We start from the raw sequence: 115343 nt of genomic DNA on the forward strand, positions 1-115343 counted from the left end.
AAAATGCCTTTAGAATAAGTTGTCTCGTTAAACGCCAAGCATGGGCCAAATTCTTTTGCTAACTTGTTAGACGCTTTCAATAGGAAGTATTGAATGGCTTCAAAGGTTTTATGAGTTAGCTCGTTGGCACTGCCGTCAGAGTATTTAACGCCATTTTTCGCTAAGTAATACGCGTAGTTAATAACGCCCACACCTAAGGTACGACGTAGTTCCGTTGCACGTTGTGCTGCTGGAATCGGGTAGTTTTGGTAATCCAATAAACTGTCCAAGGCGCGAACAATCAGTTCTGCTAACTCTTCTAGTTCATCTAGGTTTTCAAGCGCGCCTAGGTTGAATGCCGATAGAGTACAAAGGGCGATTTCGCCTTCTTTGTCATCGATACTGTTCAGTGGCTTGGTTGGAAGGGCGATTTCCAAACACAAGTTACTTTGTTTCACTGGCGCAACCTTTGGATCGAATGGGCTGTGCGTATTACAGTGATCCACGTTTTGTAAATAAATACGACCCGTGCTGGCGCGCTCAGAAGCAAACAAAGTAAATAACTCCGTTGCCTTGATCGTTTGCTTACGGATAGTAGGATCTTGCTCATACAGGGTGTATAGACGATCGAATTCTTCTTGGTCGGCGAAGAAGGCATCGTATAGACCTGGAACATCTGATGGGCTAAACAACGTGATGTTGCCGCCTTTGATTAAGCGTTGATACATCAAGCGGTTAAACTGCACGCCATAATCTAGGTGACGAACGCGGTTTTCTTCTACACCACGGTTGTTTTTGAGTACCAATAGGCTTTCGACTTCAAGGTGCCAAATTGGATAGAAAACCGTCGCTGCGCCACCACGAACACCACCTTGAGAACAGCTTTTTACCGCTGTTTGGAAGTGTTTGTAAAATGGGATACATCCTGTGTGGAACGCTTCACCGCCACGAATAGGACTACCCAGAGCACGAATAGCGCCAGCATTCACGCCAATACCAGCACGTTGGCTAACGTATTTTACGATGGCACTGGACGTTGCGTTGATCGAGTCTAAAGAGTCGCCGCATTCAATCAATACACAGCTACTGAACTGACGAGTCGGTGTACGAATCCCAGACATGATAGGTGTGGGCAATGAAATTTTGAACTTAGAGACGGCATCATAAAAACGACGGATTAGGTTCAAACGCTCGTGCTTGTCATAGCCTGCGAACAAACAAGCCGCAACCAGTATGTAGATAAACTGAGGACTTTCGTAGATGGCCCCCGTGACTCGGTTTTGTACCAAGTATTTACCTTCAAGTTGTTTTACCGCGGCATATGAGAAATTCATATCACGTGAGTGATCAATGAAATCGTGCATTTGATTGAAGTCGTCTTCTGAGTAATCTTCAAGCAGATGTGAGTCGTAGCGCTTTTGTTGGACTAGGTTTTTTACATGTGCATAAAGGTGTGGCGGTTCAAAATTGCCAAAGGCTTTTTTACGCAAATGAAAAATAGCTAAACGCGCCGCGAGGTATTGGTAATCTGGTGTGTGCTCAGAAATTAAATCGGCAGCAGATTTGATTAAGGTTTCATGTATGTCCGTGGTACGAATGCCTTCAAAAAATTGGATTCGTGCCTTTAACTCCACTTGGGATACAGAGACATTTTCTAGACCTTCGGCTGCCCAGGCGATGACTTTATGGATCTTTTCTAGGTTGATGTTTTCGGTCGACCCGTTACGCTTAGTAACTGTGAGAGTGCTCATGCCTTAACTTCCCATTAGTGCATTGTAATAAAAGAGGTAAACTACTCTATATAGTGTGTGTTTTTTGTCTGACACACTATATGTAGTATTTTTGCTAATGATTTGTCACGAACAATAGTGCGCATTCAATTGAAAATCAAGGCTTGAAAAAAACTCTAAAATCAGAAACAAACAATGCCTAAGTGGTCACTTACTTTGCTTGCCAGAAGAAGCGTAAAGTTAGCAATTGGCAAGGCTATAAAATCAAATTTCATCTATTTTTTCAGGATGAAGTTGAACGGTTTGGTATGCACGAAAAGTGATCAAAAAAATTGCAAAAGCACCATTTTGAACGCTGCCACAAGACCAAATAAAATAATCTGGTGGCTGAGATAAATAGGGAGGGCGTAACGCCCCATAAAAGCGAGTACACGAGTGACGGTATGGTTGGGGGTTGGGCATTGGTGCCAGTTTAAATAACCCAATAAAGGACCAATAAAGACAACGCCAATCCATGGGAATGGAAAAACGATATCCAGCGTTCTATCGGGGAGTGGGACATAGTGCGTGATGGTAGAGAACGCATTAGGGAAATGCAGCCATGGCGTTAAGTGGTAGATCATTATGATGAGTATGCCCAGAACCGCGCAAGCAATTGGCCATTTAGCGACAGGTCTTACAAGGAGGGAGGCGACAAGAATAAAATGCAGGATACCGAAATAAATCCATTGATTTGGCATAGCTAAGTAGGTGGCCAGTGAAATGGCTCCCGCGGAAATAAGCAGCTTAATGTCGCGTTTCCAAGTGAATGGTTTGCTAGACTGATTGGATACTATGTAGGCGGACCAGCCAACCGCAGTCAGAAATAGGGTGAGGATGAGGCTGCGGAAATACACCCAAAAAGGGTCGTATATGGAAAACTCCATGAAACCAAAATTACGTAAATCCCAACAGAAGTGGAATATCATCATCAGCAAAACAGCAAAGCCACGATAAACATCTAAAAATGCGCTGCGTTTGGTTGGTTCAAAAACAGGAGAGATTTGCATTGAAGTCCAAGGTAAATAATGGGATGGAAGTTCGGCCATCATACCGATACTCATTTTCTAGCTCAAGTTTACAGCACCTATTGCCGCGACTTAAGGTGGATTTGCCGTGGGAGCGAGAGAGTCTGTTGATGTTTGGTCGTCCTATTGTAGTGCCCCGCCAGGTGGCTTTCGTTGCGGATGCTGGGGTATGTTATCGCTACTCAGGAAAGGATCATTTGGGCACAGGCTGGCCTGATTGGCTGTTGCCAGTTAAAGAAGAAGCTGAATCTTTAGCGCAGCAGCCTTTTAATGCTTTGTTATTGAATTGGTATCAAGACGGCGAAGAATACATGGGATGGCATGCCGATGATGAGAAGTCATTGGGGCCTGCGCCTGTCGTAGCCATGCTCAGTCTTGGCGCGCAACGATCTTTTCTGTTTCGTTTGAAAGCCAATCACCAGATTAAGCACAGTCTTGAGCTAGAAGATGGCAGTTGGCTGGTAATGTCTGCTTCAACACAGGTACTTTGGCAGCATTCTTTGCCTGTAAGAAAACGCATCAAAGAGGAGCGAGTGAGTTTAACCTTTCGTCTCCTGCTTTAAATGCGAGTTTTGTTAGTGACCGAAATCTATTGGATCACTATGGGGCTTTGCGGGTGATGATCCAGTTGCCGTCTTTCTGTGTGAAGCAGATGCGATCATGAAGACGACTGGGTCTGCCTTGCCAAAATTCAATAAATTTGGGTTTTAATACATATCCACCCCAGTTTTCAGGGCAGGGCACATCTTGACCGTCAAAGGCTTGTTCTTCTTGGTTAAAAGCGGCTTGCAATGCGTCGCGATTGGCAATAACAGCGCTTTGCTTCGATGTTCTGGCGGCGAGCTGGCTGCCTCGAGGACGACTGGCAAAATAGGTCTCTGAGACATGACGAGCAACTTTTTCAACATGGCCTTCTATTCGAATTTGGCGCGATAATGCCGGCCAAAAAAAAGTCATACTGGCTTTATTATTAAGGGCTAATTGTTGGCCTTTTTCGCTGTCGTAATTGGTGAAAAAAGAAAAGCCAGCGTCATTACGTTGTTTTAACAGCACCACACGGGAATGTGGCCAGCCATCACTATCAACCGTGCTTAATACCATGGCCGTTGGGTCGTCAGGGCAGGCTTCTATGGCTTTTTCGAGCCAATTATCAAACAAGCTAAGTGGATCATGTCCGGCATGCTCTTCTAGAAGGTCATCGAACTGATAGTCGCGTCGAATAGAATGAAGATCTCTGTTCATGATTAAATCCGATAAGTTGTTGTGGTCATGACTTTGGATACTTGTGTCATGATCGCCATAATAGGCTTAGGAAACTCATATCCGCCTGCAGCCAGAGCCATGGCTTTGTGCTTGGCTTCATCTGTATGCATTTGTGCTAACACCGCTTTACTCTTTTCATCTTGTACTGGCAAGGTGGCCATGTGCTTTTGAAGATGAGCGCAAACCTGATCTTCTGTTGCGGCAACAAAGCCCAAGCTCAATTTATCACTGATCAATCCCGCCCCTGCTCCAATAAAAAAGGACGCGCCATAAAATAATGGGTTGAAAAGGCTGGGCCTGCTACCAAGCTCATAAAGTCGTTGTTCACACCAGACTAGATGGTCGATCTCCTCATCTGCTGCATGCTCCATTTCTTCGCGCACAGCGGCCAACTTTGCCGTGGTGGCTTGTCCTGCATACAGAGCTTGAGCACAGACTTCTCCAGTGTGGTTAATGCGCATCAGCCCTGATGCATGTTTGCGCTCAGACTGGTCTAGTAGGCCTTCTTCGAACGACGTTGCCGGAGAAGGGCGTGATGCTCTGGCCGCATGGGGCACAAGTGTTTGTAGCGCACGGTCAAACTGTAATACGGCTTTGTCTAAAAAAGAGATCATTGTATTTCCTCCTGCTTAACCTGGAGGCCAAGTCATGGCGCGGCCACCCAGTACATGCATATGAATATGATAAACGGTTTGTCCGCCCATCTCATTGCAGTTCATCACAACGCGATAGCCTGCGTCACTGATGCCCTTTTGTTTTGCTATCTTAGCTGCCGTGATAGGTAGTTTTCCCATTACCGCAGCATCGGTGTCTGTTAGGTCATTTAGCGTGCTTATATGGCGCTTAGGAATGACTAGGAAATGCGTTGGCGCTTGGGGCATGATGTCTTCAAAGGCCAGCACATCATCGTCTTCGTATAAAACGGTCGCCGGTATCTCTCGGTTCACTATTTTGCAAAATAAACAGTCCATATCATCTCCTTTCATTAGTATTATTCAAGGTTAGTGGTATTGCTTCAAGGTGTTTTGCGCAAAGGCTTGATCCGTGACAAGGATGTATTTCTTAGCCTATCTCCCTTTTGTATCAGGCGCGATATTCTCTGTTCCAGTTGGCTCTCTAATTCTGAGCAAGCGATCAGATCATCAAATCCTAGCTTTTTGGCGTAATCTAGCGACATTTTAACATTGTTGCTGATGAGTAAGCACTGATCCTCATGGCGCATTAATGGAAGTAGCCTCTGTTGTGTGACATGGGGAATATGTCCCCCATTGTCGAAGACTAAGATAATGGACCCAGACTCTCTTTTCGCAGGCTGCTCTAAATAATCTAATAAGCCCTCTAAAGTGGTGAAGTGCTCTATTTTATTGATATGGCTTTGCAACAGTGTGAGGGCTTTTTGTAAGTCATGGTCTGTTTGGCCTAAAAGTATAATGTCAAAATGGTGTTGTTGGCTGATATCGTTGTTTGCTGGACGAAGGTGCGCACGCATAGGCAGTTGAATGTCAAGACGTCGATAGTGGTTGTTCTCAGAAATTTGTATTTCCCCCTCTATATGTTGAATAAGCAGTGTGATGTAGTGCATGCCAAGGTCAAAGCTTGCGGTGCTTGTGTGGATGCGTTTAGGCAAAGGGTGGCAGCTTAGCTCTAATAAGGTGATGCCTTCACGATTCATCTCGTGTCGGATGATATCGAGAGTAAGCACTTGGTCGGTAAAGTGTTTGAATTCCTGAGCAAGGCTTTCAATAAGGTGCTGTAGGATGGAGGCGTGCTGCAGTATTTCCACTTGGTCGGTTTTGTTACTATTGATTTCTATTAGAGCGTTGTCTTGATCCAAGCGTTGAACATTGTTGTAGGCGTTGTCTATGAGTTGATCGAGTGATATTGGATAAGATTGTTCTGGTGGTGAATTTTCTTTTATATCATTCAGCAGATCAATGCGTTCAATCAGGTTTTTTAAATTATTATTGGCGGTCAGACTGCTTGATAAAAACAGCCTTGTTTCATTTGAAGTGGCGGCTTGTTCAAGGTGTGTGAGTCCCCCGTCAATGATATTGACTTGACGGCGTAAACGACTGGATAGATCCGACAGAAGATCCGCGACTTCAGTTTGAGAGTGTTTGGTCCTGTGAGCATGTCGCTGCAACAAAGGCGTGGTTTGTGCAATGATGCCAGTGAAATGAATCATTGCTTCAATGATAATTGTGATCGTTAGTCCCCACTCAAATAGGAGTGCACTGGGTATGATGCCGTAAACGGACAAGATCCAAGCAAAGTGACCTGTAAGCAATGTTAGTCTGGCAACCAAATAATACCCAGAAATGGGGACTTTATGAATAAACGCGGCAACCGCGTGAATGGTCAGTAAAATCAGTGTGATTACCACCATTGAAGACAGTATCGTGATGTTTATTTGTTCTGGAGAAAGGGTAAAAACAACCGCGAATAGAGCATTAATTGAACCAATGATCAGTAATGCTTTGTCTATTTTAGGTAGATAGTTTTTAGTATCTATATAAAGCCGAGAAAAAAACACAATAGCGCACAGACATGACAATGCCGCTAAATTGTAGATGCGCTCTTGAATATTGATCTGATCCGGAAAAAAGGCGGATATTTGATCATGAAGTGAAAGGTGCAAGACAGCGATACCAATCAGTAAACCGCTGTAGATTAGATACATAGGGTGTGAGGTTTTGATAAAAAAGAACACATTACAAACAAAGAGAGTGATGAGTATGCCAATTAAGATGCCCGTAACGGTTAGGTTTTTTTGGGCATCTAGGCTCATTTGTGAAAGGGTTTTGAGTTCAATTTTAGCGTTAATTGGCAAATCAGAAGAAAGCTTCAAATATAAGGTGAAAACAGGCGGTGAGTTCGCTGGAATGTTGAATACATAGTGAGGCGCTTTAATTGGCCTATTGTTATAGGGGCGTGCGCCACCGAGTTCCGCTTGAACCTGATTTTCATATAAGTTAGGCAGATATATATCAAGGTATTGTAGTCTGGGGGTGTTTATTTCCAGCAAGATAGGCATGTTGCTGGTGGTCCGGATGGCAATGTCTGTGCGTATCCAAACGTTGCCTTTGACTAAGCCAAACTGCAGGTAGTTTCGATTCAGTGGGCGAAAACGTTTCGCGTATAGATCCGATGAAATAGTGTCAAATGAGAGGTTTTTATCGGTATCAATAAAATAAGTGCCACTTTTGCCAATATTGAAGACACTGTTTGAATCATCAATAATGGCGATCGTGTTTGAGCCCCACACTGTGTTGGAGATGCCGAGTAAAAATAGTAAAATCAATTGATAAAACAAAACGCTAGCCCAAACCAGTTCTATGAAGGCTATCATTATTAACTAGATAGGGGATTGAATGCTATATCCAATTTTGGTGGAACATTATGTTTGGTTTAGTCTGTTGCTGTTGGGCGTTACCTGGTTTGCCAGGCAGTCGAAGCCCGCTACACGAACCAATCTCATGTATGGCTACGGGATGATCGCGACATTGGGCTTTGTTCTGGGGTTTGATTGGGTGGCCGGTATTATATTTGGTTTGTTGGTTTTGGAGGTAGGGCGTTTGTTTAAGGCTTGGTTAGATAAAAAACAAGCGCAGCTGAAAAAATAATACTTTATTGTGCGGCAGTACTGAGCATAAAAAAGGCCTCATGCGAGGCCTTTTTACTAAGAATTAGTCTGTCTTAAGTAATAGAAAGACTACTTCTGTTCACGTGCAATGGCACGATGACCAATGTCGGTACGGAAATACACCTTATCCCAAGACAAGGTTTTAACAACCTCGTAAGCAGACGCTTGTGCTTGAGCAACTGTATCGCCAAGAGCAACGGCGCAAAGAACACGGCCGCCATTGGTAACCACTTGGCCGTCTTTTAATGTTGTGCCCGCTTGAAAGACTTTCTGACCTTCAGGAAGGACGGCGTCCAAACCCGAAATAACGTCGCCTTTAGGGTAATCGGCAGGGTAGCCGCCAGCCGCAAGCACCACACCTAAACTGGCGCGAGGATCCCAATCGGCTTCAACCGTGTCTAGCTTACCATTGACCGCAGCCAAGCACATTTGAGCCAAATCAGAGCGCAAGCGCATCATGATAGGTTGGGTTTCTGGATCACCAAAACGGCAGTTGTATTCCAATGTTTTGGGCGTGCCATCGGGCGCGATCATCACGCCAGCGTATAAGAAACCACGGTAGCGATTGCCTTCTGCGTTCATGCCTTTAACCGTTGGCATGATAACTTCGTTCATAATGCGATCATGAATTTCTGGTGTCACAACCGGAGCAGGAGAGTACGCGCCCATGCCGCCCGTGTTTGGGCCTTTGTCGCCGTTATCGCGTGCCTTGTGGTCTTGGCTTGTCGCCATCGGTAACACCGTTTCGCCATCCACCATGCAGATAAAGCTGGCTTCTTCGCCTACCAAGAATTCTTCGATCACAACACGGCTGCCCGCATCGCCAAAGGCATTGCCTTGTAGCATGTCTTCAACCGCTTCAATGGCTTCGGCTTCCGTCTGCGCCAAGATAACGCCTTTACCAGCGGCTAGACCATCGGCCTTAACCACAATCGGGGCACCGTGTTGCTTGATGTAAGCAACCGCTGGCTCGATCTCAGTGAAGTTGCCGTAAGCAGCCGTTGGAATGTTGTGGCGCGCTAAGAAATCTTTTGTGAAGGCTTTAGAGCCTTCTAGCTGTGCCGCCGCCGCTGTGGGGCCAAAGATCGCCAAGCCTTCTTTTTCAAAGGCATCTACCACACCGATGACCAAAGGCGCTTCTGGACCAACAATGGTTAGGTCGATGTTTTCTTTTTTTGCAAAAGCAACAAGATCGGCAATATCAGTGACGCCAATGTTAACGTTTTCGACTTTGTCTTCTGTTGCTGTGCCTGCGTTGCCAGGCGCAACGAAAACTTTTTCAACTTGGTTAGATTCTGCAGTCTTCCATGCTAGAGCATGTTCACGACCACCGTTACCAATAATAAGAACTTTCATTATCTAATCCTTTGTATTGCAAACCAGAGGCCGTAGCCTCCGGTGACGAACTAAGAAGCCTTGACTTCTTAGTGACGGCTTATTAATGACGGAAATGACGCATGCCTGTGAAGACCATTGCCATACCAGCTTCGTCTGCTGCCGCGATGACTTCTTCGTCACGCATAGAGCCACCTGGCTGAATAACCGCTGTAATACCGGCTTGCGCTGCTGCATCGATACCATCACGGAATGGGAAGAAGGCATCAGACGCCATGACGGAACCGGCGACTTCTAGGTTTTCATCAGCGGCTTTAATGCCCGCAATTTTAGCGCTGTAAACGCGGCTCATTTGGCCTGCGCCAACACCGATGGTTTGTTCTGCTTTGGCATAAACAATGGCGTTAGATTTAACAAATTTTGCCACTTTCCAAGCAAACAATAGATCTTTTAGCTCTTCTTCGCTAGGTTGGCGTTTAGAGACAATTTTAAGATCGTCTAACGTAATCACGCCATCGTCACGGTCCTGAACCAATAAACCACCGTTTACACGCTTGTAATCTAGCGCCGCTGGTTTGTCTTTAGACCATTGGCCACATTCAAGCAGACGAACATTTTGTTTCGCTGCAATGATGTCGGCCGCTGCTTTGCTAACGCTTGGGGCTATGATCACTTCAACGAATTGACGGTCAACAATCGCTTGTGCGGTTTTAGCGTCTAGCTCTTGGTTGAAGGCAATGATGCCACCGAATGCAGACGTTGGGTCTGTTTGGAAAGCAATATCATAAGCTTCAAATTGCGTCGCTGCGGTTGCTACGCCACACGGGTTGGCGTGTTTGACGATAACGCAAGCCGGCTTATCAAAACTTTTGACACACTCAAGAGCGGCATCAGTATCAGCGATGTTGTTGTAAGACAATGCTTTACCTTGGATTTGTTTCGCTGTGCTGATAGACGCTTCTTTCGGGTTCGCTTCAACATAAAACGCGGCTTTTTGGTGAGGGTTCTCACCGTAGCGCATTTCTTCGTGTTTGTGGAATTGTAGGTTAAATGTACGTGCAAACTCTTCGCTGCCGCCTGCCACTTTTTTACCTAGGAAGTTGGCAATGGCGCCATCGTAGTGTGATGTGTGTTCGAACGCTTTCACCGCAAGGTCGAAACGCTGTTCAAACGTCAAGCCGCCATCGGCTTTAAGAGAAGCCAAGATTGCTTCGTAGCTAGAAGGAGACACTACAATAGCGACGTCTTTATGGTTTTTTGCTGCAGAGCGAACCATAGTGGGGCCGCCAATATCGATGTTTTCAATCGCCATGGGGAGATCGCAATCAGGGCGCTCAATCGTTGCTTCGAATGGATACAGGTTCACCACCACCATATCGATTTCTTCGATGCCATGTTCTTTCATGATGGCGCCGTCGATGTCGCGACGACCAAGAATGCCACCGTGTACTTTTGGGTGCAGTGTTTTTACACGGCCATCCATCATTTCTGGGAAGCCTGTGTAATCAGATACTTCGGTTGCTTTAACGTTGCTGTCCAATAAAAGACGGTAAGTTCCACCAGTTGAAAGAATTTCAACACCTTGAGCGGTCAGTTCGCGCGCGAATTCGACAATGCCTGTTTTGTCGGAAACACTGATTAACGCTCGTTTGATTGGAGTTACGGTATTTTGATTTGCCATCATGGTTCTCGCAGTTAATTTAACACTAAAAAACAAGGGGAAGATAAGACGAAAAAAAGGGCGAATTCGCCCTTTTTTTCTTTGTGCTTATAGCATGCCGTATTGCTTTAACTTCTTGCGAAGTGTTCCTCGGTTTAACCCAAGGATGGTGGATGCTTTGGTTTGGTTATCCTTTGTGTAGCTCATGACAGACTCTAGCAAAGGCGCCTCAACCTCGGCTAAGACTAACTGGTATAAGTCTGTTATTGGCTGCCCATCAAGATGAGCGAAATAGTTTTGTAGGGCTTTTTCAACATTGTCACGTAGGGTTTGTGACTGCTCTGAAGAAGCGGCTTGAAACGTATGAGTATGAGTTTGTTCTACCACAGAATGACCTTCTATTTTTAAAGCTAACCATTTGTTAATGCACATTGACCATCATATAGAAGGGCGATCTAACTCTTCTTTTTTGATGTTCATAACATTAAGTGTAAGGTTCGTTTGCCTATTGGCAAACAAAGAACTCTTCCAATTTATCAAGCTGTTCTTGCGTATTATCAATACGATTAAACAGGCTTCGAAATTGTGTGTTATCCGCTAACGTTTGCAGGTACCAACCAACATGCTTGCGAGCAATACGCACACCCAAATAATCACCATAAAATTGATGGAGGGCGTTCACGTGGTTAATAACAAGCTGTCTCACCTCAGATAAAGAGGGAGGTGTTAACAATTCGTTTGTTTCTAAATAGTGGTTTATTTCGCGAAAAATCCACGGTCTTCCTTGGGCAGCTCGACCAATCATGATGCCATCCGCCTTGGTGTAATCTTTCACAAATTTTGCTGATTGCGCGTCTTTAATGTCCCCATTAGCAAAAATAGGGATACTCAAATGATGCTTAATCTCTGCAATCGTGTCGTATTCAGCTTGTCCTTGGAATTTGCATTCCCGCGTTCGCCCATGAATTGCTAAGGCCTGAATGCCTATGTCTTCTGCCATTTTTGCAATCGCAAGACCGTTTTTTTGATCTAGACTCCATCCCGTACGGATTTTTAGAGTGACTGGAACAGACACACTATTTACAACCGATTCCAGTATTTCACGAACAAGCGCTTCATCTTTCAGCAATGCGGAGCCAGCTGCTTTGTTGCATACTTTTTTAGCGGGACATCCCATGTTGATATCAATGATTTGTGCGCCTAGCTCAACGTTTTGTTGAGCCGCTTCAGTCATCATTTGGGGATCACCGCCAGCAATTTGAACGGATCTCGGCGAGACTTCCGCATCATGGATTAAACGATGACGGCTTTTAGTCGAGTTCCACAGGCGAACGTCAGAGGTAACCATTTCGGATACCACTAAGCCTGCACCTTGGTCATGACAAAGGCGGCGAAATGGCAAATCTGTTACACCAGCCATAGGGGCAAGAATAACCGGTTTGTCAACGCAATATGGGCCAATAGCAAATGCCATGATGTTCCTGAATACTGGATTGAATGTTAAAGATCGTCGACAGTGTCGAGCGGGCGTGAATAATACCTATGCAATCGTTGTTTTTGAAGTCTTGACAGGCTAAAAACTGACTATTTTTTGTCCTTTTTTAGCCCTTTATAGAAAAAGACGTGAAAACTAGTAGGACCGAGTGTCTGCGGGGAAGGCTTTAAGTTGGTGTGTCACCGCGCGAGCGCCTGGATCTTGTATAGGTATAACAAGATGAATGGGCGTATTGGGCGGCATATAAGTGATATCAAGAAAGTCTTTTTGCAGATAATCGGTTGGTGAAAAGAGGCGAGCGGCAACAGGCTGACCATTTAAATCAAAGAATTCTAAAGCAATTTTGGGCATTGGCTGAGAAAAATGACTGGCGTTGGTGATAATGGCGTTCACCAACAGCGTATTAGGTAAGGTTGGGTGACTTTGTATCCGCACATGCTGAATGGTGATCGTACTGACGTCTTCAAATCGTGGTAGCACGCAGCCAGAGTATGAGCAAATGGTTCGGTAAAGAGATCTAAAGTTAGAAGAGCGACTGCCTTCTTCAAAAAAATGCATCGCAACTTGCAGAGTGAGTAAGGCTATGCCGAACACGGAGGCAAAAAACCACAGCCATGGATGACCACTTTTACGGCGTGAGAGAGATTCATTTTCACCAAGTAAAGGGGCCAGACTTTGCTGGGCAGACAATTGCTCAAGAATGCTGTGTTGGTTCTTGATATCCGACGGGCGGGTTTGTTCCGCTGCACTTTGGGCAAGCGAATGGAGCGCTGCCATGTAGTCGGGTTCTTTTTGTGTAGTTGGTTGTGGCTGGTTGCTGAATGGCTTTGCAGTGGTCTGCCATGTTGCATTGGTTGTCTTGACTGCATTTAGCGCATCTGAAAGTTCATTGTTCGCCAGTGCATTCGTGTTTGGCGGTGTGCTGTTTTGTGCGTTGGTTTTGACCGCAGGTGCTGCTTTAAGAGCCGCTTCCACTTCGGCAAGCTCAACTTCCCAAGGGGCTGGTTCCTCAGATAGAGTGGCCGTCATTGAACGTTTGGCGTTCAGTGTCTCTCTTGGGAGATCGGGTTGTTTATCCGCTGCTCTATTTGGGATGGTGCTTTCATTTTGACGAGTGTCTAGGAATGTCTGGGTGTCTTTTTCATCAAAAGGCGTGAGGTCTTTGTCATTAAATAGCGTATCTAGCCAATCAGGATTGACTATTTCTTCTGTTGGCGGCAGTCGTTTTTCTATTGATGCGTTTATAGTGCTGGTTTGTGCAAGCGGGAGAGTGGGTTTTACGGGAGATGTGGCTGCCTTGTCTGATGGTGTTGAAGGCTCGGCTTTTGTTTTGTCGTTGATGCTGTCGCTGGCATTAAAGATGTGAAAACATTGACCACATCTTACTTTGCCCTTGGCCATGCTTAATACGTCATCGCTTACTCGAAATGCGGTTGAACATTTTGGGCAACGGGTTATTAGGCTATTGGCCATGGGGTGCTATCTTCCTGTTTAAATCTTGATTGGGTTAATGGGTTATTAAGCGTGTTTAGTGCCAACGATACGAACCCATTCTTCTTTTTCTGTAATGGAATCGATGGTGAACCATTCTTGATAGGCTTCTATCACTTCCTGTGCTTGGTTAGCCAGTATTCCAGAAAGGGCGAGTTGACCTTGTGTTTTAACTAACGCAGAAATAGTCGGTGCTAGGTTTGCTAATGGGCCTGCAAGGATGTTCGCTACGACAATATCGGCTTGTAAGTCTGATTCGTAAGGCGGAAGCTTTACTTCTAGACGGCTTGGGTCAATGTGATTGCGTTCTGCATTGGCCTCGGTTGCTTGCACGGCTTGTGGGTCGATATCAATGCCCACCATATTGTTAGCACCAAGTAATAAGCCTGCGATGCCAAGAATGCCTGAGCCGCAGCCGTAATCTATGATGGTCTTGCCTTGGCAATCAATGCTGTCTAACCATTGTAAGCACAATGCGGTAGTGGGATGCGTGCCTGTGCCAAATGCTAAGCCGGGATCAAGCATCAAGGTAACCGCGTTCGGGTCGGGGACTTGGCGCCAGCTTGGGCATACCCAAAGACGCTCGCCAAACTGAATAGGATGATAGTTATCCATCCATTCTCTTTCCCAGTCTTTGTCTTCCAGTATTTCAATTTTCATATCGATATCTGTTTCGCCTAGAGACACGGCTTTGTGTTCGACAACAGGGCGAATGTGTTCAACATCGGCATCCGCCTCGAACAATCCGGTGATTTTGGTGTGCTTCCATAGCGGCGTGGTGTTGAGGTCTGGCTCATATACCGGATCGTCATGGACATCTTCAAAAGTGACAACCAAGGCGCCGCACTCAAGAAGGGTATCTTCAAAAGCTGGGACATGATCGGGCGTGGTGTGAATACGTATTTGAAGCCAAGGCATAAAGTGGAGTCCAACAATAAAACAAACAGGAATAGAATAGCGAAGCTTGAAGCGAGAGGCGAGAGGAAAATGATTGCCCCTAGTGATTTATCTTATCACTAGGGGCAAAACTCCAGTCCTTATAGACCGAGTTTTTTCTCCAAATAATGGATGTTAACGCCACCAGCAATGAAATTTGCATCATTTACTAGGTCTTTTTGTAGCTCTATATTGGTTTTGATACCATCGATGAAGGTTTCATCTAGAGCGCCAGAAAGGCGTTTTAGTGCAGCCGTCCGGTCAGGCGCATGACAAATGATTTTAGCGATCATTGAGTCATACGTAGGTGGTACTGTGTAGCCGCTGTACAAATGCGAGTCAACACGAACACCCATACCGCCTGGTGCATGGAAATATTCCACTTTACCTGGGCATGGCATGAAGGTTCTTGCGTCTTCTGCGTTGATACGAGATTCAACCGCATGGCCATTGAGTTTGATGTCTTCTTGTTTCAGAGACAAAGGCAAACCACTTGCGATACGAAGTTGTTCCTTTACAATGTCTACGCCCGTCACCATTTCGGTAACCGGATGTTCTACCTGAACACGTGTGTTCATTTCGATGAAGTAGAAATTGCCATCTTCGTAAAGGAACTCAAACGTACCCGCGCCGCGGTAGTTGATCTTGATACAAGCATCAACACAGGCTTTTAAACACGCTTGACGAGATTCCTCGTTCAACATTGGTGCTGGTGCTTCTTCCAATACTTTTTGGTGACGACGTTGCAAAGAGCAGTCACGATCGTATAGGTGGATCGCGTTGCCTTGGCCGTCAGCCAAGACTTGAACTTCAACGTGACGAGGGTTCTGTAGGAATTTCTCCATATAAACCGTGCTATCACCAAAATAAGAGCCTGCTTCAGATTGAGTAATACTGATGGATTTTAGTAGGCTGCCTTCGTTGTGAACAACGCGCATACCACGACCACCACCACCAGCTGCGGCTTTAACAATCACAGGGAAGCCGATTTCTCTTGCAACACGCAAACATTCATCTGGATCAGAAGGCACAGGGCCGTTTGAGCCAGGAACGGTAGGCACGCCTGCTTCTTTCATGGCTCTGATAGCAGACACTTTATCACCCATTAGGCGAATAGTTTCTGCTTTTGGACCGATAAAAATGAATCCTGAATTTTCAACTTGTTCTGCAAAGTCTGCGTTTTCCGCAAGGAAACCATAGCCTGGGTGAATGGCAGAGGTATCTGTTAATTCTGCCGCACTGATAATCGCAGGGATATTCAAATAACTTTGAGACGATGGATTGGGTCCTATGCAGATAGACTCATCTGCAAGGCGCACATGTAACAAGTCGCGGTCAATTTTTGAGTGGACCGCAACGGTTTTGATACCGAGTTCTTTGCACGCGCGTAAAATGCGCAGTGCGATTTCGCCTCGGTTAGCAATCAATACCTTATCGAGCATGATGAAACCTTTGCGTTGGATTAAATAATAGTAATAAGAGGCTGGTCAAACTCAACTGGCTCACCATCTTCTACAAGAATGGCGCCAATCGTACCAGATTTATCGGCTTCGATTTGGTTCATCATTTTCATGGCTTCAACGATACAGATAGTGTCGCCAGCATTCACTTTTTGGCCTACTTCGATGAAAGGCTTAGCACCTGGTGCAGAAGATTTGTAGTAAGTACCAACCATTGGAGAATTCACTGTGTGACCAGTAATAGCCGCTGGAGCTTCAGGCGCTGCACTAGGAGCAGCAACAGGGGCAGCAGGCGCTGCCATCATTGGAGCATGCATCATAGGTGCTTGAACTGGCGCACCACCACGACTAATACGAACCGCTTCTTCGCCTTCTTTAATCTCAATCTCGTAGACGTTAGATTCTTCTAAAAGCTCGATTAGTTTTTTGATTTTACGAATGTCCATGGTTACTCTCTTCTGTCTGTATGGATGATATCAGCGATACGTAAGTCACTGACTATTAGAGGTTTTATACAGGATCACTAACGGTTAAGACATGGCTTAAATACACTTGAAAGACGAATTCATACTGCTATAAATGCGGCTTCTACGTCTATTTTTGCTTTCATCCAGCTGTGTTAGTGGCCTAGTTCAAAATTCTCTATGTATAAATTTCTGTGTACAGTTTGCTGTGATCTGCAAATCGCGCTTTTATGAAAAACAAGAATTGTAAAAGCATGTAACTGGAAATTATCGATAAAAAGCAGGATATTGTCCAGTTATGCGGCAAAAAAACCTAAAAATGTTTGCCTTGGTTGTTTTGTGATCTCTAGTAAACTTCCTCATTTTTCCATCTAAATCACGGCAAGGTGATGGCTTCCAATCTGTTTATGAGGGTGGATTTTGTTGGTTCACCCATCAAGGTTAGCGCTTTACGTTCGTTACCTTCTTGGTCTAAAAATACCAATGATGGAGGACCAAACAAATGGAAATGCTGCATCAATGCTTGATTTTGTGCCGAATTTTTCGTGACATCGACTCTAATTAATTGCACCTTTTTGATCAGCGGTAAGACATCAGGAGCCACAAACATCTCTTCTAGTACCCGACAGCTGACACACCAATCCGCATAGAGATCCAGCACAATCGGCCGAGTGTCCTGATTGGCAATGATGTTATTAAGTTCGTCTAAATTGGTAATGGTGGCATCAAAAACAACCTGTTCTTTTGGTGTTATTGAGGATGATGATATATTTTTCAAGGGCGATAAGGGGGTGCTGTTGCCCGTGGTGGCGCCGATAAACTGAAGGCTGCCTACAATGAAGAACAATAGTGCAAAAAACCAACGAACAGGATGAGAGTGGGCTTGTTGCGTTCGATGCACAAAATAGCTGCTTATTGCTATCGCGAGTGCGCCCCAAAGATACAAATGGCTGTTTAACGGTATCCAGCGAGTGAGTAGCCAGATGGCCATGGCAAGTAGCCCAAACCCCATTAGTACTTTTATGTCCTGCAACCATTCACCGCTTTTGGGCAGTATTTTAGGGCCAAATGCGCCGACTAGCAGTAAAGGAACCCCCATTCCAAGCGCCATCACAAAGAGTACCATCGCCCCATACCAAGCATTGCCTTGGCTGCTTATAAACAGCAAAGCACCAGCGAGTGGCGCCGATACGCAAGGAGAGACAATAAGAGTGGACAGCACGCCAGCGACAAAAACACTTAAGCTTGATCGCCACGCAGAGTTAGAGACAGAGTTCGACATTTGCAAACGTTGTTGCCAAGCACTGGGTAGCCTTAGCTCGTACACGCCAAACATAGCGAGAGCAAGTAGCACAAATAACAAGGCACTGATCATTAATAGCACGGGGTTTTGCAGTTGAGCTTGTACATTCAGTCGAGTACCAAAAATACCCACTAATCCACCTATCATGGCGTACGTTAGCGCCATGGCAAAAACATAAACCGCGCTATAATAAAAACCACCTAGCTTTGAATGGCGAGATCCGATCACAATGGCGCTAACGATAGGGATCATCGGTAGGACACAGGGAGTGAAAGAAAGCAGCAACCCTAAACCAAACATTACGGCCAATGTGGTCCATAAGGTGTTGGTGCTGATCAATTGGCTTACCGTTTGTGCTTCTGAAAGCTGGAGAGGTTTATCTTGTGCGGCAGAGGCATCGTTACCTCGTGGAAGATTTTGTGTATTATTTTTTGTGATTTCAGTCGACAGGGCAGGTACGGTAAACTGAATGGGCATGGCTTGAGGGGCGTAACATAATCCCTTATCAGCACAGCCTTGATACGTTAATATAGCGTTAATTTCTGTGCCTGGTGTCAGCGTAATGTCGTAGTAAATCGGCAAGCTTAATTGATCTCGATAGACGATTACGTCACCATAATAAGGGTCTTGTTGAGATTCACCAGTTGGGAAAGGCGAAAAGTGTAATTTATGAGCTTGTTCACCAGACAAGTTGAACTGTTCTTGGTATAAGTAGTAGCCATCTTGAATCTGCCATGTTGCCGTGAGTTTGCCATCTTTAGGGGTGGAAATGGATAATTGAAAGGCTTGATCCACTGGTAAGAACTCTGGTGCTGAAAGACTTGACGTCGGGCCGAAAGTGAACGCTTGGCAAAGGCTGTGAAATAGCAATAAGAACAGTAGAGCGAGTGGGCGCATAAATATCTTCAATCAAGTTAGGCGAGTTGTGTAAATCCATATTTCATCACGCTGAGTATAAGGTGTAGACTACCAACCCATCTTTAAGTTGCCAATCGCAAGGGGATAAATTGAGTAAAAACCTAGTTTCTTTTCTAATTGCTGTAGTATTCTTGACAGGTTGTCAGGGAAACGTAAAGCCGACACAGAAAAGTCAGCCCGTACCAAAAATACAATCACAGCAAGCAGCACCAAAACAGGTGTCTGCAAGCAAGCCAGCAGCGTCAGCGGCTGTACTAACTCAGCAAGCGAAAAAAGTGGTAAAAACACCAACAGCTTTTGAGCGTATTACATTGAACTTGATTGCCATGGGTGAAGAGGCTCTTGCCGAAGAGCGCCTTTTGACCCCAGTGGATGATAATGCCAATTTATATTTTCAGGCCGCATTAGGTCGAGATCCTGGCAACTTTAGAGCCAGTCAAGGTATAAGCGCCATTGTTGATATTTATACCCAATGGGCGTGGAAAGCGGCACAGAGTAAAGACTATGCAAAATCTGCACAGTATTTAGAATATGCACGTTCTGTTAATCCAGAAGATCCGTCTATTACGGAAATGTCTTCTCGCATAAAAAGTCAGCGTGGAAATACCAATAGAAATTCGAACACGCAGAGCGTTAAGAAGGCACTAAAAGAAGGGCAGTACTTATTGCCTAGTAATCTTTTCAGCCTAAGTGAAAAAGAAATACTTGCCAATATTCAGCCTATTATAGATAACGTGGCGAAGACACAGCAGTCAATTAATATTTATTGGCCCAATGACAAAGAAGCACGTTTGCTTTATCAGATCATTAATAGTCGTGTTACAGAGTTTCGTGTTCGTGCGATGACGTATAATCGTGCTGATAACATGGTGGAATTACAACAAGATTAAGGTAGGTCGATGATGTCACGGTTCAAGGGCAAAATGCAGAGTTTAAAACCAAACATTAATATGTCCGGTATGGGCAAAGTCGTTTTTTTTGCTGTACTGATAATGGCGGTATTACTGAGCTTTTTAGGTATGTACTGGAGCCGTGAGCCAGATCAATTTGACGTTGTGGCCGTCGCAAAAGAAAAAGCAGCAGAGCGCGGTTATTTAAATAACAGCAAAAAACTCGCTGTTGGTTACACTACAGCCAGTACTTTGCATTCTATTGTCGATACTTTATTGGAAAAACCGGGTGGCTTTATATCCAATGATATTACGCCGCCGGGTGTGTTCATGGATAACATGCCCGCGTGGGAATTTGGCGTGTTGGTCCAGTCGCGTGATCTAGCCAGAGCATTTCGTAAAGAATTTAGCCGTTCGCAATCTCAGTCCACAGAGGATGTGAACTTGAAAATAGCCGAGCCGCAATTCAATTTTGATAATAAAAGTTGGGCATTGCCATCCAGTGAAAGTGAATATCGTCGTGGCAATAAAGAGTTAATGGAATACCTTGATCGCTTGTCGAGCGAGTCTAATAATAAAGCTCAGTTTTATGCCCGTGCTGATAATCTTGCTGATTGGTTATCGGATGTTAGTACTCGGTTAGGTAGCCTTTCTCAGCGATTATCGGCCAGTGTTATTGACGACAAGCCACAATTGGAGTCGGATGAAAACACGCGTTATGTCAGAACTCCTTGGTCTAAAGTCGATGACGTGTTCTACGAAGCGCGAGGTACAAGCTGGGCTTTGATTCACATGTTACGTGCGGTAGAAGTGGATTTTGTTTTTACCTTGCAAGATAAAAATGCCTTGGTTAGCTTGCGTCAAATTATCCGTGAACTAGAAGCAACACAAGCCAGCATTTGGTCGCCGTTTATCTTAAATGGCAGTGGTTTTGGTGTCTTGGCAAATCACTCTTTAGTCATGGCTTCTTACATCGCTCGTGCTAACACCGCGGTCATTGATTTACGTCGTTTGCTCCAACAGGGGTAATCACACCGTATGCCATTTACTGTAAGTCAGGGAATTCGTCGCGCCATACTGGACGATGCCCCTGCTATTTTAAGCATATTCCAACAGTGCGATCTTTTTGATAGCTCTGGTCATCGTCAATTGAACATCGGCCTATTAGATGTTATCGATTGGTTGGAAAGTGCGACGGATAAACATCCCATGTTCGTATTAGAAGAGCAGGGTGACGTAATAGCGTGGTGCTCAATTGAGCCCTTCTACGGACTGCCAGCTTTCGACTCTGCTAGCGAAATCAGCTTGTATGTATTGCCAACACAGCACCGAAAGGGCCTTGGTACTGCGCTATTTCATTATCTAGAAAAAGAACGTCATCACATTGGTTTTACCCACCTTATCGCCTACATATATGCAAGTAACCTAGAAAGCCAAGGCTTCTTTAAACGCCAAGGATTTGAGCAATGGGGGCTACTGCCCAACATTGCCCAGAATGAACAGATCAAAGAAGACGTGTTTATTGTTGGAAGAGAGTTTTAGTTCTTCAGGTATATTTGTTTCCTTTCAAGGGCTTTGTTTTCCTAACCTTTATTCCGCTCTGCTGAGCTGTCTATTGGATGAGATAACGAGTCGAACGGACTTCTTCGTAGCTAATCGTGTAAAGCCAAACCGTAGGGCATCATGAGCGCAGCGACTCTCTAATTAAAAAAATGCCGTTGGAAGCGAAGCTTTCACATGTAGGTCGTCCTTCAGGGCGACAAAAAACTAAACGTGCACGCGCACTATTAATTGTTGAATTAAGTTTAATGACTGAGCTAAGCCGCTTTGCGGATCGACAGAGAGGAGTAAGTAAGGTCATAAGGCCTGAGCGAATCGCTTGCCTCGCGGGTCAAATCGCGCTACAAAGAGCAAATAAAGAACCAACATAACAGTGCTCAAAGACCATCAGAAGCAGCATAGTCTAAACAGGCTTTGGTATTTAACGAGTTATATAACAGGGAAGTCCTACCATGAAAAAAGCAAATCCCCTATATAGACCGCAGCCGTTCAACAGTGGGTTATAGCCGCAACTACGCTGCTGTATAATTCTTAATTGTTAAGCGAGGAGAATTATGAATATGGAGCAAAGACCACCAATACCTCCTGAAATAAAAAGAGAAGTTCGAAAGCGTTGCGGCTTTGGCTGTGTAATATGTGGAATGCCGTTATACGAATATGAGCATATGTTCGAGTGGGCCGAGGTTAAGAGGCATGTTGCTAGTGAAATTACGCTACTATGCAGGCAGCATCATGGAGAGAAAACCAATGGGTTGTTGCCAAAAGAAAATGTAATTGAGGCAAATAACACTCCGTTTAATTTAAAGACTGGAGTGTCAAAAAGTCACTTATTGCATTACTCAGGCAAAAACGTCCAGCTTGCTCTGGCAAATAGTATTTTTCAGTTTAAAGACCTCCCTGAAAACGCTTTCTTTGCTCCATTAGTTGTAGATGGTTTGGCTGTTGTTGGTTTTCGCGTAGAAGATGGTAAGTTACTACTACAATTCATAGCATTTAATGAATTTAATGTTCCTGTGTTGGAAATTGTAGATAATGAGTTGATATATAGAACAGAGCAATGGGATATAGAGTGGGTAGGTCAAAAACTGACAGTTCGAGAAGGTCACGGAAAAATTTTACTTCAATTAGTTTTTGAGCCCCCACATACAATCCGTATAGCGAAAGGCCGAATACTTTTCAATGGGATAGAGTTGCTTATTGGTGCAGATTATCTCTTTTGTTCAAATAATTCAGGTTTCTTTAGCGGCATTTCGACGACTAATTGCTCTGTAGGCTTAGCAATAGGCGATCCCGTTCCTAATGTGGGAGCAGGAATGGTTTTTTCTGGGATTTCTAGGTATGGGTTTGATAGAAAAGCCGCGCGGAAATTTCTTAGAAAGTGCCAGAATGAGGCACGTTTAACAAGGCCATGGATAATGGATATTAGGGGTAGATGAAAAATAGTATTTTTTATCTACCCCTAAAACCAAACCGTAGGGCATCATAAGCGCAGCGACTCTCTAATTAAAAAAATGCCGTTTGAAGCGAAGTTTTCAAATGTAGGTCGTCCTTTAGGGTGACAAAAAATAGATGTTTTTTTACTAGTAAGAAGTAAGAAGTAAGAAAGTCTTTTAGTGTCAATGGATCAGAGTATTGGCAGATAAAATAACGCGCTGTAGATAAATGAAATAACCCGCACGATCAGATTTTCAATTTAACCAGCCTGTGGGAAAGGTTAAAAAGTGCCATTGAATGAGTTTTTATAGGGATTTATATGGAAATTAAAAACAGTGTAGATGCGCATGCGTACTATTAAAATGTTAAGGAGTCGTCCCTGAAAATCTATCAACCTATTGAATCTAATGCGTTTTTATAAGATAGTTAATACCTAAATCTTACGATAAATACGCCTTTAGACCTAAAAAGTTGCAGAATGGGTGAGTTTTATGAAGCCTCGTCAGACAAAGATCGTCCCGCAAAAGGATTTATTCCAACCTCAGCTCGTAGACATCATTAACCCCAATCATCCTTTAGTTCGACTGGCTAAGATCATTGATTGGAATTTGTTGGATAACGAATTGGGGGTGCACTTTGCGACGGTTGGCGCAGCGGCTCTGCCGACTCGTCTTATGGCTGGATTGCTGTATTTGCAACACTTGCATAATTTGTCTGATGAGATGGTGCTGGAGCAATGGCTTGAATCGCCTTATTACCAATATTTTTGCGGCGAAACCTTTTTCCAACACGCCTTCCCGTGCCATCCAACCAGTCTTGTTAAATGGCGAAAACGGTTAGGAGAAGAAGGCTGCGAATGGCTGCTTACCCAGACGATACAAGCAGGACTGAAACTAAAAGTCATCAAACCAGCGAGCCTAAAACGAGTCGTGGTAGACACCACGGTACAAGAAAAAAAACATCACCTTCCCAACGGATGCCAAGCTCTACAACAAGGCTCGACAGCAGCTTATTAAGGTCGCTAAAGAACAAAACATCACGTTAAGACAAACCTATGACAAAGCCTGTCATGAGTTAATGCCTAAAATTGGACGTTATGGTCACGCCAAACAATACAAACGGATGAAAAAAGCGATTAAGCAAGTCAAAGGCTTTTTAGGGCGAGTATTGCGTGACATAGATCGGCAAGTAAAACGACAAGGATTAACGCTCACCCAAAAACAGGAAGAGACACTCAACTAAGCTTATCAATTACTAAAACAAACTTGCCAGAGCAAACATAAGCTGTACAGCCTACATGAACCCAATGTGGACTGCATCTCCAAAGGCAAAGCGCATAAACGCTACGAATTTGGTGTGAAAGCCAGTATCGCCGTGACCGCAAAAGAATCCTTTATCGTGGGAGCAAGAAGCTATCCTGGTAATCCGTATGATGGACATACGTTGAAAGATCAACTCCAACAAGTAGAAACCTTGACAGGAAAAAAACCGGAAACCTGTTTTGTTGACCGAGGGTATAAAGGATCGGGCGTGGAAGACATTAAAGTCTTGGTTGCTGGTCAAAAACGCGGTGTACCCAAGAAAGAAAAAAAACTGGATGGGAAGACGAAACAGTGTAGAACCCATCATAGAAATAAGCAGGCCACCCACCTTTTAAAGCCAGTCATAATAAGGCTAGGCAGCGCTCCATTTTTCGTTGTGCTTTGAGCTATCCATTGAATAAAGAGAAGTAAGCTTTGTGTATTATCCGACCTTATAAAGACTCTGACGCCAGTGTGTTGTGGGCTATTTATTTTCACGCAGTTCGTTATATTAACATCCGAGATTATTCTCAAGCTCAGGTAGAAGCATGGGCGCCACAATCATTTGATGTTGCTGTCTGGCGTCAGAGATGTTAGAAATATCGCCGTTTGTGGCTGAAATAGATGATCAGATAGTAGGTTACGCTGATTTGCAGTCAAACGGTTTGATTGATCATTTCTTTTGCCATCATCAGTACCAAGGCCGAGGCATAGGGCGAGCTTTGATGGCGCATATTTTTGCTGTAGGGCGTTCACAAGGGATAAAGCGTTATTATTCTCATGTCAGTATCACGGCGCGTCCTTTTTTCGAACATTTTGGTTTTAAGGTGGTGAAGACGCAGCAGGTTGATGTTCGAGGTCAGACATTAACTAATTTTGTCATGGAAAAAATAGAAAACACAGATGAATAGATAGCGCTCTTTTTTGGTTTAACAGAGTGCTTATTGCTCATAAACTTGATAGGGAAAATGCATGAAAACAGGTTTGGTGATCTATACGTCATCGATAGAAAAATTGGCAACATTTTATGCTCATGTTTTTGACATGCAGATGATCGAAAGTGACGGTTCCTATGCTCTATTGGTCGGTGGTGATTTTGAGTTGGTGTTGCTTGAAACAGAAGTGTCTAAAAAGGGGTTGAGCGCGTTTGAAGCGCGAGAGAACACCGCACTAAAGCCAACGTTCTTTGTTAACACGCCACTTGAATTCATTGAAGAAAAGATCAAAGCAAAAGGTGGCGTTGTATTCTCACCTAAAAATTGGACGTTTGGCGGTCGACAGGTCTGCGATGCGCACGATTGTGAGGGGAATATTTTCCAGCTGAGAATTGGGAATGATGGTTAACAATCCCCAAACAAACGATTTTTGGGGCTTAGGGGCAGATGAAAAATAGTGTTTTTTATCTGACTCTAGATTCTTCAAGAATAAAACCATCCTCCGCCTTCTTCTCGGAAGACAAAAGGGGAAGGGACTTAGTGATTAGCAGACGTTACCTTCGATATTCGACCTTTATAGAAAATGAAAGCTTCGCTTTCATCGGCATTTTTTTTGATTAGAAAGTCGCTGCGCTCATGATGCCCTACGTCCTTTGTTTTCCATCACTGCAATCCCGAAGAAGTCAGTTCGACGCGACGAAGTTGCGCGACTTTATGGAGTTTCAGAGTCATTAACGGAAGGACTCTCTCGAACAATAAGCTCAATCTATGCCTTTCGAAATAATTCGTGTTGTTAAATATGAACTTAACCAAAGTAAATGAGACGTTTGGGCGATAGCCCGATAAAGAGACCTTTTGGTTACTTTTATGGATCTGGATAAAAGTTACCCGCTCAGCAGAGCGGAATAAAGGTCGTGCATGCAAAGCGTTTGAATGTAATCTAAATTCCGCGTCGGGCTGAAGCCGCGACCTACCTTAGAACATGAAAGCTTCGCTTTCAGCGGCATTTTTTTTGATTAGATAGTCGCTGCGCTCATGATGCCCTACGTCCTTTGTTTTCCATCACTGCAATCCCGAAGAAGTCAGTTCGACGCGACGAAGTTGCGCGACTTTATGGCGTTTCAGGGTCAGTTAAAAATATCCTTCCTACCAACATCAAAAACAATCTATGCCTTACGATATAAGTCGTCTTGTTAAGCGTTAAGTTAGCCAACGCGAAAGAGACATTTGGGCTGAAAGTCCGACAAAAGATTTTTTGCTTTCCTATTAAATGAAAGCGTTGCATCGATTGGCAAAAGTTACACGCCCAGCTTTTTTTCCTGAATTAAAGAGCGGAAAAAAGCTTAGGAATACAAAGCGTTTGAACGGAGCCAAATATCCCTTTGGCTCCAAATCGAATTGTAATTAAACCCAACTACATTGGCTCAAACACTGAGCCTAAGCTTGGAACAAACAATTTATTGTACATGCGGCTGGCGTAGTCGTCGGTCATGGAGGCCATGTAGTCACAGATGATACGCAGTCCGTTTTCTCCACGTTCTTGGCTTTTTTGCCATTCTTTGGCGATTTCTCTGGGCAGCAAGCGGGCTGGGTCGGCGGAGTAGGCTTCGAACATTTCTAATAGCATTTGCTGGCCTTTGTAGACGAGCATTTGCACTTCTGGGCGCTGGATGATGTGTTGCATTTCAAATTGTTTCAACAAGTTTAAGGCTTGGCGCTGACCTTCTGGCAAACCCACTTGAAAGCGTAACAAGGGGTGTTCGAACGCTGTTTTTTCGACCACTTGGCAAGAGGTGATGAACCAGCTGACCAGGCTGCCGATGGCTTCTTTACGAAGATGGCTTTGGCGGCTGAACAGTTGGGTGCGAATGTCATTTAGGTGCTCGGCCAAAAACGGAGACGCCAAGGCGGCCAGTTTGGGTTCTAGGTGTTCTAGCCACATGTCTTTGGTGACCATGCCGAGGACGATGGCGTCTTCTAGGTCGTGTACACCGTAAGCGATGTCGTCAGCGAGGTCCATGATACTGGTATCGAAGCTGGCGTGTTTTGCTTTGGCGTGATTGTCATTATCGGTCTGGTGGACTTCTTGTAATAAGGTTTTGTCGGCTTGGCTAAAAGGTTCAATAATCCAATCAAGTAGGTCTTGTTCTTCTTGGTAGACGCACTTTGGTGGTGCCCAATTAGACGCTTTGAATTGGCGGAAGTTAGCCGGTTTTTCTGGGTATTTGCCAACCACGCTGGCGTGCAGAACGGGATATTTTAAAATACCCAATAAAGTACGACGTGTGACGTCCATGCCGTAGGTGGGCGAGTAGGAACCACGTTTACCGAGGATTCTCAGTGACTGGGCGTTACCTTCAAAACCGCCATAGGCTTGCATCATGTAATTGAGCGCGACTTCGCCGCCATGGCCAAAGGGTGGGTGGCCGATGTCATGACTTAGGCAAACGGTTTCTATCAAGGCATCGTCGGCCAACCAAGGCTGAAAAGCCGCTTCCGAAGGGGAGCTGTGTTTGAGTTGATGCACAATGCCGTTGCCTATTTGGGCCACTTCTAAGGAATGGGTTAAGCGTGTTCGGCTGTAGTCGTTTTGTCGAATGGCGAGAATTTGTGTTTTGGATTGTAAGCGACGAAACGCTGCGCTGTGGATGATTCGTGCTCGGTCCCGTTGGTAAGGAGTACGGTAATCGTTATCGCGTGATTCTTGATGACCAGATTGTCTTTCGTGCCAGGGTAACATCTCGTCTCGTGCATTTGTCATGTTGTTAATCCATAGGGCTAATAATTCTCAGTCTTTCACGAAAACACGATATAGGTCAATGTTCATAAGATTGGCATTGGGCATAATGGGATTAACTATAAGGAATCTTTATGCTTAATACACAACATCTCATTACATTTAAGGCGTTGGTTGATACTGGCAGTTTTACCAAGACGGCTAAGCTGTTGGGTTTAACTCAGCCTGCGGTGAGCCAACATATTCAAAAATTAGAGCGAGAAATGGGCGAGGCTTTGTTGATTCGACATGGTCGGACAACCAATATGACGCCTGCAGGGGAAGTATTGTTGCAACACATATACGATTTGGAGGCTTGCTATGCCAATTTTATGGCATCGTGGAAAAGTCATCTTGATAGTCAGTTAGAAGACGTCGTCACTGCAACAAAAAGTGCCTGATCGTCACAGGCACTTTGAATCCAAAATGGCGCTTATTGCTGGGCTGTCGGTATCAGATTGCCAATGTGTAAGCCACATTCTTTGTGTTCTGATTCTTCCCACCACCAGCGACCTTCACGTTCGTGTTGATTCGGTAAAATAGGACGAGTACAAGGCTCGCAACCTATGCTGGTAAACCCTTTCACATGCAATTCGTTGTAAGGCACATCAAACATTTTGATGTAGTTCCACACGTCTTCAGAAGACCAGTTTGCCAATGGATTGAATTTAAACAGGTCTTTTTCGTCCGTACTGAATGCGCTGTCTTTTTCAGCAAAGGCGAGAACGTTGCGTGTGCCAGGACTTTGGTCTTTGCGTTGTCCGGTGATCCATGCATCCAGTGTGGCCAGTTTACGTTTGAGAGGTTGAACTTTGCGAATACCACAACATTCTTTGTGACCATCATCAAAAAAGCTAAATAGGCCTTTTTCGCGGGTGAAGGTTTCTAGGGCTTCACGGTCTGGAGACAGAATGTCTATGTTGATCTTGTAGTGTTTACGGACTTGTTCGATAAAGCGATACGTCTCTGCATGTAGACGACCCGTGTCCAGAGAAAACACGTGAATGTCTTTTTTGGCTTTGACGGCCATGTCGATGAGTACGACGTCTTCTGCGCCACTAAAAGAGATGGCAATGTTGTCAAATGCTTTCATCGCGTTGTGAATGATTTTTTGTGCTTCGTCTTCTTTGTTATTGGCAATGAAAGACGTTAAATCAAATGCTGACATAGGGAGATTTACCATGTTCTAAGTTACGATGGTTGTACCATAACAATTTGCAGCGTCGAAAGAAAAGACGAAAGAACACTAACCTTATAATACGAAAGAAAGCGTTTCATAAAGGCACGAAAACGCTTAACGAATGTGCCTTGCTAATGTTTGATAAAGTCCATACAAGATTCCCGCCGTTACGCCCCAAATACGAATGTCTTCGTAGTCAATTTCGAAATAACCACGAGAAATGGTATCGAGCGCTTTCTTTTTAAAACGGTAGTTTTGTGGGGTTAATAGGTAGCGTAATGGTACCCAATGTACGGACTTTACTTCTTCTTCACAGAGACTGAGCTCGCTCCGGCGCGTCATTTCAGCCACGATAGGTTTGATGCAATATCCTGAGATGGTGCAGTATTCCCCCAGCTCTCCTAATAGGTCGAAGCAATCGGGTGAAAGCCCAACTTCTTCTAGTGTCTCGCGCAGTGCTGTGTATTGGATGCTGGCGTCATTTGGATCATGCTTGCCTCCCGGAAACGCAATTTGGCCCGGATGGTTACGCATGTGAAGTGCGCGTTGCGTTAATAGTACGTACAACTCACCATTTTCTGGTTCTTTCCAAATAGGAATCAGCACGGCAGCTGAACGGTATTTTAAATCATAACCACTGGGGAACATTTCTTCATCTGGGTTATGGATTTGTTGTGCATACGGTTCGTTGTCTAATGCTGCGCGAATATCATCCAAGTTCAGGTCAATGGGAGGAGCACTCAAAAACTGCTCTATGTCAGACATGATACGGCCTATTTCAAAAAGTCTTGTTCTAGAGTATGGGTTAATTTGCCCACTTTGGTAAAGGTTTCTTGGTATTCTTGTTGGCATTTTGAGTCGGCAACCAAACCACCGCCTGCCCAGCAATGAAGATTGCCATGGTCTGCGACCAGTGTACGAATCGTGATGCTCGAATCCATTTGACCGTTTGCGCTGAAGTAAACAATGGCGCCGCAGTAGGCTGAACGTACATGAGGCTCTAGTTCATCAATAATTTCCATGGAGCGAATTTTGGGGGCGCCAGTGATGGAGCCACCGGGGAAGCTTTGATGGAACACTCGAATCGCTTGGTCCGCTTGGTCAATTCTCCCTTCTACAGTAGACACCAGGTGATGGACGTTGGCATAACTTTCTAAGGCAAACAGCTTAGGCACCTTGATGCTACCGGTTAAGCAGGTACGCCCTAAGTCGTTGCGCAGCAAATCGACTATCATCAGGTTTTCAGCCCGATCTTTTTCGGACGTTTGTAACCAGTCAGCATTGGCTTTGTCTTCTTCCGCTGTGGCGCCACGGGCCACGGTACCTTTGATGGGTTTGGATTCTACTCGACCTTGGTCACACAAGAGGAATCGTTCAGGCGAGTGGCTTAAAATACTTTGCGTAGCAGAAAGCTCCATATAAGCCGAAAACGGTGTCGGGCATGCTTCTCTTAGTCTGTGATACGCCGTAAAGGTGTCGCCTTGATAGCGGGTTGAAAAGCGCTGTGCTAGGTTGACTTGATAACAATCCCCAGACTGAATGTAGTCTTGGACTTTGCAAAACTTTTGCGCGTATTCCGCCTCCGTCATGTTCGATGAAAAAGGGGCTTCCAAACGAAAGGGTCTTGCTTCGTTTAAGTCGTGTTTTACCAATACGTCATCACAAGCACTGGTGAAGCGATTGATCAAATCAGCAACCTCTTCCGAAGGACACCAAGGCGAGGTGATCAAGTGCGTGGTTTTTTTCTTATGGCAGGTAATGACCGCCCAGCTGTAAAGACCAACACTCAAGGTGTCTAATTGCACATCATGTTCTACGGTATCCGGTAGTTGCTCGACAAAATGGCCGCTTTCATACCCGTAATAACCTAATAAACCACCAACGAATGGCAAATCCTTTGGGGCGGACTTAGCCCAAGCTTCTTGGCAAATTAGACTCATTAATTCATTCATTAGCGCCATTGGATTATGGGTTGCGCTAAGTGAGTAAAAAGGTTTGGTGTACCAACTAATGGGTTGTCCATTCGCGACAGGGTGAATTCGAGCCAGTGGGTTGGCAACCAAAATGTCAAAGTTAGTGTCTGGAAAATGTTGGTGATTACTGTCGAGTAACGCAGGATAGGGTAAGTCTCGTACAGCAGAAAAGAAAGACAGTAATGACGCCTGATAAGGGAGATTTACTTTTTTGATTTCTGACATTTATTTTAATACCTAGTAATATTAAGTCTGCGCTTACCAATCCTGTTTATACCCAAAATATAAACGAGACGTGGTTTGGTTGCTTTCACAACGAGCAAACATTGTATGCTTTTAATAAGGGTCCTCACAGGTTAATTACAAGTGTCTGACATTTTTTTTCTTTCTTTGCCCAATGCGCGTATTGCGTATCGTCTTTACGAGAATTCGCAGTCTGAGAGCGAGCGTGTTTGTTTGCTTTTACATGGTGCTGGGGTGGCCGGTAGCATTACTTATTCACCTATGTTGCCGTATTTTACGCAATGGCGTTGGATGCTGGTGCCTGACCTAAAAGGCATGGGGGACTCTTTTCATCATCATGGTGAAGAGGGGGCGGTGTCGATAGGTGAGTTAACCGATGAGGTGGAAGCGCTATTGTCCCATGTGGAATGGGAGGATTTTGATGTGGTGGCGTATTCCCTTGGTGGCTTGGTGGCGCTAAACCTGAATTATCAGCGCAGCTTGCAAGGCAAAAAGAAAATGAAAATGGCTCTGCTAGAGCCTGCCTCTTTGGATCGTGAAGACTTAGCAACCTTGATGGAAGTGCGTCAAAAGTATCGTCATGCCTCGAAACTGATTCGTGACACGGGAGATGTAGAGCTTGGTGTAGCGAGTTTTATGGATGGGGTCTCGCCGAATCGACGCAAACATCCTGTCGCGGAAGCCACCACGCAATCTCGTCTTGCTCATCGACCCTTTGGTTTTGCTTATGCGCTGGATGCGGTGACAGATCATGTGGCATTAATGGCAAAGGAGCCATCTTTGCGTCAGGCGATGGTCGATGCCTCAGAGCATGTGTTTTTGTTTTCAGGTGAATTAAGTCATGAGGCTCTGCGTCAGCATTATGATTTATTAAGTGAGCGCAACTTAGCGTGGCAACACAAGGTCCTTAGTGCTTGTGATCACTCTTTGCCATTTCAAAAACCAAGACAAATTGCAAATCATATTAACAAATGGTTCAAGACAGTTTAGTCTTAGAATTATTCGAATATAAAAATGCACTAGACAGGATGTCTAGCGACTGACCAAACAAAACAAGGAGGTTTTCCATGCATCATCAACGTGGCTTTTCGTTACTAGAATTGCTATGTGTTCTCGCCATACTCAGTATTTTAGCCCATGCAGGCGCGGCGCAGTTTCTTAGCGTTAGCCAAAAGACCCGAGACAAAAATACTCTCAAAAGTGAAATGAAGCGCCTAGCGCAGGCGCTGACGCAAGCACGTCAACTGGCGGTGATAAGCGGACAAAGCAGTTATCTATGTGGTGGTGTCGATTGCGATGGGCATTGGTCTGACGGTTTTAAGCTTTATCAAATGGCATCCACAAACGGCGCTGAAAAAATCTATCGGCAAATCCTTTTTGATCACGCCTTGGCGGTTTCTTGGCATGGTTTTCCCATTAAAAAACAACAGATCGAATTTCAATCCAACGGCTTATCAAGTTATCAAAATGGGACGTTTGAGTTTTGCTTGGGGGCATGGCAGGCGGATGTGGTATTGAACCAAAGTGGACGTTTTTATTTAACCGACCCCCAACGTCTGAATAGTGAGTTGTGCGGATGAAGAAACAGACTGTTTACCGTCCATTAGCTGCGCCACGGCAACGGGGTTGGATTATGTTAGAGGTCATGTTGTGTCTGAGTTTGTTCGCGGTAGTATTAAATGTATTACAGCGTCAGAGTGAGACACAGTGGCACTTATTTCAGCAAACCGAAGAACACCGTAAACAATCCGATTACGAGCAGAAACACGCCGCGATGATACAGTTAGTGGGTTCTGTGGCGTGGTTGAATCATCAGCAAGAAACCACAAAGCAAGGGTATCCCGATTGCCAAAAATGCACGGGAGATCAATTAGCGCAATGGTTTCATAGCTCCCAGACGGATACGTTAGATCGACACTCAAGCTTGTCGTCTGAGGAGGGAGAAAGTGAGTAAACGGCATAACTTACATGGCAGCCTTATCATTGAACTGTTAGTCGTCTGTAGTTTAGTGGCTCTCTTATTGCCTTTTTTAGTCGTTGCTTTGCTTCGCATGCAAGAACGTCATTTATTGATAAAAACGTATCAAGATCAGCAAGTGATCAAGGCCGCAATTGATGCGCATTTCCAGGCCCAATGGTCACGTTTAAGACCCGCCAGCTGTCTGATAGATGAATCCTTGTTTTTAATCATTGAATCGGGCATGTCGCCACCCCTTCGTTTAGCAACCCGGACGATTGATAAAGAATCCGATTGGTTAAGAGCGGTAGATTATGGATTGTGCCGCGGTACAGTAAGGGTGAATGGCAATCCTTTAGACACCTCTTTGTCCTGCCATTGGAAAGCGGGGGATAGTGTGCGATTTTCCTCTTGTGAGTCTTACTTCCCCGGCCAAATATTAAGTGTTTCGGCACAACATAGCCGAATTGAGCTGATCGGCGGTGAGCTTGTGGAAGACGCGATTGGGCAATCTGGGATCATAGAAAGCCAAGATGAGTTCTACTGGTATATTTCTGAAGGTAAGGGCGGGCAAAATGCTTTTTGGCGGACACCGAGAGAAAGTGGAAATTCACTAGAGTTATGGAGTGGGATTGAGCGTTTGTCTGTGTTTCCGTTATTAGATGACAACCTGGATGGAAGGGTCGACGCTTTAGATGCTGGCTATGGGCAATTTTCTCTTGCTAAGGTCCGTGGCCTATGGGTGGAGTATCAATATCGACTTCATGATTGCAAGTCTGAGCGGGATACACAATTGGCACAAGATTATCGCTCTATGCGCGGAGAAACGTGGCGTTATTTCTCGCCTTGTCAGGGGGTTGGCAATCAAATCATTGTATTAAAGGGACTTTAGCCGATATGACGAATATTTATCTTAGCGGCCAACGAGGTTGGGTGTCCTTGCCGATTATTGCTTTGTTACTAGCATTGTCGACGTTATCTGCGCATTACCAACAAGGATTACAGGCAGGCTTTAAATGGCGTAGTCAGCTGAATGATGTGACAGAAGAGCAAAAAATATGGACGGATTTTTATCAAGCTTGGGTGGTATCTGCCCATTTTTCCGCCGCGCAAGCGAGCACATGTATCGGCTTTTGTGCTTTACACGAGTCGAGGTTAGAGTCTATTTGGCAAACCCGTAATCAACAACTGTATTATCGCTGGGAACGCTACACCTCTGCTCCCGACGAAATGGACAATACCCAAAGATCCTATCGACTGTGCGCCACACAAAACCAGCAACAATACCGTTGCTGGTGGTGGCACGAACATCGCTTGCTTGCCAGCGGTTGGGTCAGTGCTTCTGATTGAAGATTTTTAAATGCTCGGCACTGCAAAATGCACGCGCTTCTTGGTCATGAATCGCATGGGAGCGCGGCGTGAACGTTTTGCATTCTGCACACCTAACCATGCTTTCTTGTGCCTCATCTTTTTTGCTAGACGCCTTTTTTTTCACTTCCTCGGGTGACTGACTGCGCTTAAAAGCGACAAACTGGCGGTACAACCACCAACCAATAAAGAAAATAGCAACAAAAACGATCAAACGTACGATCATATACTTTACCTAGCTTGGGTAATTCCAGACAATAACGGGCATATTCTAACAGAGTTCACGAGATAGCAACTGTATGACATTACGAATTGCAATGGCCCAGCTGGATATGCTGGTCGGCGACATTACAAAAAACACCCAATCCGTTATCGATGCGGCGTGTAAAGCCCGTGATGAAGAGCACGCGGATGTCGTGGTTTTTCCAGAATTAACCTTAACTGGCTATCCACCAGAAGACTTATTATTGCGTCCAAGTTTGGATCAGCGTATCGAATCGGCCTTGGCGACATTATTGGCCGAGATCCGCGATATTTATGTCGTTGTTGGTTATCCTCGCCGTATTGATGGCGAACTGTTTAATTGCGCGGGTGTGATTTACCAAGGTGATTTGCTGGTGGAATACGCCAAACAAAAGTTGCCTAATTTTTTGGTGTTCGATGACAAACGCTATTTCAGTGAAGGCCGCGAAGCGGGCCTTGTTGATATAAAAGGCGTTAAAGTAGGTTTAAGTATCTGCGAAGATATTTGGCATCCTGAGCCTATTGCGCAAGCCAAAGCGGCTGGCGCAGAATTGATTCTGAACCTAAACGCCTCGCCCTATCACATTGAGAAAATGGGCGAGCGAGAAGCACTGCTTCATCAGCGTGCGACCGAAGTCACTTTGCCGATTGTCTATGTCAATTACATGGGCGCGCAGGACGAATTGGTTTATGAAGGTGGTTCTTTTGTGGTCAACGCCAAAGGCGAGAAGATCATGCAAGCGCCTTGGTTTGAAGCCGGTCTTTACAGCATCGATATGATTGTTGATGAAAGCCAATCTAATAAAGTTGAGCCAGTTGCTGGTGTTATTGCTCCAGCCTTGGGAGTGGAAGCCAGCGTGTATCAAGCCATGGTGCTTGGCTTACGCGACTACATCACCAAAAATCGTTTTAAAGGCATTGTATTGGGGTTGAGTGGTGGTATTGACTCCGCCTTGTCTCTCGCCGTAGCCGTAGATGCTATCGGTGCCGAGCGTGTTCAAGCGGTGATGATGCCTTATACGTATACTTCGTCTATCAGTTTGCACGATGCCGAAGAGGAGGCCAACTTGCTGGGCGTGAAATACAGCGTGTTGCCAATTGAAACCATGGTATCCGCTTTTACTGAAGTGCTTGCGCCAGAGTTCGAAGGCTACGGTAAAGACACCACGGAAGAAAACTTACAAGCGCGCACCCGTGGCGTGACCTTAATGGCGATTTCCAACAAGAAAGGCTACATGGTCCTAACCACAGGCAACAAGAGCGAAATGGCTGTTGGTTATGCCACACTCTACGGCGACATGGTCGGCGGTTACTCCGTCCTAAAAGACGTCTTCAAAACTTTAGTCTTTAAGCTTTGCCGCTACCGCAATACCTTGGGCTACGTCATCCCGGAGCGTGTGATTACACGTCCACCTTCGGCTGAACTGGCACCCGATCAAAAAGACGAAGACTCTTTGCCAAGCTACGACATCCTCGATGAAATCTTACGCATGTACATCGAAGAAGATCAAAGCGCCGAAGCCATTCTCGCGACCCAGAAATTTGACCGAGAAACCGTGTATCGCGTGCTTCGCCTTGTCGACGTCAACGAATACAAACGTCGACAATCCCCAACCGGCGTTCGCATTACCGCCCGTGGGTTTGGACGAGATCGTCGTTACCCGATAACCAATGGCTGGCACATCGGCGAGTAGCGCTTTTAAAAAAGCGTTCAAAACGTGTTTTGCGCCTTCCCTTTGAAGAAATGGAAGGCGTTTTTCTTTGGGTTCCATTCAAAGGCCTTGTATTCCCGACCTTTATTCCGCCCTGAAACGCCATAGGGTCGCGCAACTTCGTCGAAAGAACGTAGGTCAGATGAGACGAGGCACGAGGCGTGATCTGACGCTGAAAGCGAAGCTTTCATTGTGTGGTAGGCCGCGGTTTTAGCCCGGCGCGGTTTCTAATTAAGCCACCCACCTTTGCAAGCCAGTCAAATCAAGGGGTTGAGTTTTGACTTGCGGTTTCGGTTTTTAATTTAGCCACCCACCTTTGCAAGCCAGTCAAATCAAGGGGTTGAGTTTTGACTTGCTGAATCATAAGTATACTGTATATAATCACAGTATATTTTCTCAGGAAGAGGAGGCCGTTGTGCCGCAGCCAAGAAGTCAGCAAATCAGTATCAGTGATACGCCTTACTACCATTGTGTTTCTCGTTGTGTGCGACGGGCTTTTTTGTGTGGTGAGGATCCGGTTTCAGGGGACAGTTTCGAGCACCGTCGTGGCTGGGTTGAAAACAGGTTGCTGTTTTTAGCTGGTCTCTTTTCTATCGACATTTGCGCTTATGCTGTGATGAGCAATCACCTTCATGTGGTGCTGCATGTCAACGTTGAAAAAGCGGCGAAATGGTCGACACTAGAGGTGTTACAGCGTTGGCATAAGCTTCATAAAGGCACTGTATTTACGCAACAATACGTAAAAGGTGAGGTGTTGCCTGAGTTTGCGTTAAGCCTAGTCGAGGCTTCAGCAGAGACATTTCGCAATCGGCTGATGGACATCAGTTGGTTTATGAAAGAGCTTAATGAGCCAATTGCACGGCAAGCTAACGCCGAAGACAACTGTACGGGAAGATTCTGGGAGGGCCGTTTTAAATCTCAAGCGTTACTGGATGAAGCGGCATTGATTGCCTGTATGGCTTACGTGGACCTCAACCCAATACGAGCCAAAGTAAACGATACACCAGAAGAGGCCGACTTCACCAGTCTTAAAAAACGTGTGGACTCAGCTAAGATGCAAAGGCAGCCAAAGCGATTGTTACCTTTTATTGGTAATCCGAGAGAAAACATGCCTAATGGCTTGCCATTTTTCTTATGTGATTACCTAGAATTGGTCGATACGACGGGACGCATCATTCGAGATGATAAACGAGGTGTAATAGATGGGTCATTACTGCCCATTCTTCAACGGCTCAATATATCATCAGAGAATTGGCTTAGTATTACGACACAGTTTGGTGAAAAAACAGGTCATGTCGTCGGTAAGGAACATTCAATCGCCTATTATTGTGAAGCGCATCAGCGACAGCGTAAACCCCGAGGCAGCACTAAGCTTCTTGCTTAAATAAAATCTTAAACTACCAACTATATACTAGGGTTGTTTTCTAAACAGCCTAGTCTTGCCTTGTCTGAAATCCTATTAAATGTACTTTTTCTAGGCTTGAAGATTGTCATCCCACGTTTCGCTTATTTATATCGTCAATTGTCGCTATTTTACCTGTGTGTTCTAGTAGTAATCTTTGATTTTTAGAGTGTGTGTCTTAGTTAATAGTTAAAGTGTGTGTCCTAGTTAATGCAGTGTGTTCTGGTAGTAATCTTTTATTATTAGAGTGTGTGTCCTAGTTAATTAGTTAAAGTGTGTGTCCTAGTTAATACTGCTTTCAGCGTCAGATTACGCCTCGTTCCTTGTCTTATCAGATCTACGGTCTTTGGTTCCTAAAAGGGTATGGGGCTGAATGTAATAACCCGTTAATACCTTTTCGCTTTCTCTAGCTGTTACAACATAGGACGTTTTAACCAAAACAGGAGAAGGTGTCATGTCGAATAAAAAAATCTTAATGATCACGGGTGATTTCACGGAAGACTACGAAACTATGGTGCCGTTTCAGGCGTTGATGAGTGTTGGTCATACGGTGCATGCGGTTTGCCCAGATAAGAAGTCTGGTGATACGGTGGCGACGGCGATTCATGATTTTGAAGGTGATCAAACCTATACGGAGAAGCCGGGGCATCGTTTTGCGTTGAATGCGACGTTTGCGGATATTAAGGTGGAAGATTACGATGCTTTGGTGATTCCCGGTGGTCGTGCGCCTGAGTATCTGCGTTTGAATAAAATGGTGATTACGATGGTGAAGCATTTTTTTGATACGAATAAGCCAGTAGCGGCGGTTTGTCATGGTGCGCAGTTGCTTGCGGCAGCAGGTGTGTTGGAAGGTAGAAAATGTTCTGCGTATCCAGCGTGCCAGCCTGAAGTAGAGCTTGCTAAGGGGGAGTTTATGGATATCCCCGTTGATCAGGCGGTGACTGATGGCAATTTGGTCACAGCACCAGCGTGGCCAGCGCATCCAGCTTGGCTTGCTCAGTTTTATGTGTTGTTAGAAAACTAAATCGAATGCACAGAGTGAATTCGGGCGAGTATGGTAAGTGTAAAAGTACCAACTCACCCGACTATTTTTCCGTATCTTGGGCTAGACTGTTTGCGTTGAGCCATTTCATTCCAATAATAAAAATACGTTATTCAGTAGGGAAAATACAATGTGTAAGCTCTTTGTGAATTCAGATCCTAGCCTATGGCAAAATGTCACTCGTTCTTTACGTATTGATGGCATGGTCACCAGTATTCGATTAGAAAGTTTCTTTTGGTTTACGCTGGAAGAGATCGCTCAGCGCGACAAGTTGTCTTTGTCGCAGATGATTGCCAAGCTCAATCATGAAGCTCTAGACGCTGGTCACGATTTGGATAATTTTACGTCTTTTTTGCGAGTTTGTGCCATGCGTTATCTGCATTTGCAAACCATTGGTATGCTGCCGCACTCACATGACGTGAGTTTGGTGTCTCTTAATACGGATCGTATTCTCGAACAGGAGAAATGCTATCTAGAGATGCATCAGTGACTCTTTATCAGTAACTATTTATTGGTCGCTATTTTTGCCCAAACATTTTCAGCAGAGTCCCGTCTTTTAATACGTATTGATGGAACAGGGCGGCTGCGGCGTGCAGCAGGACCAATGTCATCATGATGTTCATCGCTATTTCATGGACATCACCCATAAAGTGAATACCTAAATACCACGAGATGGCGCCAAATACAGGTACTAAAAACATCAGTAAATACAGGCATTCATGGACGATACGAGACACACGATCGAATAAGTTCGTTGAGGCTGTTTTGGTTTTTTTAGACATGAAGCGGACGATAATGCGGATGACGACCAGAGCGATAATAGCCAGACCAACATATGCATGCAGCGATGACACTAGGTTATAGCCTGCGTTGTTGTCGTCTAGGTGTTGACGAAAAGCGCGTCCCATTCCATCACTGACGAAATAATTGAAAATAATCAACGCTGCAATAACCCAGTGCAATAGAATTTGGGCGGTATTATAGGATCGCTTTGTTGTGTGCATTGATGACTCTCCATGGTGATGTTGTCTGATGTATGGAGTGTAGGCAGGCAAGATTAAGGCTTTCTTAACTCTTATCGGGATTGAGATAAAATTCTAGGTTTTCTGACTCTCCTGCCTAAAATGCTTACGACGTTTCCTATATAATGATCGCTATATCCTTGTTGACGATTCATTTTTTAGGCTCTTTCTCTGCAAGAAAAGCTTCTTATTAGGTAAAACGGCACTTTATGTTTAACGCTTCTTCTACTCGTTTAAATAAATACATCAGCGAAAGCGGTATCTGCTCTCGAAGAGACGCTGACCGCTTTATTGAGCAAGGTAATGTGTTCATCAATGGCAAGCGTGCCTCAGTGGGTGATCAAGTGGTGGCCGGTGACACGGTGCGGGTAAATGGGCAGATTATTGAACCCCAGGACGCCGATGACTTTGTTTTTATTGTGTTAAATAAGCCTGTGGGGATTGTGAGTACCACGGAAAGTTCGGAGAAAAATAACATTGTTGATTTTGTTAGTCATGGGGTGCGTATTTTCCCGATTGGTCGCTTGGATAAAGATTCCCAAGGTTTGATTTTTTTGACCAATAATGGCGATCTGGTTAATAAGGTATTGCGAGCGGGTAATAATCACGAGAAAGAATATTTGGTCACGGTTAACAAGCCCATTACCGATGATTTCATTGCCGGTTTGGCGGGCGGTGTGCCGATTTTGGGTACCATGACGAAGAAATGTCCAGTGACGAAAGTCGCACCAAATGTATTTAATATTACGTTAGTGCAAGGTTTGAATCGACAAATTCGCCGTATGTGTGAGCACTTTGGCTACGAGGTGATGAAGCTAGAACGTACGCGGATTATGAATGTGAGTCTGAAGGGGATTCCTGTTGGAGAATGGCGAGATCTTACGCAAAAAGAGTTATCTATGCTGCTTAAATCAGTAGAAGATTCTTCTTCGGAAGCCAATGCGCCTGCAAAAAAATCCCGTAATGCACCGCGTAAAAATGCTCGCCCTAATACACTATCTAAGCCTACGACTGCTACAAAAGGGAACACCAAATACCCTAAGGATGATTCTAGAAAGCCTGCGGGTTCTAAAGGCAAAGATAGACGACCTTTTGGTGATGGTAAGAAGCCAGCAGGTAATGGAGCGGGAAGTGGTAAACGACCGACAGGCAAACCGAACGGATCACCAAAAAACAATGGCAAGCCAGCTGCAAATGGTAAGCGTCCGCCAGCGGGTAGAGGATCGCAGAAGTCTTCGCGTCCATAGTGATTGATTTTTATTGCCGCTGTAGTTCTAATAAAAAAGCCCTAATTAAATTAGGGCTTAGATGACTCGAATTCAACGCAACCATAACAAGATGGTGGCTGGCTGGAGGTATTAATTACCTAAAACGTTGGTTGGAGATTTTTTCGTTGCCTTCGCTGCTTTCTTTTCTTTTGGTGTTAAAAGTGGTTTCTTTTTGGTCTCTTTTTTACTGTCTTGACTTTTACTCATGATATCCACCATTAGCCATTACATATAACCTTAGTCGATTGGCATCAACTGAAGGGCTGTTGCTACAAACCGTGTAAAAAAAATTGTCATGTAGCAGGTTCAGTATGTGCTTATTACTGAACAAGTAAAGGGGGAGTATTCGTTTAGAGCAAAAATATTTATTGGTAACCATGGCACAGTTTTGTCTATGCTAATTTTTTGTTTATTGCGTTATGCGTTATGCAGTCCTTATGGCGTGCCTGACAGGGAAGGTTCAACAATGCCTCATTAAGTCAGTTAATTTTGATACCATTAAGCATATTTAACCTTGTCCATGAGTAAGTTCCTAGGGCGTTTATTCTAGTGATATGCTTTAATTAGCTGTTTTTGTACGTTGTCTTATTTTTATCTGGTAAAACCTATGCATCCCATTGCGTTGAGTGTTTCATTGCTAATTTGCAGTAATATTTTTATGACGTTTGCTTGGTACGCTCACTTAAAAGAGCTGAACAATAAACCTTGGATTATTGCCGCTTTGATAAGCTGGGGTATTGCTCTGTTTGAGTATCTGTTGCAAGTGCCTGCCAATCGTATTGGTTACACGGCACTGAATGTTGGGCAGTTAAAAATCATGCAGGAGGTAATCACTCTGATGGTGTTTGTACCGTTTTCTGTTTATTACCTAAAAGAGCCATTAAAGCTTGATTACTTATGGGCTGGTTTGTGTTTAGTCGGTGCAGTGTATTTTGCCTTTCGTAGTAAGTTTAGTGTCTAACGATTTGGTTTAGTTGACGGTTATTTATTGTTAATGCTTTGTGTTGTCTATTCATGGCGATGTGGTTTGATCTAGAGTGATACGAAGCTGACCAACAATAATGGAGATGTGTTGGTGCGTTTCGCATCTCGCTAAAGGCTGAATCGAAGGGGGGGAAGGTAACCTTTTTAACGTAAATTGTGGATGAGTTGCTCTGTGGTGAATATCTTTGATAGCTTGATTATCGTTGGTGTTCTCGTGTTAGATACTTCTTTAGAGTTGTTTGCTGGAGTGTTTTATTGCGTCGCGATGTTGAGATGAGTCATTTTGCCTTTTATGAAAATGTGACGGCTTGTGAAGAATGTGATTTTATCAATCCAATCCCACCTTTAAAGAGCGGTGAACGTTTTCGATGTCAACATTGTGGTCATGTGCTGATTAGTGTCCATAGACAGGTTGCTGCAAGGATTATGGCGGCTGGTCTGTCATCGTTACTCATGTTGGCTCTGGCAATGAGCTTCCCTTTTCTTGGTTTTTCCACGAATGGTATTGAGCGTACTGTGACCTTGTTTCATACCTTGAGTGTATTACTTAGCCAAGGTCATTTGGTGTTAGGGTCTATTATTAGCCTTGCTTTGTTTGTGTTTCCATTGGTGTATCTCTTCTCTATTTTATTTCTGGTTTGGTCTTTTCAGCATAAGCCTATATTGAATTTTGCTCAGCGTTACTGTGTTCGTTGGGTGGTGGTGATTCAGCCTTGGTTAATGGTGGATGTGTTTTTAGTCGGTATTTTGGTCGCGTTAGTGAAGATGAACAGCCTAGCGGATATTTCATTTGAACTGTCTTTTTGGGCGTTTTGTGGTTATGTCATCTTGTTGCTGAAAACAGAGAGTTTGGTCGATAAACGATGGCTATGGAATAAAGTCGCTGGAAAAGCCGATGATCAGTCTGTTGTCACAGGAACCGCGAAGGAGCAGGGGGTGATAGGGTGTCATTTCTGTGGTGCGACTTTAGCGGCACACAAACGCCACTGTAATCGTTGTGGTCATTCTGTTTACAGCCGTCGCCCAAAGAGCTTAAGTTCAACGGCTGCTTTGCTGGTGGCGTCTCTTCTGATTTATATCCCTGCGAATGTCTTTCCTATCATGGAAACCACTTTTTTAGGCAATACAGAACCATCCACTATCATGGGTGGGGTGTTGTTGCTTTGGTCCTTAGGTTCTTATCCTGTTGCCCTGATTATTCTGCTGGCAAGTGTGGTGATTCCGCTTGCGAAAGTGTTGTCGCTGAGCTGGCTTTGCTGGCAGTGTCATTTTCCGAGCAAGCGATTAACGGAACAAAAAATCAAGCTGTACCGTATTACGGAGTTTGTAGGGCGTTGGTCAATGATTGATGTGTTTGTGGTGGCTATTTTGACCAGTATGGTACAAATGGGCAATTTTATGTCGATTTTACCGGGGACTGCGGTGTTGTCATTTACCGCTATGGTTGTTTTGACCATGTTGGCAGCGATGACGTTTGATCCACGGTTATTATGGGATAAAGACGAGGCACGCACTGTGTCTGTTTCTGAGAGGAGAGAAGAGTGAGCAGGCCCATTAAACAGATCGAGAATATGCGACAAGTTCGGTTTAATTCTATTTGGTTGGTGCCTTTGATCGCGCTTTTGGTGGCGGCTTGGATGCTTTATCAAAATTGGTCGACTCAAGGCCCTGTTATTACGCTCATTGCTTCAAATGCAGAAGGTTTGGAGATGGGCAAAACGAGACTGAAATCCCGTAACGTGGACGTTGGAAGGGTGATTGATATTCGTCTTAGTGAGGATTATGAAAGTGCGGTCATTAAAGTGCGCATGAATCATGGTACCGAGCAAATGCTGCGTGATGATGCGAAGTTCTGGGTCGTGAAACCTCGTATTGGTAAAGAAGGCGTGAGCGGGCTGGGCACCTTACTATCGGGCGCCTATATCGATATGACTCCCGGAGTAAAGGGAAAGCAGCAAACGGACTTTACCATATTGAACCAACCTCCACTGTCTACGGAGAACGAGGGCGTTCGGCTTATGTTGTCGAGTACGGAAGGCTCTAAGTTGGATGTGGGGGCCTTGGTGCATTTTCGCGGCTATGAAGTGGGTTACGTCGAGAAAGTAGGTTTTGATTCCGATAAAGGCGCCATCACTTATCGCATTGTGATTCGCTCGCCTTATGATGCGTTGATAAACAGTGACGTGCAATTTTGGATGACACCAGGTCTGTCATTGAAGAGTTCGGCCAGCGGTTTTGAGGTGCGTCTAGATTCACTAGAAACCTTTTTGGCGGGCGGCATTTCATTTGGTTTGCCTGTAGGGCGCCCACCTGGAGCCCCAGTTTCAGATATGGCGCAATTTCGGTTATTTTCCAGCAAAGAGAGCGCGAATAACAATGTTTATGATGAGTTTATCAACTACGTCTTTTTGTTTGATAGTAATGTGAGCGGTTTAGTGCCAGGTGCTGCGGTAGAGTTTCGAGGTGTGCGAATTGGGACCGTGTTGGATGTGCCTTTTAATGGCATCTCAATGGATGCGTTGACCTCTCTGGATACTCCTCTGATTCCTGTTAGGGCTCGTATTGAGCCTCAGCGTTTAAATGCAGCTAGCACTTCGGGGGCGATGTCTTTACAAAAATGGAATGAACTTATTGAAGAGCGTATTAATAAAGGTCTACGGGCATCGCTAAAAATTGGCAACTATTTGAACGCGGCAAAAGTCATTAACATTGATTTTGTTGATAATCCGTCTCCGATAGTATGGAAAGAGTTTGAGGGGTATCAGATTTTTCCTACGGCACCAGATGCTTTTGCGAATATAGAAAACAAGGTCGTGACGATTTTGGATAATTTGTCGCAAGTGCCTTTAGATAGTACCTTTAAGCAGCTTGGTCAAACCATGCAAGAAGCGAATGAAACATTACGTGAATTGCAAGCGCTGAGTAAAAGTGTCAAACAGTTGCTCGATAAATCAGAAACACAGCAGTTACCAGCAGACTTGGTTGCCACTATTAATGAGTTAAACTTGACCTTACAGAGTTATCAGGCGAATGGTCAGATTGGCCGACCATTAAAAGAAAATATGGAGTCGCTAGGACGTGCATTAAATGAGTTGCAGCCTTTGCTTCGTCAAGTGCGAGAAAATCCGAATACGTTGATTTTTGATAGTAAGCCTCGTGTAGATGTTCAACCAAAAGCGGCGAAATAGTGTAGGGATAGAAGACATATGAGAATGGTTAAGCGTGTTTTGTTGTTGGTGGTCCTAAGTGGGATGTTGGCCGCCTGTGCCACACCGACAGTCCCCAGCAATGAATATTTGTTAATGGATAACGGACGGCAAAAAGGACAGATTCACCCGACAAAAGAGAGTGCAGTAAGGCTGATGCCTATTGTGGTTGCTCATTATCTAGCTGGAAATGAGATTGTCTTGGTTACCGAGAGTGGAGAGGTCTATCGTTCGCAGAATAACTTGTGGGCGGAGTCTTTATCGAGTCAATTAACCCGTTTGACTCAACAGCGCTTTGAGAAGGTGTTGCCTAATATTACATGGTTTGGTGGTCAACGTTTGCCCGCGAGTGCGACAGCGTTATTAAATATTGAAGTGGATAATTTTTACGCAGATTTAAATGGCATTATCCATATATCAGGGCGCTGGCAGGTTATTTCAGCCTCAGGTGAGCTGTCGGCTTCGAACACTTTTAATGTTAAGACGGAACTGCAGTCAGATGGCTATGGCAGTATGGTACAAGCACTTTCGAGAAGCTGGTTTGACCAAGTACTTAACCCAATGGTGCTAGAGGTTGCTCAAGTCTTGCAGGAATAATCATCCTCAAAAGATGACGTGAAAAACGTCATCTTTTGAGTCAGTCAATTTACTCTGTTGCGCAATAGGCCGAAATAGCGGCAATGTGTTCTGGTCCAATTCCGCAGCATCCGCCGATCAAGGTGGCACCGTCTTTTTGCCATTGTTTTACCCAAGTGAGATACGCAGGCGGTGTTAAATCCGCGCGGAGTTCGTCTAGACCGTCATTGGCCGTGGCGTTTTTGGGTTGGGGTGGGAACGCATTAGCATAAGCGCCGATTTGTATAGACGATGCATTCAAAGAGGCTAACGTTTTTTGCGTGACTTGAATGGCTTCGCCAATGATTTCGGGCTGGCTGCAATTAAACAAAATAGCACTCACACCGATGGCCTGCATCGCTTTCACCGCTTCAACGACGGCTTCACCGGAGCGCAATAAAGGCTCTGTAGTCGGCTCTGAATCTTCAAGTGTAAAAGATACCCAGAACGGTTTTTTATCAACATCGATTTTATCCACGAGCGCTTTTACACGCGTCACTTCATCGATCAAACTTTGTGTTTCAGATAGCCAAAGATCCACGTAAGGGTTTAGGGATTCGATTAATGGAACAGCAAGTTCTTCAACACGGTCGGCTTGATAAAGATCAGCACGATAGGAACCAAACAAAGGGGCAAGTGAGCCTGCCACTTTGGTATCTGTGCCACTTTCATCGGCTGCTTCACGGGCGACCTTTCCAGACAAGATAGCGAGCTCTTTGCCGCGTTCCTTGAAGACTTTTTCACCGATGTGAAAGGGAACAAGCGCATAGCTGTTTGTCGTAATAACGCGTGAGCCACTATTAATATAAGACTGATGTACTGCTTTCACTATGCTTGGCGCTTCCATCATAGCCAAAGCCGACCATTCTGGCTGTTTAAAAGGTGCACCACGGCGCTCAAGTTCTCGGCCCATGCCGCCATCAAGAATGGTGAATGAAGTCATAACAATCCTATCCTATTTTAGAGTGTGGCGTGATTTTAGACGGATTTTTTAAGTATTCAATGACAAATTGAGTTACAGACGACAATTGAAATATTATTAGCAAGTTGCCATTACTTATTGTTAATAAGAAAGGCTTTCATATGTTTGATTACGTCCATAGGGCGCGTCATATGCAGACAATGTCCTTTCGCTTCTATGATTTGCAGTTCGGCATTTTGTAAGTGGTTGTGTGTGTATTCTCCGACATTAATGGCAACCAAAGAGTCTTCTGAGCTTTGTAAGATGAGACAAGGGTGTTTGATTTCGGGCAATAAAGAGCGATAGTCGGAAAAAAAAGTGGCTTGCGCAAAAGGTTTAGAATAGGTGACATCGGTCGAGCAAAAACTGTTGAGTAATTCGTGGACCAATACATCTTTTTCATCTTTACTTGGCCCGATAGGGGATAAGTCAGTGCCCATTAATACGGGAGCTAAATAGTTGCCCCAGCCAATGTAATCCTTATCCATCAATTGCATGAGCTGCTCTAAGTCTTGTTTATCGAAACCACCTTGATATTCTGTTCCAATGTTTAAAAAACAAGGGGAAGGACAAACAGCGATAAGGTGTGAGAAAAGCTCCGGGCGTTGTTTCGCCGCAATCCAACCTATAGTGCTGCTAACCGAATGACCAACAAAGATGATGTTCTTAAGATTCAGGGTGTCACAAATCTCAATGATGTCGAGGGCGTAACCTTCTAAATGCGCATAGCGATCTTGTTGGTAAGCTGAAAAGTCCGAATTACCACTACCAACGTAATCAAATAAAACGATTTGATATGTTTCTTCTAAATAGGGAAGCATGAAGCGCCACAAATTTTGATTGCAACCGAAACCGTGCGCCAGCATCATGGTTTGTTTTCCTATACCAGATATTTTGACATTATTACGTTGCATTATGTAGCTTGATTTAGGTGACATTAAGGGTTTTTTCCTAGTTGGATGGCTATTGAAATACGTACGCCAAAGTAGATTTCAACTATTGCTATAACATCATTTTATATTAGTTTGTTAAGGTTTTTTATGATCTAGAGCAAGGTTTACAGAAACAGAGCCAACAAAAAGGCCAGCACTGGGCTGGCCTTATGACGGTTACCCTGTGGGCATCACGTTATTTTGTTTTTTCTTTCGCAGCTAGGATACTTTTCTGAATCAAAGGCGAAATGGTCAGTCCTTGTACTATGATGGAGAATATCACCACAACATAGGTAATGATGACCATGATATCGTGCAAATCCATACCTTCAATAACCATTTTATTGGTTGGTATAGCCGCAGCCATCGCAAGCGCTAAACCGCCTCGTAGACCACCCCAGGTCAAAATCTTCACGGAGTGTTTGTCATACTCACGGTAGCGTTTGAAAATGAGGTAAGGGCTGCCAACACTAATAAAACGAGCAAGAAGAACGACTGGCACCATAACCAAGCCTAAACCGATAATTTCCCATGTGAGCGGCATAGTCACGATCAGCATACCTATGATTAGGAAAAGTAGAGCATTTAAAAAGCTGTCGGTTGCATGCCAAAAGTCTTTCACATAACGCGTACCATCTGGTCCGCTTCGTTTTGATGCTTTTGCACGAGTGATGTTGCCAAGAAGAATACCGCTGGTCACCATGGCAAGTGCGCCGGATATTTCCCAAATATTCGCCAACGCAAAGCCTGCAGAGGGAATCGTGAGTGTGACCAATAGACGGGTATTAATGTCTTTGCAATTGATAATCACAAAGTGACCCACCAAGGCGATGACGAGACCAAACACAATGCCACCTATGGCGTCGACCAAAAAGAGCTCAGCGACTTCTTGGAAATTGGCTTCTGTGCCGTAAAAAGCAACGGCAAAGATGGTGGTAAAAATGACCAAGCCGACACCGTCATTAAACAATGATTCACCTTCCACTTGAATTGAGATGCCTTGTGGTGCGCTCATTTGCTTGATAATCGCTAACACAGCAATCGGGTCAGTAGGGCTAATCAAAGCGCCAAACAGTAAGCAGTAGATGAGTGGTACTGGGAAGCTAAGTAAAGCAAACACGTAATAGCTTAGATAACCGACAATGAAAGTGGACGCTAAAGTGGAAAACAACACTAAGATAGTGATTTCCCAGCGTTGTCTTTTTAGAGCGGCAAGATCGATTTCCAAGGCCCCTGCAAATAATAAAAAGCCTAACATGCCTTTTAGTAGTAGCTGATTAAAGTCTATGTCAGAAACCACTTGAGTGATGAACACAGCGGTTTCATCACCGAGCATTTTGACCGCAAGAATCAGCAGCAAAGAGATAACAACGGAGCCTGTGGTAATGGCGATTGTTGTTTGCATTTTGAGTATATATTGGTTGGTAAAAGCGATGAAAACCGCTAGTGCCGAGAGGAAGCAGATGAGATACCAAGCGTTCATTCGAGAACCTTAACATTATCAATAGGATTGAAAACCATAAAAGGGCGCACGGGGGATGCTGGGGCAGTATGTTATCCCTAGAATTTGTCTCTGTCACTGCTTCACTGTATAAAAACTAGCCCTCAATAGAGCGTTTTTTTATAAAAAAAGAAATTTTATTTCAAAAAGTAACTTTCAACTCCATTTTAGGTTTTTTTATGTAGGAAAATTACCACATAAAACCCTTTGCTTTGTGCGTTTTTTGAATGTGTTGAGCGAAAAAATTATGCCGTTTTTTGGGTGACTTTCTTATATTCTGTTTATATGGAAAACAATAAAGTAGTAAAACAATAATTATTAACACTATAAGGAAGTCAACCATGCATTCGTTTTTGTACAAACCTAGCTTACTGGCGATCGCTCTCGGTGGTCTTACTGTCTATAGCGGTCTTACGAACGCGGCGACTGTCGTTCACACCTCATCGCTGAGTGAAGCTAAGCCCTCTCTTCTGTCGACCCGTTGTGAAGGGCTTTCTTCGCTTTTGGTCGCAAGCGACACAGTGATAGATTCGATTGAAACTGTGTTGAAAGGTACGTTGAAACAGGGCGACAACGATATAGAAGAGCATTGTTTGGTGAAAGGTAAAATGCATGAACGAGTCGGTGAAGTCGATGGCAAGCCCTATGCTATTGGTTTTGAATTACGTTTACCTAAAGCGTGGAATGGGCGGTTTTTATACCAAGCAAACGGTGGTTTAGATGGCGCGGTTAGAACGGCGGATGGCGCCTTGGGAGGGGGGCCATTAACGGGGGCCTTATTGCAGGGTTTTGCGGTGATTAGTTCCGATGCGGGCCATGATAAACCATTACCAACGTTTGCGTATGATCCACAAGCACGGCTCGATTATGGTTATCAGGCCGTGGCGAAGTTAACGCCGATGGCCAAAACAGTCATTAACCAAGTGTATGGCAAAGGGCCAGATCGCAGTTATTTTGCGGGTTGTTCTAATGGTGGTCGACACGCCATGATCGCAGCAACGCGATATGCTGATGAATATGATGGCATTTTAGTCGGTGCACCAGGTTATCGCTTACCACTTGCGGCGGTAGCTAGTATTGCGGGGGCGCATGTCTATGCTTCGATCCCACATACCAATAAAGTGGATTTGCAAACCGCTTTTACACTGACAGAACGCACCACTGTTTCAAACGCTATTTTGGCTAAATGCGATGCGCTTGATGGTATTAAAGATGACATGATCCAAGACTTTAAAGCGTGTCAAACGGCGTTTAGTATTCAAACCGACGTGGCCACTTGCCAAGGTGAACGCGACGGTATGTGTCTCACACAGCCTCAGAAAGACGCAGTTGATCGTATTTTTAACGGTGTGACGACGAGTGATGGAAAACGTATTTATTCTCCTTTCCCCTATGACGCTGGTATCAATAACAGTGACCAAATGGTGTGGGAATATTCGTCACCCATTGAGCGAGACTCAGGGGCGGTGGCAATGATTTTTAATACGCCGCCAGTTGAATTAAAAGACTACAGTATTCGCCATTTCAATGGCGCAGATTTTGTTTGGAATGCCAATATTGACGACTTAGTAGCAAAAGTGGATAGCACAACCGCGGTTTATAAAGAATCTGCGATGTCTTTTATGACACCACCCGTACCTGAAGATATGTCTGCGTTGCGAAACAAGGGCGGCAAAATCATGGTGTATCATGGTGTGTCAGATGCCATTTTTTCTGTTCAAGATACAGAGGCTTGGTATCAGGCCTTAAACGCTGAAAATAACGGACATGCTGGCGATTTCGCTCAATTCTATCCTGTACCTGGTATGGGCCATTGTCGCGGCGGACAGTCGACAGACCAGTTCGATATGTTGACGCCCTTAGTTGCATGGGTGGAAAGGGGAGAGAAACCACAGCAGGTTATTGCTACAGCGCGAGGCGAAGGCAATCCGGGTGGTGTAAACGAAGAGTTACCCGTTTCATGGAGTGCAACGCGAACGCGTCCATTGTGTCCTTATCCTAGTGTTGCCACTTATGATGGCAAAGGGAATATTGAAAGTGCCAACAGTTTTGTGTGTGCGATACCTAATCGATAGCAAGATTGTTGCCTGTTGCCTACAAATAAGAGGGGAATGACGTTCCCCTCTTATTGCTTATTGCTCGTGACTTACTGGTTTTTTTCATAAACTTCGTTGGACTTCGCAACATCAAGAAACATTGTATTTGTGACCCTATCTCTAGTAATAGTCATATCCCTTATTTTTTCAAAGTTTGTAAATTCTTTTCAACACAGGGTATTTTGTCCCTTTTAGGTGGTAATTTACTTACAAAACCTAACCAATTGGTTTGTTGTTGATGAAGCAGAGGCCGAAGGAGAGTATAATCCGCGGCATTTACACTATACGAGATCTTTGTACGACTGCCGCACTCGTCAATACTTTGTGAAAAACAAACTCGAAATGCTCATTTATACCTCATGAGTATGGCTTTTGCGTCCTGCGACGCCATATCACTCACATCCATGTAAGTGTCCGCTTTCTCGTTTATTTTTGCCTCGTATTGCCTCTCCTCGTGACATCGTGAAAAGGTCTCAATATGACATTTAGTGACATCTTTTAGGAGTATATTTATGGCAACACCTTCCCAGCATGATTTGCGTAATGATTTTCGAGCATTATTAGCAAGCGGCAAGTGCTATTACACCGCTTCTACATTTGATCCTATGTCGGCTCGTATTGCTGCAGATCTTGGCTTTGAAGTAGGGATTTTAGGTGGCTCTGTTGCATCTTTACAAGTTTTGGCGGCTCCTGATTTTGCATTGATTACGCTGAGTGAGTTTACGGAACAAGCGACTCGAATTGGGCGCGTTGCGCGTTTGCCAATCATTGCGGACGCGGATCATGGCTATGGTAATGCGCTTAACGTGATGCGTACTATTGTAGAACTTGAGCGTGCTGGTGTGGCAGCATTGACCATAGAAGACACTTTGCTGCCAGCAAAATACGGTCATAAGTCGACAGACTTGATCCCAGTAGAAGAAGCGGTTGGTAAATTAAAAGCTGCTCTAGAAGCGCGTATTGATCCGATTATGAGTATCATTGCGCGTACGAATGCCGGTCAGTTGACGACGGAAGAAACCATTGCACGCGTCAAAGCGTATCAGGCCGTTGGGGTTGATGGTATCTGTATGGTGGGCATCCGTGATTTCGCTCATCTGGAAGAGATCAGCCAACATATTTCTATTCCAATTATGCTGGTGGCTTACGACAACCCAGAATTACGTGATCGTGAGCGTCTTGCCGCGAACGGTGTTTGTATCGTAGTAAACGGCCATGCGGCGTATTTTGCGGCGATCAAAGCGACCTACGATTGCTTACGCGAACAGCGCGGTATTGCTGAGGGGACCTTGAATGCTTCTGAGCTTTCCACGCGTTATTCTACACTAGAAGAAAACCGTGTTTGGGCGAATAAGTATATGGATGTTCAAGAGTAATTCCCTCTATTGTCGATAGTTAAAACAAAAAAGCCAACGTCATGTTGGCTTTTTTGTGGTACTTAAACCGACAACTATCAGCCAAGTTGTGCCAGCTGCTCATAAGTATTGCGCAGCCAGACTTTCATGCGTTGACGTTCGGCGATGTTCATGATGCTTTTATCGTTTGCTACTGCCCAAAAACTGCTGTTATTGAAATCAATTTTTTGTGTTAGCTTGCTTTGCAGTTTGGGTAATTCGATGATCAAGGCGTCACGACTCACGGCTTTCTTATACGTCTCTGATTTTTGGAAGCGAGAAAAGTCACTGCCACGTCCGAGATTTTGTACAACAACAAAGTCCACAGAAGGTTGCGTGTAGCGATCAAGTAAATCGTCTAACAATGTGACGGAGTCCGCTCCATCGTCCATCACATGCCATAGGCAGACCTGATATCCCATTTCGTCTAGTAACCCAAATACATCGGTTTCTTCAATCCACTTTCCTAATGGCTGTGCCGCTTGAGCGGCTAGGTCAATAATCAAATCACGGTCAGGGTATTCTTCTATAGCGGCTAACATGCCGTCCAAACTGTCTTCTTCGCCAATTAAAATAGGGGAGGCGAATTCAGTGTAAAAACGTGAAAAAGTACCGTGAGAGGCGTCGCAGTCAAATCCTAAAAAAGGCTGATCGTTATCGATATAATATTGTGCCAATACGCGTGCGGTCATGGATTTGCCTACACCGCCTTTTTCACCACCAACAAAATGTACCTTACCCATCTAGATTTCCTCATCAAAGCTTAACATAACCATGTTTAAAAAAAGGTTCGAGTAACCCGTAGACACTGTATCAATATTTATTCAAAAAGCATGATGCTTTCATGACAAAGTAACAGAAAAAAGAATAAACACGGTAGCAGTATGGAGAATTTAAGTGCTTTTCTAGGTACGTAAACAAATAGATGCTAGTCTAAAAGACTATGCTATACACAATATAAGGATGACTTTATGGAAATTTTAGCTTTTTTGTTGATTGGTGCATTAGCTGGCTGGTTGGCTGGTCAGTTTGTGAAAGGAGCGGGTTTCGGCTTGGTCGGTAATATTGTTATTGGTGTTGTCGGGTCTTTTGTTGGTGGCTTTACGTTTCAGCTTTTAGGTTTGTATTCTGGTAGTTTTTTAGGGTCGCTTGTCACCGCAACCGTGGGAGCCATTATTCTGCTGTATGTGGTTCGCTTGGCGAAGTCTTAACGTCAAGGAGATAATAAAACAGCCCAACTTTTTTGGGGGGCTGTTTATTGATTTCATATTCCGTCGTGAGTTGTTAAATCAGTTCTAACTCTTCCATGATACGACGAATTGTCGCTTTTGTGCTGTCTTGCAAAGGAACCATGGGCAAGCGGCACTCTTCTGTACACAGACCTAACAACGACATGGCGTATTTTGGGCCTGTGGGATTGGGTTCGATGAAGAGGGCGGTGTGCAACGCAAATAGCTTGTCTTGCAAGTGGGCGGCTTCTGCATATTTTCCTTCTCGACACAGGCGTTGTAATTCCACGATTTGTTTGGGAGCAACGTTTGATGTCACTGAAATACAACCATTGCCGCCGCCAACGTTATAAGCCACTGTGGTAATGTCGTCACCGCTTAAGAAATTAAAAGGTTTGTTGATTAGGGCGCGTTCACGAATAGGTCGTGTTAAATCACCGGTTGCATCTTTAACGCCAATGATTCTTGGCAATTCAGCAAGGCGAGCCATAGTCGCCACTTCCAAGCCGACGACGGAGCGTGGTGGAATATTATAGAGAATGATCGGAAGTTTGCTGTTGTCGTGTACGTGTTTGAAGTGTTCATATAAGCCAGCTTGATTTGGGCGATTGTAATAGCCCGCAACGTGAAGTGTTGCATCTGCCCCAGCTTGATAAGCAAACTCAGAGTAGTTAACGGCTTCGACAGGGTTGTTTGAACCTGCCCCTGCAAGAACGGGCACGGCTTTATTGGTTTCTTGTACCGTAATTTCAATAACACGCTTGTGTTCGTGCTCGCTTAATGTGGGCGATTCCCCCGTGGTACCAACAGGCACGAGACCATTGATACCTTGGTCAATTTGCCAGCGTACGATATTACGCAAGGCATCTTCGTCTAATTGACCGTTACGAAAAGGAGTGACTAATGCTGTGATTGCACCGTAAAACATACTGTTGCCTCATTTAGGCCGGTGTGCATTCTGCTGAAAAGATAGGTAAACCGTCAGCGAGAATGCTGCCGGGGAGTTGTTTGAATCTTATTTCCACACGTCAGCGCCGCAAAGCTTCTTCGCCTTACGTTTATCGCCGTTATGTTTGTTTAAGATATTGTTATACATAAATTAATTTGAATTCTTAAAATCGAGTGTTTTTCTATGCTCACCTTTTTTTCGCGAAAGGTCAATACATGGCCTGCTTTTTATTGCATGGTATTTCTGCATTATCTAGTGTCTTTTTCGCAATAAAAAACGCTCGCTTACTGTTTACCCAATAGCAGGGTAGTAGTCAAACAGTCAGTGAGCGTTTTTATCGTCAGTAGAAGGCGTTATTTTTTAAAGATAAAGTCTTCTGTTTCCAGCAATTTATGGGTCCAAAGTTCATAGGCTTTGTGGTTCAAATGCAATTTGTCGCCTTCAAAAAGGTTTTCCTTTATGTCTCCTTTTCTGTCTAACAGCGTAGAAAATAAGTCCAAATATTGCGTATTAGGACGAGTTTTAGCCAATCTAACTAATTGCTGATTGGCTATTTCTATGGTTTTGCGCATTTTCAAGCGAACCGGGCTGCATTTTATACTAATCAGTGTGACGGGAATGCCAGGTAAATGACGATCTATTTTTTGTAACAGCTCGATATAAAGATCCACCACTTTATTGCTGTCGCAATGGTTGCCAATATCATTATCGCCCGCATAAATCACCATAGAACGAGGTTTATGAGGCAAAATGATGCGTTCAAAATAGTACACGCAGGCTTCTAGAGTCGCCCCTCCAAAGCCAAGGTTTATACCATCCTTGTCGCGGAAGTGATGGGCAAAATCGTGCCATAAACGCATGGTTGATGAGCCATAAAACGCCACGGGTTGCTCTTTGTATTTCTGATAAGCTAGGTGAAACTCTAGTTCACGAACATCGGATTCGAACTCAATATCAATTTGGTTTAAGCTCATTACGTTAGAACGATAGCCATTTTTACCGCTGAATATAGGGTATTGGCGTATCTCCCTTGATAGTTCAACCGCCTCCTCGACGTAGCCTTTGTATTCTTCTTGATAGGCCATAAGGAATTGATTTAAAGCGGCTTTATCTTTGTAGTCGACTCGGCTAGACAATTTAAACGCGGGTTTGATAATGACGGTATATAGGTTGTGATCCGCCCGTTTATCAAAGTTCGCAACCACGATAGGAACAATCCAAGGCTCGTCAGAGCCCATTGAGCCGGCGAGCTCAAAAGCATGAGGCAAAAAGGCACCAGGTGATTGGTGTGTACCAAAACTTTGACCTTCCGGTGATATCATCAGCGGAAAATTGTGCTGTAAGGTATGCTGAGATTGTTTAATGAATTCATCGTATTCTGGCGTGTCTTTAGTGAGATTGTCCCAGCTGTTGATGAAAATATTGCCAAATCGACCGTAAAAATCATCACGCCAAAATTCACTTTCTTTGCTTCGACGCACGACTCGTTGTCCAGAAATACCGTATTCTTTGTCTATGATCATAGCGCTGATAAATTGCGCGTCCATAGAAAAACGGAAGCCATTTGGTAGGCGGTTGGTCGGGGAGCCAAGTAGGTGGTTATAAATAAATAAAGATCCCGCTTTTTTCGGTAAGTTTTCTAGTCCTTTGATCACATAGGGAACTTGCTGAAATGCTTGCTTAAACAGCTCTGTTCCTAAACGTCTCGCATCTAGGGCCGGTGTGTCTTTAGGTAAGTTGTTGATGGTGTCATAGACATTTTGCAGGTGGCGATAAAAAGCGTTTTCACGCTGTAAGTCTTTCAAAATATCCAAGCACATACCAGAGATAGTACGTTCCAGTACACAGCCAAAATGTAGGCATTTGTAGAGGACGCCAAAGGCTTCATCTGTGGTAATAGCGCTTTTTAATAGTTCACTAACTTTATATAAAGGTGAGCTAACGGGTAATAATGCGGCATTTTGTTCGATGACATTGCTGACGGCGAGCACTTCGTCATTGGCTATTTGAGAAAGATACCGCATGCGGGCAGCGAGCAGGTGGGCGCCGACCAACCAAATGAGTCGATAGAGATATTTCACTGAAAATTTAGGGCTATCTTGAAATATGTCTAACAAATCCTCTCGTTTAATGCGCAAGATGCTGCTGTCTCGTGAGGAGATAATCGACGTGCGGTTTTTCATATTGCCATTTTGAGTAGCCCAGGCTAACACAGTACCCGCACGTGCGATTGTGCGCGTTGTTATTATATCCCCAGACTCCGTCTGATAGCTGATAACCACCTTGCCTTTAATAAGCAGATACAAGCCATCAGCAAGCTGATCTTGCTGGCTGATGATGTCCCCTTGATGAGCTAATAAGATGGAAGATTTTTTCGCCAACGCATGTATTTCTGCTTGGGTAAATGTTTCGCAGAATGGTGCGTAATTGAGCAAGCTGATGGCATCTTTGAGAGCATGTGTTTGTGTTTCTGAATCAACCAGTGGGCGCGTTTCTTCAAATGCCAAAGACTCGTTAGAGAAAAAAGGGCGCGTTTGGTTTTGAATGTCAGCGAGAACAGGTAGAGATTCTTGATACACAAATTGCAGAAATGTGTTCGCAAAGGTCAAATTGTTGTCGAGAATTTTTTGTAGTTCAATAATAGGCCAAAAGAGTAAAGTGGAGGATTTGGTCGCAGTGAATGTCGTGGCATAGCGCGATGGGTGTCGGAATGCAGACCAACCTATTGGAGAAAGCGGATTGTGTATTAGGCCCACATTGTAAGACTTTCCTGTGTCTTGTAGTGGAACAGAGATAGCCACTTCACCTTCAATAAGAAAATAGAGATGCTGACCAATTTCAAATTGCTTGGCAAGAATCTCACCAGCTTTGAGCGTTTTAATGCTCGCCATATTGGTCATTGCCGTTGCTAATTCTGCGTCAACGTTTGCCATAAAGGGGAAAGCGTGTACTTGTTTTGTTACGTCCATCTTTAGTACCTCAAATCTGTATTGCCCTAGCTAGGACGTTTGATCGTGACTGTCTCACCTAGGAGGGCATAATCATGGCCACCTAGTCGTGAAAGGGGGTTAAGCTTTTTGTTATCGATGACAAAGTGATTGTCTTTTTGCATCATTAGATCGTCATCAAGATATAGGGCCATAATTTCCAAATAAATCGCACTGAATGATGAATGTCCTAATGTATGCAGGTCGAATAGTTTGCAATGAAATGCCACTTTTGCCTGTGCGATACGAGGCAAGGTGTCGGTAAAATCGGTCAGAGACAAGCCTGTCCTGGGTAACTCTGACTCACCGTAAGATAATGTTGCCGCACTCTCGTTAACGGCGTTCATGACATCCCCACTTGGAATATGCAAAACACATTCCTTTTCTCGCTGTAGGTTGTATTTTGTGTCCTTGCTTATTTCAGCGGTCTTGTTACCAATAGACACCATGAGAAGGGCTGGATCAGAAGAAACCGGAGCAAAGTAAGAAAATGGAGCAAGATTAAAACTGTCGTTTTCATTCTTTGTCATGATCCACGCAATGGGGCGTGGTGTAATAGTTTGAGTGATCAGGTGATAGCGCTGACTGCCGCTGAGTTGATCAAACTGGAAACGCATAAACTTCCCCATGGTTATGAAACATTCCTTGTTAAATTACTACAAATTGCATTCCATTGTGAATCTTTGAATGGAAACTTATGAAATTTATTGTAACAACGAGAATATCAATACGTACGAAGAGATGAGCCAGTTCAATAGGAAGTGAAGGCTCATCCTTGTTGGCAGTGTCTTGTATGTACCTTTAATAGGCTTCAATGATGCTATTAAAGGCAATCACCACACGATCTTTATCACCAAAATAGGGTAATGCAGAATGTTTTAGGTATGAGGGAAAGATAATGACTTGACCTTCTGTTGGCGTAAAGTCCCAAACACCGTGACCACCAAGGTAAGCCGTGCCTGGGTCGGCGTAGTGTTCGGCATTCACTCTTGGATCATAAAAGCGATTTAGGCCACCGTTGCCTTCGATGTGAGCGTCACCTGGCTCTAAATAGTAGATGCCGCACCAAGAACAATTTGGGTGAGAGTGTGCGTCATGGTAGCCGCCTTTTTGCGTTACATGGTACCAAGACTCGATAATATGCGCGTCGGCTTCCATGTCTTCGGGCCAAAAGGCGTGGTTGACGGAAGCGGCAATTTCTAGAATCAATTCTTCTAAAGTGCGTTTAGCTTCCATCACATTGGCGTCAGCCAAGTCTAAAAAATCCAAGGTACTTTCGTGTAAGGCATATTTAGCTTTTGGGGCGATGTTACTTTCAATGGCGGTGGTTTGAGTCGCCTTTTGTTGATAAACCGCAGCAAGTAACGCTTCTTTTAGAAAGTCATGGTCTGGCATTTGTGTGACAAAGAGCGGTGTGCTCCAGACGGTGAGTTCTTCGATGATTGATGCATTCGTCATATATATTTTCCCTACAAAAGGAGCAGAATAAGATCGGGGTTAAGCAGGAATGTCCAGTTCTGTTATCGTTGGCTTATAGCCACAAAACATCATGACGAGATTGCGAAATCCCGTTTCGCTGTCTGGGCCATCCAATCCTTTGATGCTTTTATCTAACAATGCTAAATAGTTTTGCATGTAAGGCAGGGTGACTTTGTTGTGTCGTGACATGGCGCTTTCATAGAAAGGGACTCGCTTGTCCCAAATCTTTTCTGTTTGGCAAGCCTGTCTAAAGCTAGAAGACTGCATGGCTTGCAGTAGATTTGCCAGTGTTTGAATTTCTCGATTGAATAACCAAAGAATGATACTGGCTTCCACACCTTCGCCAATGAGCTGGTTTAGACAATGCATTGCGCTTTTGGTGTTTCCCATTAGCAGTCGGTCGCTAAGATCATAAATGGAATAACGGCTGCTGTCCGCAACAGATTCGACCACTTTTTCCGCATCAATTTTGGTGCCTCGCCCATACAATAGTGCGAGCTTTTCTAATTCTTGAGACAAAGCAAGTAGATTGCCTTCGCCGCGTTCGCAGACAATGCTCGCAGCGTCACGGGTGAGTGATAAATCAAGATTTTGTGCCCTTTGTTGTACCCATGCCGGTAAACGGTTTGCGTCTATTGGCCAGACCTGAACAAATACACCTTGCGATTCGAGTTGCGTGAACCACTTGGCTTTTTGCGTTCGCGCGTCGATTTTAGGTAACGTCAGCAGAATCACGTTGTCTTCGCTAAGCGATTGACTTAATTGAGTCAGTGCTTTGGTGTGTTTTTCCCCCATCTTGTCTATTTGAATATCAAACATGCGACGGGAAGAGAACAGCGATAAGCTTTGATTTTCATTTATGACATCTTGCCAATCAAACTGTGCGTCAGCAACAAAACGCAGGCGTTCATCAATGCTATGAGTTTGAGCGGCTTTGCGAATGTGATCGGCCGCTTCTTGGCATAGCAACACCTCGTCACCAGAAATAATATAAATGGGGACGAGGTTTTTTTTGAGCTGCTGTTCTAGTTGCTCAGGTTTAATTTTCATTGTACTGGCCTAACCACAATACGACTAAAATGGCGCATAATTTAGGTCGTAAATGAGCTGTCGAGCAAGGTCTTCACTCATACTTTCTTCCTGAGCTAGGTTATAGGATATTTTAGCACTTTCATCCGCATTCTGATTAGTGAGCGTTCTTGATGTGGAAATAGTGCGCGGACCGTAAACCGCTTTGCCATCCGCTTGGCGAATAAAATAAGAACTGCTTAAACGGCGCTGAATTTGTGAGATGTCATTGTTTCCGTCTCTAGCAAGCTCGGTATCAGCTGTTGTAATAGGGGTGATTTTGAGGTTGAGAACGTTCCCCTTGGCCTCGCTTTTTTCGACAATAACAATTCCTGCTTTGTTAAAGGCAATGCGCAGGGATCTTTCAAAACTGTCAGATCCACTTTCAGAGGTGAGCGTTAGTACTTTAAGTTTGGCTGGTACACTTGCGTTGCCTCGAAGGTGAAAGCCGCAAGCGACAAGACTCATGGTTAGCAAGGCAAATAGAAATAAGCGAGTGGTTTGTGTGAAGGAGACTGTCATATTCTTAATCCCTGTAATCGAGTGAAAGAATAAGGGATGGCTAGGCCATCCCTTATTGTGCTTGGATTAGTTGGCAACAATATTGACCAAGCGACCTGGAACGACAATGACTTTACGTACTGTTTTGCCTTCAAGATATTTGACAACGCTTGGGTGAGCAAGCGCTTCTGCTTCAATCGTTTTGCTGTCAGCGTTGGCAGATACGGTGAGTTCAGCACGTTTTTTCCCCAGTACTTGTACGACAATAGTCAACTCATCTTTTATCAAGGCGTCTTCGTCTAGGGTTGGCCATGGTGTATTTACGATATTGTCATCATGACCTAATTCACTCCATAACTGATGGGCAATGTGAGGCACGATTGGAGACAACAACAAGGTCGCTGCTTCTAACGCTTCTTGTTGTACAGCAAGACCCAGTTCAGACGCGTCTTCGAATTTACTGATGTCGTTACAAAGCTCCATAACAGCGGCAATGGCGGTATTGAAGGTCTGGCGACGTTCGATATCGTCAGTGACTTTCTGAATGGTTTCATGGGCTTTACGGCGTAACGCTTTTTGTGCGCCATTGAGTGCAGCAATGTCCAGAGAACCCACTTTGCCGGCATTGGTGTGGCGGTAACACAATGCCCACAAACGGCGTAGGAAGCGTGATGCACCATCTACTCCGGCATCATTCCACTCAAGAGACTGCTCTGGTGGCGCACTGAACATCATAAACAGGCGAACCGTATCAGCGCCGTATTTCTCAATCATTTCTTGAGGATCGACCGTGTTGCCTTTAGATTTAGACATCTTGGTGCCATCTTTATTCACCATGCCTTGCGTCAGTAGGCGTTTGAACGGCTCGTCAGAATTCACAAGGCCCGCGTCACGAAGCAACTTATGGAAGAAGCGTGAGTACAGCAGGTGAAGAATGGCGTGCTCAACACCACCCACGTATTGGTCAACAGGAAGCCAGTAGTTTGCTTCTTCGGTTAACATGGCATCCGTAGAATCTGGGCAGCAGTAACGGGCAAAGTACCAAGACGACTCCATGAAAGTATCGAAGGTATCGGTTTCGCGTTCTGCTTCTTCGCCATTAAACATAACAGATGAGAAACTAGGGTTGTTTTTGATCGGTGAATTCACACCGTCCATGACCACATCCGTTGGAAGTACGACAGGCAGTTGGTCTTTTGGCACAGGCACAACCGAACCGTCTTTTAGGTTAATAGTAGGGATAGGTGTCCCCCAGTAACGCTGACGGCTAACACCCCAATCGCGAAGACGGTAGTTTACTTTCACTTCACCTAAATGGCGTTCTGTCATCCAAGCAGCAATCGCATCAAAAGCTTCTTTGAAACCTAAGCCATCGAATTCACCAGAGTTACACAGAATGCCTTTCTCAGTGAAAGCGGCTTTTTCTAGGTCAACGATTTCATCGTTAGCAGGCTGAACGACCTGTTTGATGGCTAAGTTGTATTTTTTCGCGAATTCAAAGTCGCGTTGATCGTGAGCAGGTACCGACATAACGGCACCGGAACCGTAATCCATCAATACGAAGTTGGCGGCATAAACAGGAACCGCTTCGCCAGTGATGGGGTGGATTGCTTTGAAGCCAGTATCCATGCCTTTTTTCTCAACGGTTGCCATGTCGGCTTCCGTGGTGGACATTTTTTTACTGTCTTCAATAAAAGTCGCAAGGCTTGCGTTGTTTTGTGCCGCTTCTAATGACAGTGGGTGCTGTGTTGCTACTGCCACATAAGTTACGCCCATGATGGTGTCTGGGCGAGTCGTGTATACGGACAAACGCTCCTCTTTGCCTTCTACCGCAAAGCTAAATTCTAAGCCTTCAGAGCGACCAATCCAGTTACGCTGCATGGCTTTTACTTTTTCTGGCCAGCCATCTAGAGTATCAAGGTCGGTTAATAATTCCTCTGCGTAAGCGGTAATACGGATAAACCATTGAGAGATTTCTTTCTTTTCTACGGCTGTACCACAGCGCCAGCAGCAGCCTTCTTCTACCTGTTCATTTGCTAAGACCGTTTGGTCTTCTGGACACCAGTTTACCGCTGCGGTTTTTTTGTAGGCTAACCCTTTTTCAATCAACTGAGTGAAGAACCATTGTTCCCACTTGTAATATTCTGGTGTGCAAGTAGCGATCTCGCGGTCCCAGTCATAACCAAAACCAAGTTCTTTCAGTTGGCCTTTCATGTAGGCAATGTTTTCGGTTGTCCATTTTGCTGGTGCGGTTTTGTGCTTGATGGCCGCGTTTTCAGCAGGAAGTCCGAAAGCGTCCCAACCCATTGGTTGCAGTACGTTTTTGCCTTGCATACGTTGGTAGCGGGAAATCACATCGCCGATGGTGTAGTTACGTACGTGACCCATGTGCAGACGGCCACTTGGGTAAGGGAACATAGAAAGGCAGTAGAACTTCTCTTTGTTGGAGTCCGCGACAGCTTTGAAGACTTTGTTTTTGTCCCAAAAAGATTGAGCAGCTTGTTCGATTTGCTGCGGATTATATTGCTCTTGCATAATGTATTCTTATCCCGTGATCGACGTAAGGTTGGTAGACCTGTATTCTCTTTATTGTAAAGAGGGGTGTTATTATAGCGACATAGCACAAGATACCAGTGCTTTGACTAACAGAGTCTGAAAATATCCGCTATTTTATAGAGATGACGCTCTAATTAGAAGCTGCATAGAGAGGGAGTTATGAAATCTATGAAAAAAGATCCATCAAAAAGTGAAACCGATTCTAATTTGGTTGAAGAAGCACGCAAAACTTTGCTTGGAGCAAAAGATTGGTTTTTAGAAGACGTTGCGCTGATGAAAGCCTATTGGCATGACAAAATGGGCTATACCGAAGCTTGGATAGAGGCAAATTGGCATTATGTGCTTGATGAAGGGCATGAGCTGGTCGAAGAGTTAGATGAAAAAGAAGATGCTGCTTTGTTATGGTTAATCAACCACGCTAACAACAATCCTGTACCACTGGAAGAATGTCATGTTGTTGGTGCTATGGTTGATCCGGGTACTTATCACTGTATGTCTTGTGGGCACGATAATCTCATCGAAACTAAGCAGGCTTTGCCGCCCTGTGAAATTTGTCATTATGGTTTGATGTCGACCCATGATGATCAGACTAATAAAACTGAGTAATTCATTGTTCCCACGTGGTAATGCATACCATGAACCTTGGTATTCAGGTCTTAAAATAAAAAATACTTGCGCCTGTTTCGCAAGCTCAACGCGTCAGCGTGAATCAAATACCAAGGTTCATTTCTTTATTGGTTATCTGTTTTTGCGGTTTAGAATTAAGCCGTTTAAATAGGTAAATACCACGCAAATTCCCAGCAGTAACAGTGTTGGCCAGTAGCCCCATTGCACATAAGGCGTATTGCCCGTAAACGCTTTGGCTTCTGCGGTTAATGTAGTTCTTTCAAATTGTGGTGCTTGAGCCACCACTTCGCCTTTCTCGTTAATAAAAGCGGTTACACCCGTGTTCGTCGCGCGGATAACATAACGACCCGCTTCTTTTGCTCTAAATTGTGCAATCTGCAAATGCTGCCAAGGGCCAAAAGAGGTACCAAACCAACCATCGTTACTAATGGTAATTAAGAAATCACTGTCTCTTACCATGCGTCTTACTTGTTCCGCGTAAACAATTTCATAACAAATAAAGGGGGCGACTCCCCATTCGCCAACTTGCAGTACAGGCTGGTTTTCATCACCTGACTTAAAGCTCGACATGGGCATGCCGAAGACATCGAGGATCGGACCTATGTATTCTGCAAAGGGGATATATTCGCCGAAGGGGACCAGTCTGCGTTTGTAATACAGGCCAAAGCCATTGCCGGTTGCCCATATGGCATTATAGTAGTTCTGTTTATCAGCACTGACGTCTGGAATGCCAGTGATGAGTGTGGTGTTCGTGTTTTCCAGTTCTTTGCTGAAGGAAGCAAAGTAGGGTTTTATTTGAGGGTAGGTGTAGGTAATGGCTGTTTCAGGCCAGACGACCAGCTCGCTATCCAAATGCTCAATGGTGGCTTGCTGATAATAGGCAAGAGATTGTCCAGCCGATTGTGCTAACCATTTTTCATCTTGTTTTACATTGCCCTGTACCAGCGTGGTTTTGAGTGTGCCGGTTTGTTGCACCCATGAAATAGGCGCATAGTGTAAAAAAGCCGCTCCGCCCCAGACGATAATCACGACCAGAATCAGGCTAAGTTGATTGTTTTGTCTCATTAATAAACTGGCAATAACGCTGGCGGTGAGTACCACACAAGCACTCGTTAGCCAGATGCCACCAATGGGCAAAAGCTCAAACAGCCAAGTGTTTTCTATTGCGTAGCCTGGTAATAACCAAGGGAAGCCGGTAAAAAGCGAGCTTCTCGCCATCTCACCCAAAAGCAGTCCAAGGGTAATCCACAGGCTGCTTGGTATTTGCGAAAAGCGCCGACTCAATCGCCAAGATGCCCAAGCGGAAAAGGCCCAGAAAGCCACTAATATTGAGATGAAAGCAAACGTAATAAGCCCTGCGATAAGGCTGCCAACCTGACCATACTCGGCGATACTAACGTAGACCCAAGAGACGCCTGCACCAAAGAAGCCTAATCCGACAGCGCTGCCTCGCCAGAAAGCGGCTTTTGACGTGGTACTGGTTAACATCAGAAGGCTGAAGACGATTAAGCTGATGAAATAGCCAGGCCAAAAATGAAATGGCGCAAAACTGGTGACACCTAGTGCACCAGCAATGATGGCAATGACGCCAACAATAATGGGAGGAAGCTGAGACAATTTTGCGCTAAAACGAGGCTCCCACCCCGTTTTGATATTGGTAAAGTCGGGGTGAGGCATGGTCATATCAATCTGATAGGTTGGTGTTTAAAGTGGGTTTGGTTACTTGAATGGTCTTGATGCGACGGCCATCTGATTTAACCACGCGAAAATGAAAGTCATTAAATAACAATTCTTCATCACGTAGCGGAACGTGACCAAATTGTTGCACCAATATGCCGCCAATGGTGTCGAATTCTTCTTCATTCAGTTCGACTTTGAAAAACTCATTAAAGTCTTCAACAGGGTACAATGCCGGTACCAGATACACGCCTGGTTCAGCGGTGACTTGTATACCTTCGTCATCGAGCTTGTCGGTTTCATCTTCAATTTCGCCAACGATTTGTTCAAGCACGTCTTCTATGGTGACTAGGCCAGAAACGCTGCCGTATTCGTCTAGTACCAATGCCATGTGATAGCGCTTGGTGCGGAAATCATTGAGCAGAACGTTTAGGCGTTTGCTTTCTGGAATAAAGTTCGCTGGGCGAAGACGCGCCAAAATGTCTTCTATAGTGACGACGCCATCTTTGAATAATAAAGGCAATAAGTCTTTGGCCAGTAAGACGCCGAGAATTTCATCCGAGTCCTCACCAACGACAGGGAATCTTGAATGTGAGGATTCTATAATTTTACGGATAGACGTTTTAGGGTCATCTTCGGACTTGATAACCACCATTTGCGAAGGCGGAATCATAATGTCACGCGCTTGCACTTCCGACACCTCTAGCGCACCTTCAACAATAGTGAAGGCATCGCGATCAATAATGTCGGATTTTACAGCGGCTTCTAGAAGTTTAACGATATCGCCACGACTACGCGGTTCATCATTAAATGCTTGGGTTAAGCGTTCAAACCAAGATTTTTGTTGATCGTTGGATAAGCTCGATCGGTCATCACTCATTAGGGTATTAGCTCACTCTTTAATCAAATAAGGGTCGGAAATCGATAAGGAAGCCAGTAGCTTTGTTTCTATCGATTCCATTTCATCTGCTTCATCGTCATTTATATGATCATAGCCGCGTAAATGCAAGATCCCATGAATGGTCATATGTGCCCAATGATGCAGTAATTCTTTATTTTGTTCTTCTGCCTCTTTTGCCACAATTTGCGCGCAGATCACTAAATCGCCTAATAATGGCAATTCAAGCCCTGGTGGCGCTTCGAATGGAAAGGACAATACATTGGTTGGTTTGTCCTTGCCACGATACTCGTGATTCAGTGCGTGACTTTCTTCTTCGTCAACGATACGAATAGTCACTTCAAATTCTTCATCTGAGTCGGGTAGGGCTTTTTCAACCCACAACCTAAAATCCGCCTCGCTGGGTAAGTGGGCGGTGTCTTCTGTGGCAATTTGCAGGTCAAGTTCTAAATACGCCATTATTTGCTACCTGCAGACTGTTCTGCTTGTGCGGTTAAACGAGCTTCAGAGCGGGCTTTTTTTTCCGCTTCGACTTCTACATCAAATTTGTCATAGGCTTCGACAATACGCTGAACCAGCGGGTGACGAACCACGTCAGATGAGCTAAATAAAGTCATACTGATGCCACTCACGTCTTTTAAAACGTGCATAGCTTGCGCTAATCCAGATGTGGTGCCGCGAGGCAAATCGACCTGTGTCGTGTCGCCAGTAATAACGGCCGTTGAGCCAAAGCCAATCCGCGTCAAAAACATTTTCATCTGCTCGCGTGTGGTGTTTTGGCTTTCATCCAGAATGATGAAGGCATTGTTTAAGGTACGGCCACGCATAAAGGCAAGCGGAGCAATTTCTATGACGTTTTTTTCGATCAGTTTATCAACCAGCTCAAAGCCAAGCATTTCGTACAAAGCATCATAAAGCGGGCGTAGGTAGGGGTCGATTTTCTGTGATAAATCACCCGGTAAAAAGCCCAGTTTTTCGCCAGCTTCTACCGCAGGGCGAACGAGCATGATGCGTTCAACTCGATCCGCTTCTAATGCTTCAACGGCACAAGCAACGGCGAGATAGGTTTTACCCGTACCAGCAGGGCCGATGCCGAAATTGATATCGTGTTTACGGATTTGTTTGACGTAACCTTGCTGATTTTTACCCTTGGGCTTGATAAAAGCCTTGCGAGTTTTAATCACCAGCTGATCTGTATTCTCTCTTTTGCTATTAGTGAGTGACTCAATCGCCGACTCTTGCAGATAGAGGTGAATGGTTTCAGGCGTGATGTCATTACTCGCTAACGCTTCCCTGTAAAGGTTCTGAAGCAGCGTTTTAGTAGCCGCCACATGATCAGAATTGTCACCGGTAATGTCAAAGAGTTCGGCGCGATATTTAATAGTCACATCCAGTCTTTTTTCGATTAACTTGATGTTCTCGTCGAGTTGTCCACATAGCCCAACCAAAGCGTTGGCTTCGGCTGGGGCTAAACGGATTTGCTGAGTTGTCTGTGTGGTTTCCAAGAGTTACCTTTGTTATTGAAGTACGCTTTTATTGTAGTACAAAATCGGAGTCGAGTTCGGAGCTGACCAACTCACCTAATAGGGAGTTAGGGTAGGCATCCGTGATGACGACATCAGCGAATTTACCAATCAGTTGTGGATCGAACGCACGGAAATTAACAATCCGATTGTTTTCTGTTCGACCTTGAAGTTGTCCAGGATCACGAGGTGAATAGCCGCTGATCAAAATGCGTTGTATCTCACCAACCATGGACAAACTAATGTCATAAGCCTGTTGACTAATGCGACGCTGTAAAATCGATAAGCGCTCTTTTTTCACGTCTTCCGGCGTGTCATCTTCTAGATTCGACGCAGGCGTACCAGGGCGTTGACTGTAAACAAAACTGAACGAGTGATCAAAACCGATCTCTTGAATTAAATTCATCGTATCGACAAAGTCTTCATCCGTTTCACCAGGAAAGCCAATAATAAAGTCAGAGGACAAACTAATACCGGGTCGAGCTTCTTTTATGCGCTTAATCTTGTCAATGTAATATTGACGGTCATGGCCACGTTTCATTGCACTCAGTATGTTGTCGGCGCCACTTTGCACTGGTAGGTGTAAGTGGCTCACTAGTTTCCGTTCGTTACGGAAAGCTTCAATTAAGCTATCACTAAACTCCACTGGATGAGACGTTGTGAAGCGGATGCGTTCGATGCCATCAATTTGTGCTACGGCATGAATGATGTCGGCAAGATCGGCTTCGTCCCCTTCGGCAGTATCTCCTCGATAGGCGTTAACGTTTTGCCCAAGTAAATGGATCTCACGTACGCCTTGTTCAGCAAGCTGCATTACTTCTTTCAATATGCTATCGAAAGGACGACTGACTTCTTCTCCGCGAGTGTAAGGTACCACACAGAAAGTGCAGTATTTACTACAGCCTTCCATAATGGAAACAAACGCTTCTGCGCCATCAACACGAGGCGCGGGTAAGTGGTCAAACTTTTCGATTTCAGGGAAGGTAACATCCGTGATTGGGATGTGTTTTCCTGCCGCATTGACCATCTCAGGTAATTTATGCAGCGTCTGAGGGCCAAAAATCATATCGACATGTTTGGCACGTTTTCGAATCGCATCGCCTTCTTGGCTTGCGACACAACCACCAACACCGATGACAAGATTTGGGTTCTTTTGCTTGAGCTTTTTCCAACGTCCTAACTGGTGATAAACCTTGTCTTGGGCTTTTTCACGAATAGAACAGGTGTTAAGCAGCAAAACGTCTGCTTCTTCTGCATTGTCTGTGAGTTCCATATCATGGCTTTCGCCAAGTAAATCTGCCATACGAGAAGAATCGTATTCGTTCATTTGACAGCCATGAGTTTGGATAAAGAGTTTTTTTGCCATGTAACGTATTAACCTAAAATGTGTTCGTCTAATCGACTTTGGCTCTATTATATTGGGCTTTGCTCTCGAATCACAGGGGTGTTCTCAATTCCCTGTCATTTTAAGTGAAAAGTAACCCGAAATAGCCACATCTTTTTCCTACTGGAGCTTTTGCTCAAGACCCGTCACAATAGTTCCATAATTTTAAATTTAGTAAGGATGTGTTTTGAACGTATTGTCTCGTTTTTTCCTTTCGTCTTTGCTCCTGAGTGGTGTTGTACAGGCAAAGGATACGGCACCCGATGCAGACAACGCCCCTAATTTTGTCTTTGGCTTGGGGTATGGACTTTTGAATCAAAAATCATTATTGAATATTGATTTTAAAGTGAATATTCCTATTAGTGAGCATTTTTCCACGCAAGTGCTATTGAACAGTAATTACTTAATTACAGGATCGTCGCAGGACAGTTTTGCCCAGTCTGAGCTTTCCTCTAACTGGTTCTTGCATAATGAGTACGGCCGCCTGGGCTTGGGAATTGGTGTTAGCGAGCTTGAGCCCATGGACGATGAGTTAGAGGGGCAGCGTGATGTTATTGGACAATTTATTGGAGAAGCGTTTATGGGCGCATTCTCTTTGACGACGAATTACATATCAACAGACACAACACTGAGTAATATCACCAGTTCTCGGATGGGGTTGAGCTACTATATTAACGAGGATCTACGAACGTCTTTATATCGAGAAAAATACAATGTGGATGAAATTGGTTGGCGTTTTGAAACCCATTTTCAGCCTAAGAAATATCATCAAATGGTCAGCGTAGGTGTCATAGCAAGAACAGGGCAAGACTTCGATTATTTAGGTATGGTGGTGCAGTATTATTTCGATCATGCGGCCTCTTTGAAACAACGTGAGCGGGAGTTTCACTAAGGCGGATTCTATTTATTGAGTTTGATCGACACTCCAGATAGTCCATTTAGGTAGCAAAATCTCAGTTGTTGCTTTGAACGGGGTAAGGATCTTAATGGTAACGCGACGATTTTTTTGCCTGCCCTCTAGTGTGTTGTTTGAGGCGATAGGATACACCTCTCCGTGGCCTAGGGTCTTTAGTCTTTCTTTTGAGATGGCATACTCAGTATGGAGAATGTCAGCCACTTTATTGGCTCGTACGGTTGATAATAGGGCGTTTTTGCCCTGATTTCCCATGTTGTCTGTATGCCCTTCGATAAGTGCTAGAGTGTCAGGATTGTCTCGCAGTTGTTCTCCTAAGTCCTTTAGCAATGAGCGATATTCTTTGGCTATGTTGACATGATTCACTCTAAAAAGAATGGTCGCTTCCAAATTCTTGCTTGGCAAAGGTTTGACAATTTCACCGCTGACTCGACGATTAAGTAATCGATCAGAGTCTGTGTCATTGGAGACAATGGGACGGTTTGGACCGTAGCCAAAGGTTCTAATACGCTCGGGTGAAATATCGAAAACGGAGATTAAGGTATTGGCAATCGCGTGGGCGCGTTTTTGAGAGAGGAGAATGTTGAATCGTTCCGTGCCAATGTTGTCCGTATGGCCTTCTAATAGCACCAGGGTTTCTGGGTTGTCTTGTAAGAGTGAAGCAAGACTATGAAGTGATGAGTGAAATTCGTCTTTAAACTGATAGCGACCTATTTCAAATTGAGCGGCAAAGTTAAAGCGAACAAACTCCAGTTCAGTCAAGGGACAGCCATCGTTATTAACATCTGTCCCTTGTGGCGTATTTGGGCATAAATCTCTAGCCTCAATAACACCATCTTTGTCTGAGTCTCTTAATGACTCAATCACGGTTTGAGGCAATATCTGCCCAGTCACCAGACTACTGCCTAAGGCAAAAAAAATAAGAGTGGTTTGCGCAATGGTTGAGGTCATTCTTATTGTGCTTGCTGCATCATGTATATTTCTTCCCATCATACATTAGAGGGCGGCTTATTGTTGCTAGTAAGTTGCTAACTGGCCGCCAATGAGAGTTTATTTTTTTAACAGGGTGACGATGTATTCCCATTCGCTTTCTGTGATTGGCATGACGGAAAGTCGGCTACCTTTCTTGGTTAATAACATATCGGCTAAGGCAGGACTTTGCTTTAATTCTGCTAATGTTAAAATAGTTGGCCATTTTTCAACAAACTCCACATCCACCATAAACCATCTTGGATTTGTTTCTGTGGACTTGCTGTCAAAGTAAGCACTGTTTGGATTCCAACTAGAATGATCTGGATAGGCCTCCTTGCAAATTTTGGCAATCCCAGCGATTCCCGGAGGGGAGCAGCTTGAGTGGTAAAAAAACACCAGATCGCCTTTCTTCATATCCTTCATGAAGTTTCGAGCTTGATAATTTCTAACACCATCCCAAGGAGATGTTTTTAAACGTTTTAGATCGTCGATTGAAAACGTATCAGGTTCTGATTTCATTAACCAGTAATTTGGCATGGTGACCTCAACAGTGCCATGGAAAATACTACACAAAGAAACACTCTATGTGTTCATGCTTACAATAAATCTATCTACAATGAGTAGAGTCATATCTGAGACTACCGAATGACGTAACAGGCCTCAATATTTTTTTAGGCTATATCGTTCCTTGTAATGGAAGAAAAGAATGAGCCACTTTGCTTGTAAAGCGTTTTCAGCGTTAGAGAAAGAGCTCAAGGATGATTTATTAGAGTGCTATGTAGAGGCACAGCAAGAAATTGAAGAAACCATCAACAGTATTGAAGGGGATGGCTTTTCATTTGATAAATTAGATAAGCTCTTTCGTTCGTTACACAGCATGAAGGGTAACTGTTCGGTATGTTTTCTTGACCCTTTAGTTGGGGTACTCCATAAACTAGAAGAAATCGTCGACGGTATGCGCGGTGGGTACATTCAATATCACCCCTATTTGGGGGAATTGATTATTGTCGTTATTGAAAAAGTGTACGATTTATTGCAACAGATTTATCGTTCTCATGTGGCAGAGAGCGCTTTGCGCGACGAATTGCAGCTTGGTTTAGACAATATTTACGCTGAAGAAGATGACAGCAAACGACCAGAAATGGCGGCGGCATTACTGAATAAGAGTCATCAAATAGTCGAAGCCGCGAAAGAAGAGCCAGTCGTGGCGACGTCGGTGATAGTGAAAGTTGACTTCACAGAAGAACAAAAACATGACATAGAGCTCTTTATTGGATTTAGTCAAAAACTTAACCGTTTGTTGGGGTATTCTTCTGAGCGTAGTGAACGTATTTTGAAGCTTTGCCAGTTAATTAATGTCGAATGTAAAAAGCCCGTCGATCGTGCACAACTGAGTGCGGCCGCTTATATGCATAACATGGGTATGGCGGTTATTCTAAACTGCAAGGACGACGAGGAAGCAAGACGTCAAGCAGAGCATAATCATCCCATGGTGGGCGCTAAGCTATTGGCCAAACATCAAGGATGGGAGGAGGCGGTTAACATGGTAAAAACCCACAAAGAGCGTTTTGATGGTACGGGATTTCCTGAAGGCTTGGTTGGTTCATTGATCCCGCAAGGGGCTTTTATTTTGTCCATGGCGGTGATGTTTATTGACGCTGTTTGGGGGAAATCGGGCAGCGAATACAATAAAAGCGCTATGCGTGCTGTGCAGATGGTGAATTTTGAAAGTGGTAAAGGTTTTCCGCCACATCTTGTTGAGTCTTTTAATAGTGCGATTCGTAAAGTGCTTGTTGCCAAGAGCAAATAGTAAAAGGAAGTAGCCTAATATTAGCGACCCTTGCTAGCATAGAGACCTTTCCAGAATGTTAAGTTGTTTGTTTTATGAAGGCCGCTTTGTTACCGCTTGTTTTCCATCCCCATTACAGCATTCCTTTTCCAGCAGGGCATCGTTTCCCAATGGCAAAGTTTGGCTTGCTTGCAGAGATGTTGAGAGCGCAGGGGATTTTAACGGACAGAAACGAGCATACGCCCGCACCCTTGTCCCTTAACGTGCTTATGGCGGCCCATGACAAAGAATACGTACAGCGCTTTATTCGTGGGGAGCTGAGCAAGCAAGAAGAAAAAGAAATCGGTTTACCTTGGTCTGAATGGCTGGTTGAACGAACATTGCGCGCTGTCTCTGGCACCATACTCACCAGCGAACTCGCATTCCAACATGGCTTAGCTTGTCACCTTGCAGGTGGCACGCACCATGCCCATCCTTCTCATGGTTCGGGATTTTGCATCTTTAATGATTTGGCTGTCGCAGCGCTCGCGATGATAGCATCGGGTCGAGCCAAGAAAATTCTTATCTTAGACTGCGACGTACACCAAGGCGACGGCACCATTGCTTTCTTCAAAGACAGATCTGACATTGTGCCCGTCTCGTGGCATTGCGAAGAAAACTACCCGCCAATCAAACAAACCGACGGCATTAATATTGCCATCCCCAAGGGCGCCAACGACGAGGAATACTTATCCATTCTGAAAAGCACCTTGCCTGCGATATTGGCGGAACATCAGCCTGACTTTGTCTTCTACGACGCGGGCGTCGATGTCCATCAAGACGACCGACTCGGCTACGTTAATCTCACTGATCAAGGTATTTTAGAGCGAGATAAATACGTCATCGAAACCTGTGTCGGTCTCAAACTCCCCACTGCTTGTGTCATTGGTGGCGGTTACGACAGACAGGAAGAGAGAGTCGCATGGCGACATAGTTTGCTGCACCAAGCCGCGAATCAGGTCTGGCAGGAATATTTTTGATAGGTTTATGTCTCCTCCCGCTTTTTCTCAAGGACATGAGGTGCGCAAATTGGCTCGCCAGCGTTATTGAAAAAGGCAGAAGGTTTGCTGAAACCTTTTAATTTCCATGCAAGGATTTTTGTCACCATTCGAAAGTTAATGTTGATAGGGGATGCTTTGAGATCCTCGGGAATGGACGATTTAGCAAACTGACTAAAAACATACCCTCTGCTTTTTCCCAAATCCACATCTTGTGTTTGTGAGTTGTCCATAAAGCTATGAATTACCCCAATAAATGGCCCACCGGCGCCAAAAGTATTGCCAATCGGTGTATTGCAACAACTTGCATACCAGCGATGCAAACCTTTAGCACTAAGCCTTAGGCAAGCAATCTGCGACTTTCCTTCCGTGATCGTAAGAGACGACATAGGGGTTTGAAAAATATTTGTTCCACCGTACTGATCTAAAACACTCTCACCTTGTCCTAAATAATGAGCAAATGCTTGGCAGTCATGGCAACAACAAATAATCCGAGTGCCAATCCTTGAACTGACGGAAGAGATCTTTCCTCTAACCGTTCCACACGCGCACTTTAAATTTACGTCAGACATGGAGCAAAGCCTCCTTACTATGAAAAAGCATCGTTCAGAGTGTAGCAGTGTTTTTGGATGTTAAAAGGGGGGGGCAGACTTCTTTAATTAGGTTTGAGCCCTTTAGCCTAACTAGACTAATTTTTGGGTAGTTTTGCATAGCAATGCTGTGCGATATGATCTGTATATTAATGCACAGCAAGGAAGTGCGAATGTCATTAGAGTTTAAACACCTACCTTGATCCACACAAATATTGAGGTACCAACAAATGCGTAAAACAAAACGCCGACCAGTTAGCGTTGGTGAAATGCTTAAAATTGAGTTTCTAGAACCGATGAACATTACCTCCAAAGCGTTGGCAGATGCCACGGGCGTGCATCGTAATACCGTCAGCAGCCTTATTAACGGTGGTGTGTTAACCGCACCAATCGCAATAAAACTGGCAGCCGTCTTTGGCAATACACCTGAATTTTAGTTAAACATACAGCACGCCGTCGATCTTTGGGATACATAAAGCCGCTACCAAGAAGAGGCGAAACGGGTAAAGCTTTTGGTGGTGGGTAAGAAAGAAGGATTGCATGCATAACAAGTTATACATGTATCCCTTATATCTAGTTTTTTAGCCCTTGATATGAAAAGTATGATTCGTTAATCCAGAAGGCCAGTCTAACGACTCAGTCTTCGTTTGTTTGCTGCCAACCGCTTTGATAACGGCTATATTAATAGGCTTACCTTCTCTACTTATCCTGCTGTTCAGTCAGAGTGATGGTTTTTTGATACATGCCCATAATGGCTGCTTCCAGTAAAGTAGGGTGTGGCAATATCAAACTGCTTGATAGACTTGAACCTAGATCAGTACAGTGATTGTTGTTGGGTGGGAATGTAACGCTTGCGTGAGTGATAAAGCCAATTCCTTGATTTTACTGGGTTATAGAGATGGGTGGCTTGTTAAGTGTGATGACTTGCTGACGTAAAGGTGTCATAACTAATCCTCCATTGTTGAGTGGAAGATTAAGTGTGGTTCTAAATGAGGGAATTGGGGAAACTGAGAAAAGACCCGCGAAGCGGCTTAGTTCAACGCCTTTGTAACCGGACCGAATTGCGGAGCGGTTTTTTGTGTTAAAGTTGAGCGAAACGAAGCACACAAAAAGCGCGGAGCTTTGGGTGTCGGTGTGCAGAGCTTTGTTAGCTTTTTATGTAGATTAGAATATCTTTATTCACGCTTTTCGTGCCTGTGCAGTGGCCTTACTTCTCTTCTCAATGGTCTCTCTCCAAGTATCTAATTCCGTGATGTCAGCAAGTAGTTCGTCGGGATCTGGAACAGCAATACCTCCTTGGAGGGCTTTATCATGTGCGTAATTAGAACACTTGGTCATGCCTGCATATACTCGTGTGTAATCTCCATCTTCCACAACAACACCTACTAATCTCTGAGTCTCAATACCTTTTCGGAAACGCAGGATCACCTCGCGTAAAAGAACCTCTTCGACCGCTCTCTCCCACGCCATACGGAGCCTAAAATAAGCATCGACTGTTTGTCTTTGATGTTCTTGCTCTTCTCCATCCCTGTGCAGTTTAGCGATAGTTTGATGCTGGGCTCTCAAGGCCTTAATCCTCTTACCAGTGCTTTTTCCCTCGAAAGGTAGCTCTGGATCTGCAACTCCGAAACCTTCGGCACGTCGTGTCAGACTCTGCGTAATAATGGGTACAGCCGCTAGTTTAGCTTCCTCCGCAAGTAGGCAAAGAAAATAGATATCATGTGTAAATACAATTACTTGACGTTGAGAAGCTTCGCTAGCTAATCGCTTTGCTACCCGTTCACGGCGGCGATGATCCAGAGAGGACACTGGATCATCAAATACGATGCCGCCTTTTCCACCACTCAACCCGACCTCGGCGAGAAAAGAACCAATTGCGATTGCCCGCTGCTCACCTTCACTAAGAACTTCAGCGGGATTTCGGCTTTGTGGCAACTCGAGTTTCAGCTTATGTAGCGCCTTACCCCTGTCCGAGCGGCTTTTCAGAGAAACATGGAGCGAGCCCACTCCTAACAATTTGAATTCACGATTAAGCGACTCAGCTAGTTCTTGTGAAACGACCTTTTCAGCAAGCTCTGAAGCCTTTCGAGAAATGGCAGTAGTGTTTACTGCCGACAGGCACTGTTTCAGTTTTGCCTGATGTTTAAGTTGGTCAATGGCCAAAAGTACTGCATCTTTGACTTGGTTTAGGCGCGCTCGCGCATCATATTCATCAAACTGCTTTTGAACTGAGGCGCGCGCCTTTTCGTCGGATGCTTTTTCAAGAGTTTCGGCTTCAGCATTCAGTCTTTTAGCAAGAACTTCAAACCGCGGAGCAGGATTAGCGAAAGTTTGATTAGCGCCTTCCCATTCGTGAGAAATAACTGCCGCCTTAATAAATTCTTGGCGAGCCATCAATGATTGCTGAAAGGTTCTTAGATCACTCGCCAAATGTGGGTCAAGGCCCTCAATCTCACTGTAGGTCACATCGTCGATATTTAAATTCAAATTGCATTCTACGAATGGCTTATACTCGGCGTATAAAGCAAGCCTTCGCTGCTGGGAAGTTTTCTCAGCATCCTCTTGAATAAAGGCCTCGAATCGTTGTAAACGGGAAGCTCCTTCCGCTAGAGGTTGTTGGCAAAGCGGGCAAGATGCGTCCACTCCCAAATCAGGAAAATTCTTATCAGGATGGGACTCTAAAACGAACTTTCGAGCCGCATCGAATAGCTCTCGCCAAGCTTCTCCTCCGGTTCCAGGTAGCAAACTTTCACCTTCCTCGAACTTCTTTGCCGCGAGTGCAGCTGCAGATTGCGCAGTGCGATAGCTATCCGCTAGTCTTCGAAATTTAGTTACTACTGCTTGATCAACTAACGCGCTCTTTTTGTTTGCGTTGTTTACGATGCTCGATACTCTTCGAGCTTGCAAACGAAGTTGAGCCGCCTTTTCTTTTGGATTGTTTTCTTTCAGGCTTTTATCCAAATCCGCATGCAGGGCTAATTCTTCCTGTGACAGTGCAGCCAATGCATTAACTTGATCAGGCGTCGTTCTAGCCGAAAGTCCTGAAATCAGTCTGCCAACTGCGGTTTCACCGTGCAGAGGTATGAAGGCGGAAAGGTTCGGATCTGACTGGGCAGATTCAGTATCAATCTTTGATTTTAATTGCTTGCAGAGCTTAGCGAGCCCTTCGAACACATCTAGCCCATAGGGAACGTAAGAAAAATCATCTTCTCTATCTAAATATGCACGCGCACAGCGCGAGTCGAAGACAGAGAACGACGATAATACCTCCGGAGCAGCCTGCCCGTCGATCCATCGAAGCTCTTGCGGTTTGCCATCAATGTTAATCTCAAAAACAGCTTCAGCTTTCCCAGATTTTTCTTTAGGAAGGGCGGCATTCGGGTAAATAGTTTCAATCTGATCGCGTGCACGACATGCACGCTTGAACACACGAGAGTAACCTGATTTTCCAGAACCATTGTCACCATAGATTACCGTCAATCCTGTTGAACCAAACGGCAGATGCTGGTTTTCGGCAATAGCGTTTACAAATCGCATATTTTTAATGGCAAGAAGTTCAACGTGTGTTGATGGCTTTACATGGGCTGGGATTTGATCAGCTACAAGTCGTTTGGGTTTACGATTCTTAAAGTCTGGAATGCCATGTGCAAGTTTAAGTAGAGAATATAGGTCTTCTTGATCTTCGACCGTTAAAGTTTGCTTAGCAAGTAATCGAGCAACCGCGTCGCTTTGCCAATCAGGAAGGCTCTGCGACCAATTCAGAATTTCTTGTAGCAGCGACATAGAAATTTCCTTATTTAAACTATTCGTGTACGACTTCGGAAGCTAACGCTTTGCACAGCGGCGCGAGGTACGAGCGTCCAGCGCCGTAGGCGCGAACTGATGCAACTTGTTAGGTTCATTTGTTCCCATGTTAATCCCAGCAATTGCAATCTGCCCCGCACCCTCCAGGCATATAACAAGCAAAATCAACAGGAGGCGAGCTTAAATCATTTGCTTGGTACGGATTACGGGGCGCTCCAGACAGCAATTGCTTGTTCTCCCATGAATATATGACACCAATATCCCTGTCGGAACAGTGGTAGCTGTACATTTCCCAGCTATATTTTTCATAAAGAAAGTCATGCACCAACTCCCTCATTGCCAAAGGATTAACGTAAAACCACTCCGAAAGCCTGCCGGAGGTTCTATGACGTATTCGCTCGTAGTACTGACACAGCAAAGCAATAACGCCACTCTCAATTTCACTAACCTTTAAAGGAGCCACTCCTTCTTTAATCTTGAAGGCGCAAAGCAAGGCATAAAAAGGATTTTGGCTTCCACTTGCTCGTGTGCCTAGCTGCCCTGTTGTTAGTCCAATTTTAGCCATGTTGTCATAGCGGGTATCAAGGCCGACATATATCCATCCATTAATGGAATTCTCTTGCCGCAACCTTTCCCACTCACATGATGCCTCTTTATAGTCATCATAGTCGTCAAAATTGAAGTCGTCCTCCCAGTTTCTATTCATGACTTTGAACCTTCCGAGAGCCTAATATTTTAATAGTGCGCATGCTCGTTTAGACAATTTCAAAACTGTCCAAAAAACCTTATAAACAATTGAATAATAAAAGTTTTATAAAACTATTCACAAAAGTAAAAACTGGAAAAACGAGCATGCGCGTTATTCCCATTATTCACAGCGCGTTATTTCTGCTCTGTGAATCCTTATTCATTGATATTAGAGAACTTTCTTTCTCCCTGCTAGTACAAAATGCGCACAACTGTTTTATTTAAAATGGCTAAACGCGCAAAATAGGGATCATTATAAAAATAAACTGTATATACAGTCATAATCAGCTGATTGTCGTCCTAAAGGTGCGACATGTGAAAGCTTCGCTTTCATCGTCAGATTACGCCTCGTTCCTCGTCTCATCAGACCTACGGTCTTTGGTTCACTATGCAGTCAGTTCGACGCGACGAGAATTTTATCAGGACACACATGTTAAAAACCTTGTAAATACTGACTTTCTAAAGTGCGTGTCTTATGAACGGTTCTGTGCGGAGCCGCATGCAGGGTGTTGTGGGGGCTGGAGGTTAGAGACCTCCGGCTACCCGATTAGGTGATTTATTCACTGTAGATTATATTACCATCTAAATCATAAACCTCTTCATATTGGAGGAGGCTTGATACAAATTCATTAAAAGTATTTGCTACCACGAGGCTATTACCATCATCAGTCTCTGTGACAATAACTTTGGGATCAGTTAGGGAATCGCTGTAGTCTAGAGCTAACCAAGTATGGCCATTACCTTCAAGCGGCACATATGTTTTTGGAAGCCCCCATTCCCTACCAGAACTCATAGAGCTAAATATGGAATTCTCGGCATTCGGATCAAGATTTGAAAAAGTACCAATTTCATAGAACCCTTCACCAAAATAATATTGCAAGGTTTCGTTATCACAAGGCGGTAACTTAACTACTTTAGTTTCTTCCGACTTAGATAAATTTACATATTCTTTAGGTAGCAAAAAACCGTACTTTTCTGCGAAGTAACTAAGAGCTTCTTCGGCTGAATAAACACGATAGTTTTCAACCCGACGAACATTTCCGCATTCAGGGCAAACAAAATAAGCCGTTCCATCAACAATATCTGGATTAGAAAGTTCTTTTCGACAACATCTCATGCTCTGATGCCTTCTTGTCACCTAACATTTTAATAGTGCGCATGCGTATCTACACTGTTTTTAATTTCCATTTAAACCCCTATAAAAAACTGATTCAATGGCACGTTTTAATCTTTCCCACAGGCTGGTTAGTTGGAAATCCGAGCTTGCTGCGGGTTACGTCTTTTATCCACAGCGGGTTATTTCCGCTGATGATAATCTTATTCTTTGATACTAAAAGACTTTCTGATTCTCTACCAGTGCAAACGGGCTAAATTATGATTATTATTTACACAAACCAAGCGAAAAATTGGTAACCGTAAAAATAGACTGTATATCTGTCTAGTTTCTTATTAGCTATTCACAAGGCACAGCGACGTGTTGATGGATTCTGCGGATTATGAAAGCTTCGCTTTCAGCGGCGGATTGCGGTCGTACCTCCCTTATCACGCCCTACGAGTAGCTACGATGACGTCAGTTCGACGCGACGAAGTTGCGCGACTTTATGGCGTTTCAGAGTCATTCCAAAATATCCTTTCGCACATCAACAAAACCAATCTATGCTTCTCATCTGGTCTACGGTATTGGATTTAACCATTGGTAAGTCTATGTTCAATGCTTTTGGGATTCTGACGATTATCTAATACGGCTAAAATCAAGACTTGATCGTCTATAACTTGGTAGTAGATTGAAAAAGGAAAGCTGCGGGCAAGAACTCGGAATCTGCCATTAATGTTAGGATGAATACCTGCGAAAAATCGCAACCGTTCAATATCTAACATCAAACTGTCAACACAATATTGACCAAGTGCCGCATTTATTTTTGCATAGAATTGCTTCGCATTGAGCAAATCTTTTTCGGCCGATGGCGTAAAGAAAATGTTAAATATCACGATTTAAGTCTTTCTCGTACCTCTTCAAAACTGCGCCATTTTTCAGTTTCATTAAGCTCATGCTTGCGCGTTTCTAATTCTTGCAGGTGCCATTTGGGTGAGTCAAATTCAGCTTGGTTCTGAGCCAATGCACTCATTACGGCTTCCATTAATTCAATTTGACCATCGAATGGCAGTTCTGCAATTTTTTTCGTGTCAATCAACATACCAAGCTCCTTTGTTCGGTTTCTTGAAAATAAGTATACCTATATTAACAAAATAATCATTTCCTCTTTTTCACTCGCTTCTTTCAGCTAAAAGCCATTGAGAGGAAATAAAAACACTTGAAGACCCAAAGAGCACCCCATCCTCCGCCTTCCCCTTGGAAAAGACAAAAGGGGAAGGGACTTGGTGATTAGTAGACGTTACCTTCTGTGCTTGTCCCTCAACATTATCGGCCTCTATGAAGAAGTCAGTTCGACGCGACGAAGTTGCGCGACTTTATGGCGTTTCAGGGTCAGTTAAAAATAGGCTTTCTAAAAGCATCAAAAACAATCTATGCCTTACTGCCCTAGAGCGTCGGTAAAGCTATTCTTCGATGACAAAAATCAGGCATTAAAGATCTTAAAGAGACCTTTTGGTTACTTTTGCGGATCTGGGCAAAAGTTACCCGCTCAGCAGAGCGGAAAAAAGCTCCTTGCTCAAAGCATTTGAATGGAATGTGAATTCCGTGTCGGGCTAAAGCTGAGACCTACCGAGCTTGATTCCCGCTTTCGCGGGAAGGGCGTTGCTTGGATTATAGCGGGGGGGATCTAGAAAGGACAGGCCGCGACAAACGCCACCCAGGCGTTTGTAAACGGGTGCCTAAATTCCAGCCGGTAGGCGTGGAGTAGCAGGCGAGGATCGCGCTGATATTCTGGGTCGTAGAATTCATCGCCAATTATCGAGTGTCCTAGGCTTTGCATGTGGACACGCAGTTGGTGAGAACGGCCAGTAAAGGGCACGAGTCGAACACGGGTGGTGTTGTTTTCGTAGGCCATTTTTTCCCAGTAGGTGACGGAATCTTTGCTCCACTCGTCGGTGCAGATGATTTGTCTGGGTCGGTTGGGCCAGTCGCAGCGCAGTGGTTTTCGCACTTCGCCTTTTTCACCCAAAAGATGACCGCGCAGTAGGGCGCGGTATTCTTTTTGGACTTCTCGTTCACGAAAATGCGCGTACATGCGTTTTTGACATTCGTGGGTTTTCGCCACGAGGATTAAGCCTGAAGTGGCTTCGTCCAAGCGGTGAATCGCAAAGGCTTCGCCAAATAAGCATTCTGCTCGATGCAAGATAGAATCGAGCTTATCTGCGCCTCGACCGGGCACAGATAAGCAGTTAGCAGGTTTGTTTATCACAGCAAACCATTCATCTTCGTACAATATCTCTAAGCGAGATAGCTCTAAACTCGGCACAACATCCTGCACAGGGTGTTATTCCGGCTTAGTGGTTAAGATGATACGAATCGCATCCAAGCGGATTTGGTGCTCGTCGATGCGCGTCAAACCTTCTTGCATGTTGATTTCAAGCCGTTCGATATCTTCATCGCGAATGGTGTCGTTGAAGGCTTTTAATTCCACTAACCGTTCGATTTCATTTTGGCAACGATGTTGGTAAGACGTTTTCGCGGCCTGAACGATAGGGCGTGCTTGATCTTGGGCTTTCAGTTGGTGAGCTTGCAGCACTTCGATCAAGGTTTTGCGCAAGGCGGCTACCCATTGTTCCGCGACGCGGTTTGGCACGCCTTTGAGTTTTTCCGCCCATTTGTCAGCGGTAAATTGCTGGTGGAGGAATTTGCCATTGGAGTCAGACAGTTGCCACATGGGAGTCATTGGCAGGGATTGCGCCAATTTCAAACGTGGGTGGGCCGTCGCTTCGATGACGAACATACTTTCTACCAAGACGGTGCCTTCTGGTAATGCTGCGATAGGCAGAATAGCAGAGGTAAGTTTGCCAGAGTCAAAGCCTTGCACTTCGTCCATGAGCATGGTGATTAACGGGTGTTCCCAAGTGGCGAACGCCACGTCTTCACGTTGGCTGGCTTGACGGCGATCGAGCATAAGCATTTTGCCTTCTTCTTCGATGCCAGGAAGTGCTTCGAGCATCATGTCGGTAGAAGGGCGGATGAACCAAGCTGCGCGTTCTGGATCGTCGTTGATGCAGTCTGCGTAAATATTAAAGGCGTGAGTCACTTGCTCGATGTAGTGATGTAAGCCTTTTGTGGCTTGGTGGTTAATTTGATCGATTAACGCACGAGCTTGTTCTGGTCGGCACGAGCTCATTTCTAGTAAACGATTACGACCTTCTTCCATTTGTTTTAGCAGTGCTTCGTGGTAAACACGGGCTTCACTTAGCAAATCCGCATCGTCATCTTGGCCGTGCAAATAGGCGTGTAGGCTGTCACCAAAGGCTTCTTCGACCTTGTCGCCAGAGCCGGTGGTACGGCAAAATGCGTTTAACGCATGGTGATACCAGTTGAACAAGCGTTCTTGTACACTTTGTTTGATGTACGGTACGTGAATTTGCACGTCATTTAATTGCCCGAGACGATCAAGACGGCCAATACGCTGTTCAAGTAAATCTGGGTGTTCTGGCAGATCGTACATGACGATGTGATGGCTGAACTGGAAGTTACGGCCTTCACTACCGATTTCAGAACACACTAAAATTTGTGCGCCGTCTTCGTCGGCGAAATAAGCCGCAGCACGGTCACGGTGAATCAGTGGCATTTGCTCGTGGAAATCGGCACTTTGGAAGCCGGCAAAAGTCAGTTGGTCGTTTAGCCATTGTGCCATGTCGGCAGTATGACAAATCACTAGTACTTTGTCGGCTTGGCATTCGAGGAACTCTTTTAACCATACCCAGCGTGGATCTTTTTCCCATAAACCATCAGCGACTTCGGTTTCTGGTTGCACATGACGATTAGCCGATTCGAAGTGTTCGTTATTGTCCAATGGGTAAGAATGCAGATAACGATCCGGAAAGCCACCCACAGCTGCGCGTGTGTTACGGAACATTTCACGACCTGTGCCATGGCGGTCAATTAACCAGCTAATGGCTTCTTTTGCTGCCTGTGTTTGCTCAGTCCCTGTTTTGGTAGTGAGTGTTTGGAACCATTCTTTGGCGTTCACTTCTTTTAAGTAAGGGCCGAAGGCATTGTTCCAATCAAGCGCTTCTGGTGAGCTGTTTTCTTGGCTAAATGGTAGTAATGCTTCGGCCAATTCTGCCGCTTGTTTGAATGCTTGTTGCTGGGCTTGGTAGTGGTCGAAATCATGGTAATGATCCGCATCCAATAGCTGCAGGCGAGAGAAGTGTTCGCGCTCGCCCGTTTGTTCCGGCGTTGCACTGAGCAATAAGATCGATTCTGTTTTGGCGGCCAAACGTGCCACGACTTGGTAGCCAATGCTGGGTGTTTCTGGATGCCAGGCAAGGTGGTGGGCTTCGTCGACAATGACCATATCCCATTCCGCATCCAACATGTGTTGAGTGGCTTTTGGGTGTTGGCTCGCCCAATCGATTGGTGAGATCACAAACGGTTGTTGTTCAAACGGGTTGTCGTCGCCTTCCATGAAGTCTTCGTACACGGATTCGTTGATCAGTGAGAATGGCTGGTGGAAGCGACGCAGCATTTCAACCAACCACTGATGTTGCAGGTTGGTTGGTGTCAGAATAAGTACGCGTTTGCACAGGCCATTTAGTAAGCGTTGATGCAAGATTAAGCCGGCTTCTAGGGTTTTACCCATACCCACTTCATCACATAAAAGGGCGCGCGCTTTCGGACGGTTGGCGATGTCATGCGCCAGATAAATCTGGTGTGGCAGAAGTTCGGCTTTTAAGCCCATCAAACCGCGTACTGGTGATGCGGCATTGGCTGCTTGGTGTTCGAGGGTATGACGACGCAAGTCAAACCACATACGGCGAGCGGGCGACAATGCCAATAATGAATCGAGCTCGTTTTTGTCGTTGCGTGGAAATTGAATAACCGATTCTTCTAACCAATCGTCGTCTTCGCTGATGCGGTATTCGATCAGGTCGTTAATTTCTTCTACTTCCAAAACGGTGAAGGTTTCATCTTGGAAGTGCAGTTGATCGCCGACGGTTAAGGTGCGTCGAACAAGACTGGTCTGGTCATTTGAGTATTGACGATCCGCTTCCGCATCTGGGAAGTGCAAGGTAAAAGACTTATTTTGTGTGTCTACTATCATGCCTACGCCGAGATCAGGCTCGTTGCGGCTACTCCATCTTTGTCCAGTTTGGTACATAGTTATGCGTTGTCCGGTTCAATTAAAGTTAAACTGCCTTGGCATAAATCAGTCAATGTGACTTTATGCTCAGGCCAAGTACGTTCGATGACAGCAAGGTCAATCACAATGCTGTCACTGTAGGTTTTGTTGGTTATTTCTATATCGCTGTGTTCTAGCCAATATTCAACCTTGCCTAATAAAGGGTAGGCGATTTTTAGCTGAACGGGGCAGCGTGGGTACACATTTTCATATTTGGTCTGCGAAAGTGCTTCTTGTACCGCTTGGCTATAGGCTCTGACCAAGCCGCCAGCCCCCAGTTTTACGCCACCAAAAAAGCGTGTTACGACCACGGTGGTTTCGCCAAAGTTCGAATGCTGTAACACATTTAACATGGGTTTCCCTGCGGTACCTTTTGGCTCGCCGTCGTCGCTTTGATCCCATAAATGGGCATTATGCGGCATGCCGGCAATAAACGCCCAACAGTGATGATTCGCATCAGGGTAACGCTGGCGTGTCTCTTCGATAAAAGCCTTGGCCGCATCACGGCCGTTGGTACGGCAAACGGTCGTAATAAACTGACTGTTTTTTATTTCTAGATCAAAGCGTTGCGTGTGTGTTGGGCTTAGGTAGTAATCCATGTAAACTTATCGAAACCTTAGCATGACCGCTGCGCGCGCCAATACAGTGTTAAAAATAGACTCGTTTTGTTTTTGTTCGCGACGTCATGTAAAGACCTCACTTTGTTTAAAACAGTTAAATAGCGAGTTTTAATTTATATGACAGATTGGCTTTCGCAATCAGTTTGGGTGTTATCGGGCTTTTGTATCGGCGCGATTCTTCTCTCTGGTATTGCTGGCGCTATTGTACAGGCTATGCGCCGTCAGTGGCAGCACACACAAGAAAAAATGCAGCAACAAAATGAGGAATTACAGCGTCTTTTGCAGCAATCGAAAGATCAGATTCATTATTTGGAAAAAGAGTCCCTGACTTTAGAGCAACAATTTGCGGCAGCACAAAGTGTTTGGCAAGAAAAGGAAGCTTTTTATCGGGAGCAAAAAAAGCAAAACGCCACTGAGTTTAAGCAAATAGCTCACGAGATTATGAGTCAGCAAGGTCAACAATTGGCCAAAGAAAACGAGCGTCAGTTGGGTTCGTTATTGACGCCGCTTGGTTCGCAAATTCAAAAGTTTCAAGAAAGTGTCGAGAAGAGTTATCAAGAAGAAGCTCGTGAGCGTTTTTCTTTGGTAAAAGAAATCAAAGGTTTGCAGCTACTGAATCAGAAAATCAGCGACGATGCGGTGAGTCTGACCCATGCTTTAAAGGGGCAAAATAAACTGCAGGGCGGTTGGGGTGAAGTGATTCTGGAGCGAATATTAGAACGCTCAGGACTAGAAAAGGGCCGTGAATATGAGACGCAAGCCTCTTATCAAACCGCAGAAGGTCGACGCTTGCAGCCAGATGTAGTGATCCATTTGCCTGAAGGTAAACAAATCATTGTCGATTCCAAAATGGTGCTGATCAGCTATTTGGCCTACATGGAAGCAGAAACTGATGAAGATAGAAATCGTGCGCTGAAACAGCATCTAGACGCTGTACGTCGTCATATGAAGGAATTGAGTGCCAAGTCTTATCACGATTTACCGGGTGTCACTTCGCTGGATTTTGTGTTGTTGTTTATCCCCATTGAAGCCGCTTTTGGTTTGGCACTTCAGGCTGACAATGGTTTGTTTAGCGAGGCGTTTGAGCACAATATTATTATCGTTGGGCCGTCTAATTTATTGGCGACCCTGCGCACCATTCAGAATATCTGGCGCAATGAAAAGCAAAGTCAAAATGCCATTGAAATTGCCCGTCAGGCTGGCGCTATGTACGACAAGTTTTCGAGCTTTGTTCAGGATATGGACGACATTGGCAGTAAATTAGACGCGGTGAGTCGAACGCACGATGCGGCCTTGAAAAAGCTCACGGCAGGACGTGGAAACTTGGTAGCAAGAGCGGAAAAACTCAAATTGATGGGCGCGAAGACCAGTAAGGCGTTGCCAGTGGAGTATCTCAATGACGATACTCTCACTGACGAGTCTAGTGATTAGTTGAAACTAAAGTGTTTAATGCCTGATTAGGTCGGTATGACCGTAATCAGGCCTACAAAAGTCTTAGCTTATTAGTGATCTCTTATTATTCTGGGAAAATCCAAAGCACAGTGGCCTTATTTATGTAGTTGGTGGTTTGCAGTTCCTGAAGAATTCTAGTGGTCAGTTTTTGCAAGTCAGTGCCTTCTGGAATCTTGGCTGAATTGGCGATGATTTCCAAATCAAGGCGATTGTCTAGGTAGTGCAGTCGAGTGTTGGGGATATCCACATAGGTCGTGTGTTGACGTAGTAAAAAGCCCAAGTCTGCCAGTATTTGATGGCGCGCAGGCAGTTTCAAATGCGGCGGTTTGCCGGATTCATGGAGGAAGCTTTCCGTTTGAATTTTGTCATCTGTATCGATATGCACCATCACGTCTTGCACTTGCGAATGGGCTTTCTTGATAGTGTAGGCGACTAAATCACCAAGGTAGTGCCCTTCGCTGACGCTGGCATGGCTTGGTACGTGGATGTGCATGTCTAGGTAAATTTTGCCTGCCATGGATCTTGCCCTGACATCATGAGGCGCCATGACATGTTTGAGGCTGTTAGCGGTTTCTTTGATTTGTGCAATGAGCTTTGGATCGGGTGCCGTGTCTACCAGTTCCGCCAAGTTTTCCCACACCATGCTGATGGCCATTTTACCAATCAGAAGGGCAACCACAATAGACGCCACCATATCTGCCCAGCCATAACCAAAGTAAACACCGATCAAGCCTATTAACACAGCTACTGAAGAAAGCGCATCACTACGGCTGTGCCACGCATTGGCAACCAACATTTTGCTGCCAATTTCATCGCCGGCTTTTTTTGTGTAATGGAAAATCGCTTCTTTAATGACAATGGTTGCAATCAATGCCGCGAGGCCATACCAAGTAAATTGTGCTTGTGATGCGGGTGCAGTAACCGACTCATAAGCAATACCGAGTGCGACAATGATAAGCACCATGCCAAGAAATACTGTGGTCAACGTTTCAAAGCGCAGGTGGCCATAAGGGTGATTTTCATCTGGCCCTTGACGGGAATTAGCCGAAGCAAAGTAGACGAAGACATCAGTGACCAAATCGGATAAAGAGTGGATACCATCCGCGATTAGGGCCTGTGATTGAGAAAAATACCCCGCCACAATCTTTGCCAGACCAAGTAGGGCATCCCATACTGCGCCGACAAGGGTGACTCTTATTGCGATGTCTTGTTCTTGCTTCTGTTTTGTCATTAGGCTTTTTTAACCTGTAGTGAATGTTTAAGGACGCAAATTAGTTAACACAATAGAGCTTACTTAATTTTGCTTAAATTTTTATTAAGCGCAGGAGAATTTAAGCCACACTAAATGGAAAGTGTATAGGTTTTTTTGTGCAATATTGCTTTACTAATAAGATGAATTAATGTCTGTTTAAATTGGTGCATTTTGAGGCTTTATGGCAAGAGCGCCTTGTTGTCTAGCTTACCCGATGTTCTCCCCAACCTTATCCACGATATCTGTGGAAAAGGTTGGGGAGCTAAGAAAAGACGGGGTTTAATTGATTTCAAACCACAAGCAGTAAGAGCCGAAAAATTCTCTCATAGTCAATGACATTAGAGAGAAATTGGCATCCATGTCAGATAATCCGCCACCTTGTGAATCATTAAAGGCGGCTTCTTTTAAGGCGTCGTCAAATTTAATTTTGCGTAATGTTAGATCATCGTGCAGAACGAAGCTTAATTTGTCTGTCCAGCGAAGACCAAGGTTTTTGACCGCCATGCCTTGTTGTAAGTGACGTGTCACGTCTTCAGATAACGGCTCGAGGGATTTAAAGCGGATCGTCGCTTTGTCTTCGGATGAATCTTGGATTTCACACTCGTCACCCGTTTCTAGGCTGGCTGGAACTTCATTTTTGACTAACCAATCTGTCATCAATGAAGAAGGCGAAACTTGCGCCTGCAAAGGTGTCATGGGGAAGCTGCCAAGCGTAGTTTGTAAATGTTTAAAGAGCAGCTCTGTCATGCTGGCATTGGTGCTGTTGAGAACCAAAATTTTAGCTTGTAGATCAATGTATGCCCAAATATCGGTACGTTTCGAAAAGGCTTTTGGACGCAGGGTAAAAACCAACTCATCTTTCATATCGGATTTTTCTTTACGACCCACTTTACGACCTTCGATCAATTCGATTTCGGCAACCTTGGCTTCCAGTTCTTCTCGCACCACAGCAGAAGGCAAGACTTTTTCTTCTTTGCCTGCACGGAACAATAAGCAGCGGTCGCTGGCTAGACTCCATTGTTCGCTGTTGCGGATAAGCGGCAGCCAGCCGAAAGAAAACTCTTCCTGAGAGCCGCATTCTTTTAATGGAAACTCAGGAATTTTATTGATCAATTCATTCGTATCTAGTGATTCGGTGTCTTTTAATTGGAAAATCTGGGCATTTTTGAACCACATAATTAGTCTCTCACGGCTTCTTTAAAGTGTTTTCGGCAAACGGACAAGTAGCGGTCGTTGCCGCCGATTTCTACTTGTGCGCCTTCTTTAACTGGGATTCCTTGTGCATTGAGTCGAATGACCATGGTGGCTTTACTGCCACAATGACACACGGTTTTTAATTCAATCAGTTTGTCTGACCAAGCGAGTAATGCCTTACTGCCATCAAATAGTTCGCCTTGGAAATCGGTTCGAATACCAAACGCAAGAACAGGAATGTGTAGTTGATCGACGATTTCAGAAAGGTCGTAAACCTGTTCTTTGGTTAAAAACTGTGCTTCATCGATTAGTATGCAGCTCAATGCCTTATTTTGATGTTCCTCTTTGACTAATGCGATGAGGTTGGTGTGGTTATCAAATAAGCTGGCGTTTGCTGAGATGCCAATGCGGGAAGCGATTTGCCCTGTTTCAAACCGGTCGTCTATTGATGCTGTAAGGAGTAAAACTCGCATGCCTCGCTCGCGATAATTATGAGCGGATTGCAATAGAACGGTGGATTTTCCTGCGTTCATCGCCGAGTAGTAGAAGTACAGTTTAGCCATATCAGGTCTGTTTATTTGTTCACTGGTGAATTTGGCCAATTAGTATAGCAAATCACTATTGTGAATGAGAGATCTTTGTAAGAAGAGTGCCGTTGTCTTATTTTGCGTTTGTCGGAGTGTCTATTGCTTTGGTGGCTTTTTTAGAGGGCCTTATGGTTTTTGACTTGGCGAGGCTTTTGGTTATTTGTAAGGTTAGCCATTCTGCGCGCTTGATGCCATTCAGTTCACATAACTCATCTAATTTATCAATTATGTCTTGTTCTACAATAAGCTCTAAACGTTTTAAGCCTTGAGCTTTTTCTTTTTCTCGCTGGGCACGCTTGTTCAGTTTTAGCTGATCTTTTCTGGTAAGCGGCTGCGTGCGAGGACGGCCAGGGGATTTGCCGAATAGATCAATTGTATTCCGATCGGATGACGCTTTTGCCATGATGCATGTAATTCGTATTAATGTGGAAGGGGGATTTTATATAAAAAAAGCCAACAACAAAACGCGATTTGCGCATTTTGTTGTTGGCTTAGTGACTTACTTTTGCGCGGTTTGTTTATCGGCCTGCTGTTGTGCGACTTGATTGGTAGCAATGAAGTCCAACAGTATTTCAGAAGCCTCTTTTGCATAGGTGTCTTCTTCGATTGGTACTATGTCTTCAACCGATGTTAGCCGTTCTAAGCCAAGGGCTTTGCGACGCGTATTTTCTCTCTCTAGCTCTCTTTTTTTGCCTTCTTCTCGTTGCTGTATTCGAGTGCTTTCCTGTAATGATACGGTCTTATAGCTTTCTGCCAGTGATTTAAATTCACTGATTTGATCGTTTATTGCCACAAAGTTAGGATCTTTGGCCATTCTGGCTTCATGACGCGGTTCTAAAATCGGCAAGTAAGCTGGTATGTTCCAATACACAGGATAACGAGTCTCATGGATTTTGTCCCAAGGTAACGGATTATCGAGAGCACTTTCGCCTATGGTTTCTTTATCGATTAAAGAAGGGAAGGCAATATCTGGCATCACCCCTTTATGTTGAGTGCTTTCGCCAGACACGCGATAAAACTTCGCTTGGGTGATTTTAAGCTGTCCTTTGTCTAACTCTTGTAATACCTGCACGGTGCCTTTACCAAACGTTTGGTCGCCAAGAATCAGCGCGCGCCCGTAGTCTTGCAGTGCGCCGGCCACGATTTCAGAGGCAGAGGCACTCATGCGGTTAACCAAAACCGCCATAGGGCCACTGTAAGCGATGGCGGTATCGGTATCGCCTAAAGGGGTAACGCGTCCACTTTGATCACGTATTTGTACCGTCGGGCCGGAGGGAATAAATAGCCCCGTTAAGGCATTAGCTTCTTGTAAAGAACCGCCTCCGTTGTTTCTTAGGTCGAGAATCAGGGCAGAAATACCTTCTTCGCGTAATTCATCAATTAACTGTTTGGTGTCTCTGGTTGAGCTTTTATAGTTTTTGTCGCCCGCTTGGATGGCGGCAAAGTCGGAATAAAAAGTGGGCAATGTAATAACGCCAACTTTGTATTTTTCACCATCACGCTCAATTTCAACCACTTCTTTTTTAGCCGATTGGTCTTCGAGTTTTACTTTTTTGCGAACAATGCTGATGCGTTTGCTGGTTTGAGTGTCGCCTTTACTTGGGGTAACTTCCAATATCACGGTGGTGTCTCTTTCACCACGAATCATATCGACGACGTCGTCGAGACGCATTCCCACGACATCAATCATGGGTTTGCCTTCTTGTCCTACGGCAATGATACGGTCATTAGGAGCTAGGTCGCTTTGTGTCGCGGCTGGGCCACCAGGTACAAGGCGAACGACTTTGGTGTAGTCATCGTCCATTTGCAGAACCGCACCAATTCCTTCTAGAGACAAACTCATACTGATGTTAAAGGTTTCTGAGGCGCGTGGGGCAAAGTAGTTGCTATGAGGATCAAGCGCTGCCGTGATCGAGTTGGCAAAAATTTGGAACACGTCGGTGGCATTGGTTTGGTCTACTTGCTTGAGCTGGTTTTTATAGCGACGCTCAATGGTCGAAATGATCTTTTCTTCACTTTCGCCATTTAGTTTTAATGTTAATGCACGGTTTTTAAGGCGTTTACGCCAGTAATCATCTAACTCGGCTTGAGTAGTTGCCCATTTTTGCGCGTCTGGGTCGACGTTGAGTGTTTCATCGACGTCATAATCAAAGCTTTTTACCATATCGGGCAAATGCTTTTGGATATGGTCGAGTCTGGTTTCCAAGCGTTTTAAATAGAGGTTATAAATTGTGAAGGCAACTTGTGTATTACCATTTCTGAGTGCATCGTCAAAGCTACCGCGGTATTGTGATAATTCGTCGATGTCACTTTGTAAAAAGAAGCTTTTGCTCGGATCTAGAGCGTCAATATAGTAGTCAAACGCTTTGGCCGAAATGGCATCGTCAATGTGAGGTCTGTTATAATGTATGCCCTCTATCATCTCAACGAGCTCTTTGGAGACTTTGTCGTATTCATGAGGAGGTTGTAGCTCCTGATAAGCCGACGCCGATGTTGAGGTAAAGGTGTAGCCAATTAGAAGGCAAAGCAAAAGGCGTTTATAGTTCATCCGGTATGGGCTCTCTCTGTCTGTTTTATACGTCACTGGTAAAATCATATTAGACACTGGGCTGTAAGGCTAGCTTAAGTGTTAAAAAGTCACTTTTTTAAAGCAATTGTGCTTATAGGACATTATGGAATTTTCACATTTTAATGATGCTTTACTGTCATTTCTTCGTTCATCTCCCACTCCTTTTCATGCAACAGATAGTATGCGTAATGCCTTGCTTAAAGAAGGCTTTGTTGAGTTGTTGGAAGAGAATAATTGGGTCATCGAAGAGGGTGGGCGATACTTTGTAACACGCAATGAATCTTCTTTGATTGCTTTTACAACGCCGCAGCTTAGTTTTAGTCAAAGTGGCTGGCGAATGATTGGGGCCCATACCGATAGCCCATGCTTAAAATTAAAACCCAATGCGCAGGTGGACCGTTTTGGTTACCATCAGTTGGGTGTTGAGGTGTATGGCGGCGTCTTGCTTCATACATGGTTGGATCGAGATTTGTCTATCGCCGGTCGTGTTACCTTAAAAACGCAGTCTGGTGACATTGTGAGTCGTCTGGTGGACTTCAAAGACCCTATTGCGGTGGTTCCGAACTTGGCTATTCATTTGAATCGTCAGGCAAATGAAGGTTTTTCTGTTAATCCTCAAGAAGAGATCTTGCCGATTTTATGTGGCGCTGAAAACGATTTTGATTTGCATGCGTTATTAACCTCTCAGCTTCAAAAGCAATATGCTGATTTGGATATTGAGATGATTTTGGATTTCGAGTTGAGCCTATACGATACTCAGCCAGCGGCTTTGGTGGGACTGCACAAAGAGTATATTTGCTCGGCCAGATTGGACAATTTGTTGAGTTGTTATGTTGGCTTGCAAGCGTTACTGAGTTCTGATTTGCAGCGTCCAAGTTTGCTGATTTGTACGGATCATGAAGAAATTGGGAGTTTATCGGCGTGTGGGGCAAATGGCCCGTTCTTAGACGATGTTTTACGTCGTTTAACACCTAATCCAGAGCTGTATGTGCAAGCCATTCAGCGCTCCATGCTGGTGTCTGCCGATAATGCCCATGGCTTACATCCTAACTATGCTCATAAGCACGATAAAAATCATGCACCAGCGATTAATAAAGGGGCCGTGATTAAAGTCAATGCCAATCAGCGTTACGCGACCAACAGCGAAACCGCCAGTATCTATCGTGATATTGCAGCGGAAGAAAACTATCAAGTGCAGTGTTTTGTAGTGCGTAGTGATATGGCGTGCGGCAGTACTATTGGGCCAATTACCTCTGGTGAGATTGGCGTGCCAACGATTGATATTGGTTTACCGACGTTTGGTATGCACTCTATTCGTGAACTGGCCGGTAGTCGTGATGCTTACGGCTTGTATAAGGTATTGACCCGTTTTACTCAGCGAGAGAAGTTAATGACGCGTTAATTGGCATGGATCGGTCAATAAAAAAGCCGCCAGTCATTTGATTGGCGGCTTTTTCTTTTTCTATGAACGTAGTATTAGTTTTTTGCGATTAACCACTTGTCTAACTCTTTGATCTTATCTTCGGTTAGATCCCCTGTCGCTTCCAACAAACTGAGTTTTTTCACGACAAAGTTATAGCGATATTGCTCGTAAGTATTTTGAGCATCGAACAGGTTTGATTGTGCGTCAAGCAATTCAACAAGGTTGCGTGTGCCAACATCATAGCCTGCTGTAGTCGCTTCAAGTGCACTGGCACGTGAGCGAATTAACTGTTGTTGCGCTTCGATTTGAGCGACAGCAGTTTGCAGGTCAAGATAAAGGCTACGAATATTCAGTTCAATGCTTTGTAATGAACTTGCTCTTTGCTCTGTGGCAGATTCTGCTTCGGCGACTGCTTGTCTAACAGAAGCATTAATAGCGCCACCGCTGTAAAGAGGAATGCTAACGCCTAGTCCAATCGAAGAGGTGTTGGTAACGCCATCCTGATTTTGGTTTGCTGGGCTAGTGTCGCTATCTTTACGTGATAATTCCCCTGTGATCTTTACTGTTGGCGTGCGACCATTGGCTTTTTGAATGTTGATGTTGTTTTCAGCACTGGCAACAGAGAGGTTCAAAATGCGCAGCTCTTTGTTGTCACGGTGGGCTTTTGCGATCAAAGAATCCACTGTCATAGCCGGGTCAAGACGAATAGGGTAATCTTTTGCCAGTTGAGGAATGCTTTGTATTTCTCGCCCAGTTCTTTGATAAAGTGCTTTTTGTGCATAAGATACATCAGAGCGAGCGCTTAGTTCTGTTACACGGACAGAGTCGTATTCCGCTTGAGCGTCTTGTAGGTCAGTAATGGATGCTAGACCCACTTCATATTGCTTTTTAGCTCGATCAAGTTGGCTTGCAGTACTTTTTACTAAAGCCTCGGTGGTTTGCAATGTAGATTGTGCAATCAATAGATTGAAATATTCAGTCAAGGTAGTTAATGCAAGGTCTTCTTCTGTATTGTCAAAGCTAATACCGGCGCTTTCATAGCTGAGCTCTACCGCATCTACCGCATAATTAAGCGCAGGAGAATAAATGGGATAATCTAATGAAATCGCCAAAGAATTCGAGTTGTTGTCGCTATTGCCTGTATCCGCATCGGTATTTGTGTAGCCTAAGTTTCCACTGAAACTGATATTGGGATAAAGATTACCCTTGGTGACGGTGACACCTTCATTTTCAGCTCGATAAGTAGCGGCCGCCGCTCTTAAGCCTGGATCGTGTTGTTTAGCAAGCTTGTATACTTCGTAAATGCTTTCTGCGTGGGCAGTCGTACTACTTAGGACGGCTGCAGCGATAAGTGATGATATAATATGCTTTTTCATAGATCTCTGTGGGCTCGTAGTATGAAATATAGTTATAATACTACCTCAAGTTTTTCACTTGTGGCAGTGCTATTCTCGCTATATCTATTATGACTATTGACCATATCATAACGAAATATTTTAAATAGGCCTTTAATGTGGAAAATTAATGCAAGAGCCGAACGTTTTCGACTCAATGCAGAGGTTTTGTCCCAACTAATTTTTTAACTCAATTGTGTATGTGATGGTTTTTTTCGAATGGGCTTTGATTTTACCGTCTAGAGTTAGGCTATTGGCCGAGAGTTTTTTGGCCTCATTGCCTTTCAATGTGTCGATGATACCGTTGGTATTTTGTTCTATTGAATAATCTTGATCTTGGTTCGAGAGGTTTTCAATAGTGGCCTGCCAAGTTTGTGTGGCAGGTAATTTTTGAGAGGAGGCGTTAACTAAGGTTAGTGAGCCTGTTATATCTTGGCTTTTGTTTGCGACAACATTCGTTGGATAACCCGCGCGTACGGTCTTTAAGAAGACAGTATTGCTTGGGATCAGCAAATTACCTCGTTTTTGGAAGGTTCTGTATTCTCCTGGTAATCCATCTTTTTGGAAAGTGAAGCGGATGTTGTTGTAAAAACTCAGCTCCATTTTTCCTGAGCTGTTTTCATGGGTGTACAGTTGAGCGGTATGAGTTTGTTTTTCTACCTTGCTCGCACTACTTGGTAAAGGAATTAGGACATTAGAATAGGGTGCCATCTTAAGATCCTTGTTGCCAAGTGGGTAGCTGATTTCGTTATCCTGATAGTCTATTGACTGTTGGTCAGCACTCATGGCTAGGCTACTTCGCTCTGCTTTAAACAGTCTAGTGGGTGAGTTGCTAGCATAGTGGAGCAGACTATTCTGTATGGTAACGGCGGTGTTAGAGCGGTTGTGTAAGAGGGCTTGCTGAGAGACGCTGACGTTGTCGCCTTCAAAAATGAGACTGAGTTGCGGTGTCCAGGACAGTTGATTGGTCTGGTAGCTCACCATTAAATCTGTCTTTGGCGTGGTCGCAGTGCCCATTTTTTCTAACGGAATGAGATAAAAATCGTCTAATGGCAGGGTGGTTGGTCGCTCATCGATCGAGACTAAAAACGTGCGGTTATCTTGCTCAATACTTGTCAGTGTCCCCGTATAATTTAAGTCTCTTTGCTTGTGTTCCACTCTCACTTTTTGGCCAATTTGATCGAACCATTGAGAGTCAAGGTTGTTTTGTAAGTGAGTAATGGGAGAGAAGCTTTCTTGTAACGGGAGTAATGTGCCTAGGTTTGGCTGAAAGCTTAGCTGTGCGCTGTTTTGTACGACCTGACTGTTGTTCAGGCCGATAACGGCATTAACGGGTGAGGCAAACGCTATAGGTGCGACTGTGCCTAAGAGAATACCAAAGCAGAAATAAGTTGAATTTTTCATAATAGCGTCCTTCTTGCTTGTTTGTTTATACAATACTATGTTCGCTGAAACCTTGTACTGTAAAGCAGTATAAAAGTCTCTAGTGGTCGTGATGAGTCTTGCTACATGATATCCTAACTAGACAATTTAACAGCAATGCAATGTAGTAAAAATAAGGGCTTAGAGTGGAGAAAAAATTACTCATAATTGACGGTTTGAATTTAATTCGACGGCTTTATGCGGCCTTAGAGTCCGAACAAGACTCAGCACGAAGGGTCGAGCGTACTCAAAGCATTGCGGTTGAAGCGTTGGCGAAATTAACCAATCAGTTCTCTCCCTCCTATGCTGTGGTTGTGTTTGATTCAAATGGCAAAACGTGGCGTCACCAAGTGTACCCCGAATACAAATTGGGTCGTGTTCCTATGGATGATAATCTATTGGAGTCTTTGCCTGACTTTGCTCGTGTCTTTCGCTTTAACCACTTACCCTGTCTGAGAATGAATGGCTGGGAGGCGGATGATTTAATTGCCACATTGGCTGCTAAGGCTGCGAGCAATAATGTGAAGTCGTTCATTGTGTCAACCGATAAAGGGTTTACTCAATTGTTGGGCGACGAACGCATTCTGCAGTACGATTATTTTGCTAAGTTAGGTTATGACAAAATTTGGGTACCAGGAAAATATGGTGTTGAGCCTCATCAATTAGTGGATTACTGGGCGTTGGTCGGCGATACCACAAATCGCATTCCCGGCGTTAAAGGAATCGGACCTAAAACGGCATTAACCATTATCAATGCTTTCCCGACAATAGAAGAAATTTACGCCAATGTATCGTCATTTTCAGAGCGTATTCAATCTTTGCTAGCGGGTGGTTACGAGCAATGTCTGCAATCTCGCTCTCTGGTTGCTTTAAAAACCGATGTGGATATTGGGGTGCGCCTTTCACAACTCCGATATAACCCACGTAAAGTTGAGTGAATATCAAACATCTAAACACAAAAGTTGACTTGAGCCTCTTACCCATGAGTGGCGAGAGGCTTATAATAACGGCATTTCAGGCAACGGATAAATGAGAGTTTTATGTCAGAGGTAAGAACACGTATTGCGCCATCACCAACGGGTGACCCACATGTTGGGACCGCTTATATTGCACTGTTTAATATGGCCTTTGCCCGTAAAATGGGCGGTAAGTTTATTTTACGTATTGAAGATACGGACCAGACGCGTAGTACACCAGAATCTGAAAAAATGATTTTGGATGCGTTGCGTTGGTTGGGTCTTGATTGGGCAGAAGGGCCAGATGTCGGTGGACCATATGGTCCTTACCGTCAGAGTGAGCGTGGCCATATTTACGGTCAGTATGCTCAAGAATTGATTGATAAAGGGCATGCCTTTTATGCATTTGAAACAACAGAAGAATTGGATCAAATGCGCATTGAGCAAAAAGAGCAAGGCTTGCCGCAAAAATACGACGGTCGTGCTTTGGCACTAACGCCTGAAGAAGTGCAAGCAAAACTAGATGCGGGTGTGCCTTATGTGATTCGCATGAAAGTACCTGAAGAGGGGACTTGTGTTGTACAAGATATGCTTCGCGGCGAAATCGAAATTGATTGGGCGCAAGTGGATATGCAGGTGCTACTAAAAGCGGATGGTATGCCGACTTACCATTTGGCTAACGTGGTAGATGATCACCTGATGAAAATCACCCATGTTATTCGTGGCGAAGAATGGATTAACTCGGCACCTAAGCATATTTTGTTGTACCAATACTTTGGTTGGGACATGCCAACGTTATGTCATATGCCTTTGTTGCGTAATCCAGATAAATCCAAGTTATCAAAACGTAAAAACCCAACCAGTATCTTATATTATCAGCGCATGGGATACATGGCGGAAGCGGTGATCAATTATCTTGGTCGTATGGGCTGGTCCATGCCTGACGAGCGTGAAAAGTTCACATTAGATGAAATGGTTGAGCATTTTGATATTCAACGTGTTTCTTTGGGCGGTCCCGTTTTTGATGTTGAAAAACTGAGCTGGTTAAATGGTATGTGGATTCGTGAAAACTTAACCCCAGAAAGTTTTGCACAGAAATACGTTGAATGGGCACTTAATCCTCAATACTTGATGAAGATTTTACCTTTGGTAATACCGCGCGTTGAAACGTTTTCTGATGTAGCGGATGTGGCTGGCTTTTTCTTAAAAGGCTTGTTGCCCATTACTAAAGAAAACTTTGCCTCCATCAAGATGGAGGAAGAGACGCTTCGTAAGGCTATGCAATTTGCTTTATGGCGTTTGGAAGCATTGAGCAAATGGGAAAAAGACGACATATTTAATGAGATGAAAACTTTAGCGCAAGCGATGGAGATTAAGCCGAAAGACTTCTTTGCTCCGTTGTTTGTGGCGATTTCTGGTACCACAGCGTCGGTATCTGTGTTTGATTCGATGGCGATTCTAGGGTCGGATATTTCTCGAGCTCGTATGCGTACCGCGGTAAATGTATTAGGCGGGCCTTCTAAAAAAGAAGCTAAGCGTTGGGAAAAAGAATTCGCTGATCTATAAAAGATCAGCGTTTCTGCGCTAAGCGTTCATAATTAAGCAAACGCTTAACAAAAAAACCGGCTCTATGAGCCGGTTTTTTTATAAGTTGCTTTTGCTTATTAAATTAGCGAGTGGTAAACACGCTGGTTTTCTTATCTAAACTGCTTACTTGGTTGTGAATATCACGGGTATTGCCTTCAATGCTAATGATATAGCTATTGTCTCGTTGGAGTTGTTGGGCAATTTTGTCCATTTCTTCGCTCATGTGAACAGCTGTCTTGGCCACTTCTTGAATGGAGCGCGCCATATCAATGGAAGACGCTGAGCTTGTCTGAGCATTTCGCTCAATTTCGCGGATAGCCAATTCGGCTTTTTCACTAAACTCTTCAATTGAATGCAAGCTTTCTTGACCACTGTGCATGGTTTCAATAGCCGTTTGTGTTGACGATTGAATCGTGCTGACGATATCTGTTATTTTCGCTGTCGCATCAACGGTTTTTTCTGCAAGAGAGCGTACTTCATCTGCGACTACAGAGAAGCCACGACCAGCTTCACCTGCTCGTGCTGCTTCAATCGCTGCGTTCAGTGCAAGAAGGTTAGTTTGGTTTGCTAAGTCGTTGATCATTCCTATTACATTATCAATGTCTTTTGACAATTGACCAAGTTCGTTTAATTGCTCACTGGTTTTATTGACCACATTGATCGTACTAGAGAGGTTGGATAGTGCCCCTTTAATGGTTTCAGCGCCTACTTTTGCCGATTCGTAAGTGTTCTGTGATTGGCTGCTTAGGTCTTCTGTGGTGCTAGAAATACTTGAAATTGTGGTGGAAATTTCTTCTGTTGCAGCCGCGAGTGAGTTGGTTTGTTCACTGACGGAGCGGTTGCTTTGTGCGATGTTGCTAACAGAGATGTTTAGCTCTGAAACCATGTTATTTACGCCCTGGGTTGTGCTGACCACCTCGCCAATAACAGAGCCAAGCCCATTGGTCATTTCGTTTACTGAGCTACACAGCGAATCGAATTCATCATTACGCTTATTGTTTACATGTAAGCGAGCGGTTAAATCACCACTTTTCACTTTACCAAGGTCTTTAATGATCTGGTTAAGTGTTTTGTTAACACTGCTGCCTATGCCCATCATCATAAGTGCAGCAATAATAGCCACCACAATACTCACAATAATTAAACTAATGCTGGCTTGTTGAGAGCTGGCAGAGGCTTGTTGGCGGGCTTCTATTACCGCATTTTGCATGTAATCTACAGCGGCTAAGCGAGCCTGGCTAAAGTTCTCTTTGCTTGCGATAAACTGTGATTGTAAGTTTCTAAGCTGCTGGTTTTCTTTATCGAAGTTTTCGACAGCGGAGAAGTACTGATTAATGACCTCACCAAAGCGCTCTTCTAAACCAAAATTGGTAACGCGCTTATAGAATTTGTCGTAGCGATCCATAAAGGCCGCTTTGTTATCAGGAACGGGTTCAAAAATAAAATTCTTTTCTGCTTCTCGTACAGGCAGAAACTCTTGCTTTACTAGACTAAGAAAAGAGATCTCTTCGGTGACTTTTTCGCCTAACTGAGAAATTTCACCTTTTAGGCCTGAAGAACCGTTAAAACCCACTTTTTGTCTTTGATTAACGAGCAGCTTTAACGCGGCATTGTAGTTGGTTAAAGACTCTGTGATATTGCTTAAATTCTTTTGCGCTTCAGGGTCTTCTTTCAGAAGCTCTGTGTCTTCACTGAGAGTCGCCATGAAGTTTTCATTGTTGGTGTTAAGCTGCTCAAGAAAGGCGGCATAGGTACTGTTATCAATACCTGATAAAGACTCATATTCATCCATTAAGGTAATGATAAGAGAGGATAGGTCTTTGTCTACTTTTGTGAGGCGCTCAAATTTTGCAGAAGAGGTTTCTTGGACATTCAATCCTTGTAAAGCAACAGCAGTTACAACAACGAATCCAAGAATAGCTGCGATGAGCAAAGAGAGTAACTTGGTACGAAAACTAAGATTTGCCAACATATTATATCCTGCATTTTTTTATTATAAATTGAACCGATAGGCATTCGGTCACGAATCAGTAAGCATTTATTTTTTTATGACCTAGCCTAACTAAAGCGTTACAAATATTTACGTAAGCATTCTATTTCTACTATGGTCTTATTTGCAATTAAATGACACAAAAATATGGCACTTATCTATATCATTGCAGCGAATTGATAGATCTGCAAGTTAGGCTTTGTTAAGAAAGGTATTATTGGACTGTTTTTACTTCGCTTGGTCTGTTTTTTCTAAAAATCATGAGGGCTGAGCCAAATGTCTAGCTGTTGATTTCCAAGGTAGGTCACCTTCCCTTGGTAACGTGCTATGCCACTGGAGCTGAATTCAAATTTGTAGCTCCTTCTTATTTTAATTTGACCTTGAGACCATATGGGTCGCCATTCCGCTCCGGCTACACTGTCGTCGAGCAATTGCAAGTTTAACGATTCACAGTGTTTTTTTGCGCTAATCAATGCTTGTTCTCGAATGGACGTATTACGCCACCATGAGTAAACGCCGGCGGCAAGCATAAGGATAATAACAATATCAGAAAGTTGTAGGTTCATAGGTGCCAATGCTAAATCAATCAAAGTGATAGCATCATAACGAATTGTGGTTAAGAAAAGAAATACGTGGCTACCTCCAAGCAGGAGAGAAAGGAGAGGTAGCCACGTTCTTCACGCAATATTGAGCAAGTCCCATAATTATCGCATTGAAAATAAGTTAAATTTGGGCATTCGGGGCAGCGAATGTGTGGGAACCAAATTTGAGTCGTTTACTTAAGTCCAATGGCCAGTCAGGTGATAATTTATGCGGCTTCTACTGCTCTTTCTGCGTAAAGTTGAATAACCCACTGTTCAATACGTTGATCAGTAAGTTCAAACTGTTGATCTTCATCGATTGCTAGCCCGATGAAATGTTCTTTGTTATGAACACAAGCTCTGGAAGCCTCAAATTCATAGCCTTCTGTTGACCACTGACCAATAAAGGTTGCGCCTGTTGGCAGTAGTTTTTCGTATAACCATCCCATGGCGTCGACAAAATAGTCGCCGTAACCAAACTGATCACCTAATCCATACAAGGCAATAACAGTATCCTCTAACGTCAAATTGGCTAGGTCGTCTCCAATATCTTCCCAATCGGACTGAATGCCACCGAAGTCCCAAGTCGGTATGCCCAGAATAAGCATAGAATATTGTTCAAGTTGGCCCAGCTCTATGTCTTTAATGTTAAATAAATCAACTTGTTCGCCAAGCTCTTCCCATTGTTTGGCTATTTTATGGCCAACTTCTTCGGTGTTATTTGTGTCTGTGCCGTAAATAAGGGCTATGGATGAATTCGCCATGGTTTTCCTATTACTAATGGATTTGTCCGTATTGGTGACTACTGACACCAAAGTGTTGTATGAATGCCGCTTCAAATTGGTCTTCGGAAAAACCGCTTTGCGCAACAATAGAGGGTTTTGCCGCAGGGTCTTGCCTGAGTTTAGCGGCAGCCGATTTAATACGACTGCGAGTGCAATAGCTCTCAATAGATTGTCCAACAATGAGATTGAAACCAATGGCCAAGGCTTCTATGTTGAGTCCAACTTGTTGGGCTAGATGTTGAATATTCAGTGCGTCGTGTTGCGGCGTTTCTATGAGATTTTGCGCATGAAACAGTTTTCTCTGGCAGTCTTCACATTGCGATAGATGACTGAGTATTTGTAATTGTTCAATGAGCGTGAATATGAGTGAATATAGATGCCCTGCAAGACTTATTGAATGCCCCTTATGAGCGAGGATAGGCTCAAGAGCATTCAGTGTTTTTTCGGTCACGGGTAGCTGAATGACGGCATTGTCGTTACCAAGTTTGTCTCGCATGGTCACAAAATGCTGAATGATTTGATCTTCTGTTTCACCCAAGATTGCCGCCAAATGTGCAGGACTGATACGGGCTTGTAAAAGGCTGTATTGTTCGTCCTTCGCGACAAAAAAATGACCGCTAATATTTTTCGGCTGGTAAGCAATTTGCACAGAGTGTATGTCTTGTGCCGATTTGATTGGCCCGTTTCCTAAAAAAGAAAAATACAAACCTGATGGTGCTTCTTCCTGTATGGATAGATCCGTATTGCTACTTAAATGTTGGTTTAACCAGTACAGGTTTGGGAGAAGGGCAAGCAGTTGCTTATGACCGGATAGCCATGGTGCGACTGCCTCTTTGATTCTTCCGGTATTGTCATACACATCGCGCATGCTTATTTGCATCGTATGTCGCCTCTAATCTGATAATGGTTATCATTAAAGAGTTTTTTGCCATTCAATGCAAGTGATTCTCATTAAATATTTTATATGAGAATCACTTTTTTGATATTTTTCTCTGATGCCTTGTGGTGAGAAGGTGTTAATTCAGTGCGGAGACAGTAAAGATTAGTCTAAATAGTCTGCTCGGTTAAGGCCGTACTTCTGCATTTTTTGGTTTAAAGTACGGCGCGGCAGTTGAAGTTGTTCTAAGACTAACTGAATATTGCCTTTTTGCTGTCGTATGCTTGCTTCAATTAGGCTGCGTTCGAATTCTTGAACTTTTACACTAAGTGGCAGCGGGGTGATGGTGTCGATGTCGTCTTGTGCTTGATAGCCTGCTAATATTTTTGCCACGCTGGTATTCGGTTCTAGTGCATAACGCAGTGCGACGTTTCTTAATTCGCGTACATTGCCAGGCCAACCATAAAGGGTAAGTGTCTCGTGGTCTATTGGGCTGAGTTGCTTAAAGTCTTTGCCGCGCTCTTTGACCGCTATACGGCAAAAATGCTCGAATAGTAGTGGAATATCCGATCCTCGGTGGCGTAAATCGGGCAAATGTATTTGTGAGACGTTTAAGCGAAAAAATAAGTCTTGTCGAAAATCCGCCAAAGTTTGTAAGTCGTTTTTAGCGGCTGCAACGACACGCAAATCAATGTGAATGGTGTTATTGCTGCCAATTCGCTCTAATTGGTTTTCTTGTAGAACACGCAATAATTTTATTTGCATGGCGAGTGGCATGCTTTCTATTTCATCCAGAAATAAGGTGCCACCACTGGCGTGCTCAAGTTTGCCGATACGTTGTTTGTTGGCGCTGGTAAATGCGCCTGCTTCATGGCCGAACAGTTCACTTTCAAATAAATCCGCCGGAATGGCTGCGCAGTTGATGGCGACAAAGGGATGGCTGCTTCTTGGGCTGCAATCATGCAGCGCTTTTGCCACCAACTCTTTGCCACAGCCTGTTTTACCATACACGATCACATGGGTGTCCATACTGGCAAAGGTTCGAATTTGCTGTCTGACCCGAATGATCTGTTCATTTTGTCCGATGATGGTTTCCTCTAGGCCGTGTAAATCCCCTAGATACTGAGATTGATTGGCACGTTGGCGTTGAACTTTTCTGAGCTGAATGGCTTTTTCGACGGTTTTGAGTAGTCGATTGGGGTCAAACGGTTTTTCGAGGAAGTCAAAAGCCCCATCACGCAGAGCATTAACGGCAGTGTCTACATCGCCATGGCCTGTTATCAGGATAAACGGGATCTCTGGCTCTTTTGTCAGACAGTCCGCCATGAGTGTTAAGCCATCAATAGGTGCCATGCGAATGTCACTGACAATGATGCAGGGTAAGCCGATACTGAATGTGTTAATGAGCTCCTGAGCGTGGTGAAATTCTTTTACGACATAATCGGATAAGCGCAGCCATTGTGCGGTGGTTGAGCGAACGATGTCGTCATCGTCAAGTAACCAGATTTCAACCTGTTGGTCAGTATTACGGTTTTCCATATTAGGCCTTTAACAGTGTTAAGTGGAAGACCAGCTGCGAGTCTCCGTTATAGTTCGCGGTTAGTGTCCCGTTCATATCTTTTGCTAAATTTGCGCTGATAGCAAGCCCAAGCCCCAAGCCTTTGCCAATAGGTTTAGTGGTGAAAAAAGGCTCAAAAATATGAGTCAATTTGCTTTTTTCGATGCCTGGTCCATTGTCTTGATAGCAAATGGTTATTGTGTCGTGTTGCGCCTGAATAGCGATGCGAATTTTAGGAAGGATTTTATGCTCAGTGCAGGCTTGTACTGAGTTGCTAATCAGGTTTGAAAAGATTCTTTCGAGCCGAGTGGGTTCGGCCATCACTTTGTCCATATCACTGAGTGTTATTTGCTACTCTATGTCTTGTGCATCTTCGCCAAGGCTCTCTATTGCCTTATGTACAGAATGCTTGATGGATGTTGACGTCAGTTGTTCTGGTCTGCGGTAGGCCAGCACTTTTAATTCACTGGTAAGCTTTTGCATTCTGACTACCAAGGATTCTAAGTCAATGAGTGTTTTTAGCGCTTGCTCCGCATCTTGGCGTTTTAATAAAAGCTCGGCGGTGTAAGCCAATGTCCTGATTCCGGTGAGAGGCTGATTGAGTTCATGGGCAATGGCCGTTGACATCTGTCCGATGGCGGCCAGCTTTTCGGTTCTTAACAGTTCTTTTTGCGCGACCTCTAGGGCTTGGGTTCTTTCCAATACTCGTTCTTCTAAGCGAGTATTCGCTTCTAATAAATTCAGCTCTGCTTTTTTACGCTTGCTGATGTCGAGTAGCGTGACGAGATAGCCTTGTGAACCGCTCCACTTTAAAGAGGAGACCGATAGCAGGGCAGGGAAAACTTGACCATTGTCTTTTTGTAAGACGACTTCTTGTTCAAGTAAATTGCGTGTTTGAGCATTGTCTAGTGTCTGCATTTGTAACGATTTTATAAAAGACAAAGCGGTTTGGTTTTCTGGACAGTCAGGCAAAAATTCATAGAGATAATGCGTATTGAGTTGTGCTCTTTGGCCGAAATAGCGTATTCCCATTGGATTAACAAAGGAAATTTCACCGTATTTCGTCAGTTGCAGCAATCCTACATGCGTGTTTTCAATGAGCACACGCTGTTGCTGGGCACTGTTCGCTATCAGTATTTCGTTTTCTCGTTTCGAGGCAATTTTTAAGGCTCGTTCACGACGGTAGAGCCAGAAGAGAAACAGTAAGGCAAATATCCCCAAGCTGATAAAGGCAATATTTTGTGCTTTTTTTTGAATGCCTTTCAAATTAGACAGATAGTGAATTTGCCATTTAAGGTCGTCTAGAGTGACATTTTGTAACAGGTAGTTTTCGTCTTTTAGGTGATAAATTTTAGAACGAGTATTGTTGAGAAATTCAATGTCTGTGTGGTTGTCTAACCAGTTGCTGACTAACAGGCCGTTTAATTTACTGGCTAAAAACAGCAGGCTGTTTTGGTCTGTCATCACCACAAGATCCTCTAAAAGATTCCAGCGTTCTATTAAGTTGCTGACATTAATTCGAACGGCGACAGCCCCCGCCAATCCTGCTGAAGTATATACAGGTGCCAGTACAAGGTGGGCTGATTTGGACTGCACAGGATTGTAGCCAGAGATCAGCATGTATTCACCTTGTTGTTCTTTTAGTACATTGCTTAGATTTTGTTTGCTGAAATAGTCGTCTAACTCAAAGTTGGGAGATTGTTCACTTGAAACAAGCAGGTCGCCTTGAGCCGAGAGAATAAACCAATCTTGGGTCTTAGATACGTGGGTCAAATCTTCCAGTTGACGCTGCAATAGCTGCGTTAGCTTGTTGTCGTCTGGATTGTTCATAAAGTTCAGCAGGGTAGGGTTGTCTGCTAATGCGTAAGGCAGTATATGATAATTTTTTAATTCATTGCGCAGTTCAATAACATAACTGAGCAGTTGATCTTGTCCCTCCGAGTGTTTGTCGATAATCAGTGCTTGATAAGCAATGCTGTTAACAGCAAAAAATAAAGCCGTCAGTATGGTGCAGCCAGTTGATAGGAAAAATAGACGATGTTTACGGAATTGTGAAATCAAAAAAATCTCGCAGGCTTTTATTATCGTTGTTGTTTTTCACATAATAATAGTAAAGCCATGGCTTTGTAACGCACTTAGTCAATCAGATGAGATTAAAGGTACGTAATAAAGTCACCCCGATGCTGGTGGTTAGCAAGGATGCGATGGTGGTAATAACAATGATGTTTGCAGCCAGTACTGAGTTCCCCTTCATTGCGCGAACCATGATGTAACTGGCAGACGCCGTCGGGGCGGATGACATTAAAAAAAGTACGCCAAGTTCCACGCCTCGATAACCGAGCAAATAGCCGCCAAGTGTTAGCGCAAAAGGGATAAAGATAAGCTTACCAACGGAAGCAACAATGGCTCCTAGCATACCATTTTTTAAGGAACTGAAGCTCAAAGAAGCGCCCGCGCAAAGTAGTGCTAATGGTAGCGTCATTTGTGCGAAATAATCCCCTGCTTTATATAGTGTAGACGGCAGAGAAAGGCCGGTGAAAGAGGTAATAAAAGCCGCTGAAATGGCAATGATGAGCGGGTTTTTGGCGATTCCCTTTAAAATGCTAATTAGGTTGGCATTGGCGCCCAAAGCGCGACTTAAGCCAATCACGGACAAAATATTAAACAGTATGGTGACACCGCCTAGATAGACAGATGCGACAGCAAAAACGTCATTACCATAAGCGTTTACGCAATACGCTAAACCGATGATGCCCATGTTAGAGCGAAAAGCACCTTGTACTAAAACAGCACGTTCGGCTTTGTTTGAAAACCAGATAGGCAGTAGGAGCTCGAGTGCAATATAGGTGACGGTAACCGCAATCATCGCGTAGAGCACTAAAGAAAAATCGGTGTTACGGGTTAAATCTGTCTTCGATATGCTAATAAAAAGCAGTGCAGGAAGGGTGACGTTGAACACCAGCTTAGAGGCAATATCAATGAAATTATCATTAATAATTCTTACTCGGTAAAGGACGACCCCTAATGCCAATATTAAGAATATTGGCATAGTAATGGAGAAGGAAAATACCAGTACGTCTAAAAAGTTGTTCAACGCCATTCCTTACGAAAAAATATTAATCGTTGTTTTCGAAGCGGTAGCCTGCGCCGTAAACAGAGTGAATAACATTTAATTCAGGTGCCACGGCAGAGATTTTTTTACGCAGTTTTTTGATATGGCTATCAATAGTGCGGTCGCTGACGACACGACTGTCGGCATAAATACTCTTCATTATCAGATCTCGACCAAATACACGGCCAGGTTCTTTGATCAGTAGCTGAAGTAGCTGGAATTCAACGGTCGTTAAGTCGATCAAATCACCTTTGTAGGTTGCGCGTAGACGATCAACGTCTAGATCAAAGCCATCTGTTCTGGGTGATTCAGCTTGATCCAATTCAACGCGACGCAAGTTGGCTTTGACACGCGCTACGATTTCACGTGGGCTGAAAGGTTTGCATACATAGTCGTCGGCGCCCATTTCTAAGCCAATTAAACGATCGATTTCTTCCGCTTTTGCGGTCACCATAATGATAGGAACACCGCTAAATTGACGAACTTGTTTGCATATTTCTACGCCGTCCAAGCCAGGAAGCATCAAATCCAACAAAATAATATCAACTTGGTTGTTTTTGATGTAATTAACGGCGATGTCTCCACGATCAAGATGATGGTGCTCGTAACCCGCTTGATCTAAATAGGCTGCCATTAATTCCGCTAGTTTTGGTTCATCTTCAATAATCAGTACTTTGCTCATAATCTTATTCGTTCCTATTCATTTTAAGGGACTAGTTTAAAGGGAATTCTATTCTTATTCCTAAGCCACCGTCTGGGGAGTGATAAGCACTGATCGTACCCTGATGCCCATCGACAATATTAGAGCAAATAGCAAGGCCCAAACCTCTGCCTCCTGTTGCTCTGTTTCTGGAGTTTTCGACACGGAAAAACTGTTCAAAAATCTTGTCTTTATCATTATCATCAACGCCTGGAGCGGTATCTTCAAAAAGGATAATGGCTTTTTTATTCTTTTTGGATAGCTTAATAGTAAGCTTCCCTGGTGCGTTGGTGTATTTTAATGAGTTATTCATCAAATTCGCAAAAAGCTGATGCAATCGGTCCGAATCACCATTCATAACAATAGGGCTTTTTTGCGAATATTCAAACGCTAATTCTAAACCTGCCTCATTAAAGGGTAACGTCATAGATTGAACGGTTTGTTCAATAATCTCATTTAACGACGTGTCTTCCATTTGGTAACTTAAATTCCCCATATCATGCATGGATAACTGGTTTAAGTCATCAATTAGGCGCGCGATGTGAAGTGTTTCTTGTTGCAATGAAGCAAGACTTTCCGGTGTGACTTTTATAATGCCATCCTGCATCGCTTCTATTTCACCACGAAGAATCGCCACTGGGGTTCTTAGTTCGTGGGCCGTATCAGCTACCCAGCGCTTACGGGCTTCGCGGGTATGCTCAAGAGTGCAAGCCAAGTTATTAAAGTCACAACTTAGCTTTGCCAGCTCATCAGAGCCTTTTACCGCAATTCGCGTTTCAAATTTTCCTGCGGCCAATTTTTTTGTCGCTTGTTGCATAGACGTAATAGGACGACTTAACCATTGCGCCAAAGGCCAAGTAAGTAGGGCCGCAATAGCGAGCATAAACGCAGAGATCAGTAAAAATGCTTCACCTTGTTGACGCACGAATCGTAGTGTTTGATCTTGTACAAGCTCTCTAATAGAGCGTAGTCCAACATAGCCCACTATTTTTTTATTTACTTTTACGGCATGCGTTTCAGCATCGGTGAAACGCACCTTGCCAATGATAGGCTTTTGTTGGCTATCATAGAGCAGGAAACGCTGACGATAGTATTGTGATGGATAAATCAAATCCAAATTCGGTGTGCTAGGTGGTGGTATAAGATCGCGTAAATTGTCCAGCTTGGCTTGATGCCATTCGCTTTCCATGCGGCTTTCTTGAACCAGAAAATACCAATCATCGTAATAGATGTATAGGTTGGCCGTTCTGTTGGCCATTTGTTCTAAAAAGTCACGGTCGCGTTCTGTTGCATAGGATACAAATCCTCTGTCAAAGCTCCATTGAAAGACTTGCCACATGGAAACAATAAGCAAAATATTACTCAAAACAAATACAGCGAATAGTTTATGACGAATCTTTAACCCTTTGGTAATGGTCATGGCTGGGGCTGAAATCCTATTGTGTCCTGTTGAGGTGTCGCAGACAGGGAATGAAAAAAATCGATAAACAATTGCTCACCCAAAGTAGATTTGTGAGCAATTCTACTCGTCTGTTTACTATACAGTTTTTGAATGAAAGCTGGCTACTTGCTTGGAGTGTAAATAATGAGGATTTCCAATCAAGCGCTTCCTTTAGTATTATGCGTCAATTTTGTATTTTTAGGTCTATTTATGGCTGTTTTTACCGTGTTCAAAGGGTCGGTTTCGTTTGCGTTGATTGTTTTAAACACTCTGGTTTGTTTTGTGCCAGTTATGTTTCTGGCCCTGCTGAAATGTGTTTTGCCATTGGCATCCGCACGCGCGTTGTTAAATAGGGTGTTGGATAACATTGCCACGTTCTGGATAGGGGTAAATAATATTAACCAGCGTTACCTTGGTCGTTCGGTTATTGATGTGTCTGGGGTCAATGAGTTTGTGTTGAATGATTGGTATATGGTAACGGCGAATCACCAATCTTGGGTGGACATTCTTGTTTTACAGCGCCTTTTTAATCGTCGTATTCCTTTTCTTAAGTTTTTTTTGAAGCGTGAACTGATTTGGGTACCTTTTATTGGCTTAGCCTGGTGGGCATTAGAATTTCCGTTTATGAAGCGCTACCATCCTGAATTGCTAAAAAAGCGGCCTGACTTGAAAGGGAAAGACATTGAAGTAACAAAAAAAGCGTGTCAAAAATTCCAACATTTTCCGGTATCAATCATGAATTTTTTAGAAGGGACACGCATAACGGCTGATAAGCACAGTCAGCAATCCAATCAGTATAAACATCTTCTTATGCCCAAGGCGGGAGGTTTGTCCTTTGCCTTAAACGCTATGGATGGAAAACTGCATAAGTTGATTGATGTGACCATTGTTTATCCCAATGGCATTCCGAGCTTTTTTGATTACCTTTGTGGCAAGGTGTCCTTAATAAGGGTACACGTCAGAATTATGCCGATTGAGAGTGCTTTGCTGGGTGATTATCAAAATGATGCAGAATATCGGTCATATTTTCAGCAGTGGGTTAATGATCTTTGGCAGCAAAAAGATCAACAGTTTGAGCGTCTAATGCAAGATGAAGCGAAAGCTCCTAAGTAATAAATAACATATTTTTCTTCTGTATCCTTCAATCAACTGAGAATTGTATCTTTTCTATTTTATTGAAATGTCTGACCCTGTTTCTTACTCTTAATTTATCGAGGCGTTTGATATGGACATTTCTCATTTATTGACTCCACACTCACGAAACATGGAGGCTTCTTTGGTCCGTGAGTTGCTGCATTATAGTCAACAGCCAGACGTTCTATCTTTGGCTGGTGGTTTGCCAGATGAAAGCTTGATGCCAGCTTATCCAGAATTGAAGCCACTAACCGACAGTCGACAATATGGACCGAGCGAAGGCGAAAAAGACCTGCGCGAATGTATTGTGTCGATTGTGGCGGATCGAGGCATTGAGACATTTACTGATAATGTGTTGGTAACCAACGGTTCGCAGCAAGGTTTGGATATTGTTAGTCGTTTAATTTTAGATGACAGTTCGACCATTTTAACCGAGCAGCCAACATATCTTGCTGCTTGTCAGGTATTTAAATTGCAGGGAGCAAAGGTTCAAGATGTCTTGTCGGATGCAGAAGGTATGTCTGTTTCAGCTTTGCGCGATGCAATTGAAAAATATCGTCCGAAAGCAGTTTATTTGATTCCTAATTTTCAGAATCCAGCAGGGCATTGTTATAGTTTGCTGCGTCGACGCGAGATAGCTGCTTTGCTTGACGAGCAAAATATATTGCTTATTGAAGATGATCCGTATCGTGACCTTTGTTATGACAGTGTCGACCTTACGCCTATTTCAACTTTGATAAAACAAGCGCCTTGGTTGTACATGGGAAGTTTTTCTAAGGTTTTGTGGCCGGGGTTGCGAACTGGCTATATTGTTTCCTGCGACGCATTTTCTCCGTACTTGGTGAAAGTAAAGCAAGCGGTGGATCTTCATACCAACCGTCTTGCTCAGAACATGATTACCCATTTTTTCAAGTCTGGACAGTATCCAGATCATGTTACTAAGCTCCAAAAAGCTTATAAGGAAAAACGTGATGTGATGGCTGACGCATTGAATGTAGAGCTTGGAGATCTCATTGAGTTTTCGCTTCCCGCTGGTGGTATGTTCTTTTGGGTGAAACTACCCGAAGGTGTTTCATCGCAATTAGTACTAACTGAAGCATTAAAGGATAAGGTGTTGGTGCTTCCTGGAACGCCATTTTTCCCCTGTGAGAGTTCACTTGAAGATGCGTTTCTAAGATTGAGTTTTGCACGTGTTTCACCAACTCAGATCCTTAAAGCGATTAAGGTGCTCGCAAAAGTTATTCGACAGCTAGCCTAGTTATTGGACACTTGAGTACTGTGGGCTGTATGTCAATATCGATTCAGTTTTTTGCTTTGGTGCAATTTTGTGAGGGCTGGGCTGGCTTTTTATTGTATTTATGCTTGGCTAGCAGTTCCTTCTTTTTGGGCGACACGTTAGAATCTTACTTTTAAGACTTTATAAAATAGGAATATGTAATGGGCAGAGCCTTTCAAAACCGCAAAGAGTCCATGGCAAAAACGTCTGACCAAAAAGCCAAGGTTTACAGTAAGTACGGCCGTGAGATTTATGTATGTGCAAAATCCGGTGGTATTGATCCTAATGGTAATTTGGCGTTGCGTTCACTGATCGACCGTGCGAAAAAAGATCAGGTGCCAACTCACGTTATCGACAAAGCGATTGATAAGGCGAAAGGTGGTGGTGGCGAAGATTTCGACACGGCTCGCTATGAAGGTTTTGGTCCTGGTAATACTATGGTTATCGTGGATTGCTTGTCTGATAACCCAAACCGTACTTTTGGTGACGTGCGCACGTGCTTTAACAAAGTGAAGTGCAAAATTGGCAGCCAAGGCAGTGTGAGTCATATGTTTGACCATAGCGCCATTTTTGTTTTTGCGGGTAAAGATGAAGAGGCTGTTTTAGAAGCCTTAATGTTAGCTGATGTGGATGTGACGGACATTGAGCTAGAAGACGGCAAAGTGACAGTTTTTGCCCCTCATACTGATTACAGTAAAGCAAAAACGGCGTTGACCGATGCGTTTGGCGATATCGAATTTGAGGTCGATGAAATTCAGTTCGTCGCGCAAAATACAACAGAAATTCAAGGTGAAGAAGTTGAGCAGTTTGATCGCTTCTTGGATCTTTTGAACGACTTGGACGATGTTCAGCGCGTTTATCATAACGCTGAATATTAGCATCAAAGGCCTTGGTGAAGTTTCTCCAAGGCCTTTTATCTTTTTGTATGTTGGTAAAAAATGACCAAGCCTAAGCCTCAGCTTAAATCCCCTTGTGTGAATGTGTGTCTTTTGAATGATGAAGATGTCTGTGTTGGTTGTTATCGAACCGGCAAGGAAATCAGTCAATGGGGAAGCCTGAATAAAGCCTCCCAGCAGGCGGTGATGAAAAAAGTGCGCGAGCGGGAAGCTAAGAGTCATTTTGTCTCTGATTAGCGCCTTTCGGAATTAGCCTTCTTATTTTTCATTTTTGTTTTTGAGTTCTATCCATTGCGACATATATTGTGTGCTTTTAAGGCTATGGTGTCGCAGCATTAATCCCAAGAAGTGTTTCTTTCTCAAGCTTTCCTTTAGCTGAAATTGCAGTTTCAATCGATTGATTAATGTCGGTTCCCATTCTTCTGCTTGATAGCGAGCTTGTAGGATTCTATTGCCATTTTGTTGCATCAGTAGCCAGCTTTCTTTGTCTTGATAGAGTGAGACGGCGGCATCGACAAAGGTCTCCATGTCATCGGTGATGACACCATTCCAAGGCAATCCCCCGTGCATCGACTCGGCGCCAATCGTTGTGGTAATGCTTGGTGTGCCCATTTGCATGGCTTCGACTAATTTCCCCTTAATCCCAGCGCCAAAACGTAATGGGGCTAAGCAAAGTTTGGCTTGTTTCATGACGGTCTGAGCATCTTCGGCCCAACCTTTTACTAAAAAACCTTCTTTTGTGTTGTGTAACTGCGTGGCTTTGGGCGGAGGGTAAGCGCCG

The 115343-nt window shown here is 44.2% G+C and carries 105 protein-coding genes and 1 pseudogene (2 of these 106 cut by a window edge); 40 read left to right on the top strand and 66 right to left on the bottom strand.

The window, feature by feature from the left end; all coding sequences use genetic code 11:
• Together nrdA and DK187_RS06405 are read right to left on the bottom strand one after the other, a co-directional pair.
• Positions 1–1730, bottom strand: partial view of a class 1a ribonucleoside-diphosphate reductase subunit alpha gene (gene nrdA / locus DK187_RS06400; RefSeq protein WP_111606514.1) — the 5' portion only. The gene continues 535 nt to the left of window position 1, outside the view; the window shows 1730 of its 2265 coding nt (coding positions 1–1730); it begins with the start codon at positions 1728–1730; its stop codon lies off the left edge, out of view.
• A gap of 302 nt (positions 1731–2032) precedes the next feature.
• Complete coding sequence (locus DK187_RS06405; RefSeq protein ID WP_223232335.1) at positions 2033–2812, bottom strand: heparan-alpha-glucosaminide N-acetyltransferase; 780 nt, start codon at positions 2810–2812, stop codon at positions 2033–2035.
• Here DK187_RS06405 and DK187_RS06410 point away from each other — a divergent pair.
• Positions 2782–3339 carry an alpha-ketoglutarate-dependent dioxygenase AlkB family protein gene (locus DK187_RS06410; RefSeq protein ID WP_111606516.1) on the top strand — a complete coding sequence of 186 codons (558 nt, stop codon included), beginning with the start codon at positions 2782–2784 and terminating at the stop codon, positions 3337–3339. The genes DK187_RS06405 and DK187_RS06410 overlap by 31 nt on opposite strands.
• Positions 3340–3376: 37 nt before the next feature.
• Here the strand turns inward: DK187_RS06410 and pdxH are convergent, their stop codons facing one another.
• From pdxH to DK187_RS06430, 4 genes are read right to left on the bottom strand one after another with little or no spacing between them, the layout of a single operon-like run.
• The gene (gene pdxH, locus DK187_RS06415; RefSeq protein WP_111606517.1) at positions 3377–4018 is read right to left on the bottom strand and encodes a pyridoxamine 5'-phosphate oxidase; all 642 of its coding nucleotides are present in this window, start codon (positions 4016–4018) and stop codon (positions 3377–3379) included.
• 2 nt (positions 4019–4020) lie between these two features.
• Entirely contained in the window at positions 4021–4653 is a 633-nt protein-coding gene (gene coq7 / locus DK187_RS06420) for a 2-polyprenyl-3-methyl-6-methoxy-1,4-benzoquinone monooxygenase (protein WP_111606518.1), read from the bottom strand.
• Positions 4654–4668: 15 nt separating this feature from the next.
• Positions 4669–5010 carry a histidine triad nucleotide-binding protein gene (locus DK187_RS06425; RefSeq protein ID WP_111606519.1) on the bottom strand — a complete coding sequence of 114 codons (342 nt, stop codon included), beginning with the start codon at positions 5008–5010 and terminating at the stop codon, positions 4669–4671.
• Positions 5011–5054: 44 nt separating this feature from the next.
• Complete coding sequence (locus DK187_RS06430; RefSeq protein WP_111606648.1) at positions 5055–7352, bottom strand: 7TMR-DISM family protein; 2298 nt, start codon at positions 7350–7352, stop codon at positions 5055–5057.
• Positions 7353–7410: 58 nt separating this feature from the next.
• Between DK187_RS06430 and DK187_RS06435 the strand changes: the two genes are divergently transcribed.
• Entirely contained in the window at positions 7411–7662 is a 252-nt protein-coding gene (locus tag DK187_RS06435; protein WP_111606520.1) for a hypothetical protein, read from the top strand.
• A gap of 89 nt (positions 7663–7751) precedes the next feature.
• On the opposite strand, the gene purD is transcribed toward DK187_RS06435, so the two are convergent.
• The 9 genes from purD to dsbD form a co-directional block, all read right to left on the bottom strand.
• Positions 7752–9038, bottom strand: coding sequence for a phosphoribosylamine--glycine ligase (gene purD / locus DK187_RS06440; protein ID WP_111606521.1), 1287 nt, complete (start codon positions 9036–9038; stop codon positions 7752–7754).
• A gap of 82 nt (positions 9039–9120) precedes the next feature.
• Positions 9121–10698, bottom strand: coding sequence for a bifunctional phosphoribosylaminoimidazolecarboxamide formyltransferase/IMP cyclohydrolase (gene purH, locus DK187_RS06445; protein WP_111606522.1), 1578 nt, complete (start codon positions 10696–10698; stop codon positions 9121–9123).
• 87 nt (positions 10699–10785) lie between these two features.
• Positions 10786–11064, bottom strand: a complete 279-nt coding sequence (gene fis / locus DK187_RS06450) for a DNA-binding transcriptional regulator Fis (protein WP_012070668.1) — start codon at positions 11062–11064, stop codon at positions 10786–10788.
• A gap of 118 nt (positions 11065–11182) precedes the next feature.
• Positions 11183–12151, bottom strand: coding sequence for a tRNA dihydrouridine synthase DusB (gene dusB, locus DK187_RS06455; RefSeq protein ID WP_111606523.1), 969 nt, complete (start codon positions 12149–12151; stop codon positions 11183–11185).
• Between the two features lie 156 nt (positions 12152–12307).
• A complete protein-coding gene (locus DK187_RS06460; protein ID WP_111606524.1) occupies positions 12308–13645 on the bottom strand; it encodes a DUF3426 domain-containing protein in 1338 nt (445 codons plus the stop codon).
• 45 nt (positions 13646–13690) lie between these two features.
• Entirely contained in the window at positions 13691–14581 is an 891-nt protein-coding gene (gene prmA, locus DK187_RS06465) for a 50S ribosomal protein L11 methyltransferase (protein ID WP_111606525.1), read from the bottom strand.
• A gap of 119 nt (positions 14582–14700) precedes the next feature.
• Positions 14701–16041, bottom strand: coding sequence for an acetyl-CoA carboxylase biotin carboxylase subunit (gene accC / locus DK187_RS06470; RefSeq protein ID WP_111606526.1), 1341 nt, complete (start codon positions 16039–16041; stop codon positions 14701–14703).
• A gap of 20 nt (positions 16042–16061) precedes the next feature.
• Positions 16062–16505, bottom strand: a complete 444-nt coding sequence (gene accB, locus DK187_RS06475) for an acetyl-CoA carboxylase biotin carboxyl carrier protein (RefSeq protein ID WP_111606527.1) — start codon at positions 16503–16505, stop codon at positions 16062–16064.
• Positions 16506–16899: 394 nt separating this feature from the next.
• Positions 16900–18723 carry a protein-disulfide reductase DsbD gene (dsbD, locus tag DK187_RS06480; protein ID WP_111606528.1) on the bottom strand — a complete coding sequence of 608 codons (1824 nt, stop codon included), beginning with the start codon at positions 18721–18723 and terminating at the stop codon, positions 16900–16902.
• 110 nt (positions 18724–18833) lie between these two features.
• On the opposite strand from dsbD, the gene DK187_RS06485 reads away from it, so the two are divergent.
• The 7 genes and pseudogenes from DK187_RS06485 (at position 18834) to DK187_RS06515 (ending at position 25273) form a co-directional block, all read left to right on the top strand.
• Complete coding sequence (locus DK187_RS06485) at positions 18834–19634, top strand: hypothetical protein (RefSeq protein ID WP_111606529.1); 801 nt, start codon at positions 18834–18836, stop codon at positions 19632–19634.
• Positions 19635–19646: 12 nt separating this feature from the next.
• Positions 19647–20663, top strand: a complete 1017-nt coding sequence (locus tag DK187_RS06490; RefSeq protein WP_111606649.1) for a DUF2333 family protein — start codon at positions 19647–19649, stop codon at positions 20661–20663.
• Between the two features lie 9 nt (positions 20664–20672).
• Positions 20673–21176 carry a GNAT family N-acetyltransferase gene (locus DK187_RS06495; protein ID WP_111606530.1) on the top strand — a complete coding sequence of 168 codons (504 nt, stop codon included), beginning with the start codon at positions 20673–20675 and terminating at the stop codon, positions 21174–21176.
• Between the two features lie 572 nt (positions 21177–21748).
• On the top strand, positions 21749–22630 hold the full coding sequence (locus tag DK187_RS06500) for a cell division protein (RefSeq protein WP_111606531.1): 882 nt from the start codon (positions 21749–21751) through the stop codon (positions 22628–22630).
• A 489-nt stretch (positions 22631–23119) separates the two neighbouring features.
• Positions 23120–24258: pseudogene (locus tag DK187_RS06505) on the top strand (IS5 family transposase); the annotation flags it as partial.
• Between the two features lie 261 nt (positions 24259–24519).
• On the top strand, positions 24520–24840 hold the full coding sequence (locus tag DK187_RS06510; RefSeq protein WP_223232337.1) for a GNAT family N-acetyltransferase: 321 nt from the start codon (positions 24520–24522) through the stop codon (positions 24838–24840).
• Between the two features lie 61 nt (positions 24841–24901).
• A complete protein-coding gene (locus DK187_RS06515) occupies positions 24902–25273 on the top strand; it encodes a VOC family protein (RefSeq protein ID WP_111606532.1) in 372 nt (123 codons plus the stop codon).
• 1005 nt (positions 25274–26278) lie between these two features.
• Here DK187_RS06515 and DK187_RS06520 read toward each other — a convergent pair.
• Entirely contained in the window at positions 26279–27625 is a 1347-nt protein-coding gene (locus tag DK187_RS06520) for an anti-phage deoxyguanosine triphosphatase (RefSeq protein WP_111606533.1), read from the bottom strand.
• 110 nt (positions 27626–27735) lie between these two features.
• Between DK187_RS06520 and DK187_RS06525 the strand changes: the two genes are divergently transcribed.
• The gene (locus DK187_RS06525; protein WP_111606534.1) at positions 27736–28041 is read left to right on the top strand and encodes a LysR family transcriptional regulator; all 306 of its coding nucleotides are present in this window, start codon (positions 27736–27738) and stop codon (positions 28039–28041) included.
• A gap of 32 nt (positions 28042–28073) precedes the next feature.
• Here DK187_RS06525 and DK187_RS06530 read toward each other — a convergent pair whose 3' ends face one another.
• The 3 genes from DK187_RS06530 to pabB all read right to left on the bottom strand — a co-directional run bounded on the left by DK187_RS06530 (position 28074) and on the right by pabB (position 31018).
• Positions 28074–28808, bottom strand: coding sequence for a phosphoadenylyl-sulfate reductase (locus DK187_RS06530; protein WP_111606535.1), 735 nt, complete (start codon positions 28806–28808; stop codon positions 28074–28076).
• A 126-nt stretch (positions 28809–28934) separates the two neighbouring features.
• Positions 28935–29585, bottom strand: coding sequence for an NUDIX hydrolase (locus DK187_RS06535; protein ID WP_111606536.1), 651 nt, complete (start codon positions 29583–29585; stop codon positions 28935–28937).
• Between the two features lie 8 nt (positions 29586–29593).
• A complete protein-coding gene (gene pabB, locus DK187_RS06540) occupies positions 29594–31018 on the bottom strand; it encodes an aminodeoxychorismate synthase component I (protein WP_111606537.1) in 1425 nt (474 codons plus the stop codon).
• A 141-nt stretch (positions 31019–31159) separates the two neighbouring features.
• On the opposite strand from pabB, the gene DK187_RS06545 reads away from it, so the two are divergent.
• The 5 genes from DK187_RS06545 (at position 31160) to DK187_RS06565 (ending at position 34343) form a co-directional block, all read left to right on the top strand.
• Entirely contained in the window at positions 31160–32026 is an 867-nt protein-coding gene (locus tag DK187_RS06545; protein WP_111606538.1) for an alpha/beta fold hydrolase, read from the top strand.
• A 77-nt stretch (positions 32027–32103) separates the two neighbouring features.
• Positions 32104–32616 carry a GspH/FimT family pseudopilin gene (locus DK187_RS06550; RefSeq protein ID WP_111606539.1) on the top strand — a complete coding sequence of 171 codons (513 nt, stop codon included), beginning with the start codon at positions 32104–32106 and terminating at the stop codon, positions 32614–32616.
• Positions 32613–32990 carry a hypothetical protein gene (locus DK187_RS06555; RefSeq protein ID WP_111606540.1) on the top strand — a complete coding sequence of 126 codons (378 nt, stop codon included), beginning with the start codon at positions 32613–32615 and terminating at the stop codon, positions 32988–32990. The genes DK187_RS06550 and DK187_RS06555 overlap by 4 nt, the downstream gene beginning before the upstream one ends.
• Complete coding sequence (locus tag DK187_RS06560; RefSeq protein ID WP_111606541.1) at positions 32983–33885, top strand: type II secretion system protein; 903 nt, start codon at positions 32983–32985, stop codon at positions 33883–33885. Before DK187_RS06555 ends, DK187_RS06560 begins: the two co-directional genes overlap by 8 nt.
• Before the next feature lie 5 nt (positions 33886–33890).
• Entirely contained in the window at positions 33891–34343 is a 453-nt protein-coding gene (locus tag DK187_RS06565; RefSeq protein WP_111606542.1) for a hypothetical protein, read from the top strand.
• Here the strand turns inward: DK187_RS06565 and DK187_RS06570 are convergent.
• Entirely contained in the window at positions 34327–34587 is a 261-nt protein-coding gene (locus DK187_RS06570) for a PP0621 family protein (protein ID WP_111606543.1), read from the bottom strand. The genes DK187_RS06565 and DK187_RS06570 overlap by 17 nt on opposite strands.
• Before the next feature lie 73 nt (positions 34588–34660).
• Here DK187_RS06570 and DK187_RS06575 point away from each other — a divergent pair, with 73 nt between their 5' ends.
• The 4 genes from DK187_RS06575 (at position 34661) to DK187_RS06590 (ending at position 39250) form a co-directional block, all read left to right on the top strand.
• Positions 34661–36298, top strand: coding sequence for an NAD+ synthase (locus tag DK187_RS06575; protein WP_111606544.1), 1638 nt, complete (start codon positions 34661–34663; stop codon positions 36296–36298).
• Between the two features lie 433 nt (positions 36299–36731).
• Positions 36732–37700 (top strand): transposase, encoded by a 969-nt coding sequence (locus tag DK187_RS06580; RefSeq protein ID WP_111606545.1) that lies wholly within the window; start codon positions 36732–36734, stop codon positions 37698–37700.
• Between the two features lie 472 nt (positions 37701–38172).
• Positions 38173–38742 (top strand): DJ-1/PfpI family protein, encoded by a 570-nt coding sequence (locus DK187_RS06585; protein WP_111606546.1) that lies wholly within the window; start codon positions 38173–38175, stop codon positions 38740–38742.
• Between the two features lie 148 nt (positions 38743–38890).
• Positions 38891–39250, top strand: a complete 360-nt coding sequence (locus tag DK187_RS06590; protein WP_111606547.1) for a ribbon-helix-helix domain-containing protein — start codon at positions 38891–38893, stop codon at positions 39248–39250.
• Positions 39251–39278: 28 nt separating this feature from the next.
• Here DK187_RS06590 and DK187_RS06595 read toward each other — a convergent pair whose 3' ends face one another.
• Positions 39279–39764, bottom strand: coding sequence for a cytochrome b (locus tag DK187_RS06595; RefSeq protein WP_111606548.1), 486 nt, complete (start codon positions 39762–39764; stop codon positions 39279–39281).
• A 227-nt stretch (positions 39765–39991) separates the two neighbouring features.
• Here DK187_RS06595 and rluF point away from each other — a divergent pair, with 227 nt between their 5' ends.
• The 5 genes from rluF to DK187_RS06620 all read left to right on the top strand — a co-directional run bounded on the left by rluF (position 39992) and on the right by DK187_RS06620 (position 45837).
• Positions 39992–41029: a 23S rRNA pseudouridine(2604) synthase RluF gene (rluF, locus tag DK187_RS06600; protein WP_111606549.1), complete on the top strand. Its 1038-nt coding sequence runs from the start codon at positions 39992–39994 to the stop codon at positions 41027–41029.
• Between the two features lie 628 nt (positions 41030–41657).
• Positions 41658–42011, top strand: coding sequence for a DMT family protein (locus tag DK187_RS06605; protein WP_111606550.1), 354 nt, complete (start codon positions 41658–41660; stop codon positions 42009–42011).
• Positions 42012–42289: 278 nt separating this feature from the next.
• The gene (locus DK187_RS06610; protein ID WP_223232338.1) at positions 42290–43579 is read left to right on the top strand and encodes a paraquat-inducible protein A; all 1290 of its coding nucleotides are present in this window, start codon (positions 42290–42292) and stop codon (positions 43577–43579) included.
• The gene (gene pqiB / locus DK187_RS06615) at positions 43576–45222 is read left to right on the top strand and encodes an intermembrane transport protein PqiB (protein ID WP_111606552.1); all 1647 of its coding nucleotides are present in this window, start codon (positions 43576–43578) and stop codon (positions 45220–45222) included. The genes DK187_RS06610 and pqiB overlap by 4 nt, the downstream gene beginning before the upstream one ends.
• A gap of 18 nt (positions 45223–45240) precedes the next feature.
• Positions 45241–45837, top strand: a complete 597-nt coding sequence (locus DK187_RS06620; RefSeq protein ID WP_111606553.1) for a PqiC family protein — start codon at positions 45241–45243, stop codon at positions 45835–45837.
• A 49-nt stretch (positions 45838–45886) separates the two neighbouring features.
• Here DK187_RS06620 and DK187_RS06625 read toward each other — a convergent pair whose 3' ends face one another.
• From DK187_RS06625 to DK187_RS06635, 3 genes are all read right to left on the bottom strand, one after another.
• Positions 45887–46798 (bottom strand): homocysteine S-methyltransferase family protein, encoded by a 912-nt coding sequence (locus DK187_RS06625; protein WP_188322968.1) that lies wholly within the window; start codon positions 46796–46798, stop codon positions 45887–45889.
• 110 nt (positions 46799–46908) lie between these two features.
• Entirely contained in the window at positions 46909–47754 is an 846-nt protein-coding gene (locus tag DK187_RS06630) for an alpha/beta fold hydrolase (protein ID WP_111606554.1), read from the bottom strand.
• 190 nt (positions 47755–47944) lie between these two features.
• Positions 47945–49231 carry a cation:proton antiporter gene (locus DK187_RS06635; RefSeq protein ID WP_111606555.1) on the bottom strand — a complete coding sequence of 429 codons (1287 nt, stop codon included), beginning with the start codon at positions 49229–49231 and terminating at the stop codon, positions 47945–47947.
• A 359-nt stretch (positions 49232–49590) separates the two neighbouring features.
• On the opposite strand from DK187_RS06635, the gene DK187_RS06640 reads away from it, so the two are divergent.
• A complete protein-coding gene (locus DK187_RS06640; protein ID WP_111606556.1) occupies positions 49591–51324 on the top strand; it encodes a tannase/feruloyl esterase family alpha/beta hydrolase in 1734 nt (577 codons plus the stop codon).
• Between the two features lie 533 nt (positions 51325–51857).
• Complete coding sequence (locus DK187_RS06645) at positions 51858–52721, top strand: isocitrate lyase/PEP mutase family protein (RefSeq protein WP_111606557.1); 864 nt, start codon at positions 51858–51860, stop codon at positions 52719–52721.
• Between the two features lie 77 nt (positions 52722–52798).
• On the opposite strand, the gene DK187_RS06650 is transcribed toward DK187_RS06645, so the two are convergent.
• Positions 52799–53482, bottom strand: coding sequence for a P-loop NTPase family protein (locus DK187_RS06650; protein ID WP_111606558.1), 684 nt, complete (start codon positions 53480–53482; stop codon positions 52799–52801).
• Positions 53483–53710: 228 nt separating this feature from the next.
• On the opposite strand from DK187_RS06650, the gene DK187_RS06655 reads away from it, so the two are divergent.
• The gene (locus DK187_RS06655) at positions 53711–53950 is read left to right on the top strand and encodes a GlsB/YeaQ/YmgE family stress response membrane protein (protein WP_111606559.1); all 240 of its coding nucleotides are present in this window, start codon (positions 53711–53713) and stop codon (positions 53948–53950) included.
• Positions 53951–54023: 73 nt separating this feature from the next.
• On the opposite strand, the gene dapA is transcribed toward DK187_RS06655, so the two are convergent.
• From dapA to leuS, 7 genes are all read right to left on the bottom strand, one after another.
• Positions 54024–54896, bottom strand: coding sequence for a 4-hydroxy-tetrahydrodipicolinate synthase (dapA, locus tag DK187_RS06660; protein WP_111606560.1), 873 nt, complete (start codon positions 54894–54896; stop codon positions 54024–54026).
• Between the two features lie 374 nt (positions 54897–55270).
• Positions 55271–57886 (bottom strand): cyclic nucleotide-binding domain-containing protein, encoded by a 2616-nt coding sequence (locus tag DK187_RS06665; protein WP_111606561.1) that lies wholly within the window; start codon positions 57884–57886, stop codon positions 55271–55273.
• Positions 57887–57912: 26 nt separating this feature from the next.
• Positions 57913–58521: a flavin reductase family protein gene (locus tag DK187_RS06670; protein WP_111606651.1), complete on the bottom strand. Its 609-nt coding sequence runs from the start codon at positions 58519–58521 to the stop codon at positions 57913–57915.
• A 184-nt stretch (positions 58522–58705) separates the two neighbouring features.
• Positions 58706–59362, bottom strand: a complete 657-nt coding sequence (locus DK187_RS06675; RefSeq protein WP_111606562.1) for a TIGR02466 family protein — start codon at positions 59360–59362, stop codon at positions 58706–58708.
• Between the two features lie 39 nt (positions 59363–59401).
• On the bottom strand, positions 59402–60433 hold the full coding sequence (holA, locus tag DK187_RS06680; protein ID WP_111606563.1) for a DNA polymerase III subunit delta: 1032 nt from the start codon (positions 60431–60433) through the stop codon (positions 59402–59404).
• Between the two features lie 24 nt (positions 60434–60457).
• Complete coding sequence (locus tag DK187_RS06685; protein ID WP_111606564.1) at positions 60458–60973, bottom strand: LPS-assembly lipoprotein LptE; 516 nt, start codon at positions 60971–60973, stop codon at positions 60458–60460.
• Positions 60974–61039: 66 nt separating this feature from the next.
• On the bottom strand, positions 61040–63487 hold the full coding sequence (gene leuS, locus DK187_RS06690; RefSeq protein WP_111606565.1) for a leucine--tRNA ligase: 2448 nt from the start codon (positions 63485–63487) through the stop codon (positions 61040–61042).
• A gap of 180 nt (positions 63488–63667) precedes the next feature.
• Here leuS and DK187_RS06695 point away from each other — a divergent pair, with 180 nt between their 5' ends.
• Entirely contained in the window at positions 63668–64114 is a 447-nt protein-coding gene (locus tag DK187_RS06695) for a zinc ribbon-containing protein (protein ID WP_111606566.1), read from the top strand.
• A 132-nt stretch (positions 64115–64246) separates the two neighbouring features.
• On the opposite strand, the gene lnt is transcribed toward DK187_RS06695, so the two are convergent.
• From lnt to miaB, 5 genes are read right to left on the bottom strand one after another with little or no spacing between them, the layout of a single operon-like run.
• Positions 64247–65812: an apolipoprotein N-acyltransferase gene (gene lnt, locus DK187_RS06700; RefSeq protein WP_223232340.1), complete on the bottom strand. Its 1566-nt coding sequence runs from the start codon at positions 65810–65812 to the stop codon at positions 64247–64249.
• 7 nt (positions 65813–65819) lie between these two features.
• The gene (locus DK187_RS06705; protein WP_111606568.1) at positions 65820–66692 is read right to left on the bottom strand and encodes an HlyC/CorC family transporter; all 873 of its coding nucleotides are present in this window, start codon (positions 66690–66692) and stop codon (positions 65820–65822) included.
• 12 nt (positions 66693–66704) lie between these two features.
• Positions 66705–67169: an rRNA maturation RNase YbeY gene (ybeY, locus tag DK187_RS06710; RefSeq protein ID WP_111606569.1), complete on the bottom strand. Its 465-nt coding sequence runs from the start codon at positions 67167–67169 to the stop codon at positions 66705–66707.
• Complete coding sequence (locus DK187_RS06715) at positions 67169–68215, bottom strand: PhoH family protein (RefSeq protein ID WP_111606570.1); 1047 nt, start codon at positions 68213–68215, stop codon at positions 67169–67171. The genes ybeY and DK187_RS06715 overlap by 1 nt, the downstream gene beginning before the upstream one ends.
• Positions 68216–68243: 28 nt before the next feature.
• Positions 68244–69599, bottom strand: coding sequence for a tRNA (N6-isopentenyl adenosine(37)-C2)-methylthiotransferase MiaB (gene miaB, locus DK187_RS06720; RefSeq protein ID WP_111606571.1), 1356 nt, complete (start codon positions 69597–69599; stop codon positions 68244–68246).
• Positions 69600–69804: 205 nt separating this feature from the next.
• On the opposite strand from miaB, the gene DK187_RS06725 reads away from it, so the two are divergent.
• On the top strand, positions 69805–70509 hold the full coding sequence (locus DK187_RS06725) for a hypothetical protein (protein ID WP_111606572.1): 705 nt from the start codon (positions 69805–69807) through the stop codon (positions 70507–70509).
• A 12-nt stretch (positions 70510–70521) separates the two neighbouring features.
• On the opposite strand, the gene DK187_RS06730 is transcribed toward DK187_RS06725, so the two are convergent.
• Both DK187_RS06730 and DK187_RS06735 read right to left on the bottom strand, forming a co-directional pair.
• Positions 70522–71481, bottom strand: a complete 960-nt coding sequence (locus DK187_RS06730; RefSeq protein WP_162623480.1) for an OmpA family protein — start codon at positions 71479–71481, stop codon at positions 70522–70524.
• Positions 71482–71580: 99 nt separating this feature from the next.
• Complete coding sequence (locus DK187_RS06735; protein WP_111606574.1) at positions 71581–72039, bottom strand: EVE domain-containing protein; 459 nt, start codon at positions 72037–72039, stop codon at positions 71581–71583.
• A 169-nt stretch (positions 72040–72208) separates the two neighbouring features.
• Here DK187_RS06735 and DK187_RS06740 point away from each other — a divergent pair, with 169 nt between their 5' ends.
• Both DK187_RS06740 and DK187_RS06745 read left to right on the top strand, forming a co-directional pair.
• Positions 72209–73312 carry an HD domain-containing phosphohydrolase gene (locus tag DK187_RS06740; protein WP_111606575.1) on the top strand — a complete coding sequence of 368 codons (1104 nt, stop codon included), beginning with the start codon at positions 72209–72211 and terminating at the stop codon, positions 73310–73312.
• Between the two features lie 74 nt (positions 73313–73386).
• Positions 73387–74310: a histone deacetylase family protein gene (locus DK187_RS06745; protein ID WP_111606576.1), complete on the top strand. Its 924-nt coding sequence runs from the start codon at positions 73387–73389 to the stop codon at positions 74308–74310.
• A gap of 5 nt (positions 74311–74315) precedes the next feature.
• On the opposite strand, the gene DK187_RS06750 is transcribed toward DK187_RS06745, so the two are convergent.
• A complete protein-coding gene (locus DK187_RS06750) occupies positions 74316–74900 on the bottom strand; it encodes a DUF6151 family protein (RefSeq protein ID WP_111606577.1) in 585 nt (194 codons plus the stop codon).
• Between the two features lie 248 nt (positions 74901–75148).
• Between DK187_RS06750 and DK187_RS06755 the strand changes: the two genes are divergently transcribed.
• Positions 75149–75355: a HigA family addiction module antitoxin gene (locus DK187_RS06755; RefSeq protein WP_204355590.1), complete on the top strand. Its 207-nt coding sequence runs from the start codon at positions 75149–75151 to the stop codon at positions 75353–75355.
• 742 nt (positions 75356–76097) lie between these two features.
• Here the strand turns inward: DK187_RS06755 and DK187_RS06760 are convergent.
• The 8 genes from DK187_RS06760 to DK187_RS06795 all read right to left on the bottom strand — a co-directional run bounded on the left by DK187_RS06760 (position 76098) and on the right by DK187_RS06795 (position 86355).
• Positions 76098–78701 (bottom strand): AAA family ATPase, encoded by a 2604-nt coding sequence (locus tag DK187_RS06760; protein WP_111606578.1) that lies wholly within the window; start codon positions 78699–78701, stop codon positions 76098–76100.
• 130 nt (positions 78702–78831) lie between these two features.
• Positions 78832–79428, bottom strand: coding sequence for a hypothetical protein (locus DK187_RS06765; protein WP_111606579.1), 597 nt, complete (start codon positions 79426–79428; stop codon positions 78832–78834).
• 597 nt (positions 79429–80025) lie between these two features.
• Entirely contained in the window at positions 80026–80586 is a 561-nt protein-coding gene (locus tag DK187_RS06770; RefSeq protein ID WP_111606580.1) for an SMI1/KNR4 family protein, read from the bottom strand.
• A gap of 569 nt (positions 80587–81155) precedes the next feature.
• Positions 81156–81458: a type II toxin-antitoxin system RelE/ParE family toxin gene (locus tag DK187_RS06775; protein WP_204355591.1), complete on the bottom strand. Its 303-nt coding sequence runs from the start codon at positions 81456–81458 to the stop codon at positions 81156–81158.
• A complete protein-coding gene (locus DK187_RS06780; protein WP_100188733.1) occupies positions 81455–81664 on the bottom strand; it encodes an addiction module protein in 210 nt (69 codons plus the stop codon). Before DK187_RS06780 ends, DK187_RS06775 begins: the two co-directional genes overlap by 4 nt.
• A 585-nt stretch (positions 81665–82249) precedes the next feature.
• The gene (locus tag DK187_RS06785) at positions 82250–82900 is read right to left on the bottom strand and encodes an RluA family pseudouridine synthase (protein WP_223232341.1); all 651 of its coding nucleotides are present in this window, start codon (positions 82898–82900) and stop codon (positions 82250–82252) included.
• A gap of 6 nt (positions 82901–82906) precedes the next feature.
• Entirely contained in the window at positions 82907–85735 is a 2829-nt protein-coding gene (rapA, locus tag DK187_RS06790; protein ID WP_111606581.1) for an RNA polymerase-associated protein RapA, read from the bottom strand.
• 2 nt (positions 85736–85737) lie between these two features.
• Positions 85738–86355 carry a YigZ family protein gene (locus DK187_RS06795; protein ID WP_111606582.1) on the bottom strand — a complete coding sequence of 206 codons (618 nt, stop codon included), beginning with the start codon at positions 86353–86355 and terminating at the stop codon, positions 85738–85740.
• A gap of 138 nt (positions 86356–86493) precedes the next feature.
• Between DK187_RS06795 and DK187_RS06800 the strand changes: the two genes are divergently transcribed.
• A complete protein-coding gene (locus tag DK187_RS06800) occupies positions 86494–87807 on the top strand; it encodes a DNA recombination protein RmuC (protein WP_111606583.1) in 1314 nt (437 codons plus the stop codon).
• An 85-nt stretch (positions 87808–87892) separates the two neighbouring features.
• Here DK187_RS06800 and DK187_RS06805 read toward each other — a convergent pair whose 3' ends face one another.
• The 5 genes from DK187_RS06805 to DK187_RS06825 form a co-directional block, all read right to left on the bottom strand.
• Positions 87893–89059 carry a cation diffusion facilitator family transporter gene (locus tag DK187_RS06805; protein WP_111606584.1) on the bottom strand — a complete coding sequence of 389 codons (1167 nt, stop codon included), beginning with the start codon at positions 89057–89059 and terminating at the stop codon, positions 87893–87895.
• 300 nt (positions 89060–89359) lie between these two features.
• On the bottom strand, positions 89360–90256 hold the full coding sequence (locus DK187_RS06810; RefSeq protein WP_111606585.1) for a recombination-associated protein RdgC: 897 nt from the start codon (positions 90254–90256) through the stop codon (positions 89360–89362).
• A gap of 2 nt (positions 90257–90258) precedes the next feature.
• Complete coding sequence (locus DK187_RS06815; protein WP_111606654.1) at positions 90259–90837, bottom strand: thymidine kinase; 579 nt, start codon at positions 90835–90837, stop codon at positions 90259–90261.
• 97 nt (positions 90838–90934) lie between these two features.
• Entirely contained in the window at positions 90935–91264 is a 330-nt protein-coding gene (gene ybfE, locus DK187_RS06820) for a LexA regulated protein (protein WP_111606586.1), read from the bottom strand.
• A 96-nt stretch (positions 91265–91360) separates the two neighbouring features.
• Positions 91361–93409 carry a carboxy terminal-processing peptidase gene (locus tag DK187_RS06825; protein ID WP_188322969.1) on the bottom strand — a complete coding sequence of 683 codons (2049 nt, stop codon included), beginning with the start codon at positions 93407–93409 and terminating at the stop codon, positions 91361–91363.
• A 124-nt stretch (positions 93410–93533) separates the two neighbouring features.
• On the opposite strand from DK187_RS06825, the gene DK187_RS06830 reads away from it, so the two are divergent.
• Positions 93534–94832, top strand: a complete 1299-nt coding sequence (locus DK187_RS06830) for a M18 family aminopeptidase (protein ID WP_111606588.1) — start codon at positions 93534–93536, stop codon at positions 94830–94832.
• Between the two features lie 74 nt (positions 94833–94906).
• Here the strand turns inward: DK187_RS06830 and DK187_RS06835 are convergent, their stop codons facing one another.
• On the bottom strand, positions 94907–96229 hold the full coding sequence (locus DK187_RS06835; RefSeq protein ID WP_111606589.1) for a TolC family outer membrane protein: 1323 nt from the start codon (positions 96227–96229) through the stop codon (positions 94907–94909).
• A gap of 195 nt (positions 96230–96424) precedes the next feature.
• Complete coding sequence (locus DK187_RS06840; RefSeq protein WP_111606590.1) at positions 96425–97651, bottom strand: hypothetical protein; 1227 nt, start codon at positions 97649–97651, stop codon at positions 96425–96427.
• A 164-nt stretch (positions 97652–97815) separates the two neighbouring features.
• Here DK187_RS06840 and xni point away from each other — a divergent pair, with 164 nt between their 5' ends.
• Complete coding sequence (gene xni / locus DK187_RS06845) at positions 97816–98607, top strand: flap endonuclease Xni (RefSeq protein ID WP_111606591.1); 792 nt, start codon at positions 97816–97818, stop codon at positions 98605–98607.
• 102 nt (positions 98608–98709) lie between these two features.
• Positions 98710–100191 (top strand): glutamate--tRNA ligase, encoded by a 1482-nt coding sequence (gltX, locus tag DK187_RS06850; RefSeq protein WP_111606592.1) that lies wholly within the window; start codon positions 98710–98712, stop codon positions 100189–100191.
• Between the two features lie 103 nt (positions 100192–100294).
• On the opposite strand, the gene DK187_RS06855 is transcribed toward gltX, so the two are convergent.
• From DK187_RS06855 to DK187_RS06895, 10 genes are all read right to left on the bottom strand, one after another.
• Entirely contained in the window at positions 100295–102184 is a 1890-nt protein-coding gene (locus DK187_RS06855; protein ID WP_111606593.1) for a methyl-accepting chemotaxis protein, read from the bottom strand.
• Positions 102185–102453: 269 nt separating this feature from the next.
• On the bottom strand, positions 102454–102768 hold the full coding sequence (locus DK187_RS06860) for a DUF3301 domain-containing protein (RefSeq protein ID WP_111606655.1): 315 nt from the start codon (positions 102766–102768) through the stop codon (positions 102454–102456).
• 242 nt (positions 102769–103010) lie between these two features.
• On the bottom strand, positions 103011–103547 hold the full coding sequence (locus DK187_RS06865; protein ID WP_111606594.1) for a flavodoxin: 537 nt from the start codon (positions 103545–103547) through the stop codon (positions 103011–103013).
• Between the two features lie 13 nt (positions 103548–103560).
• Entirely contained in the window at positions 103561–104448 is an 888-nt protein-coding gene (locus DK187_RS06870) for a helix-turn-helix domain-containing protein (protein WP_111606595.1), read from the bottom strand.
• A 162-nt stretch (positions 104449–104610) separates the two neighbouring features.
• On the bottom strand, positions 104611–105984 hold the full coding sequence (locus DK187_RS06875; RefSeq protein WP_111606596.1) for a sigma-54-dependent transcriptional regulator: 1374 nt from the start codon (positions 105982–105984) through the stop codon (positions 104611–104613).
• A 1-nt stretch (position 105985) separates the two neighbouring features.
• Entirely contained in the window at positions 105986–106324 is a 339-nt protein-coding gene (locus DK187_RS21380) for a sensor histidine kinase (RefSeq protein WP_223232342.1), read from the bottom strand.
• A gap of 30 nt (positions 106325–106354) precedes the next feature.
• Positions 106355–108064: a PAS domain S-box protein gene (locus DK187_RS06880; RefSeq protein WP_223232343.1), complete on the bottom strand. Its 1710-nt coding sequence runs from the start codon at positions 108062–108064 to the stop codon at positions 106355–106357.
• 82 nt (positions 108065–108146) lie between these two features.
• The gene (locus DK187_RS06885; RefSeq protein WP_111606597.1) at positions 108147–109103 is read right to left on the bottom strand and encodes an AEC family transporter; all 957 of its coding nucleotides are present in this window, start codon (positions 109101–109103) and stop codon (positions 108147–108149) included.
• Positions 109104–109119: 16 nt separating this feature from the next.
• Positions 109120–109797, bottom strand: a complete 678-nt coding sequence (locus DK187_RS06890; protein ID WP_111606598.1) for a response regulator — start codon at positions 109795–109797, stop codon at positions 109120–109122.
• Positions 109798–109828: 31 nt separating this feature from the next.
• Positions 109829–111235 (bottom strand): ATP-binding protein, encoded by a 1407-nt coding sequence (locus DK187_RS06895; RefSeq protein WP_111606599.1) that lies wholly within the window; start codon positions 111233–111235, stop codon positions 109829–109831.
• Positions 111236–111466: 231 nt separating this feature from the next.
• Here DK187_RS06895 and DK187_RS06900 point away from each other — a divergent pair, with 231 nt between their 5' ends.
• From DK187_RS06900 to DK187_RS06915, 4 genes are all read left to right on the top strand, one after another.
• Positions 111467–112369 carry an acyltransferase gene (locus DK187_RS06900; protein WP_111606656.1) on the top strand — a complete coding sequence of 301 codons (903 nt, stop codon included), beginning with the start codon at positions 111467–111469 and terminating at the stop codon, positions 112367–112369.
• A gap of 112 nt (positions 112370–112481) precedes the next feature.
• Positions 112482–113648, top strand: a complete 1167-nt coding sequence (locus tag DK187_RS06905) for an aminotransferase-like domain-containing protein (protein ID WP_111606600.1) — start codon at positions 112482–112484, stop codon at positions 113646–113648.
• A gap of 179 nt (positions 113649–113827) precedes the next feature.
• Positions 113828–114544 (top strand): YebC/PmpR family DNA-binding transcriptional regulator, encoded by a 717-nt coding sequence (locus tag DK187_RS06910; RefSeq protein WP_111606601.1) that lies wholly within the window; start codon positions 113828–113830, stop codon positions 114542–114544.
• Positions 114545–114604: 60 nt separating this feature from the next.
• Positions 114605–114799, top strand: coding sequence for a DUF1289 domain-containing protein (locus tag DK187_RS06915; RefSeq protein WP_111606602.1), 195 nt, complete (start codon positions 114605–114607; stop codon positions 114797–114799).
• A 21-nt stretch (positions 114800–114820) separates the two neighbouring features.
• Here DK187_RS06915 and DK187_RS06920 read toward each other — a convergent pair whose 3' ends face one another.
• Positions 114821–115343, bottom strand: the 3' end of a protein-coding gene (locus tag DK187_RS06920; RefSeq protein WP_204355592.1) for a glycosyltransferase. 707 nt of this gene lie beyond the right edge of the window; only the last 523 of its 1230 coding nucleotides appear in the window; the start codon falls outside the window, past its right edge; its stop codon occupies positions 114821–114823.

This window comes from Marinomonas arctica, from assembly GCF_003259225.1.
Classification (GTDB): domain Bacteria; phylum Pseudomonadota; class Gammaproteobacteria; order Pseudomonadales; family Marinomonadaceae; genus Marinomonas; species Marinomonas arctica.

Excerpts from the sequence above, each read along its gene's own strand:
- DK187_RS06840 (WP_111606590.1), bottom strand. The coding sequence starts at position 97,651 with ATGAAAAATTCAACTTATTTCTGCTTTGGTATTCTCTTAGGCACAGTC.
- DK187_RS06435 (WP_111606520.1), top strand. The coding sequence starts at position 7,411 with ATGCTATATCCAATTTTGGTGGAACATTATGTTTGGTTTAGTCTGTTG.
- rluF (WP_111606549.1), top strand. The coding sequence starts at position 39,992 with ATGTTTAACGCTTCTTCTACTCGTTTAAATAAATACATCAGCGAAAGC.
- purD (WP_111606521.1), bottom strand. The coding sequence starts at position 9,038 with ATGAAAGTTCTTATTATTGGTAACGGTGGTCGTGAACATGCTCTAGCA.
- DK187_RS06825 (WP_188322969.1), bottom strand. The coding sequence starts at position 93,409 with ATGAACTATAAACGCCTTTTGCTTTGCCTTCTAATTGGCTACACCTTT.
- DK187_RS06815 (WP_111606654.1), bottom strand. The coding sequence starts at position 90,837 with ATGGCTAAACTGTACTTCTACTACTCGGCGATGAACGCAGGAAAATCC.
- DK187_RS06460 (WP_111606524.1), bottom strand. The coding sequence starts at position 13,645 with ATGGCCAATAGCCTAATAACCCGTTGCCCAAAATGTTCAACCGCATTT.
- DK187_RS06585 (WP_111606546.1), top strand. The coding sequence starts at position 38,173 with ATGTCGAATAAAAAAATCTTAATGATCACGGGTGATTTCACGGAAGAC.
- DK187_RS06805 (WP_111606584.1), bottom strand. The coding sequence starts at position 89,059 with ATGACAAAACAGAAGCAAGAACAAGACATCGCAATAAGAGTCACCCTT.
- DK187_RS06885 (WP_111606597.1), bottom strand. The coding sequence starts at position 109,103 with ATGGCGTTGAACAACTTTTTAGACGTACTGGTATTTTCCTTCTCCATT.
- coq7 (WP_111606518.1), bottom strand. The coding sequence starts at position 4,653 with ATGATCTCTTTTTTAGACAAAGCCGTATTACAGTTTGACCGTGCGCTA.
- DK187_RS06495 (WP_111606530.1), top strand. The coding sequence starts at position 20,673 with ATGCCATTTACTGTAAGTCAGGGAATTCGTCGCGCCATACTGGACGAT.
- DK187_RS06730 (WP_162623480.1), bottom strand. The coding sequence starts at position 71,481 with ATGACCTCAACCATTGCGCAAACCACTCTTATTTTTTTTGCCTTAGGC.
- DK187_RS06910 (WP_111606601.1), top strand. The coding sequence starts at position 113,828 with ATGGGCAGAGCCTTTCAAAACCGCAAAGAGTCCATGGCAAAAACGTCT.
- DK187_RS06675 (WP_111606562.1), bottom strand. The coding sequence starts at position 59,362 with ATGACGAATGCATCAATCATCGAAGAACTCACCGTCTGGAGCACACCG.
- lnt (WP_223232340.1), bottom strand. The coding sequence starts at position 65,812 with ATGCCTCACCCCGACTTTACCAATATCAAAACGGGGTGGGAGCCTCGT.
- DK187_RS06900 (WP_111606656.1), top strand. The coding sequence starts at position 111,467 with ATGGCTGTTTTTACCGTGTTCAAAGGGTCGGTTTCGTTTGCGTTGATT.
- DK187_RS06510 (WP_223232337.1), top strand. The coding sequence starts at position 24,520 with ATGTTAGAAATATCGCCGTTTGTGGCTGAAATAGATGATCAGATAGTA.
- accC (WP_111606526.1), bottom strand. The coding sequence starts at position 16,041 with ATGCTCGATAAGGTATTGATTGCTAACCGAGGCGAAATCGCACTGCGC.
- DK187_RS06685 (WP_111606564.1), bottom strand. The coding sequence starts at position 60,973 with ATGACAGTCTCCTTCACACAAACCACTCGCTTATTTCTATTTGCCTTG.
- DK187_RS06515 (WP_111606532.1), top strand. The coding sequence starts at position 24,902 with ATGAAAACAGGTTTGGTGATCTATACGTCATCGATAGAAAAATTGGCA.
- DK187_RS06550 (WP_111606539.1), top strand. The coding sequence starts at position 32,104 with ATGCATCATCAACGTGGCTTTTCGTTACTAGAATTGCTATGTGTTCTC.
- DK187_RS06735 (WP_111606574.1), bottom strand. The coding sequence starts at position 72,039 with ATGCCAAATTACTGGTTAATGAAATCAGAACCTGATACGTTTTCAATC.
- DK187_RS06630 (WP_111606554.1), bottom strand. The coding sequence starts at position 47,754 with ATGTCACCTAAATCAAGCTACATAATGCAACGTAATAATGTCAAAATA.
- DK187_RS06500 (WP_111606531.1), top strand. The coding sequence starts at position 21,749 with ATGAATATGGAGCAAAGACCACCAATACCTCCTGAAATAAAAAGAGAA.
- pdxH (WP_111606517.1), bottom strand. The coding sequence starts at position 4,018 with ATGAACAGAGATCTTCATTCTATTCGACGCGACTATCAGTTCGATGAC.
- dsbD (WP_111606528.1), bottom strand. The coding sequence starts at position 18,723 with ATGCGCCCACTCGCTCTACTGTTCTTATTGCTATTTCACAGCCTTTGC.
- DK187_RS06520 (WP_111606533.1), bottom strand. The coding sequence starts at position 27,625 with ATGACAAATGCACGAGACGAGATGTTACCCTGGCACGAAAGACAATCT.
- DK187_RS06590 (WP_111606547.1), top strand. The coding sequence starts at position 38,891 with ATGTGTAAGCTCTTTGTGAATTCAGATCCTAGCCTATGGCAAAATGTC.
- DK187_RS06670 (WP_111606651.1), bottom strand. The coding sequence starts at position 58,521 with ATGCGTTTCCAGTTTGATCAACTCAGCGGCAGTCAGCGCTATCACCTG.
- DK187_RS06765 (WP_111606579.1), bottom strand. The coding sequence starts at position 79,428 with ATGAATAGAAACTGGGAGGACGACTTCAATTTTGACGACTATGATGAC.
- DK187_RS06555 (WP_111606540.1), top strand. The coding sequence starts at position 32,613 with ATGAAGAAACAGACTGTTTACCGTCCATTAGCTGCGCCACGGCAACGG.
- DK187_RS06645 (WP_111606557.1), top strand. The coding sequence starts at position 51,858 with ATGGCAACACCTTCCCAGCATGATTTGCGTAATGATTTTCGAGCATTA.
- DK187_RS06760 (WP_111606578.1), bottom strand. The coding sequence starts at position 78,701 with ATGTCGCTGCTACAAGAAATTCTGAATTGGTCGCAGAGCCTTCCTGAT.
- ybfE (WP_111606586.1), bottom strand. The coding sequence starts at position 91,264 with ATGGCAAAAGCGTCATCCGATCGGAATACAATTGATCTATTCGGCAAA.
- DK187_RS06810 (WP_111606585.1), bottom strand. The coding sequence starts at position 90,256 with ATGTGGTTCAAAAATGCCCAGATTTTCCAATTAAAAGACACCGAATCA.
- DK187_RS06405 (WP_223232335.1), bottom strand. The coding sequence starts at position 2,812 with ATGAGTATCGGTATGATGGCCGAACTTCCATCCCATTATTTACCTTGG.
- DK187_RS06855 (WP_111606593.1), bottom strand. The coding sequence starts at position 102,184 with ATGTTGGCAAATCTTAGTTTTCGTACCAAGTTACTCTCTTTGCTCATC.
- DK187_RS06605 (WP_111606550.1), top strand. The coding sequence starts at position 41,658 with ATGCATCCCATTGCGTTGAGTGTTTCATTGCTAATTTGCAGTAATATT.
- DK187_RS06865 (WP_111606594.1), bottom strand. The coding sequence starts at position 103,547 with ATGGCGAATTCATCCATAGCCCTTATTTACGGCACAGACACAAATAAC.
- dusB (WP_111606523.1), bottom strand. The coding sequence starts at position 12,151 with ATGGCATTTGCTATTGGCCCATATTGCGTTGACAAACCGGTTATTCTT.
- DK187_RS06650 (WP_111606558.1), bottom strand. The coding sequence starts at position 53,482 with ATGGGTAAGGTACATTTTGTTGGTGGTGAAAAAGGCGGTGTAGGCAAA.
- DK187_RS06635 (WP_111606555.1), bottom strand. The coding sequence starts at position 49,231 with ATGAACGCTTGGTATCTCATCTGCTTCCTCTCGGCACTAGCGGTTTTC.
- DK187_RS06490 (WP_111606649.1), top strand. The coding sequence starts at position 19,647 with ATGTCACGGTTCAAGGGCAAAATGCAGAGTTTAAAACCAAACATTAAT.
- DK187_RS06525 (WP_111606534.1), top strand. The coding sequence starts at position 27,736 with ATGCTTAATACACAACATCTCATTACATTTAAGGCGTTGGTTGATACT.
- DK187_RS06665 (WP_111606561.1), bottom strand. The coding sequence starts at position 57,886 with ATGGACGTAACAAAACAAGTACACGCTTTCCCCTTTATGGCAAACGTT.
- DK187_RS06860 (WP_111606655.1), bottom strand. The coding sequence starts at position 102,768 with ATGAACCTACAACTTTCTGATATTGTTATTATCCTTATGCTTGCCGCC.
- DK187_RS06655 (WP_111606559.1), top strand. The coding sequence starts at position 53,711 with ATGGAAATTTTAGCTTTTTTGTTGATTGGTGCATTAGCTGGCTGGTTG.
- DK187_RS06795 (WP_111606582.1), bottom strand. The coding sequence starts at position 86,355 with ATGGATTACTACCTAAGCCCAACACACACGCAACGCTTTGATCTAGAA.
- DK187_RS06425 (WP_111606519.1), bottom strand. The coding sequence starts at position 5,010 with ATGGACTGTTTATTTTGCAAAATAGTGAACCGAGAGATACCGGCGACC.
- prmA (WP_111606525.1), bottom strand. The coding sequence starts at position 14,581 with ATGCCTTGGCTTCAAATACGTATTCACACCACGCCCGATCATGTCCCA.
- accB (WP_111606527.1), bottom strand. The coding sequence starts at position 16,505 with ATGGACATTCGTAAAATCAAAAAACTAATCGAGCTTTTAGAAGAATCT.
- DK187_RS06565 (WP_111606542.1), top strand. The coding sequence starts at position 33,891 with ATGACGAATATTTATCTTAGCGGCCAACGAGGTTGGGTGTCCTTGCCG.
- DK187_RS06535 (WP_111606536.1), bottom strand. The coding sequence starts at position 29,585 with ATGTCTGACATAGAGCAGTTTTTGAGTGCTCCTCCCATTGACCTGAAC.
- miaB (WP_111606571.1), bottom strand. The coding sequence starts at position 69,599 with ATGGCAAAAAAACTCTTTATCCAAACTCATGGCTGTCAAATGAACGAA.
- holA (WP_111606563.1), bottom strand. The coding sequence starts at position 60,433 with ATGAAAATTAAACCTGAGCAACTAGAACAGCAGCTCAAAAAAAACCTC.
- dapA (WP_111606560.1), bottom strand. The coding sequence starts at position 54,896 with ATGTTTTACGGTGCAATCACAGCATTAGTCACTCCTTTTCGTAACGGT.
- DK187_RS06875 (WP_111606596.1), bottom strand. The coding sequence starts at position 105,984 with ATGGAAAACCGTAATACTGACCAACAGGTTGAAATCTGGTTACTTGAC.
- rapA (WP_111606581.1), bottom strand. The coding sequence starts at position 85,735 with ATGTACCAAACTGGACAAAGATGGAGTAGCCGCAACGAGCCTGATCTC.
- DK187_RS06640 (WP_111606556.1), top strand. The coding sequence starts at position 49,591 with ATGCATTCGTTTTTGTACAAACCTAGCTTACTGGCGATCGCTCTCGGT.
- DK187_RS06835 (WP_111606589.1), bottom strand. The coding sequence starts at position 96,229 with ATGAAAAAGCATATTATATCATCACTTATCGCTGCAGCCGTCCTAAGT.
- DK187_RS06595 (WP_111606548.1), bottom strand. The coding sequence starts at position 39,764 with ATGCACACAACAAAGCGATCCTATAATACCGCCCAAATTCTATTGCAC.
- DK187_RS06830 (WP_111606588.1), top strand. The coding sequence starts at position 93,534 with ATGGAATTTTCACATTTTAATGATGCTTTACTGTCATTTCTTCGTTCA.
- DK187_RS06750 (WP_111606577.1), bottom strand. The coding sequence starts at position 74,900 with ATGTCTGACGTAAATTTAAAGTGCGCGTGTGGAACGGTTAGAGGAAAG.
- purH (WP_111606522.1), bottom strand. The coding sequence starts at position 10,698 with ATGGCAAATCAAAATACCGTAACTCCAATCAAACGAGCGTTAATCAGT.
- DK187_RS06895 (WP_111606599.1), bottom strand. The coding sequence starts at position 111,235 with ATGACCATTACCAAAGGGTTAAAGATTCGTCATAAACTATTCGCTGTA.
- DK187_RS06570 (WP_111606543.1), bottom strand. The coding sequence starts at position 34,587 with ATGATCGTACGTTTGATCGTTTTTGTTGCTATTTTCTTTATTGGTTGG.
- DK187_RS06620 (WP_111606553.1), top strand. The coding sequence starts at position 45,241 with ATGAGAATGGTTAAGCGTGTTTTGTTGTTGGTGGTCCTAAGTGGGATG.
- DK187_RS06800 (WP_111606583.1), top strand. The coding sequence starts at position 86,494 with ATGACAGATTGGCTTTCGCAATCAGTTTGGGTGTTATCGGGCTTTTGT.
- DK187_RS06870 (WP_111606595.1), bottom strand. The coding sequence starts at position 104,448 with ATGCAAATAAGCATGCGCGATGTGTATGACAATACCGGAAGAATCAAA.
- DK187_RS06575 (WP_111606544.1), top strand. The coding sequence starts at position 34,661 with ATGACATTACGAATTGCAATGGCCCAGCTGGATATGCTGGTCGGCGAC.
- DK187_RS06625 (WP_188322968.1), bottom strand. The coding sequence starts at position 46,798 with ATGACTTCATTCACCATTCTTGATGGCGGCATGGGCCGAGAACTTGAG.
- DK187_RS06695 (WP_111606566.1), top strand. The coding sequence starts at position 63,668 with ATGAAATCTATGAAAAAAGATCCATCAAAAAGTGAAACCGATTCTAAT.
- ybeY (WP_111606569.1), bottom strand. The coding sequence starts at position 67,169 with ATGGCGTATTTAGAACTTGACCTGCAAATTGCCACAGAAGACACCGCC.
- DK187_RS06530 (WP_111606535.1), bottom strand. The coding sequence starts at position 28,808 with ATGTCAGCATTTGATTTAACGTCTTTCATTGCCAATAACAAAGAAGAC.
- DK187_RS06755 (WP_204355590.1), top strand. The coding sequence starts at position 75,149 with ATGCGTAAAACAAAACGCCGACCAGTTAGCGTTGGTGAAATGCTTAAA.
- DK187_RS06740 (WP_111606575.1), top strand. The coding sequence starts at position 72,209 with ATGAGCCACTTTGCTTGTAAAGCGTTTTCAGCGTTAGAGAAAGAGCTC.
- DK187_RS06780 (WP_100188733.1), bottom strand. The coding sequence starts at position 81,664 with ATGTTGATTGACACGAAAAAAATTGCAGAACTGCCATTCGATGGTCAA.
- DK187_RS21380 (WP_223232342.1), bottom strand. The coding sequence starts at position 106,324 with ATGGCCGAACCCACTCGGCTCGAAAGAATCTTTTCAAACCTGATTAGC.
- DK187_RS06410 (WP_111606516.1), top strand. The coding sequence starts at position 2,782 with ATGGAAGTTCGGCCATCATACCGATACTCATTTTCTAGCTCAAGTTTA.
- DK187_RS06770 (WP_111606580.1), bottom strand. The coding sequence starts at position 80,586 with ATGAGATGTTGTCGAAAAGAACTTTCTAATCCAGATATTGTTGATGGA.
- pabB (WP_111606537.1), bottom strand. The coding sequence starts at position 31,018 with ATGTCAGAAATCAAAAAAGTAAATCTCCCTTATCAGGCGTCATTACTG.
- leuS (WP_111606565.1), bottom strand. The coding sequence starts at position 63,487 with ATGCAAGAGCAATATAATCCGCAGCAAATCGAACAAGCTGCTCAATCT.
- gltX (WP_111606592.1), top strand. The coding sequence starts at position 98,710 with ATGTCAGAGGTAAGAACACGTATTGCGCCATCACCAACGGGTGACCCA.
- DK187_RS06890 (WP_111606598.1), bottom strand. The coding sequence starts at position 109,797 with ATGAGCAAAGTACTGATTATTGAAGATGAACCAAAACTAGCGGAATTA.
- DK187_RS06905 (WP_111606600.1), top strand. The coding sequence starts at position 112,482 with ATGGACATTTCTCATTTATTGACTCCACACTCACGAAACATGGAGGCT.
- DK187_RS06705 (WP_111606568.1), bottom strand. The coding sequence starts at position 66,692 with ATGAGTGATGACCGATCGAGCTTATCCAACGATCAACAAAAATCTTGG.
- DK187_RS06745 (WP_111606576.1), top strand. The coding sequence starts at position 73,387 with ATGAAGGCCGCTTTGTTACCGCTTGTTTTCCATCCCCATTACAGCATT.
- DK187_RS06915 (WP_111606602.1), top strand. The coding sequence starts at position 114,605 with ATGACCAAGCCTAAGCCTCAGCTTAAATCCCCTTGTGTGAATGTGTGT.